Here is a 115,343-nt window from a genome sequence, read left to right as displayed (position 1 = left end):
CTCCGGAGACCTTCGTGTGCTCCCTCTCCGTAGCAGAACAAAAACAGCAAAATCCTTCTTCGATACGGTTGCTTCTGTAGTCGCAGGAACAATAGAATCACTTTCTGAAGATTACTCGGTCCAGTCCTACTTCGGTAAGCGATGGTTTACCAACTCGGTACGGAATCTTGATGCAGCCGGTCATGCAATCACGACAATCCCGCCGATACGGAAGGCACACATAACGGGGGCCGGGCCCAGCCTTGAAAAGGCTATTCCCCTGTTAAAGCAGCGAGGTCGCGATGATACATTAATCGCCACAGACACCTCGTTACCAGCGCTCCTTCAGGAGGATATCCATCCCGATCTTGTCATTTCCATCGATTGCCAGCACATCACCTATCACCATTTTCTTAAAGGCTTTCCAAGAGAAATTCCTCTTGTCCTTGATCTCGCCTCACCCATTTTTCTCTCAAGGCTTTCGGATCGCCCCTTCTTTTTTACAAGCGGTCATCCCTTTAGCCAGTATCTCAACGCCCATTGGCGTCGTTTCCCCGTTATCGATACATCGGGGGGAAATGTAAGCCATGCAGCAGTCTCTCTGGCAAACAGTCTCGGTGCCGAAGAGATTCATATCTACGGAGCCGATTTTTCCTACCCGGAGGGAAAAAGCTACGCCAGGGGCACCTACCTCTATCCCTTCTTCCACTCGCAATCGGAAAGGATCCTTCCTGCCGAACATCAATTTATCGAATTCATTTTTCGCAACGAAACGTTGACAAAAGAATATGTGGGTAAAAAAATCAGATATACCACCAGACCTATGGTGAGTTATCGTAACCGACTGGCCTTACTCTCCGGTAAAATAGGAAGTAAACTGATTCATCATGCAGGAGAGGGCCTGCCGATCGATATTCCATCGTCCGTCAGGCATCGCCGGGAAAACAACATCGTTGGAACCTTTTTTTCAGCAGGAAAAAGCAATGGTTCATGGAATGATTTTCTTCGTGAGTATCGTGCCCGTGTCGCGACCCTTCCGAAGGCCGATGTATCGTTTACCGCACATATGGCGCATCTTTCACTTACACAGAGGGAGCTGAGCTTCACTCTGTTCCCTGCATGTGCCGCTATTCGAAAAGAAGAACCACAAAGCAGAACAACCCTTCCCGGTGCAAAAATCCTCAACAAAGCAAAAGCATGGACACTCGAGGTTATAGACTCCTACCTTCCATAGGCAACGGAACCATATCCGACGAAGGAGGGGGCACGGTAGAGCGTATATGAATTAGAATAGGCAAGCCTCTCACCTTTCATCGCTCCGATCATACGAGCAAATCGAATCACGGCCGCAGCAGCACCTGAGGAGCAGGCAGAACGATCCTCTTCCCCCCGCCTAAGGACCTCTCGCTCTTCCATCCTGACCATTTTTTCTATCATTTCGGCATCATTGGCTTCTACCCACCGATAGGCCTCTTCTCCTGTTCCGGCAGGCATAAAATGATAGTCAGGGCCGTAATGTGTCAAATCGGTAGAGCCGATCATAACGGTTGCCCCTCCCTCAGCCATCGCAAGCCGAGCCGCACACTCCCCTAAAACGAGGGATTCATCACCAGACCCTACTCGCAACCAAATCAGCTTAGCCTTAGGAAAATGATACTTTATCAACGGTAAGTGAATCTCAACACTGTTATCGATGCTTGTATCCTCACGAACAGATACCTTTCCCGAAAGTTCCTCAAGCAGAAGATCACGAAAGCCGATATCTGCCGGGATAAGGCCGAGAGGTGTATCAAACGCATCTTCAAAGGCCATCAAGATCCCAGATCCAGCGAAAAGATGCCCGCCGACAACAATAACAGACTCGGCATCCTCATTCAATAAACGTATCCCTTTCCAGGCAAGGGCTCCGGAAAATGTCCACCCGGCATGAGGTATAATAGACGCAAAGACCTTATCAAGGTGTGACTCGGCATCAGTGGCTTCCCAATCCGTGATCTGCTTGATCACCTCACGTTCCAGATTAGGATACCATCCTGTCGGTAAGCCTCGTTTACGTACTTTTTTCCCCTTCATATGTACAATAATAAAAGAATAACTTACATTCGCAAAGGTTTTTGTTTATAATAAGGCCCATGAAAAAGAGCACGGCGCGTACAACAATCGGAATTGCTGTCTTTGTCCTCATCTTTCTTCTTGCATGGTTTGTGATCTCTCTGACACTGACCATCCATAAGAGCAAGAGTGGTTCCGCCCGGCATTTTGCAACCCTAAGCGGGAGAGCCTTCTCAATGCTTGCTACGGATACCATTTCAGGAAAGGAAATCTCCACCAATCTTCGTCCGCTTGCAGAGGGAAATAGATCCCTCCAGTTGCTCTATGTAACGAAGGACGATGGGGCCGTTGAGTATCTTTATGCCAGAACTGCTGCCTTTCTTTCAAGTATTCCGCACAGTTCAACGCTTAATCGCAGTGATATTTCTTTCAGACCCGGCACGTTTCCGTCCGTTACCTACCAGGAACGTTCGCCGATTCGGGAAGAGAAGCTTACCGCTACGGCTTATTATGCGCTCATTGATCCGAATCAGTTGTTTTTGATTTTCCGATCCCTCTTTATCGCCACTTTTGTCTTTGCCGTGTTATTGGTCATCCTCCTTGGAACCCAGAAATCATCGGAAGCGGTTGATGCGGTCGGGCGGGAAAATGGCTCGAAACCCCAGATACTACCGAAAAAAAGGCATACCGAAGAAACAGAAACAAAGGAAGCAGTGCCTGTGCCTGAAGCCAATGAAACGGGCGTATCTCTCTATTCCCCACGGAGCGGACTCTGCTGGGAGGATTTTCTAACCGACCGTTTAACAAATGAACTTAAACGTTCGGCAAGTTTCGAGCAAGAGTTGAGTCTGGCCATTGTTGATTGCGGTCCAGTGGAGACCGAAGCATATCGTCACCTCGCCGATGAATTTTCAAGGATCTTTCCGATGCGTGACATGACCTTTGAATTTGATGTTACAAGTTTCGCCCTTATCCTTCCAAATACCCCGTTGCTCGGGGCCATCGACCAATTGAAAGATTTTCTTGATAAGATAGAAAATGAAAAGGGAGTTTCTCTTTTTGCCGGTCTCAGTAGTCGTAGCGGACGGTTGATAGAAGGAGAATTGCTTATCAAAGAAGCGTCCATCGCCTTAAAGCGTGCCAAGAATGATATGGAAAGTAACATTATCGGTTTCCGTCCGGATCCTGGCAAGTTCAGAGAATACCTGGCCAAAAAAGGCGGTGTTCCGGCTGTTCTGAATCCCGGTGATTCTTAGGCCCACGCCGTAAGCTAACTAATCATCATAGGGTATTTCTATTTGCTGTTGATCTTCTGTAAGAAACGTTTCCGGGAAAACCGTCTTCGCCTCTTTTAGTAATGTACGCAAATCGCGCATTGTATAGCGCGGGCTGTAATGAATGAGTCCCATTCTTTTAATACCGCCTGCATCCTTGGCAATCGTCGCAGCCTGCTTTGCCGTAAGATGTTTTTTCTCAGCGGCGCTCTCCTCAAGGTCACTGAGAAACATCCCCTCACAGATAAGAAGGTCGGAATCGGAAACCTGAGAGGCGATCTCGGGGATGTACTTGGTATCCGTAACATAAGCAAACTTCCGGCCGGAACGCTTATCCCCCATTACCTGTTCAGGGAAAACGGAAGTGCCGTCGCTCGCCTGGACAACCTCACCCCGCTGCAAATGCGACCACAGAGGGCCCCTGGGGACCCCCAGCTCAGCCGCCCGCTCAGGATGGAAAATCCCCGGTCTGGTATCCTCTTCCAGGACATAACCGACACAGGGCTTGGAATGGAGAAGAGGAAATGCCCGAACCGCATACCCCTCCCCGCGGTATACTTCACAGGGAGCGTCAATCTCCTTTATGATGACTTCGTAATTAATATACATATCGAGAACGCTCCTCGCCGTTTCAACATACTCCCTAATTTTAGGCGGGCCGATGATGGTAAGAGGTTCTTCTCTATCGACTTGGCTCGAAAGCATCATGATTCCGGGTAATCCGGTCACATGATCGGCATGTGTATGACTTATGAAAATTGCCGAAATCTTCTTCCAACGGAGATTAAGTTTTCGTAAAGAGACCTGGGTACCTTCACCGCAGTCAAAAAGAAAAAGGTCGCCATCCCGCCTCAATAATGCTGAAGTGAGATGTCGACCGGGAAGCGGCATCATGCCTCCCGTTCCGAGTACAAAGCATTCAAGATTCATCGCTTATATTTCCTGCTCCTGGAATAGGTAATCAATTCATCAATCGTCATCTTCAGCATCTGCTTGTCTTCATCAAGACAGCGAAAGAAAAGCCTGCCACAATCGCTGGCATCCGAGAGGGCCCTATGCGCATCCTCCTGGGAAAGATTGAGAAACGTTATCAGGTTTCCTAGCGCATAACTGGGGAGCCCGGGATACACCCTTCGGGAGAGCGTTAGGGTATCGACGAAAAGGGTATCCCCCAAAGAGAGTCCAAGTCGATCAACAGATGATTCCAAAAAACCATAATCAAAGGGAAGATTATGAGCAACAGCAACCTTACCCTCAATGAATCTAAGAAAGGAAACAAGAGCTCCCTTTTCATCCGGGGCATCGAGAAGATCATCATCTGTGATACCGTGAACAGCCGTGGATGCAGGAGGTACAGGTATTCCTGGACGTACTAAAGAACTAAAGGTCTCTTTTGTTTTACCTTGCCGCCAAGAAACAGCACCTATTTCAAGAATTCGATCGCGAAACGAATCAAGGCCTGTTGTCTCAAAATCGAAGGAAACAAACTCAACATTCTGCGGAAGCAACTCCCCCAACCGCGGGGCCGCGAAATCAAAAAAAGATTGTTGTTGATCCATAAGCTATTGAGTGATCCCTGCATGATCTTTTACTACCTGGGGCTGCCGGGCCGTAAAATGGATTTCCCCTTTTCTGATACCGACTATCATATGGGTTCCGGAGACGCAACGGCCTTTCAGCATTTCCATAGAAAGCGGATCTTCAAGTTCCTTTTGCAAAACACGACGTAGCGGACGCGCACCATATTTGACATCATAGCCCTTATCGATGAAATAGTCTTTTGCACTCTGCTTTACCTCAAGAATGATATTCATTTCCAGCAGGCGAAGTGAGATTTCGGAAAGAAGAATATCGAGAATTCTTCGAATCTCCGGCCGCTTCAAGCTCGTGAAAACAACAATCTCGTCGACACGATTGATAAATTCGGGACGGAAACTACGCTGTAATTCATTCATAGCGGAGGCCTTGATTTCCGCATGACTCATGACACCCTCGGAGGCTTGAAATCCGAGAGCCCCACTTTTACTGATTTCACGGGCACCAGCATTACTGGTCATGATAAGCACGCTATTGCGAAAGCTGACCTTGTGCCCGAGATTATCATGAAGTTCGCCTTCCTCAAGTACCTGCAGCAAAAGATTAAATACATCCGGATGTGCTTTCTCAATCTCGTCGAGCAGGATGACACTGTAAGGGCGTCGGCGAATCTTCTCGGTAAGGACGCCTCCCTCTTCATAACCGACATAGCCGGGAGGTGCTCCGACGAGTCTGCTCACATTATGCTTTTCCATGTAATCGGACATATCCACCCGCACGAGGGCCTCTTCATCACCAAAGAGAAACTGTGCAAGAGTCTTAGCCAATAGGGTTTTTCCGACACCGGTTGGGCCGAGGAAGATAAAGGAACCGAGAGGGCGCTTCGGACTACTGAGGCCGGTCCTCGACCTGCGAATACTACTCGCGATAGCAAAGATGGCCTCATCCTGTCCGATAACGGTCTTGTGCAGTTCTTCCTCAATTTTCAGCAGCTTCTCCGATTCACTCTGTACTATCCGTGCAAGAGGGATACCGGTTATTCGTGAAACAATAGCCTGGATATCTTCAGGACCGACATTACTTCTTTCGCTGCGCATATTGCTTTTCCACTGACTCTGAAGTTCTTCAACCTTTCCTTTCAGACGGCGTACATCATCCCGGACCGCAGCAGCCTTTTCATAATCCTGGTTATTGACCAATGCAATCTTTTCTCCGGTGAGACGTTCAATGTCTTCCTCAAGCTGAATGAGTTCCTTCGGCCGCACCGTATTATGAATTCGCTTAAAAGATCCTGCCTCGTCAATAAGATCGATTGCCTTATCGGGAAGAAATCGGTCGCTGATATAGCGATGTGAGAGATGAGCAGCAGCTTCCAGGGCCTCGTCACTATACGAAACATTGTGATGTTCCTCATATCGTTCCCGAATTCCCTCCAAGATTCCAATTGTTTCTTCAACGGAAGGCTCTTCAACAAATATGGTCTGGAAACGACGCTCCAGGGCCGCATCCTTTTCAATATGCTTTCGATACTCGTTGAGGGTCGTTGCTCCAATGCACTGAAGTTCTCCGCGGCTAAGGGCAGGCTTCAACATGTTGGAAGCATCAATGGCACCTTCGGCACCACCGGCCCCGATGATCGTATGAAGCTCATCAATGAAAAGAATAACATTCCCTGCGCTCTGGATCTCCTTCATAACCCTCTTAAGTCGTTCCTCGAACTCACCGCGATACTTGGTGCCGGCGATAAGAGCAGCAAGATCAAGCGTTAACACCCTCTTTCCCGAAAGAACTTCGGGAGCGGAGCTGTCCTCAATCATTTGGGCAAGCCCTTCGACGATGGCGGTTTTTCCAACCCCGGGTTCACCGATAAGGACAGGATTATTCTTAGTACGGCGAGCAAGAATCTGAATGACACGCTGTATTTCAAAATCCCTACCGATCACGGGATCGAGTTTCCCATCATGAGCAAACTTCGTCATATCGCGGGAAAACTCATCCAATGTCGGTGTCGCTTTTTTCGATTGGGCCGATCCCCCCCGTTTTCTGAATCCCAAGTTCGGGGTTTCCGCCTGTTCGGAACCAGATGATCCGATAACGGTGTTGCCGGCAGGACGCTCTGTCCGCCCGCTTCCCCGCAGTTCGGCGATGGTTTGGCGAATTGCTTCCACACCGATATTCCGCTTTGCAAGAAAACGCTGGACGACACTTCCAGCCTCTTTAGATGCCGAAAGCAAAAGATGCTCGGTTCCGATATATTCATGTCCGAGAGCGCGGGCCTCCTCGGCCGAATCTTCAAGGAGCTTTTTCCCTCGATGACTGGGGGGTACATCTCCGAGAATAAAACCTGCATGTTTGCGGGGAATACTCTTCTCAAGCTCTATCTGAAGCTCTTCTGGATCGACTTTAATCACCTGCAAGGCACGATATCCCAGTCCTTCCCCGTCCTTCAACAGAGCCAGAATAATATGCTCAGGGAGCAGCTGGTCGGAATGAAATCGTTTTGCTTCTTCCTGAGCGTAGATAGTCAATATGCGCTGTGCTCTCTGGGTCAAGCCCTTAAACATCAAAACCTCCAATCAAGCGATCAATTCCTAGTCTACTCCGGATATAGTCGATCCGCTCGACTCCCGGATTACCGTTATTCCGGAAACGAACGGTTGCATCGCCCGCAAGCCAAAGCAACTCCACAAGCCTTTCCGGCGGAAGTTTGACAAGTCCGAAGGAGACGCCGAGCAATAGAGAAAGAACAAGGCGGTGTCCCTCAGCAGCGTCAATTCGCTCAGCCGAAGCGGCAATCCCGTAAGCACGGAATACGCGATCTTTGACCAGAGATAATCGCTCCTGGTCAATCATCCTCCGTGTTTTCTTCTCATAATGTACTAGCAATTCTAGCATATGTGCAAATTTATTTATACTCTCATCTTCACTCATTCCGAAAGAATATTCGGTACCTATTTCAAATAGTTCTTCTTCCTCTTCATTCTCTCCATTCGCGTTCCCACGAATCCAGTATCCTTCTTCCATTAAACTTCGAAAGATCGCTTCTCGGTTCCCGTTCCAGCCTAAAGCAGGCAGGAAGAGCCAGGCACTATGAAAGAGGGCGTTACCGCTTGCCGAAATATCGGAAAGAAGGTACCCCATGTCAAGAGCGAAAGCAAAATCGAGTTTCTTCTCGAGTATTTCCTCCCATTCAGACGCCAATACATAGCTTTGCTTCAGCTCCATACCGGGACACCGTCCCGAGATTGCAATGTGGTCACGATCCAACAGGAGACACCACCGCCATCCTCCGGCATCCATACAGAAGAGTCTCCGGTCTCCGGCCTGAGGATCACTCAGAAGTCCCGCATCCCGAAACATTTTCCTGCGCAAAGGCGGCATACCGTCTACTCCCTCAAAGGGGGGAAGATCCACGGCTGCAGCGAGAATGGAATCCGCCACCGTTTTTCGACCCTCTTCATCAAGGGCATCGGGAAAGGCATACGAAGAAAGGTTCCGCCGCAGCTCCGATGTCACCTGAAGAACAATATCGGAAGCCTCTCCGGTACCCCAGCGAGGGAAGGAAAAGTTTTGTCCGTCCATTACAATCCGTTCTCGATTCTCGATATCGCATCTCGAAGACGTGCCGCCCGTTCGTACTCTTCGCCTGCCACAGCCTCTTCAAGCTGAGACTGTAGCAGGGCCTTATCGATCAGACAGGCCTTAAAGGTTTTTAGGCGCTTTGGAATCTTCCCGCGATAAGCCGCCGGGGTCATCTCACGTTCCTGCATAGCCTGGATGAGGGAATGGAACTGAGAATAGCAGTCGGGACATCCGACTTTTCCATTTTCTTTGATCTCATCGGCGGTCGTGCCGCAGGACGGACAGCATTCGGGGAAATTCTCATGTCCCCCCTTATCCTCGGCAAAAAGCGTCCCCAATGCATCACCGAGGAGATTCCCCAAATCTAAAGCGGCATTATTGCCGTCGGTGGTGGCAACGATTCCACTTTTGCCTGCACAGGAGGCACAGAGATGGATCTCTTTCAGCTCCCCGTTGCTAATTTGCTGAACATGAATGATGGCCTCATTCTTTCCACACATATCACATTTCATAGTTTCTTATTGTACCTAATGCTTCCTGAAAATGTCGAGGGGCTTAAGCCTAGCTGCTTTTCGAGCAGGCAACCAGGAGCCAATTGTAGCAAAGGATAGGGCAAAAATAGCCGCATACAGGACCTCACCGATATGAATATCAATCGGAATAGTTTCCAAATAGTAATCAGGATTGAATAAAACTAACGAAGCCGCTTTCTCTCCATTCAATAGGGCAAGGGGATGAAGAAGCAGCTCACGAAAAAAACCCAACCCGGTTTCGATCCCCGAGATAATGGTATTTATATTAATGCTGATCAGAAGCCCTCCAGCAATACCGATGATCGTACCGACGATCCCGATACCCATGCCAAGTCCAAGGAACATCTGCTCAATCGAGCGAGAAGAGACCCCGGTACTCTTTAGCATTGCGATTTCCGGTTCATGTTCCATCATCATCATGACGACTGCCGCGGTAATACTTACCGATGCAACCATAACGATCAATATCATGATAAATACAAGTAAAGTCCTTGTCGTTTTGAAGCTTTCAAACATGGGACGCTGGAGTTCATACCAGCTGTACACCCTCCAATTTTCCGGCAGTTTTTGGGAAATACGTTGTTTTACATCCTGATACTCCCCGAAAGGGTCATGAATTTTTACCCCTATGGTAGAACTCCAGGAATCGGGAAAGAGGGAGAGGGCCCGTTTATACGGGATATAGATGGAAAGGGCATCCAATTCATAGTAGCCCGTGGAAAAAATCCCACGAACCACAAAATGACTCGGCTTCATAACGGTTTTCAACCCACCAATCTTGTAGGCGGTAAGAAGGGTAACCTCATCACCGACAACGACGTTCAGGGTCCTGGCGGCCTCCTTACTTATCAAGAGGTCGTTTTTGTCGTTAAGCCGATACGCTCCTTCGCTCCAGCTGAGAAATGATGCCGCCCGCCGATCCTTTTCAAGCCAGTCCGGGGGAAGTCCCCGTACAGATACGCCACTCCTGCCGTCGGGAGAATAGACAATGCCCACCCCTTCGACCATGGGAAGAGCAAGGAGGACGTCATCTACCCGAGAGATGTCCTCAGCGGCCTTTTCAAAGGAGGGCTCGCCATCCTGGAGACGCTTAACCTGGAGATGGAAACTTCCGATTTCGAGAAAACGTCGGGAAATTCCCTCTATCATTCCGGATGAGACCTGCTGGACCACAATGAGAGGAATAAGAGAGAAGGCAACGCCGATAATCGCCCCCACAACATGGCGACGTCTGTTTTTACTGCCATGAGGCCCATTCAATAACCGCCAGGCAACAAAAACGGTAGAAGGAAGGTTCAAGCCCGTCCCTCCTCTATGATTAAGGCGCTTCCGCCGAGGGCAAGCCTAACTTCTCCCATGGCCGCCAGTTCGGGATTATGGGTGACAAGCAAAAGTGTCGTACCCTGTTCCCGTACGATTCGAGCCAATAGTTCGGTTACAATGATAGAGTTTTTTTCGTCCAGATTACCGGTCGGCTCATCGGCGAGGATAAGCGAAGGATGATTAATCAGGGCCCGGGCGACCGCGACACGCTGCTGTTCCCCGCCTGAAAGCTGGCTTGGATAATGTTCACGTCTATTACCAAGACCGACAAGCTCTATCAGCTCTTCTGCCCATTTTCTCGCTTTCAGTCGTGGTGTACCCGACATATAGGCGGGAAGCATCACATTCTCGACGGCGGTAAACTCTTTCAGCAAATAATGAAATTGAAATACAAAACCAATAACTTGATTACGATAATTGGTCAGATCCTGCTCACTCATCTCGCTGATCCGCTCGCCTCCCACCTCGACACTCCCTTCGGAAGGCAGGTCCAAGCCGCCTATGATGTGTAAAAGGGTGCTCTTTCCACTTCCGCTCTCGCCTGTAAGGGTAACAAAACTTTTTTCTCCCAGATCGAAGGAAACATCCTGGAAAACAGTAAGTAGCTCTCTTCCGCTTTTATAGACCTTTTTCAGTCCGGTTACGTTCACCAATGCGTTCATCTTTGCTCTCCCCGCTTGTTATTCATAGCGCATAATCTCCGCAGGGTCAAAATCGGCAACCCGGCCGGAAGAGACCCAAGCCGAAAGGAGGCTTGCCGCAAGAGCAAAGAGAAAGACAATAAGGACCTCATGGTACATCACCCGACTCGGAACCTCCTGGAGATAAAAATAGGTAGAAGAAAACAATGAAAAGGTCTCCCCGCGAACCTGGAAAAACGGCATCAGGAGCCTCTCTGAGAAGACGATAACGGCGTTGACTATTTTTTCGGTGAGAGAAAAAATGCCATTGATATTTTCGGCAATAAGAAGGCCCAAAGCGGTCCCTATTCCTCCTCCGATGCTCCCTATAAACGCTCCGTCAAGGAGGAAAATCAACCGGATATCGCGGGGATGAGCCCCCACCGAACGAAGTAAACCGATCTCTTCTTTTTTCTCCCAGACGGTCCGCTCGAGAGAATGCTTCATATTTGCACCAACAACAATAAAAACGATTCCGATGACCAACATCATAGCCAATTTTTCCATTCGAAGGGCCCCGAAAAAAGAGCGGTTGTATTGCCGCCAGGAAACCACCTCCGTACCGGGAAAAAGTTTCCCCGTTTCATTCAGCTTCTCAATAAACTGTCTATCCCTCCAGCGGTTTTTGAGCTTAACCCCTATATTGATCTTCTCTTTTCCCGAAGCGATTGCAGAAATAGAATCATGTGCAACAAAGGCAAGGGCTGAATCATATTCATAATAACCACTGGAAAAAATAAGCGAAACGGTATACTCAACCTTAGTGGGTTCTAGCCCACGAAAGGAATCGCCTGCCATGGAAAGAAAAGAGACGCTATCTCCCGTGGTGATACCGAGATTTTGCGCAAGTACAGATCCTATCCATACACTATCCGGTTTGATAAGGTCCCGCTCGCCATCGCTTGCAAAGGCATCATCCAGATCCATTTGACGTGCCCATCCCGGATCGATTGCAGGGGTATCCGTTGGCAGTGCTCGGATATTACACCCCAACATGCCGGAAAAAGGCCCTTCGATCATCGTTTGGACATCAAGGAAAGGAACCGCAGCCTCGACCTCCGGCATACCGCGAAGAAGGGCGAGAAGATCCGTTTGATCCTCATCCTGCTGTTGATAGATCCTGATATGATACGAGCCGATTTCCAGTATATCTTCGATAAAACCGAGCTGGAACCCGTTCATAACGGCTAATACGGAGAGAAGCGTCATAACCCCGACTGCAAGCCCCAGAATCGAAAAGAAGGAGGGGCGGATTTTTCGCTCTTTTCTCCTGCTTCGAAGAAAGCGAAAAGCAACAAACAGTATCCACATCTTTCCTGGAAGTCGTTTCTTTTTATCGCGTGCCATACCCTTTCCTAACATAGTCCTGCAGTAGGGTTCGAAAATCCTCGGTATAACGATGCAGCTCGGAAAAATCGACATGTTCGGTAAAAAGCTCTTCATCGCCCCGAAATCGCGTAACCATAAAAGCCCCCCCCTCTTTTTTTATGATCTGAACCAATGAGCCGGAGCGAAGGGTTTCTACTGCAGCGAAAGTTCCCTCCGCAGCGAAATGGTAGCGGCTCTCTTCTCGTACCAGTGCCGAGCGAAGACGAATAGTTTCGTCGGAATGGGAGGGATAAAGATACTCGAAATGCTCATACCCGTCGATCCCCCTTCGTCTTATATCCCTTAGCCGTGATTGTTCATCGTAAAGACGAATTTCCTCGTTACCCTTTTTATCTATCAACCGTACTCGTTGCCATCCATCGCTTAATGCTTCCCGACGTTCCTCTCGAAGTATTCCCTTTGAATCCCAGCCCAAAGAACGCTCGAAAGAGGCCCCAGAGGGCACAAAAAAGGCAGTGGCATCTTTTCCCTGCTCCTCGTAACTGATTCCATCGGGAAGCAAAAGCAAATAATAACCCTTTCCATCGACGGCGCAAAGCGCCCCTTCCGGTCCGTAATAATAGTCACGACCATTCAGCTGGGACGGAAGGGGTACAGAATGGGGATCATCCACCTCATAACCGTAGCGGACCTCATTTCCCTTCCTCCATTCGTACAAGAGACCTTCGTCGCCTATTTCCGCCTTATACATAGTCTGGGCCCCTCTTTTTTCTTCGATCAGAAGCGTGTCATCGGAGAGATCGCTCTTACTGATCGTTCGCTCGGCGATCAGTAATTTCCCCTGATAAAGCCTTTCGATACTGCCTCCGTCATCTTCTTTTACCTCCAGCCAATACTCGCCTTCACCGGCCTGTCGAATAAGAGGAGAAAGAGGAATACCTACTGCATTACTGAGAAAACGGCCGCTCTTCACAAAAGAAGGGGGCCCAAAGGCGAAAACCCGAACCGAAGAAACTAATAATGCAAGAAGGAAAAGCCGACGATACACCACGATACCTTGGTCAACCGATCCCCAACAGGGAGTTGAGATAGCTCTCCGGATCAAAAAGAGCGAGGTCACCATAACCTTCTCCGGTACCGACAAAGGCAACGGGGATGGAAAGGGTACGCTGAATCGGAATAATGATTCCTCCCTTTGCCGCCGAATCGTATTTTGCCATGACAAGGGCGTCGACCCCAACGGCCTCATGAAAGAGTTCGGCCTGACGGAGGGCGTTCTGGCCGGTAGTGGTATCTATAACAAGCAGCTTACAGTAATTTTCCGTTCCGATCTTCGCACCGACGATTTTATGGATTTTCTGAAGCTCCCTGATAAGATTTGCCTTGTTGTGCATCCGTCCGGCGGTATCCGCTAAAACGAGTTCTTCGCCACGACTTACGGCACTCTCGAGGGCGTCATAGATTACGGCCCCCGGATCGGCCCCAGGTTGCTGATGAACGACCCGAACCCCCAGCCTTTCTCCATGGACAAGAAGCTGATCGATGGCTGCAGCTCGGAATGTATCCCCTGCCGCCAGTACACAGCTTTTGCCCTGAGCGTCATGAAAATAGCGGGCCATTTTGGCTATTGTCGTGGTTTTCCCGACGCCGTTGACACCAAGGACAAGTATCAAAGACCGTTGCTTATCCCGGAAATCAAACTTCGCAGCCTTGGTATAGGGTAAAAGCTGCCTCTTCAGATAGTCGAGAATTTCGGATTCGCTCATGCCGCGAGCCTCTTTTGAGTCACGGAGGGAATCGACAAGATCCATGGCCGTTCGGGCCCCTAAATCGCTTTCGATAAGCGTATCTTCCAGCTCATCATAAAAGGCCTCATCGAGGGTAGCTTTCCTCGACAAAAGTCCACGTATCTTCTTTCCAAGACTTATTCCAGCCAACTATTTCCTCCCAACGTTGTATACCGATTCATGCATTTCAATATAATCAGCCAAGCTAAAAATGGCATTTGTTCCGAGAATAACATTAAGGAAAAGACCTCCCATGTAAGCAGTGTACCATAATCCATTTTTATCAGCCAGGCGATCGATTTCGCTTTGATCGGCACTTCCGCTTTCCGCTGCCTGATTGGCAGCTATCCCGTAATCGCTTCCTATGCCGTAACTGATCATCGTGACGGGAATCGAAAGGAGAAAGAGGCCAAAGGCATTGTAGAAACGCCGCCGACTCGCATCTACAAGTAGCTGACGATCATAACCTGCAGGTTCCAGAGAAAAATGATAGGATCCTGCATTCTGTTCCACGGGAAACTGCACATCACGATACCCCTGTGCAACGATTCCGACAAGAAAGGGAGCCGTCGGACTCTGTGTGGCAAGGGGAGATATGCCGACATATTTTCCGTCGAGGTAGATGGACGCCCCTTCCGGTTCGGTACGTAATGTAAATAGATCGGACTGCTGTGGTTTGAGCTCAACAGAAATATGACGCCGCTGATTCGGGGCGAGAAAAACCGTTTGCTCCGTCGTCTCATATCCATATGCGGAAACAGTAAGCTTGTAGACTCCGGGAAGGAGATTTGAAGTGGCCGATGGAGAAAGTCGCTCGCCATCCAGGAAAAGATTCAACGGGGTATGTTTTCGCCCCCCTTCGCCATCTCCTTTCCCGGTGAGGTCCAATGCTGACCAGCTCCGTCCGACGAGAGAGGCTCTGATACGATCGGTCAGTATTTCGGCCACAGCCTCTACCGACGAGCCACCCGAGACAAGAGAATGATATACCTTCTCTTTCCCGAGAAACGGGGCCCAGAATTCCATGGAATATAGATATTTCTCACCAACGGCATTGACCTCCAAGACAAGAGCCGCATCGGCATCTTCATTATTGATCCAGGATGTCGAAATGCGTTGAAAAGGAAGCGTTTTAACAACGATGGGCTTTGCGAGGGGAATATCATAGGAGATACGGTTACCAAGGGCATCCTGTAATTTTTTCCGTTCATCAATACGCTTTTTTTCCAGCTTGCGCTCACCCTGAAGCTGATATTCGGCTATATCACGTTCCTGTTTCGCTATTTTTTCACGACGTGAACGTCTCTCTTGCTCAGAAAGAAAGGCCAAATAACGATCCCACTCATCAAATAAAAAATTATGCTGGCCAATGGCTTCGATCTCTCTCGTAACAGAATCGGTAAAGGCGGTTTGCAGGGCCTCGACCCGGTAATCGGTATTGGAAGAAGAAGGCGTAAGAAGAAGTAGCGTCCAATTCGACCGCGGATCGCTTAAAACCTCAGTCTCTTCATTCATACCAGCGGCGAAAAGCAAAGAGACGTCACCAGTCTTCACAAAGAGCAGAAAAAGGAGGAACGGCAAGAAACACAAACCGCGGGTAAACGGTCTCACGGGCTTTCCACCGACTCCAACGCCTTCTCAACGGCAGACACGATCCGCGCTTTGGAAAAGGGTTTTACAACAAAATCTTTCGCTCCGTATTGGATAGCGCGAAGAATTGTCTTTTCCTGCCCCAAAGCAGAACACATGACAACCATTGCCGAAGGGTCAAGCCGTCGAATACGACGGAGGGCTTCAATCCCATCCATAACCGGCATGGTGATATCCATAAGGACAAGAGACGGGTGCACCGTACGATATAACGTTATTGCCTCAACACCGTTGGCAGCCTCTCCCGCAATGGAAAAACCGGCTTCTTCGAGAATTTCTTTCAACGCACTTCTCATAAAGCTAAGATCATCTACCAGAAGAAGCCGACGTTCCATACTATCCTTCCGTCTGCATCCAGTTCAGAAAGGCAATGATAAAATCATCGATCTCACCATCCATCACGGCCTGAATATTACCAACCTCATGTTTCGTTCGATGATCTTTTACCATGGTGTAGGGTTGAAACACATAAGAACGTATCTGGTTTCCCCAAGAAATCTCTTTCTTTTCCTGAGCATGTTTTTCCTGTTCTTTCTCCTGCTCCCGCTTATAGTGTTCATACAATCTAGAACGTAGAATTTTCAGCGCCATGGCTTTGTTTTTATACTGGCTCCGTTCGTTCTGGCACTGTACCACGATACCGGTGGAGATGTGGGTAATACGGACAGCGGAATCGGTCTTGTTGACATGCTGCCCGCCAGCTCCCTGTGCCCTATAGGTATCGATACGCAGTTCTTCTGGTTTGATATCGACCTCGATATCATCGTCGATAACAGGGGAGATATATACCGACGCAAATGATGTATGACGGCGTCCACTAGAATCGAAGGGAGAAATACGTACCAACCGATGAACGCCGATTTCGCTTTTAAGATAGCCGAAAACAAAATCGCCATTAATCTGAAGGGTTACCGACTTCACCCCTCCCTCGGCCTCAAGTAGATCAAGAGTTTGAACGGAAAACTCTCGTCGTTCGGCCCAACGGGTATACATTCGCAACAACATAGCAGTCCAATCGCACGCTTCAGTTCCTCCCGCCCCTGAATGGATGGTAAGAAAAGCATTGCTGCCGTCGAATTCCCCTTGGAACATTTCCGTTAGATTCAAGCCACGATAGGTATCGCTTATTTCGTCCAACTGCCTTTTAATATCATGTTCCTGACTTTCATCCTGTTCTTCATCGGCAAGTTCGAAAAGTGTTTCAAGATCCTCAAATGAAGACAATAAATCTTTCCATGGATCAAGTCGCTTATGAAGCCGTTTCAGCTCGCCAAGCCGTTTCTCCGCCCGTTCTCGATCCTCCCAGAACTCCGGACTTCCACTTTCCGCCTCAAGCGCTTTTATTTCCCGAGTCAATTGCTCAGGGTCAAAGTCGCCTCCATGAGTCGTAGATTTCTTCTTTTAATTGTTCGATCGGTATTTCAAGTTCACTCAGCATCCTGATCTCCTCGCTCAATAATGTTTATATCACGGACGAACAACAATCCGCCGCCACCGCTTATTCTGAAGACCTGTCACCACCAATACGCCATCGATGGGATATTGGTAAAGACGAACATTATCATATGAATCGGTCAATCTGTCTATATCTCGTTTCAGACGAGCAAGATAACGCTCTTTTAACGTAACCGTCTCCCAAAGTCCTTCATGCCGCTTTTCAAAGCCATATTCACGTAAAAGCGATTCAATACCACGCTTCTTTTCGATTTCGGAAAGATCAAAGGTGACGGCGACAAACATAAATATAGTGTATTTCTATCCCTATTTTGTGTCAAACCCTTCCCCAACTTTGCCGATAGGTATGATATGAAACGGCTCTTTTTATTTACGTTACTGCTAACGGCAGTGCTTTATTCATGGGCAGAAGAGACGACGACGGTCTACGCACCTTTCGTGTCCAATCTCGAAGTAATGGCAGACACCAATCGAATCATTCTGACTTGGAAAGATGCCTCCGATCCAATTGCGTTTTATCGGATCTACCGAAGCATCACCCCCTTTGACAACGACAAAGAGACAGACGCGACACTTGTGGCTGAAGTCGCATCGAATATCGAACTATTCGGCTACTATCCTCAAGATACCGGGTCCTACTATTTTGCCGTCCTTGCCGTCGACGCCGATGGAAGGGAGTATAAGCTGTATATTCCTTATAGAAACATCACCAATGACGCCATCTCCATTGTTCAGGTTGCATCGCTGCAGGAAAGAGCCACGCATATAAGCGATATTAGTGCAAGGGTCGCAGGTGAAGTTGTCTACATTAGCTATAAAAGCTCTTTACCAGAACGAGCGGTGATGGTCTATCGAAGTTCAGATCCTATCGTCGATAAAAATGGTTTACGTTCTGCATCGCTTGTGACGTCGCTAAGCAGCTCACAAGGATCGATAACCGATTTTCCGCTTCCCGGCCTCGAATATTACTACGCAATCGTCGACAAGGAACTGGTGGAGTCTGATGAAGTTGAACTCGAACCTGGAGAAAACGCAACAACAGATGCTGCTTTGGTGGCCTTATCCGATACCACCCAACAGAATGAAGGCTTTCGAAATGTCAGGATACGCCCCCTTCCCTATCTGACGCTTCCAAAATCGGTAAAAACAGGCGAGAGTCTGGCGGATCCGGATAAGTATGCCCTACCCACATATACACCGCTTGCGAAAGATACGGAGACGGCGGTGCAGAATTTAATCAACGAGCTTGGTCCTGCTCCGAGTCAGAGCACCCCCCAGGCCCAGATGCTGGCAATAGACAAAAGTCCGGGAGATAATCCCGAAGGTGTCTTGCTTTCAAACATCATCAAAGGATCATTCGCCGATGCCGAGTGGGATGCAGCAGAAAAGGAGCTTGGAAATTTTCTTGCCGTCCACAGGAGTAAAACAGTAGAAGCAAGAGCACATTTTTACATGGGGCAGGTCTACTATTTTCAGGGACAATTCGGCAAGGCCCTGTATGAATTCCTTTTCTCCCGGGAGACATACAGACAGGAAAGCAATAACTGGATAGATGCCACCTTTTATGCCCTTACATAAACTATTGCATTAGTTCGTTTATTTTTTCTCTATTTTCATTGTGATGATGCCGCTCCAGCTTTCACCCGGTTCAAGGGAAAGCTTTTTCCTCACGACAAAAGCATTTGACTGATAAACGGCACGCTTACCACGCAAACCAGCTGCAATGGTGAAGATGGGAAAAGACCAAAGAGCCCACCGGGAATCGAGTACGATACTCACAATGGCATGATTGCGATTATCGTGGAGTGCTATCTCTTTTATTCCGCCCCGTTCGACGCCCTCTGTCAAAGCGCCATCCCCCGCATCTCCCTTGTCTCCGAGAAATAAATGAGCATCTTCCTGAGCATTTGCAAAAAGCGAGAGATTAATCTCCGGCGCAAAAAGAAAGGCCGCCGGCACTGATGAGCGATTTTCAATGGTGTATTCAACCTCAACACTGTTCTTTGAAAAATTATATCCCTTTTTCAAAAAAATCGGTATCGGAGCGCCATTCATGTGGAGGAATGTTCCACAGTGGAGATAGAGCCGTTTATGTTCTCTATCGAGTTCATCAAGATCATACCGTTGATTGATAAAATCAGCAGCCTCCCGAAACTGCATGGTCTTGAATTGGGAAAAGGTGACGTCGTCATATAAAACATGATCAAGGAAAGCCCGTCTCGGATAGCTATCTATACCGAGACGTGCATCGTTCTCATCGTGATAGCGTTCCCGGTGCCGGGCCATGGTATCCAGATAGTTCCAACCGCTGACAAGATAGTCCAATTCAAAAAGCATACCGCTCCGACGATGGATATAGGCATTAATATTCTGCCCCTGATAGATATATTCATCCGCCCCGTCGAAATCGATATCAACCGGATGTATGGCTGTTGTAAAAATCCCCCGTTCACGCGTGGTCTTTTCAGCCGTTATGAAACTCCGGTATGCGGCCTTCCTCAAATGGTTATCGTAAACACCATTGTAACGACCGTGCCAATAGGGGGCATTGCATTGTCCCCGCCAACTCTCTTCTCTCGCACTCTTTTTACGCGCACGATCCCTCTGCACCTGATTCACCAGCAAGTAGGTATACATCATCCGCGCATACAGCAAATTGCTTTCCGGGTAGCGGGTAAGGAATTGGCGAAAATAACCGCCGTTTACATAGATGGAACCGTTGTCCTTTTCGGTCCGACTCCTCACAAACTCAAGATCCATCTGCTGTTCGGGAGGAAGCGGCCACTGCATCATCTCTTCATAGGCGGTACACGGGAAATAAACCTTTTCAAGGCTATCAAGGCTTCTCACGAACTGCCCGGGAAGTACGGGTATAGCAACACCGCGATTCTCATCAATAAGTCGAAGAAAACGATCCATCCATCCGCCTGCCTCACAAACACCTTCCGTGCCCGGCACATATCCGAGCATATCGGCATCAATCATAATTGACGCCACGTCATGCTCTTCGGAGGACGCTATCTCAGTTATCTTGGCGTAAACATCTTCAGGGGGGGAAAAGGGAATCATACGATTCAATCGGGAGGTCAGAGGTAGAACCCTGACCGTCTTACCTTGATCCTCTGTAATGCAAGGATGGTAAATCTTCTCCCCTCGAAGCCCAGCACTCATAAAATGACGATCGTCAAGAAAGATGTATTCCATGCCCGAACTGCTGAAAACAGAAGCAAGGGAAGGCTCCCAGACCCGTTCAGGAATCCAACAGCCCCGGGGACGCTTTCCGAAACGTTTTCTGATGTAGGTGGTTAAAAGCTCTATCTGACCTACTCGGTCCTTTGTCGGAATAAGCGGGAAAATAGGCTCATAGTACCCTCCCCCGATGATTTCAAGTTGCTTCCTCTTCACCATCTCGCTGATGACCATCAGGATCTCGGGATGGGTCTCTTCAAACCAGTCAAACAGCTGCCCTGAAAAATGAAGACAGCTACGAATTTTAGGGAATTCATATAAAACGGTAAGAAAGGGTTTATAGGTTTTTTGATACACAGTTTCAAGCTGTTCGGGATCGGTTCCAACCGGTTTGCTCCCGAACACCCCAAAAATAAGCCTAAGCTTTTTCATCGACTCCCTTTATCAGAGAATCCACCCGCACAATGCATTTGGGAGGACAACCCTTTGCCGCTTCACTTCTATCTCCCATCTTGTCATAATCGATCGAAGAAAGAAAATCCTCGACCTTGAAGCCACCTTCGGGAGACTTTTTCTCACATATTTTACACCCAATACAGCCGACGCTACAATACTTTCTAACGGCAGCTCCCTTATCTTTCGAGTTACACGCCACGATGTAATCTGCCTCATAAGGTACGAACTGCATAACACCGGTAGGACAAACCTCTATGCAGTTCCCGCAGCTTATACAGGCATCTTTATCAACAACAACCCTTCCGCCGGAGTCATAGGATATGGCATCAACCGGACAAACCTTCATACAGCTTCCCAGTCCGAGACATCCGTATTTACATTCCTTGTCTCCCTGAAATAGGGCGTGCACGGCATTGCAATCCTTCAGCCCCCGATAGGCATAAAGATAGCTTGTAGTCTCCTTAGTGCCGCGACAATGGACCTGAGCAACCATCTTTCGGTCCGAAATTTCGACTTCCTGGCCCATGATTTCCGCAATTTTCGATGCAGCCTCTGCTCCTCCTGGTCCGCATAAGGTGAGAGGCGCCTCACCGGCTGCAATGGCCTCCGCGTATGCAGCACATCCGGCATACCCGCAGGAACCACAGTTTGCGCCAGGCAGAGCATCCTCAACCTGCTGTATTCGCTCATCTTTGCTGACGGAAAAGAATTTTGAGGCGACCACAAGCGCTGCTCCGAGAACGCCACCCAATATTCCTACCACCAAAAACGCATAAAGTATTTTAAGAAGTAACATATCGTTTTCCCGTTATCCTAGAAGATTGTTCAAAAGTGCCTTATCAAAAGCCATGAACGCAAGGGCCATCAATCCCCCGGTGATGAAAGCGATAGGCACCCCACGAAAGGGTTTCGGAATCCATTCATTGTCAAGCTTTTCCCTGATCGTAGACATCAAGACGATGGCAAGAAGGAATCCAAGACCGGCTGCGATTCCCGCGACAAAGCTCTCCAAAGCGTTATACTTATTCTGTACGGCAATAAGGGCGATACCCATGACCGCACAGTTTGTCGTAATGAGGGGAAGAAAAATCCCCAAAGCCTTGTAGAGCGGCGGAGAAATCTTCTGAATAACCATCTCGACAAATTGGACAAGTGAGGCAATGACCAGAATAAAGGTTATTGTCTGAAGAAACTCAATATTCAGCGGAATAAGAATCAGGTGGTAGATCGCCCATGTGGCAAAAGAGGCCAAAGCCATAACGAAGGTAACGGCAAACCCCATGCCAACTGCGGATTCAAGATTTTTTGAAACCCCGATAAAAGGGCAAAGACCGAGAAATTGGGTCAGAATAAAGTTGTTGATAAAGACAAAGGTAATAATAATGCCAAGATAACTCATATCAGCCCTTTCCTCCCTTCTCCTGAATGATTCCGACAAGGGCCTTTAGATACCCCATGACAAGAAGAGCACCAGCCGCCAGGACAAATACCCGTGCTGGAGAATCGACAATGCCGGGAATTCTCACGACACCATCGAAATCGCCGAAAGCAAAAAGGGTTATCGTACCGGATCCGAACACTTCACGAACCAGAGAAATAATCGTAAGAGCCAGCGTAAAACCGATCCCCATGCCAAGAGCATCGAGAATGGATGCTCCCACACCGTTTTTACTTGCAAAGGCCTCCGCCCGTCCGAGAATGATACAATTGACGACAATCAAAGGGACAAAAACCCCGAGGCTGTCGTAAAGGTCGGGAAGAAAGGCTTGCATAACCATCTGAACGACGGTTACGAAGCTAGCGATGATAACGATATAAGAAGGAATTCTCACCTTATTCGGAATAAAATCCTTCAACAAAGAGATAAAAATATTTGAACACAACAAAACAAAAATTACTCCGGCACCCATTCCCAAGGCGTTAACTACCCTGGAAGATACACCAAGAGTGGGGCAAAGTCCAAGAACAATCACAAAAATAGGATTTTCTCTGAACAGTCCCTTTGTGAACTCTTTCCACATGCTATTTCCCCTCCAAGGACACTACAAAGCGGGACCCTTCCTGAAGAGCCTTGCCTACCCCCATAAACGTAATGGAGGCTCCCGTTACACTGTCCGACTGCTCGGTCGTGAGCATGCTTTTCCTGACGGGAACAGGCTTATCGCCTCCCGTACCAACGTATTTTTCCATATAAGATGCCTTCTCAGCCTCTTTTCCTAGGCCGGGGGTCTCTTCGTTGTCCATCATTTTGGCAGCAAGGACCGTTCCCTTCAGGTCATATCCACCAAGGATCACGATCGTGCCACCGTAACCGTTGCCGAGAAGCCGGCAAACATAGCCGGCGATTTGATCATCATCGCCATATACAGGGTAATAGCGGTCGACCACAGAATCATTGTCTACAGCTACTGCTTCACCTGTTTTCCTTCCGCCCGAGACGGTTTCCAAGGCCGCTTTCAGCTTTTCCGCTTTGATCCTGGCGATCTGAGGTTCGGTGAGGGCATTTACAGCCCCAAGGACCAGCGCCGCAACGGCACAAATCAAGGCAAGTCTTCCACCGATTTTCACAATGGGGTTGTTCATGCTTCCTCCCTCGCGTTCGCCTGTTCCTTTAAACGATCGATAAAACTTTTCCGCTCAACACCGAAGCGATGCGGTTTGTTGTACCGGTTGATCATGGGAACAAAGATGTTCATCAAGATGATTGCCAGGGAAACCCCTTCCGGGAAAGAACCATAAAAACGTATCAAGAAGGTAAGAAACCCAATTCCCACCCCGTAGATGATCATACCTTTACCGGTAAGAGGGCTTGTCACCATATCCGTTGCCATATAAAGCGCACCAAGCATGATCCCTCCGGAGAAAAGATGAAAAAGGACATCTCCTGAAAAGGCGCCTGTTCCGTATCGGTTTCCTCCGAAAATCCAGACCAGCAAGGCAAAAGAACCGAGATAAGCAACGGGAATCTGCCAGGTGATGATCTTTTTGGCAAAGAGATAGAGGGCCCCAATGATCAGCAACAAGGCCGAAACCTCGCCGATACAGCCGCCGACATTCCCCGTAAAAAGATCCGCATAGATCTTTCCACTTGTACCGCCGCCAAAGAGCGGGGCGAAAAAATGCGACAAACCGCTGGTGCTCCCAACAAAGCCGTTGGAACTAAGGAATTCGGCAGGGCCGGTTGCTGGACCGGAATAGTCGAGCAAGCCGGTCTTCAACATTCCCAAAGGAGTCGCACTGCTCACCGCATCGACCACCGTCTTTGGAGTACTCCAGGATGTCATTTGCCCAGTCCAGCTAAAAAAGACAAAGACCCGTCCTGCCAGGGCAGGGTTCATCCAGTTGCCTCCCAAACCTCCGAAGGTCCACTTCACCACCGCAATGGCAAAAACGGAACCGAGAATCGGAACATAGAATGGAACGGCAGTAGGCATGTTGAAACCTATCAACAAGCCGGTCAGCACAGCACTCCCGTCAAAGAGAGTGAATCGTCCCAAAAACGCAGCAATGATTGCCTCGGTAACGACGGCCGCTGCAATGGAAACAAGCAAGACCGTCAGGGCCCTGGCGCCAAAGAGGTAGATACCCCAGGCAGCGGCAGGAAGGAGGGCCAATGTAACACTCCACATAATAGACGAAGTCGATTGTTTATTATGTATTTGCGGAGAACTCTCCACAAGACGCATTATTTTTTCAGCTTCTTTATTCTTTTCGCTCATAATATCCCTACCTGACCTTACGCACTTTTCTTTTTCCGGCCCATCTTCTTGCCGAGCCGCATTCCCTGTACCAGAGGAATTCTGGCAGGGCAGGAAAAGCCGCAGCAACCACACTCTTTACAATCCATCAAGCCGGATTCCATTGCCGAAGCATAGTCGCCGTGGTCGATCAACTTGAAGAGGGTTGTAGGATTAAGGCCCATCGGGCAAGCCGCTACACACCTACCGCAGGAAATACAAGAGGTCCGGGTAGAGGCATGAACCTCCCTTTGGGTCAGGGCAAGGATACCGGAGGTCCCCTTTATAACCGGCGTATCAAGATCGTAAATGGTAAACCCCATCATGGGACCGCCCATGACGATCTTTGCTGGCTCTTCCGTAAAGCCGCCGCACTCTTCGATAAGGGTCTTAATCGGCGTTCCGATACGAACCTTCAGATTTTGAGGATCGGCTATGGCGCCGCCGGTAACCGTCACCGCCCGCTCAATGAGGGGCTTGTTAAATACCACAGCCTCGAATACGGCATGGACGGTTCCGACATTAGCGACAATAGCGCCGATATCCAGGGGAAGCCCGCCGGAAGGGACCTCTCTGCCGGTTATAGCCTTCAGAAGTTGCTTCTCATCGCCCTGAGGATATTTGACCTTAAGGGGCACAACATCAAGCTTTACTTTAGCCTTCTGCGCGGCCGCTTTCATCGAAGCAATGGCATCAGGCTTATTAATCTCAATACCAATGGCCAACTTTTCGGCATTGGTAATACGACTGATAATCCTGATTCCCTCGATGATCTGATCCGCACGTTCGAGCATAAGTCGGTGATCAGCCGTAAGATAGGGTTCACACTCAACCCCGTTGACAACGAAATACTCGGCTTTTTTCCCTTTGGGAACGGAAAACTTGACATGAGAGGGAAAGGTCGCTCCGCCCAGTCCAACAATGCCGTTCTCAACAACCTTTGCCATCAATGCCTCGGCAGAAAGTTGGGTCCAGTCTCCGGCCCGTTCTTCTTTTCCGAGGCGATCGAATGCACCCGCAAGTTCGATCACAACCGCACTGCTTTTCATGCCGTTGGGAAGATAAATATCTCGTATTTCTTTTACCGTTCCCGGAACCGGAGAATGAACCGGGGCAGAGATAAAACCCGAAGCTTTTGCTATGAGCATCCCTTCCCGGACCTCGTCCCCTACAGAAACAATACACTCCGCCGGTTTTCCAAGATGCTGGGAAAGCGGAACCACAAACATTGAAGAAAGCACCGCATTCTTGATTGGTTTTCCCGATGCAAGAGCCTTCCCACCGGGAGGGTGGACCCCACCCTTTGGAAACGTAGATAATCCTTTCATGCTGCTTGTTCTTTACTCCTTACCGTTCGAGATCCCGGCTCCATCTTTACCGAAGAGAAAATGTTATGCATTTCCGAAAAGACCAGCGAAACAAGGACAACGGTCAACAGAAAAAGTAATTTTCCCCCACTTAGCTCCGTGCCGCCTCCGCTAGCCAAAGAGACATAATTCAGACGTACCGAATTTGTCTGGTTAAGAAAAAGGCCGATAATCCCGTTTTGTACCTGCTGCCCTATTATATCTTCATACCATTGCTCTGTAAACAGTTTCGCAGTTACCTGTTCACTATAGAGAACATCGTTTATATAGAAATAGTTTTCATATTCTAGTGCTTCATTGAGGGTGGGAACCCTATAATTCATACCAAAAAGATAGCCGTCGTGGAACGCATAGTGGGCAATATAATCCCCCCTATTAGGAAGAGAATCTCCCTTTTGACCTATAGCGGGAAATCCCGCGGCCGTCTCTACCCCCGAATGAGGTGCCGGAGCAGGCAAGGAAAGGGAGGCCGCAGAGCCGTCGTTAAACAGAGGCCATAAGAAAAGCAGGGAAGAACAGAACAAGACGAAACCGCACCGCGTATAGATGGAAGAAAAAAAATGGAGCATTCGTTTCTTGCCAGAGCCCGTAGTGCTTATGGCGACTGATACAAAAAGGGCATGCTGTCGGGAGGCGTACCGCACATAGTGCCAGAGAATGATGGCCCCAATCACGGCTGGTCCTGCCAAAAGGCAAGTGAAAAGGGGCCCCAGGCCCTTTAACTGCCCTTTCTGTGAGAACACAAAAAAGAAGATAAGCGAAAGAACAGAAAAAAGGAGATACCGAAACGCTCTCATCAAGAGGTCGTGTTCCAGATTTGAAGTATCCGCCCCTCTTCTAAACCGCTCATTCAAAAACAGGGGAATTCGGCTGACCAGCAAAGCCCAAAACGGTGAAAAGAGAAGTACTGCCGCGTAAGAACCAAAAGGTGTCCCAAAAGAAAAGACGGCAACCGGAAATGCCCCTAAAAAAAAGAAAAGACGGGATTTCGCATCCAGCCCCAAAGCAAAAAAAACGACAAGAAAAAGAAAGATAAGAGGAAGGAGGAGCAAAGGTCCGCTTCCCGTTCCTGCAACAACAAATTGTCCGGAATAACGGCTGTTCACCCCGGACAATCGCCGAAAGAGCGTGTTCGGATCATCTTTTGTGATGATATAGTAGACCTGAGCATCCCGTCCATCGATGCTTCCACTAAAAAGTGCCGGAATTTTTTTTAAAAAAGGATCATAAAGCGGATCAAGAGAATCGTAATGTTCCGCAATATTCTCCACAGGTACTTTAATCATTCCATGAAAAGAGAAAAGAGGAACCATTGCATTTCCCCGATGACTCACCCTTTCGTAGCCTGCCGATTTCGCGATCTTCAGAAAATCGGAACGCTGAAGGCTCGAATCCACGAGAACGGGAACGGCATCAGGCCATAACTGACGTTCGGGACCTGAACTAGTATGGTCCTGGCGAAAGGCCGAGAAAAGAGAAAGCACATATACTATCACACAACATATGAGAGCAAAAATTGCCCCGATTCTATTTTTTCGCACCATTCCCGCTGTATCCGTCCGCCTCAGTTTCCGGGTACAACAGCAATTTGTCAAGGTAGCACAAGGAAACTACTCCTCACGAAAGCCCCGGGTCTTTCCTAAAATGTCGGTGGTGGCTATCATGCTTTCATGGTTCAGTTTATCCGCCATCTTTTATGGCTACTCAGAGGCGTACAGGTATTTGCGTTGGTAGGACGCAGCGGAACGGGCAAAAGCTTCCGGGCAAAACTTGTGGCAGAAAAATACGGTATTGAATTAATCATCGACGATGGATTACTTATTCGCGATCAGAAGATTATTGCGGGCCGTTCCGCTAAGCGGGAAAAGCTCTTCCTTTCCGCCATTAAGACGGCACTGTTCGAAGACCCCTCCCATCTCAGAGAAGTCAGGGAGGCTATTGACAGAGAAAAATTCAGGAGGATTCTCCTGATCGGTACAAGCGAGCGAATGGTCAGGAAAATTGCGGGAAGGCTTGGACTACCTGCTCCCTCGAAAGTGTTAAGCATTGAGCAACTTGCAAGTAAAGAAGAGATCGAAACTGCTATTAAAAGCAGAACGGAAGGTAAGCATGTGATCCCCGTTCCTTCCATAGAAATCAGGCAAAATTACCCTCAATTCGTTTATGATTCGGTAAAGGTATTTTTCAAGAAAAAGCTGGGTCTTCTTCCCGGAGGACAACGGGCCTTTGAAAAGACCGTGGTGCAACCCGAGTTCTCAAGCAAACGGGGAAAAGTTGAAATTAGCGAGGTGGCCCTTACCCAGATGGTGCTGCACTGTGTCGATGAATGGGACGACGCAGTATCGGTACGGAAGGTAAGCGTCAAGCACGATGCAGGTGGATATCATCTTCATCTGAAGGTTCACCTCCCTATAGGAGTCAATCTTTCCGGTTCGCTTCACGATATGCAGGAGTATATTATTTCCAGTCTTCAGCGTTACGGGGGAGTCCTGATAACATCGGTCGATATCACCGTCGATGCGGTACAAAGTCACTAATTTTTTTGCTCATTACGGCCGATAGATAAATGAGGAGATATAATTTCTCCATTGGATAGAGACATAAGGAGCGGTTATCATGAAACGAAGATCAATCATCGTAGTTCTTCTTCTATGCACCACAGCCATGGTGTTTGGGCAAAGCATGCAGATGGCGGAAGGGAATCACTATAGAGTCTTCTCAGAAATGGGTAAAGAAGATGCACAGGCAAAAGCCGAATTTCTTGATGCATTTTTCGTGCTCTTCAACTCATACTTTCATTTTGATCCCGCGGAACTTCAGAACAAAATGAATGTCAGGCTCTTTTCCAGCAAGGCAAAGTTTGATGATTATCTTCGCTCGACGGTGTCACAGACAAGAGAGACCTTTGTCTTTCTTCAATATAAAAATTCAGCGAAAAGCGAGCTTGTCGGCTATGCCATGGATGATCCGGAATTGGAGCGGCGCTCCCTTATTCACCACGGTTTTGTTCAATATCTCCGCAGTTTTATTAGCGAGCCTCCCCTTTGGCTGCAGAAGGGGTTCGCCATCTATTTCGAAGAGAGCGGTTACAACACAGACCGGAAAACGGCAATCTATCGGGAAAATCTCGGATGGATTCCCTATCTGAGAACCCTACTTGCCGAGGAAACCAAAACAGAGGGAAGTTCGGGACTGCTGCCTCTCAATATGCTTCTTTATGTCGATGCCGAAACCGCAAATGCGAATATCGACCAGTTTTATGCCGAAAGCTGGGGACTTGTCTCGTTTCTGCTCAACAGCGAATACAAAAATTACAATAGGGCCCTGTGGGATGCAATTTCGAGTCTCTCCGCCGATGCGACAAAACGCGACAATGAGAATTCCACGGTACAGCGCGCCTTTTCATGGACGGACCGCAATCTTTTTGTTTCCGACTTTGCAAGTTATATCTCCTCGGTCAAAACCTTCCCTGATCTGATTGAATCGGGAATGCAGGCCTACGGGCTTGAACAATACGATGAGGCGGAAAAACTCTTCAGTTCGGCAATGGCCCTTCGTCCGGAGAATTACATTCCCTACTACTATCTGGGCCTCATCGGTTATGCAAGAGCAGACTATGCCTCGGCGGAATACTACTATCACTCTTCCATCCAGGCGGGCGGAAACGCTCCACTCACCTACTACGCTCTTGGTGTAAATGCTTATGCCGATAGTCGCAACAGCGACGCAGCCTTTTACCTGAGCCAGGTAAAGAGCCTGGATCCGGATGGTTTCGGCGTCAAAGCAGATGATCTGCTTACGAGAATCAACTCGGAAAGTGGAAATGCAACGAAAGAGACAGAAAGGTAACAGAAGCGAACAGTGTTAAACATCAAGCGCTACGTCGGTATTTTCAGCCGACTGGCGCTTTTTTCGTCTACGACTTCGCCGCATTTTATTCTCCTTATCTTTCGCTACAGGCTCGAGAGAGGAGGGCTTCGGCTTTCGTGTAATATTACGCGGGGTTCTGATACCGCATTGCCGAAAAAGCTTTATGACCGCCATCTCCACTTCATGGTTGGGAGGCGTTATCGGCTCAAGCAATTGCTTACAGGATTTAAAGGTATCCCGGAACAGATCGACACTATTGGTGCCCTCTAAGGAGAGTTCCAGAAAGGGGCTAAGCAACCTAACAAGCATTTGCCCCTTGCGATCCTCATTCTTTTCCCGAACAAGAAGATCCAACTCTTCCAAGGAAGCGAAGAAGGCTCCTCGAAGCTTCTTGTCCCCCGATTTGAGAAAGGAGTCGATACGCGGAAGCATATGGCGAAACAATCCTGTTTTCAAAAATTCATCAATAAGAAGAGCCGAACGGCCGGAGGAGAGGACCTTAAACACCTCTTCGGTCATGCGGGAGGATGGACAACGCTCAAGCTCGTCCACATGCCTGGCAATGGCCCTGCGAAGCTTCCATCCCATACGAAAGCCGCCACCGGTAGAATACTTCACAGCCCTGATCATACGGACAGGATCATCTTTAAAGGTCCTATCCAAGGGGAGCAAACTCTTCATCTTTCCGGCCCTGACATCTTTCACACCGTCGACAAAATCGATGATGTGCAGTTTCTGGGGGTCAAGATAGAGGGCGTTTACACTAAAATCCCTGCGTTTCACATCGTCTTCAAGGGTACCGAACACATTATTCGAGTTACCTTCCTCGTCGTCGGCCCGAAAGGTCGAGACCTCGATGATCTTACCGCTTCCATAGTGGACATGTACCAAGCGAAAACGTCTTCCGATGATCCTCGAATTACGAAAAAGCTTTCTGACCTGCTTCGGATATGCACTGGTTGCGATATCAAAATCTTTTGGACTTTTCCCCTGAAGCAGATCTCTCACTGCTCCGCCGACGATATAGGCCTCAAATCCGGCATCCTTAAGACGCCTTGTTATCGCAAAGGCATCACCATCGATTTGATCGGAAGAGATCGGGTGTTCTTGCTCGGTGTAAATTTTCGCTATCGGGACACTTTGCCCCTTCTCATCGGTAGCATATCGTTTCAGCAAAACATCTCTCGCTTGCAGTAAGAATCGGTTTTCGTTTACACTATGGTAAATTGTTCGACCATAAAAATCAAGTAAGGGAAAAAGGAGCCTCTTTCGTGATCATAGAGCCAAGAGTTTTAAAAGGTTTCAGGGATTTTCTTCCCGATCAGGCATCCAGACGGATTGCCATCATGCATACACTTGAACAGGTTTTTCACGGCTATGGATTTGTTCCAATCGATACCCCGGTTCTCGAATACCGGGAAGTACTATTGGGTAAGGGAGGAGGAGAGACCGACAAGCAGGTCTATGCCTTTACCGATCAGGGGGGAAGAGAGGTCGCCATGCGATTCGACCTTACCGTTCCCTTTGCCCGCTTCATGGCAAGCCATATTAATGAGCTGTCTCTCCCCTTTAAACGCTATCATATCGACAAGGTCTGGCGGGGCGAAAATACACAAAAAGGGCGATACCGGGAGTTCGTACAGTGCGATTTCGATATCGTCGGAATCGATGCGCTCTCGGCCGATCTCGAAATTCTATTGATGATGCACAGTGCCTTCACTGCCCTCGGCATCGACAATGTGAGCTTCAGGATCAATCATCGGGGGCTTTTCAACCGCTTCCTTGATGCTATTGAGGTTGCCTCCCACTCTGTGGAAATACTGCGCATTGTCGACAAGCTGGCAAAAATCGGCGAAAAAGAGGTGCACGAGCAGCTGGCCTCAGAAATCGGCTCCCAGACAGCAGCGAAGGTGCTCGACTATATTCAGGCAAAAGGAAGCTTCCTCGAGACCGTGGAGAAGCTTGAAGAGCTCGCCAGGGGCAGTTGCGAGGAGAGTAGTCGACTGAGGGAGATTTACCAGGCACTCGAAGAGGCCTCGGTTGCCGATTCCTTTATCCTCGATCCTTCGATAACCCGGGGGCTGGACTACTACACCGGGATCGTCTACGAAACCTTCCTCAACGACTTGCCTCAAATAGGGTCGGTCTGTTCAGGGGGTCGGTACAACAACCTCGCCTCTCTCTACACCAAGCAGCAGTTGCCGGGGGTAGGCTCCTCCATCGGATTAGATCGTCTCGTCGCCGCGCTGGAAGAGCTGGGCAAGGCAGGCGATGCCACCGGCGCTCCCGCCGTTGCCATATTTAATATCGATGAATCACTGTCTGGATACTATCACATTCTCGCAAGAAAAGTGCGAAAGGCAGGCCTCTCCTGTGAGGTCCAACTCCAGAGCCAAAAACTTGGGAAGCAGTTTGCCTGGGCCGAAAAGCGCGGTATCCGAATGGCCCTTATCTGTGGAGGAGACGAGAAGAACGCAGGAAAAGTCTCGGTCAAGAATCTCGCAACACGGGAGTCTCGTAACATGATTGACATAACAGAGGCCATAGATTGGTGCCGGATGGTCGCCACAAAGGAATGAACCATCCAGAGCTGCCTATCTATCAACAGCGGGCAAAGATCCTCGACGAACTCGAGAAGAACCAGGTTATCGTCGTGGAAAGCCCGACAGGGTCGGGTAAGACTACTCAGTTACCCATGATTCTTCACGAGGCAGGATACGGTACACGGGGAATAATTGGCGTAACCCAGCCACGAAGGATAGCGGCTGTTTCCGTCTCCGATTATATCGCTTCCCAGCTGGGAACAAAGGTCCCCGGCATCGTGGGATATAAGATGCGTTTTGAGGACCAGACCGTCTCCGAAACCGCCATCAAGATCATGACCGACGGGATTTTACTCCAGGAACTGAAGGCGGACCGTTACCTGAGTCGCTATTCGGTCATCATGGTAGATGAGGCCCATGAGCGCAGCCTCAATATCGACTTTATCTTAGGATTGCTTAAGGAGATCATTCAGGAGCGAAAAGACCTGAAGGTTATCATCTCCTCCGCCACCATCAACCCAAAAATCTTTTCGGACTATTTTGGCAAAGCACCGATTCTTCATATTGATGCAATTATCCATCCCGTTGAAATCCGTTATGCGCCACTCGAACACCCCAGCGATCCCGATCTCCTAACGGAAAAGATCGTGTCCATCGTCGGCGATACGGTGAAGCACAAAATGCCGGGTGACATTCTCATATTTCTTTCCGGCGAAAAGGCGATCAAGGATGCCATGACGGCCCTTTCAATCTCCTCTTTTGCAAAAAAGCTCTACATTCTGCCGCTGTACGGAAGGCTGACAAAAGAAGAACAGGAACAGGTTTTTGTTTCCACGCCGAAGGGTAAGTCAAAGGTGGTTATTTCCACCAACATCGCTGAAACAAGTGTCACCATCGACGGTATCACCACGGTCATCGATTCGGGGCTGGCAAAGCTTAACTACTACAATCCGCGCACCTTTACCAGCAGTCTCATTGAAGGGCCCATCTCTCAGGCAAGCTGTGATCAGAGAAAGGGGCGTGCCGGACGAACACGGCCGGGAGTTTGTTATCGTCTTTACGATAAACGGGATTATCAGCATCGCGATCCCTTCACCCTTGAAGAAATCTATCGAACCGATCTTTCTGAAGTAGTTTTGCGCATGGCAGAGCTCGACATTCAGGAGTTTGAAGCCTTTGATTTTGTCAGTCCTCCGGGACGCCCCGGCATCATCGGAGCAATCGAAACCCTCAAGCTGTTGGATGCGCTCACCGAAGAACGACAGCTCACGAGAACAGGGCTCATGATGGTCGATTTTCCTCTGGGCCCCAGACACTCCAAAATCCTGGTAGAGGCCATCTTCCGCTACCCCTCGGTGATGGAAGAGGTACTTATTGCCACCGCTTTTCTTTCAACACATGCCCCCTTCGTGCTTCCCCCGGGAGAGGAGATGGAGGCAAGGAGGGCCCATCATCAGCTTTCCGACCCTGCAGGGGATTTCATCTCCTACATTTCCATCTTCCGGCAGTTTGTCAAACTGAAAGGGAAAAAACGGCGGGAACACTTTTGCGATACCTACTATCTCGACTACAGAACCATGGGAGAGATCGTAAACATTAAGCAACAGCTCGAGGAGATTGTCTCCGGTTTTGGGGTTCCCATCTCCTCCGGCGGAGCGACCAGGGATATTCTCTGTTCGATTGCCGCCGGACTTGTGCAATTCGTCTGTGTGCGTACGGGAAGAGGTATCTATCGCAGCCTCACCGCCGATAGAATACAAATTCATCCGGGAAGCTGTATGTTTCGGGAATCTCCAGGGTTCATTGTGGCAGGGGAGATTGTTCGCACCAGCAGAATGTTCGCACGATCCGTCAGCCCACTCCACCGCTCCTGGCTTGAAGAGATATCCCCCTCACTGAATCAGCTGATAACGACAAAAGCAGGAAGGCCAGGTTCAAGAAAACAAGAGAAAGAGGAGAAGCAGAAAGCAAAGCGGGACACGAGCTGGACAATCAAGGTCGGAGAAAAAAACTTTACGATGGAGCCCTATAAGGGGAAAAAGAAGATCGCCGTACTTCCCTGGGAAGAACTATCCCCGCTGGTCCAATCGGGAGAATCGTTGCCACAGGTACAGGAAAACGCCAGGGCAAAGATTACCTGGTCCGGGTATGAAATCCATACGGGAGACAGAATCGCCAGCATTATCAAGATTGTTCCCTTTATCGATCCGCCGAAGGACCTTTCGTATCCTGCCCCCGGGGGGAAAAACTATAATGCCGCAGAGGAACTCGAAGCGCTGTGTGACCACCTCGATGCCTTACTGCGGACTGCAAAGACGAAAAAATCGTCAAAACGACTTGGCTTCGTTACCCTGGAAACCGATGGAGTTGGTGTCTACTGGTTCAAGGTGATTAAAAGCTTTCATACCGCGGTGGATGTCTCGCTATCAAGCCTTGAAGCCCTTGCCGACGAACTGAATGAATCGACAAAGCATACGTTGGTGGAAAAGGTAAACGACGCGTATCGTCGCTTAAACACTATTTTTGAATCATATTAAAACATACTAAGCGTTCAGACAGCCGCCTGATATCGCTTCCTCGACAATTTCTCGGGGAAGCGCCCTTGTAAAGGTATCGCCCGCCTTTCTTTGCAAAACGAAACGAACCTCGCCTCCCCGCTTCTTTTTATCGCTTCCGACTGCCTCAAGGATTGCGGAGGTGTCGGCCTCGGCATACCTTCTATAACCGAAACGATCAAGAAGTTCATCGATAAAGCGCCGATAGCCAGAATCGGTTTCTCCTAAAAGTTCACCGGCGTGGAGGGCCCGGGAAAGCCCCCATGCCACCGCCTCACCGTGACTCCACCCGCTAAACCCGGTGGCACTTTCCAGTGCATGGGCAAAGGTGTGCCCGAGATTAAGGTGAGCCCGTATTCCCCTTTCCAGGGGATCTTGCTCGATAACCGCCCCTTTCACTGTCAGACTTTCGGCAATAATCGAAGAAAAGGCATCGCGATTACCCGCCTTTATATCAGGAAGAAGCCTTTCGATCCTTTCAAGGGCACCATCGCCGGAAAGCATGGCATGTTTGACCACCTCGGCGACTCCTCCCATGATTTCCCGCTGAGGGAGCGAAGCCAGATATGTCGGCTCAATAATGATCAGCGAAGCAGGATAAAAGGTTCCTATGATGTTCTTGTAGCCACGATAGTCCACACCGCTCTTGCCTCCGAGAGTGGCATCGACCATCGCCAGAAGCGTACTGGGTAAAAGAACGACTCCGGCTCCCCGCATGTATACCGAAGCCGCAAAGGCGGTCATGTCGCACACAACACCGCCGCCGAGGGCAACAAAAAGGCTATCGCGTCCGGCCCCGACCTGAAGCGCAAAATCTACAATACGAAGGATCGTTTCCATCGTCTTGAAGGCTTCGCCCGCAGGTAAAACCAAACAGTAAGGCTCCCCGGCCGGAAAATAACGGGAGGTATTCTCGTCGGCAACCCAGATGATAAGGGAATGAGGATATTCGCGCCTGATAGTCTCTTCCGGCCGCTCCCCCTGTTCAAGGAAACGGACAGTACTCACCCGCTCTCCAAGTCGAAATTCTTGCTTCATAACGTATCGTCCATGTGAAGAAATCAGACGGTACCCAACGATTGAACAATCGACTTAATAAAGGGGTCTACAATAGAATAAAAGCGCTTGTTTCCCTGAATCTCGGAATCGACTATTCCCTTTTCTTTCAGAACGGCGAGGTGTTGTGAGACCACAGGCTGCGACTGGTTTAAACACTTCCAGAGCTCCATAACACACGCCTCTTCCTTCTCAATAAGACAAAGGATTTTGAGGCGAACAGGGTGTCCACATACCTTGAGCTTCTCAGCGTAGGTCTCAATAATAATATCTGCACAACAAGTTTGATCGTCCATACGAATACATAGGATACACGTGATAAGTACTTTTTTCAAGGCTATTGTCTTGAAAGAGCGTATCATTAACGCTATCATCGCCCCATGATGGGAAGAATCTACCTCGATTGGGCGGCAACAGCACCTTTAAGCGTTCGCGCCCGAGAGGCTTATGATAAAACTGCCGAACGTTTTCCCGGAAATCCTTCGGCGGTACACAAAGAGGGGAAAGAGGCATCGGCTCTTCTCGAAACGTGCAGGAAGCGTATTGCCCATATGCTGGGAACCGGGCCGGATCACATCATTTTCACCTCCGGAGGAACAGAGAGTAATGCTATTGTTCTCCACTCTTTTCTCAGGAGTAAGGGAGGCGGGAAGATTATCATCCCAGGCTTCGAACATCCTGCCATATGGGAGTATCGCCCGATTTTCAGCGAATTCGGTTTTTCCCTGGCAGAGCCTTCGATCCGGGAGGAGAGCCTTTTTTCCGTGGAGGAGTATGCCAGGCTTATCACCGGGAATACAAAGCTTGCCTGCTGTATGGCAGTCCACAACGAAACTGGAGAGATCTTTCCCATACAAAAGCTTGTTGAAGCGATACGAAGTAAAGAGGAAGGTCATCCCGTTCATATTCATACCGATGCGGTTCAGGCAGGCGGTAAACGAGAGATTAGTATTGCCGAAGATATCATCGCTTCGGGAATCGATTCCGCCAGCTTCAGCGGCCACAAAATAGGAGCCCCCAGGGGAATAGGAATCCTTTACCTCAAGAAACCTCTTACCCATCCTTTTCCAGGCGGGGGTCAGGAGATGGGGATGAGGCCGGGAACGGAAAACCTGCCGGCCATTGCGGCTTTGACCGAAAGCCTTACCATGACTGCGGAGGGACGGCTGCCGAGTAAAGAGGCACAAATGCTGTTGTTTGAAGGGCTTTCCTCGCTGAAAGGGCTAAGCGTTATTCCCCGTTCGCGAAAGGCAGCACCCCGGAATTTTGTAGGATCGACCATCAGCGCCACCGCATCACCCATTCCCTCCGAAACATTGGTACGCGTCATGAACGATAAGGGATATGCCATATCCGCGGGATCTGCCTGTTCAAATCGTGGTAGTCATGGCGGGAAAAAGATCAGACGTGCCCTTATGAGGGCCGGAGTCGGAGAAGCGGATGCCCTGGGGGCTTTTCGTATTTCCATAGGTGCCGATACCACATGTGCCCAGATAGAACAATTTCTACAAGCCCTTGATCAGACAATACAATTTCTCGGAAGGGCATTTTAAGGAAAGAAGATGAAAGAATCACTGTATCTTATACGTTTCGGGGAAATAGCCCTAAAGGGAGATAACCGAATCTTTTTCGAAAGGCTTTTACGAAAGAATATCAAAAAAAAGCTGCTGCCCTACCGATCAGAGCTGCGAATGCATAGTGGAAGGGTTTATCTTCGATGTCCGAAGGCTCCGGAAGAGGCGGTACGCTCCGTACTCTCAACCACCTTCGGCATAGTGGGATTCACCAAGGCCCTTCGCTGTGACAAGCGAGTAGAAGAGATCAGGGAGGCAGCATCGCTGATTGCCGATGAGATAGCGTCGGACGGAAAGCTGCAGAGCTTCAAGGTTTCCGCACGAAGGGCCGATAAGAGTTTTCCAATGACCTCGTACGAAATAGCCTGCGATATCGGTGCCCGTATCGCTGATGCCCATCAGGAGTTCCATGTCGACGTCAAAACCCCGGACTGGGTTTTGGGAGTGGAGATACGCGAAGCAGCATATATCTATGGTCGGATGGAAAAGGGGCCGGGAGGGCTTCCGGTCGGCTGTGCAGGCAAGGGGGTCGTTTTGCTGTCCGGAGGCATCGATTCTCCGGTCGCAGCTTTCCTCATGGCGAAACGCGGTTTGAAACTGGACGCCGTCTATTTTCATGCGTATCCCTATACATCGAATGAGGCCCTCGATAAGGTGAAGAAACTTGCAGAGATTTTGGCGCCCTACACCGGAGGCATACGGCTTCATGTCATTCCCTTTACCGAAGCACAAATCTTAATGAAGCAGCGGGGAAGAAGCGAAGAACTGACCCTTCATATGAGGGCTGCCATGGTGGAGATTGCCGATATGGTTGCCGCCAATACGGGGGCCAAGGCGCTGGTTACGGGCGAGGCCCTTAGCCAGGTAGCAAGCCAAACCATAGAAAGCATTACCCTTACCGGTTCCTTTGCCCAGCGCCCCATTTTTCGTCCGGTCATCGGTCTGGACAAGGAAGAGATCATCATGATTGCCAGGAGAATAGGTACCTTCGAAACCAGTATCCTTCCCTATGAAGACTGCTGTACCATTTTTAGCCCCAAACACCCTTTGGTACACCCCAATAAGGAACTCCTTACCACGGCATACCGGAGCCTGAGCCTCGACGAAGAGCTTAAAAGGTCATATGAGAACAGGGAGGTATACGCATTTCCTCCCCATTCGTTTCAGAAAGAAGACCAAGTGGCGGCCTCAACCCTTGGTTGAAGCCGGTTCTTTTTTACTATCCGCCTTTTCAACATGAGATTCGCTTGATTTCTGGGGTTTCGTTTTTTCGTCTCCATTAATAGGAGAAGAGGTGGAAGAAGCACCCGTTCGCTTATTATCGGTGACATAGAAACCGCTTCCCTTAAAAATAATACCGGTTCCTCCTCCGATAAGTCTCCTCACATGTCCCCCACATTTGGGGCACACTGAAATAGGATCATCAGACATTGCTTGAAAAAACTCAAAGGTGTGACCGCATTCGTCGCACTCGTAATCATAAGTAGGCATGTAGTTGCGCCTCCGCCGTCAATATAAATTTTTATGCTGTTACCGTTAATATACTCATTGCAGGGCAATTCGGGCAACATATTTCGCTCATCGAGTCTCACGGCTCGACAAAAGAATCTGTTCTAACTTCGACATTGTTTTTTCGAAGCGTCTCTTTAATCTCGCCGATGGTATAGCCCTGGATATGGACCATGGAAGCTATCAAGGCCGCATCTGCAGAGCCCTTGGAAAAGACATCCACAAGATCTTCAGGTTTGCCCGCACCCCCGGATGCAACCACGGGGATGGAGACGGCGTTGCTAATCATCGAGGTCAAATTCAACTCGTAGCCGTCTTTTGTTCCGTCGGCGTCGATGGAATTAAGCACGATCTCGCCCGCGCCAAGGGACTCTGCACGAAGAGCCCATTCAAGGGCGTCCAATTCCGTCTTCACCCTCCCCCCATGTATCACAACACGGTATCCGGACGGCATGGATGAATCAGAGAGGGCATCCATACCAAGAACTATACATTGACGTCCGAAACGTGAAGCCCCCTCTTCTATGATGGAAGGATTTTTCACCGCCTGACTGTTTACGCTGATCTTCTCAGCCCCGGCCAGGATCACATCCCACATATCGTCGACGGAAGAAATACCGCCTCCCACCGAAAACGGAATGAAAATTTCTTCAGCGACCTTGCGGACAACATCGATCATGATGGAACGCTTTTCATTTGAAGCAGTGATGTCGTAAAAGACGAGTTCGTCGGCCCCCTGACGGTAATACTCTCGGGCCATCTCCACTGGATCTCCGATATCGACATTACCTTTAAACTTCACGCCCTTTGTGGTTTTTCCATCTCTAACATCGAGACAGACAATGATTCGTCGCTTAAACATGCTCAGCGCCTCCCGGATTCCAAGAAAGAAAGTTTTTCAAAAGCCGCAAGCCAAAGGGGCCGGACTTTTCGGGATGAAACTGCATTGCCGCAATGTTATCCCGGGCAAAAGCAGCCGAAAAGGTTTCACCATAATCACACTCTGCGATGGTCAGAGATCGATCTACCTGCGGATAATAGGAGTGAACAAAATAGAATGACGTACCATCCGGAATTCCGGAGAAAAGAGGATGAATATCGCCGCAAAAGCGTACCGAGTTCCATCCCATGTGAGGAACCTTCAGGCCCTTGCGTTCAGGGAAAAGCAAGACCTTCCCCGGTATGATTCCCAGGCAATCGGTATCCCGCTCCTCGGAATGGTCAAGCACCAGCTGGCATCCGATACAAATTCCCAAAAGAGGACGACCGGAAGCGGCATAGCGTTGAAGCAATGTGTCCAGTGAACGTTCCCGCAATACATGCATAGCATGAAAGGCCTCACCAACGCCGGGGAAAATCAGCCTGTCACATCGATCAAGTTCCCTATGATCCGGTGAAACGATAAAATCGGCACCAAGAAATCGAAGGGCCGTACTGACACTTGCAAGATTGCCCGCATCGTAGTCGATAACTCCTACCTTCATTTCTTCTCCTTCATCCCAGTATATTCCTCATCTTTGCGATGACGGCAAAGTCATATTCCCGCAGGAAGACCGGGCCGATCACAATACCCGTTCCTTCCCGGCCGACGGCCCGAAGACGCAAAACGTCCTTTGCAAATCGCTGTCTGGAGGCCGTAGCTGCATCGTCTGTGTTCTTCTGCCGACTGGCGACAAATAAGGCCGTCTTCAACGAGGTTGCCACCTGCTTCGCACGTTCGGCATCGGAACAGGTAATATCTATACTCGTCTCAAAACCATTCATTTCATCCATGCTTTTGGGAACAAGCCGGACGCGAAGGTGATCGACGCCGGTAAGGTCCGCTTCATCAACGAAAGAAGCGGGCTCTTCCAGAAAGAAGGCGATCTCTCCAGGGATCAATGCTCCCGCAAAAAAACCGTCTTCACCGGAGGCTGTTCTTTTCAGCCAGGAATGATCGCCCTGTGAGACCAGCACAACCCCGCTCCACGGCATGGCCATTTGAAGTCCCGGTTCACTGTTTACCTCGCGAATCGTCTTGCGTAAGGCAAAACGGGGGAAATTGCCGGCAAGAGCAAGACGCAAGCCCCTCGAATCAAGGGCGACAGACATACGCTCGGTCCGGTTTAAAAGCATAGCGGCGTGCTTCTCTTCCATTCCTGCTCCCAGGAGAAGATCCATGAGCCATCGGTACGTCGGTTCCCACGCCGAAGGTTCCCGCACCACAAGGGTAAGGTCCCCCTTCCCTGTCAAAACTTCTACCCCTGTTTCATATATTTTAGGGGTTCCGGCACACCCGATGAGAAAAGCAGAGAGGAGAAGCAAAAAAAGAAAAAAGGGGCGGCGAAAGATTCGCCGTCCCCTCCTATCAGTCGCTTCCGATGGCATCATCAGGGGACTTAAACCTTTACCAGATCGATCCAGCAATGTTCCTCTCCGCATTCGCGCTCCTCGGAGCCGGCCTCTTTTCTAAAGTCGACAGACTCGGCAAGGGTTTCTTCAAGGATATGATCGGTAAACAGGTCGACGGCTTCCCGAAGGGCCGGCGTACCGTCGATGAAAAGCCTTATTCGATCGGTAACCTCAAGACCTCGATCCTTACGCATATTCTGGACACTTCGAACCACATCACGAACCGTTCCCTCTTGCTTCAGCTCCTCGGTAACCTCGGAATCGAGCCCCACGGTCAGGCTTCCATCGTTCAGAACCTTCAGATGCTCCTTTTCAAAACGCTGCACGATGATTCCTTCCTCAGTCAGCTCAAGGGAACCTCCCTCATAGTCGAGGGAAAGGGTCGCCCCTTCGAGGAGGGACTGAACCTCGCGCATGGTCAAAGATTCGATCTTTCCTGCCACAGCCTTCATGTACTTCCCAAGCTTGCTTCCCAGCACCTTGTAGTTCGGCTTTGCCTGATAGACGACAAGATCCTCTTCGTTCTCTTTGAGCAGGACCTCTTTGACGTTCAACTCTTCCCGGATGATATCCTCCATCTCCCGAAGGATCTTCTTTTCCTGAAAATCCCTGGTAACCAGATAGAGGGCCTTGAGGGGCTGACGTGTCTTGAGACTGTGCATGCTCCGGAGGGCCCGGCCCATGGAGACAGCTTTTCTGGTGATCTCCATTTTTTTCTCAAGCTCCAGATCACGGACCGATTCATCGGCAACGGGATAGTCGCAGAGATGCACGGACTCTGCTGTTTCCTTACATTTCAGATTCTGGTAAATCGCTTCGGTCATAAAGGGAATGATCGGAGCAGCGACACGGACAACCTTCATAAGGACCGCATAGAGGGTCTCATATGCCTGGAGCTTATCGCTATCGTTCTCACTCTTCCAAAATCTCCTTCTACTCCTTCTGATGTACCAGTTGTTCAGGGAATCGACGAAACGAACAATCGGTTCAATCGCCTTCTGAAGATCATAGGCATCAAGCTGTGCGGTAACGTCGGAAACAAGATGCTCGGCCTCGGAGAGGATCCATCGATCCAGGGGATTATCGGGAGCATCCTTCAGCCCTTTCGGTTCAAAGGAATCAATATTTGCATAGGTAACAAAAAAGCTATAGGCATTCCAGAACGGAATGATGAAGGTCTTCAGAACCTCTTTGACGCCATCGTCCGAATAGCGAAGATCCTCGGCTTTCACTACCGCGGAGTTCATAAGGAACATACGAAGGGCATCGGCCCCGAACTTATCGATAACCTCCACGGGATCGGAGTAGTTCCTCTCCGATTTACTCATCTTCTTTCCGTCTTCGGCAAGGACAAGGCCGTTGGTAACCACATTCATAAAGGCGGGAGAATCAAAGAGTGCAGCGGCGAGGATTGTAAGGGTATAGAACCATCCGCGGGTCTGATCGAGACCTTCACAGATAAAATCGGCAGGAAAGTTCTTTTCAAACCACTCTTTATTCTCAAAGGGATAGTGGATCTGGGCATAGGGCATCGATCCCGACTCGAACCAACAGTCAAGCACATCGGGAATTCGCCGCATGGTCCCCTTTCCGTCGGGGCTTGGCCAAGTAAATTCATCAACAAAGTGTTTATGGAGGTCATCGACCTTTTTACCGCACTTTTTCTCAAGCTCTTCTCTGCTGGAGATCACCTCAATGTAATCAGAACCGTCGCATTTCCAGATGGGAATAGGATTTCCCCAATAGCGGTTTCTGCTGATGGCCCAGTCACGCGCTCCTTCAAGCCATTTTCCAAAGCGGCCGTTCTTTAAGTGCGCAGGGATCCAGTTGACCTTGCTGTTGGCTGCAAGCATCTTCTCTTTGATCTTTCCGATATCGACAAACCAACAGCTTACTGCACGGTAGATAAGGGGCTTTTTGGTCCGATAACAGAAGGGATACTGGTGTTTGTAGTTTTCACGCCGAATAAGCTTGCCCTCATCTTTCAGGCGCTTAATGATCGGTTTATCGGCATCCTTCACGAAAATTCCCTTGTAGTCGGGAACCTCGTCGGTAAAGCGGCATTCCGCATCAATAGGGCAGACAACCGGGACACCCGTCCCTTTCATGGCCTCATAATCTTCCTCACCAAAGCCGGGAGCCGTATGTACGATACCCGTTCCATCTTCGGTGGTTACATAGTCTGCAGTAAAGGCCCTGAATGCATTCTGCTCCCGCAAAGAGGCGAAATAGGGAAACAGAGGTTCATATTCGACTCCGGCATAAGCCGTACCCTTTTTTTCTTCCACAATCTCATATTCAGACGGATCTTTGTAATACGCGGAAAGGCGTTCCTTTGCCATGATGTAATACTCGTCGCCGTCTTTCACCTTGACATAATCGATGTCGGGACCGAAGGCAAGGCCGAGGTTACTGGGCAGGGTCCAAGGCGTGGTGGTCCATGCCAGAATATAGGTCGAGTCGGTTCCCCGTACCTTGAAGCGGATGGTGACCGCAGGATCAACAACCTCCTGGTAGCCACCGAGATTCACCTCAAAGTTTGAAAGAGGGGTGGAAAGTGCGGGGCTGTAGGGAAGAATATTGTGCCCCTCGTAGAGGTACCCCTTCTTCCAAAGTTGGCTTAAGACCCACCAGATCGATTCCATATAATCGGGATCCATGGTTTTGTAATCGTGGTCAAAATCGACCCACCGTCCCATTCTCGTCACAATCTGACGCCATTCGGAGGTATATCTCAACACAATGGAACGGCAGGATTCATTGAATTTTGCCACCCCAAAGGCTTCAATCTCACTTTTGCCTGAAATTCCAAGCTCTTTTTCCATCTCGTACTCGACGGGAAGACCATGGCAGTCCCAACCGAAACGCCGGAGAACCTTTTTCCCCTTCATAGTCTGATAACGGGGAATAATATCCTTTATGGTCCCTGGTACGAAGTGGCCGAAATGAGGAAGTCCGGTAGCAAAGGGAGGACCATCATAAAAGACAAACTCATCCTTACCCTCACGCTGATCAATGGATTTTTGGAAAATATCGTTATTCTCCCAAAACTTAAGGATATCTTCTTCCATCTTGGGAAAATTCACTTTTGGGTCGACCGGGTTGAACAAAGTTTCCTCCTCGCGGATTCAAAACAAGAGTATAGAAAACACGGAAAGTATTCTAGGGAAAAGGGAACAGTGATGTCAAGAGCGGTCGGCTTCCCTTTCTTCATGAAGCCGCCTCAGGTAGAGGCCCTTCTCTAACTGGGAACGCCATGGAGGCAGACCGTTCTGATTGCGGAACTCTTTGCCGTCGACAATTCTCCTTGCCTTCACGTTATCTTTCCACTCAATGGAAAAAAGATCAATGAGCTCCTGCTTCAAATTGACATCGTAGATGGGGCAAGTAACCTCTACCCGACGATCAATATTGCGGGGAAGCCAATCGGCGGAAGAGATCCACACTTTGACCTTCTCATCGGGACCGAAGATGAAAAAACGGGCATGCTCGAGATAAGAATCCACGATACTGATCACCTCAATATTCTCGCTCATTTTTTTCCGACCGGGTATAAGGCTAAGCATCCCCCGAACAATTAATTGGATCGAGACACCCTTCTCACTTGCCCGGTAGAGGCTCTGAATCAGGTCCCTATCCGCCAGATTATTGAGCTTCAGGCGAATGAGTCCCTGCTTTCCCTTCTTGACCCGTCCTATTTGTTCCTCGATGAGAGCGGCAAATGCCTGACGGCTCTGAAAGGGGCTTACGATAAGGTGGTTAAAACGGCTAACTCGATAGTTCCGCTCAAAAAAACCAAAAAGTTGATCGACCTCACTGCAAATCTCAGGATGAGAGGTAAGAAGATAGGTATCGGTATAGAGCCTGGCGGTATCCTCGTTGAGGTTTCCGGTACCGATGGCACAAATATGTTCCTCGCTTCCCTTGTGTCCCTTCCTGGTAATAATGCAAAGTTTCGAATGGACCTTCAGGCCGGGAACCCCAAAAAGTACCTTTACGCCCTCGGATTTCAGCTTATTGGCCCACCGTATATTCGCCTTTTCATCGAAGCGGGCCTGCAATTCAAGAAGAACGACTACTTCCTTCCTGTTCTTCTTAGCATTGATGAGAGCATTAATGACCGAAGAGTAACGAGCCAGCCTGTAAAGAGTGACCCTGATACTGGTGACCTTTGGGTCGAGGGAGGCCTCACGAAGGAGGTCGATGATGGTCTCAAAACCAAGATAGGGAAAATGAAGAAGGAGCTCCTTCTTCCTGACCACCTCGATGATTCCAGATGTGCGACGAAGCTCACGGTGAATGATACCGGTAGGGACATGACACTGTTCGTCCGGAAGGATATTCGGAAAGTCCATATAATCTTTTGAATTGTGATACCGCCTTCCCGGCAGGATGGTATCAAGAGCGTTGAGTTTCAGTTTCCGTTCGATAAACCGTACCATCTCCGCCGGCATGGCCGTATCATAGGTAAGCCGTACGGGATTTGCGTTTTTACGCTGCTCAAGACTCTTATGGATTTTATTGAGGTAGCTCACCTCAAAATCATCATCGATATCCAGTTCGGCATCACGGGTGATCTTTATATCGTAGGCTTGGAAGGTATCGAAGTTAAGAGAATGGAAGATATAGTCAAGCCCGGATCTAACAATATCCTCCAAGAGAATGACATACTGCTTCTCCCCCTCCTTGGGGAGAAGCAAAAAGCGGGGACAACTTTTTGACGGAATCTCGATGATGCTGTAGTTTTCCCGGGAAGAACCCTGTTTACTTAGCTTAACCAGCAGATAAAGATCGGTATCGCTTAGTTCCGGAAAACGGTAACGGCTATTGACCATGACCGGAAAAATCTGAGGCCGAACCTCTCGTATAAAATACTCCTTCACGATGGCTTTATGGTCCTCACGTACAAGGTCCGTTTCTCTTAAAAAAAAGATATTCGCCTCTTCCATTTTCTTGCGAAGCTCATCGAAAATAAAATCAAATTTGGCATGCTGCCGGATAACGATATCCTGGATCTGGTCGAGAATCATTTTGGGATCGTCACCGATCGATTCAATGCTCTTTTTTCCCAGCTTCGCAAGCCGTTTCAGGGTCGCGACCCGCACCCGAAAGAATTCATCGAGATTATTAGAGTAGATTCCAAGAAATTTGAGACGCAGGGCAAGGGGAACGGACGGGTCCTGAGCTTCTTCCAAGACCCGATCATTAAACGAGAGCCAACTTATCTCTTTATTGAGAAACTCAACATTCATGGTACCGCTCCTTATCGTTACCAAGCCACATCAAGTAGAAAGTGTATCGCCAAAGCAGGTACCCAGCGCGCGTGCCTTCCTCAAAAGAGGAAGATCACCGGGAACAAGTTTTAACTTCCCCGCTACTTCGGAAAGAGGGATACCTTCTACGTGCTGATCATGGAGGGCAACCATCACACCGAACTCCCCACGTGAGGCAAAATCGGCGGCCTGAGCTCCGAAACGGGTTGCAAGAATACGATCGGCCGCGGTAGGAGAGCCTCCCCGTTGGATATAACCGAGGATGGTCTCTCTCGTCGGCATGCCGGTCTCTTCCTGAATCATTTTTGCGATGTAGTTCGCGGCACTTTTTTTCTTTTTCTTCTTTTTAGGAAAATCTATTCCCTCTGCGACAACAACGATCGAATAGGGTTTTCCCTGACGATTACGCTCGGTTAGATAGTCGCTCACAACCGATTCATCGTAGGGAATCTCCGGAATAAGAATAAGATCCCCTCCCCCGGCAATCCCTGAATAAAGGGCGAGCCAGCCCGCATGGTGTCCCATTACCTCGATCACCATGATCCGCTTGTGGCTGTTTGCGGTGGTATGGATCCGATCAAGGGCTTCGGTCGCAACCATCATGGCGGAATCAAAGCCGAAGGAGAGTTCGGTTCCCCACACATCGTTGTCAATTGTTTTTGGAATGCCAATGATATTCAAACCATAGTCGGAAAGCTTCGACGCCGTTTTCATGGTCCCGTTGCCGCCGATACAGACCAAACAATCAAGCCCGAGCTTTTTGTAATTGTCGAAAATAATATCGGGTTTACTTCGAATATATTCGCCGTAGGATTGGTCCTTGAAGGGTTTTTCCCTGCTTGTACCAAGGATGGTCCCACCGAGGGTCAGAATACCTGAAAGGTCCAGCTCACTTAAATTTCTATATTCAAGCTCAATCATGCCGAGGAAACCGGACGAGATACCATACACATCCATGCCGTAGGTAAGCACCGCAGCCTTTCCCACTCCGCGAATGGCCGCATTCAGACCGGGGCAATCGCCACCAGCCGTAAGGATTCCAATCTTCATTCCTCACCTCTCGTTCCCATAGTGTATCCGATCCGGCGCTGCCTCTCAACGGGAGCCATTCCCAACTAACGGATTTCTAACAGTATCGCTTGTCTCAAGTATCTTGAAAAAAAAGGTAAACTTCCACCTCACACTACCGATATCTAATATGAAGGACAAGGATGTCCGCTTCACCATTTCAAGGAGGATTGCATGATTATCAATCACAACATGAGCGCCATCTTCGCTCAGCGCCAGAACAAGTTCAACAACTTCAATGTCGACAAGAACATGGAAAAGCTCTCTTCTGGACTTCGTATAAACCGTGCCGGCGACGATGCATCAGGACTTGCCGTAAGCGAGAAAATGCGTAGCCAGATCAGGGGCCTGGTCCAGGCGGAACGAAATGCCCAGAACGGTATCTCTTTTATACAGAGTACAGAAGGGTATTTGCAGGAAACTCAGGATATTCTTCAAAGGATGAGAGAATTGGCTGTCCAGAGTTCCAACGGTGTATACACCGATGAAGACCGCATGCAGATTCAGGTCGAAATCAGCCAGCTGGTCGACGAAGTCAACAGAATCGCAAGTCATGCACAGTTCAATGGCATGAACATGCTTACCGGCCGTTTTGCGCGGGAAACCGGAGAGAATTCGGTAACCGCAAGCATGTGGCTCCACATCGGTGCCAACATGGATCAGCGGGAACGCATTTTCATCGGCACCATGACCGCCCAGGGACTCGGGATTCAGGGACTCGGAGCCATGGCTCACGCCGCTACCTTCATCTCCATGTCGACCCCCGACAGCGCCAACATTTCGATCTCCGTAATTGATTCGGCCCTTCGGAAGGTCAACAAGCAGCGTGCGGACCTCGGAGCCTATCAGAACCGTCTTGAGCATGCTACCAGGGGTCTGGCTGTAGGTTCTGAAAACCTGCAGGCGGCTGAAAGCAGAATCAGAGACACCGATATGGCAGATGAGATGGTTAGATACACAAAGAACCAGATTCTCGTCCAGTCTTCAACTGCCATGCTTGCCCAGGCAAACACGAAAACCCAGTCGGTTCTCCAGCTGCTCCAGTAACACAAAGTGGAACACGAATCGAAGGACCGGCATTCCTGCCGGTCCTTTTTTTCGCTTGACACAAAACAAGGCTGGCTGATAAGAAAATAAAGATGATTCGGAAAAACTTTGCTTTACCCAAGAATATACGCTTATTCGGTGAGATCTTTTTTCAACGGGGTCGTGAATGCTATCTTGTCGGCGGTGCTGTACGCAATATGGTTGCCGGCTGGAAACCAAGTGATTGGGATTTCGCCACCGATGCCCCCCCCGCCGAGGTAATTTCGATGTTTCGCCGTGTCATTCCCACCGGAATAAAACATGGGACGGTAACGGTTCTTTTCAAGCAGGAAAAATACGAGGTAACCACCTTCAGAATCGATGCGGATTACAGCGACGGCAGGCGTCCTGATGCGGTGACCTATACCGGCGATATTTATGAAGATTTATCCCGACGGGATTTTACCATCAATGCGATGGCCATCAACCTGAATACCGGAAAACTTATCGATCCCCATGACGGCCGAGCCGATATCAAGCGTAAGCTGATACGGGCCATAGGAGATCCCCAAATTCGTTTTGCCGAAGACGGTCTGCGTCTCTTACGGGCCTGTCGATTTACCGCCCAACTTGGTTTTCGACTTGAGGAGCAGACAGAAAAAGCGCTCAGCTCCTGCCGCTTCCAGCTTTCCAACGTTTCTTTGGAACGGATACGCGACGAGATCGTCAAAATGCTCGATGCCGAAAAACCTTCCATAGGTTTCCTGGTAATGGAAAAGAGCGGTATCTTGTCCGATATTCTACCGGAACTCTCACGCTGCCGCGGAATCACCCAAAAAGGATTTCACAGCTTCGATGTTCTCGATCATAGTCTCTACGCCTGTGACGGTGCGCCGGCCGATAGACTTCTCATTCGTCTTGCGGCACTGTTCCACGATACTGGCAAGGCCGTCACGCTATCGACCGATGAAGATGGCTTTCCCACCTTCCATCGTCATGAGATCGAATCGGAAAAGATTGCACGAGAAATCATGCAGCGGCTTCGTTTTTCCAACGCCCAAACCGATACGGTGTGTCACCTCGTAAAACATCACATGTTCTACTACACCGACGATTGGAGCGATGCCGCAGTACGCCGTTTCATCTCCCGGGTCGGAAGGGAGCATATCAACGATCTTTTTGCGTTGCGGCTGGCCGATCAGTACGGCATGACGGCAAGAACAATGGAAGCAACCAATCTTACGTCCTTCGCTAAACGGATTCAAGCGGTTCTGGACAAGGATACGGCACTTACGCTCCGAGACCTTGCTGTCAATGGAAAAGATTTGATGAAAGAGGGAATTCCTGCGGGCCCACTGCTGGGAACCATTTTGGATCAGCTTCTGGAAGCCGTTCTCGATGACCCTGAGATGAATAAAAAAGAGAGGCTCCTCGCCATAGCAAAGAGCCTCCATCAACAAATTGATTAAAGGAACGATCCGACAGACGTCCTAATCTTCTTCGCCGGTTAGCTTGCGATATGCCAAGCCGGCGGCATGTTGCTCTGCCTCTTTCTTGTTTTTTCCCTTTCCCGGACCGTAGACCTTTCCGTCGATCTTTACTTCGATCCAGAAGGTTCTATCATGATCCGGTCCCGTCTTTTTCACCAGTGAGTAACGAGGATAACTTTTAAACTGCTTTTGCACATATTCCTGCAGAAGCGTCTTGTAGTCCTTTTTGTGCCGATTCTCAAGAACCTTATTGATTTCAGGAATCAGGTATTTCAAAACAAAAGAACGTGCGGCCTTGAAACCGGAATCGAGATAAAAAGAACCGATAATAGCTTCCATACAATCGGCGAGAATCGCTTTTTTGTTACGACCTCCCGAATATTCTTCCCCTTTACCAATCAGAATATAATTATCAACCTTAATCTTACGGGCGATTTCGGCAAGGCTGTCTTCACTTACAACAAAAGACTTTACCCGTGCAAGATCGCCTTCAGCCTTATCGGGAAGAAGTGCAAAAAGATATTCACTGACTACCAGCCCTAAAACACTGTCGCCAAGGAATTCGAGTTTTTCGTTGTTGTCGATATTACTCCCCTGTTCGTTTGCAAAAGAACGATGGGAAAAAGCAAGGTTCAGGAATTCGAGCTTCCTGAACCTGATACCAACATGTTTTTCAAATAGCTGCAACTCCCTCTTACGCTCCGCACTGATCGGAGGCGCATCGAGCGGCTGCATCTTCGGAAGAAGACTCACGGCCGTTTACTTCGACTGGCTTCGCAGGAACTCCACTGCATCGCCGACAGTTTCGAACTCATTTGCCTTCTCATCGGGAATAGTAATTTTCATCTCTTCCTCTATGGCATAAACCAACTCATAGGTATCAAGGCTGTCGGCACCAAGATCCTGTCGAAAAGAAGCCTCCATGGTAACCTTTTCGGGCTCCACTTCAAGCTTTTCGGAAATAAGCTTTTTTACTTTCTCAAACAATTCGTCCATATGCTTCTCCTTACTTACGCCATATCCTGCAGTTCAAGAACTTGCTTACCCCGATAATGTCCGCACTTGGGACAAACGTGGTGGGGAAGTACCATATTCCCGCAGGTTGTGCACTCAATAAGCCCCGGGGCCTTCAGCTTCATGTTAGCCGATCGCCGGGATCTGGATCGAGCTTTGGAAGTCTTATATTTGGGTACTGCCATTATATCCTCTCCTTCCGGTAAGAATTATCGTGTTACAACAGTCAAAAGAGCCTACCGCATATACGCCCCCCATGTCAACTACTCCGCAAATCACCGCTGATGACGCTCCTTTAGGGCCTTTACGACCAAAGGAGGAACCATCGATGAAACATCACCGCCGAAATCGGCAATCTCCTTGATAGCGGAAGATCTCAAGACAAAGTATTTCGGGTCGGTGGGCATAAACATGATCTCAAGATCCGGAGCAAGCCCCTTATTGGTCATGGCCAGTTCAAATTCATAACCGAAATCGGCGAGGGCTCTTACGCCTCTGAGCATGACCTTCACATCGTGTTCGGCCGCAAATTCAACAACGAGCCGATCCCAGAGGACCGCCTCGACGTTGCCATAGGGAGCCAGGAGCTCCTTCATCATCACAAAACGCTCCTGTTCACTGAAAAAACAGCTTTTTCCTCTATTCACCGCTATAACAACATAGACCTTTTCAAAAATTGCTGCTGCTCTGGTGATGAGGTTTAAATGCCCGTTTGTAGGGGGATCGAAGGTCCCCGGAAACATTGCTTTCAACATGATAGCAAAGTCTATGATATCAGCCAGCGCCCGTCAATAAGATAGCGAAAAAGGGTTTTGACAAACAGGGCCCAGCTCGGTACACTTGTGGTAATGATGAAAATGATTATACGTATGAAAAGGCCTTTTCATACATTGTGGCTGTTGGTCACACTGATGCTGGTGCTATTGATAGTCGCTTCCTGTGCGGGTAACAAAGCAGTAACCGAGGTGCAGGAACCTCCCAAGGTTCCGGTCGTTCAGGAACAGCCTCCTGTACAGGAGCCGCCAAAGCCCCAAACACCGGCAAATGGCCAAGCAGAATCGGAATTTGTTCTCTCAGAGACGGCCTACAAGGAAACAAAACGAGATTTATCCGATCTTGTTCAGGAATTGAATAAAATTATTGCAGCGAAGGACTATGAAAGGTGGCTGACGTATCTGACGAAGGAATATAGAGACTATTACAGTGATCCCACCGTTCTACGTGCACAATCAGAAGCTCCCCTTCTCAAGAAATATAATGTTGTTTTACGTTCTTTAAAGGACTATTTTCATTATGTAGTCGTAGGGAGCAGGCAGAATGTACGACTTGACGAGATAAAGGCGCTGGATGAAAACCGCGTACGGGCTTATATGTACGTAGACAACACGCCGGTAATCATTTATGAACTGCAAAAGGTCGACAACCAATGGAAGATCGGCATCATCGAATAAACCACGGAAAAACGGAGTATGGTATGAAGAAGAGTATGGCATTTTGGGGCTTAATCGTTTCGGCAATGGTTCTGTTTGCCCCGATAAGCCTCTTTTCCCAGGAACAGGACAAGAGTAAAGATGCGGCTGGGGAGGAGAAAGAGAAAACGGTCGAGGATATCTTTCTGCAGAGTGTCGAACTGAAAATCATCGGCGAGCTTGCTTTCAGTTCCGACCGGGATATGAAAGTTGAGGCCTTGGATAGTCTCGAAGAGATGATCAATGACGGAAGGGTTCAAGAGGGAGACGAAGAGGTCCACTATATCCTTGATGCCCTTTCTCTCGAAGGCACAGGGGCTCAGTACCGGGAAAACGGCCGTATGATCAACAATTTCCCGGAGATCCGACGCCGTGCCTGCGAGCTGTTGGGGAAAATGGGCGGTATAAAATCAAAGGATTCTTTGATCAACATACTTCTCAATGATGAAGAGCCAATGGTTAAGGCGGAGGCTGCCTATGCTCTCGGTTCAATCGGTTATAACGAGAACAATCAGGTAACCGAAGCCCTTGCATTCTCCATTTTGAATGATGATATCATGACCCCGGATAATAACTTTGCTTTTGCTTCGCTACTTGCGTTTGAAAAGCTTCTGGACAGCAATGATACTTTAAACGACGCCTCTGTCTATCGAGCCCTGGTCCGTATCTCTTCAGGGAATTACATCAGACCAGTCAAACAAAAGGCACAGGAAGTCATTAAAAAGCTTCAGCAATTATAACCATCTACTCCTTTCTTTTACGATACATAAAAAAACTCCGCCAAATATCTGCGGAGTTTTTTTTATGATCGATCCAATGTTACGTCACATCCTCGAGCAGCTCACGAAGCCATATTTCCTCGGCCTCCATCATCAACTCCATTTTTCTGACAAGAAACTTCTTATAATGGAGCGAATCAGATCCCGAACTCTTCGCAGAACCACCACGGAGCAAAGAAAGACGCTTTATCGTTTTTTTATGCAAGTTACGAATGGCGGAGGCAAGCTCATCCCGTTTCATTCGTTCGGCAAAAAAGAGGCTGAGAGAAAACTCATCTTTGATGGAGGTCTGTATCTTTTTATCTTCACCGAAAAGCCAGCGATTAAAAAGAGCCTTCCCTTTTTCGGTTATCGAATAGACACGTTTGTCGACCGCTTTCTTACCCTGAACAACTTGTACCGTCACAAGGTTATCACCAGTCAAACGGCGGAGCGTGGGATAAAGCTGTCCGTAAGAAATGGGCCAAAGATCTCCCATTGTTTCTTCAAAACGATGCTTGATCTCATAACCATAACAGGGCTCTTCATCAAGAAAACCCAAAATCGCGTACTTCAATGACATATAGCAACCGGCATCCTACCTGCGAACCGCCTTACCCAGCTCCTTTCGCCATTCGGCGATCCCATTTTGCTCTTCCACCGCAATTTTTTTCCGAATAGAAAATCGCTTACCACCAGAACCATTATGATATCGTATTATACCAAAGGTTCCCTGACCGAGATAGCAAATTTTCTCGTTAGGGCCCAACTCCTCTTCTTCTCCCAACTTCTTGAGAATGCAATCAAAGTGTATGGGCTCCCGCTTTTCGCCATACTCTATGGCGGTGTATACATACTTTATCGGCTTACCGCAAACCGAGCATACCAGGTCGAGCTTCGGCCGCTGCGGTTTACGACTCCGATTTCCCCGTCTGCCGCGCCTTCTTTTGCCTGTACTCTTATTCTGGCGTTTCTGTTGTTCTTCCAAGGCTATTCTCCGTTTAAATGAAGCAATTCTTTCGTAATGACAAGTGCAAGAGACTCGATGGCACCATTGATATACCGCTGATCATTGATCTTCCGTTTCAGCTCTTCGATCTTACGCGGATCAATTTTTCTCTGTTTACGGCTCATACCATCCCCGTTTCACTAAAAACATCCGTCAGGTGTGTTATTATTCCTGAAGCATCAAGAAATAAAAAATCGAAAGAAATCCGGTCTTTATCAAAGCTTGCATGTTTGGCAAGATATCCCCTCGAAGCTGCAATAATCCGTGCTTGTTTTTTCGCATTAAGCGCATACTCCAGATTTTCCATACCATATGCCTTCCAGCTTTTCACCTCAACGAAATGGATACGATCATCCTTTCCGGCTATAATATCGACCTCTCCACCACCGAAACGATAGTTTCTCGCAAGAATCTCATACCCATTATCCAGAAGAAAATGCACCGCATGCTCCTCCCCCTTCCTGCCCAGGGCGACACGATTCACGAAGCGTTCTCAAGCTCACGGGGATGCACGGCGCGGGCAATAAAAGCATCGGGAGTTACTAGGAGATCGACCTCACGCTGTCTTCCAGAAACAAGCCTCTCGCCATCGCTGTTAACCAAAACACGCACCACAGGGCGCAAAGGAACATCCCTGTGATTTCGTATGACCTTACCGACGCTCCCGTCCTGCAGAATAACCACACTTCCGGGGGGATAGACTCCCATACTCTTGATGAAGACCTTCAGAATATCTGAATCATACCTTCGCCCATTATCATTTAAGACCTGGCGGACCGCTTTATAGCCTATCATCGACCCTCGATATGGACGATCGCGAATCATTGCCTCATAAGCATCTGCAACAGAGATAATTCTGGATGCTACAGGGATTTCTTTTCCGGTTAAGCCCTTTGGATACCCCTTACCGTCCCAGCGCTCATGATGAAGAAGGACAATTCTTCCCACTTCTTCGGAAAGTCCAAGCTCTTTTGTAATGATTCTGTAGGAGTGAATAGGATGGGCCATAACCGCTTTCATCTCATCTTCTGTCAAACGCTCTTTCTTTTCGACAATGGCACGAGGTATTCTTGTCATGCCAATATCGTGAAGAAAAGCTGCCAAAGCAAGATTCATCAAGCGGTGCCCAGGAAGATTAATGCGTTGTCCTATGGCCATGGAAAGAATCATACAATTGATGGCTCCACCGGCATAACGGCTTTCGGTTTTACTCTGGCGAAAGGTCAATCCCATGGCATCGTCAACGGAGTCGCGGAGGGCGGGATAATAACTAGCCATCAATTCATCGACTGCTCCCGCATCAAGGCCGCTTCCCTGTTCGGCATCAACATAGAACTGATCTGCAATGGTCAAGGCATCGGAATAGAGTTGGAGTAGCTTTTTCCCGATATTACCGTCGATCGAAGATATCTGCTGCTGAAAATCCTGCTCAATGATGGGAGAACCGTCGCTGGTGACAACCTCGACCTCCCAACGTTTTAATCGTTCAATATCTTTTTCGCGGATTACCACCCCTTCAGGGACCAGGAGACTCTCTTCATCAATATAAACGGGGGCAGAAAACTGCATACCGTCCTGAAGCTCACTGACTTTATATTTTTTCATGCGCCTTCCCGTAATTTCCAAACAAAACTGTAGATTTCCGCAACAACTTCATAGAGGTCTTCCGGAATGACCGCTTCAAGATCAAAGAGATAAAGCCGCTGTACAAGTTCCTCGTCACCCATTACAGGCACACCATGTTTTTTGGCAAGGGCAAGAAGCCGCTTTGCCGCTTCACCACTTCCCTTGGCGGTAATCCGCGGTGCAGAATATGTGTCTCTATCATATGCAAGAGCTATGGCTTTTTCAAGCATCCTTTTCTTCACACCAAAGCATCAAAACCTCCCGGCCCCTTTTCATCAGGGAAATCACAACCGTCGAACCCTTCCATACTTTTAATATCGTCAAAACGAATCCCAAGGTTATCCAATTTTTTCTGAAAATCTGCAAGCAGACGATGATCCAATCGATTCAAACGATCCTCCGGCAAAAAAGCCGAAAGTCTCAAGCTACCGTCGGCAGGCTCCACAATAAAGAAAAACCGTTCTGCCTCACAAAGACGAAGGTCGAGAACAGCACGGCTAAAATTCACTGCAGGAGGCATGCCCTTAAAACGAATTCGTAAAACACCTGAAAGATTATCTTTCCCCTCACGGAGTTCGGGAAGGGGAAAAAGCATCCAATGATCTTCCCCACGTCCTTTTAGCTGGTTAAAGAGGGTAAGGAGAGAACCCTCCTTACAGGAATCAGTGATCACCTCTTTCAAAAGCTCCGGAGAGAAAGCCCTCTCGCGACGCCGACGGTGTTGCCTTCGTTTCTCTTGTCCCCCATCGCCACCGAAATCGAACAGAGGCAGAAGCGTATGATAGGCATTTCCTGCCCCGGGATCAATGTCCTTTCCAAGTAACAACGAGATGAGTCGGGTACCAAAACGATCGCTTTGGAAGCGGCGAAGCAGGCTCACAACCTCATCCACCAACGCCCCTCGAAGCGGAAGAGCCGCGGCCGTGAGGATTCGCACCACGTCCATCGAAAGCTTACTGCCCGCAGCATTGCTAAACATATCAGTCACACTACCGGAGCGGGTAAGGGCATTAAGTTTCAATCGTACCTGACCATTGGAAACATGCAGAGAAGCCCCATATCGCCGTCCCTTTTCAAGGATTACATCAGAAGAGACTTGCAACCGTTTTCCTTCCAAAAGAATGGTCCACTTACCCTTCCCATCTGTATCAAGAACCTCAAAGGAGACAAAAAGACCGGACCGCACCATCGGGTACAATCCGGCTTGTGTTAATACAGACTGAGGGATAACAAGTGAGGACATGAGCCAGGCTTATCTGGCAGCCTCGCTTGCCTTTTGTCCCTTCTTTTTGATCAGCTCGCGTACCTTTGAAGCCTTTCCCACACGATCCCGTATATAGTAAAGCTTTGCACGGCGAACCCGCCCATGGCGTACCAACTCAATCTTTTCGATCTTCGGGCTATGAAGAGGAAATACCCTTTCCACTCCCACTCCGTACGACATCTTGCGCACGGTAACGGTTTTTCTGACACCGCCGTTGTTCATAGCGATCACCAAGCCTTCATAGACCTGAATCCGCTCGGTCTGTCCCTCAACAATCTTGTAGTGGACCTTCACCGTATCACCGATGCGGAAATTCTCGCGTCCTTCGGTAAGCTGCTCTGCTTCGATCGTTTTTATCACATCCATTGCCGTCCCCTTTCGTATTTCCTTTTCAATACGTATTCGTTCTGTCCTCGTCCCCACTGCGTTTCAGCAGTTCGGGTCTATTTGCCGCCGTCTTTTCGATACGTCGCTGGTGACGCCATCGAGCAATCTCGGCATGGTGGCCGGATAGCAGTATATCCGGAACCGCAAGACCGCGGAATACCTGCGGTCGCGTATAATGCGGATATTCCAGCAAATCATCGGTAAAACTCTCTTCCTCGAGTGATTCGCCGCTGATAACCCCGTCGACAAGCCGATAGATCGCATCGATCATAACCAAACTTGCAACTTCACCGGAAGAAATCACATAATCTCCGATAGAGAGCTCGTCATCGACATAGAGATCGATTATCCGCTGATCGATCCCCTCGTATCTTCCGCAGATAAAAACAAGCTCTCCCTCTCTGGAGAGTTCACAAGCCTTTTCCTGCGTAAAGGGCCTTCCCGAAGGCGTCGGAAACACGACCCGCTTGTCCGCCGCATCCACCGAATCCAGAGCACCGGCAAGAGGTTCGGCCTTTAGGACCATTCCAGCCCCGCCGCCGTAGGGTGCATCATCACAGGTTCTGTGACGATCAAAGGCAAAATCTCTCACATCAACCAGACGAAGATCAATCAAACCTCGCTCAACAGCCTTTGCCATGATCGACGAAGAGAAAAACCCTTCAATAATCTCGGGAAAAAGCGTCAGAACGGTAAATTTCATTCCAACAATCCCGGTTCCAGAAGCTCCACAGCCCGGGAAACAAGATCCACGGAACCGACAAAGTGCTTCTGAAAGGGAACAATCCGTTTTCCCGCATCTGTCTTGACCTCCAAAAGGTCAGAAACACCGTTCTCAACGATCGAAACAATCGTTCCCACCTCCGATCCTCGGCACACCACCGTACAGCCTATAAGATCGGAATAGTAATATTCGTCTTCCCGCAGGGCCGCTCCAAGCTCTTTTGACACGATCATATCGGCACCGGCCCAGAGCTTTCCCTCTTCGGGAGAATCGATTCCCCGAAGCTTCATCAACAGATCACCGCCGGCGACCCGAACAGATTCAACGACAAAAGAGCGCACACCACGCTCACGTTTCAATACCACTTCCTTAAGAGCAAGAAAGTGGCCGGTCTCTCCGGAAAGACTTCGTACCTTCAATAAGCCGCGGACCCCATGTGAGGTCCGCACCTTACCAATAACAACCGTATCCATCAATCGAGGATCTCGAGCACAACCCTTTTACCGGTTTTGGTAGCCGATGCACTAAGTATCGTTCGTACCGCCTTAGCAATCCGGCCGTGTTTTCCAATCACCTTTCCGATATCATCCTGAGAAACCCGTAGTTCGAGAATAGTGGATTTCTCACCCTCAATCAAATTCACTTCCACCCCGTCGGGATCGTCAACAAGGGACTTTGCAATATACTCAACAAGATCTTTTTCCACGTTTCTAACTCCCAGGGCGACGGCGCCGTTTAACGTTCGATACGGATTTCCCGGCTGTTGAGCAGCTTTCTGACCGTATCGGTCGGCTGCGCGCCTTTGGAAATCCATCCCTTGATCTTTTCCTCATCGAGTCGAAGCTGACGGTCAGCATTCTCGATGGGATGATAGAGACCAACCTCATCCAGAGTCCGGCCGTCTCGGGGAGCCCTGGAATCCATAACGACAATTCGATAGTAGGGCCGTTTCTTGGTCCCGAACCGCTTCAGTCTTATTTTAACACTCAACTAGAACCTCCTAACGCGTTCTTGAAAATTATACACCAAGATTTTGCATCAACTTAGCTTGGTATTTTTTATTCTTCGAAACCTTTTTCATCATAAGTCGCATTTTTTCGAAACGCTTGATCAGACGGTTTACCTCGGCGACAGAGGAACCGCTTCCTTTTGCTATCCGCTTCCTGCGGGAAGGACCGATAATACGGTGATTGCGACGCTCTACAATGGTCATGGAGAGAATAATCGCCTCTTCCTTTTTCATCTCCTTTTCGTCGATGTCGTCCTCACTGATGGCCCCCTTGGCACCCGGGATCATCTCGAGAAGCGACTGAACACTTCCCATCTTTCGCATCCGTGCAAAGGATTCAAGATAGTCCTCCAAGGTAAAGGTAGCAGAAATCATTTTCTCCTGCAGGGCCGCAGCCTCTTCAAGATCGATGGTTTCCTGAGCCTTTTCCACCAGGCTGACGACATCTCCCATGCCAAGGATACGGGAAGCGATCCGCTCGGGATAAAAGGGATCAAGATCCTCGGGTTTCTCTCCCACACCGACATACTTGATCGGCTTACCGGTGACGCTTTTAAGGGAAAGGGCGGCGCCCCCGCGAGTATCGGAATCAAACTTGGTCAGCACAACACCGCTGATACCGACCTGTTCGTCAAACGACTTTGCTATGGTAACCGCTTCCTGTCCGGTCATTGAATCGGCAACGAAAAGTTGTTCCTGAGGATCAACGACCTTCTTGATATCGACGATCTGCTTCATCATCTCTTCATCCAGATGAAGACGCCCCGACGTATCTACGATCATAGTGTTGAAACTTGACTTGATCGCATATTTTTTGGCTTCGCCGACAAGCTTTACCGGATCTTTCTCTCCCTCAAGGGAAAAGACCTCAAGCTCGACCTGCTTACCAAGGACCTTGAGCTGGTCAACAGCGGCAGGACGAACCAAGTCGGCGGCAACCAGCAGAACCCTTCGTCCCTCTTTTTTAAGGCGAAGCCCCAGCTTTGCAGAAGTGGTCGTTTTTCCGGAACCTTGAAGTCCCATCATCAAAATGGAAGAGAGGGTATCCGGCCCTTTAAGCTCAAGATCCTGTCGCTCGTCGCCGAGCAGTTGCACGATCTTGTCGTTTACAATCTTCACAAACTGCTGGCCGGGGTTTACCGCTTTGAGAACGGCCTCACCTTTAGCATCTTCGATGGTTCGATTCACAAATCGTCGAACAACCCGAAGGTTTACATCAGCCTCGAGCAATGCAACCTTAATCTCTTCGACGGCATCCTGAATATTTTTCTCAGAAATAGTTGCCTTACCCGAGAGTTGCCTAAAAATATCTGAAAACTTATCGGAAATTCTTTCTAACATACCAATCCCATCGTCCGCAGTTCTAGTTTTTATACCGCATTTTGCAAAGCCGTGTCAACGCCTAACGTAGTTCTAAAAAGTGACGGCGCAGGTAGCGTTCCCGTTTTACGGCATCATTCCAGTAGCGACTCCAAGGATAAGCTTCCCTGATTTTTCGATAGTACTCCACCGCCTGTTCGGGGTTTTGCGGACGCAGTGTCTCCTCATAAAGACGGCCGATACGATAGTAGAATTCATCCCGCTGAGCGGACGGAACAGAAGGTACAAACCAAAGCAAAAAGTCGAGCACCTCCTTTGCCCCACCCCGTTCAACCTGGCTATCAAGGAGCTCGAGAAGTGAAGAGGCCGGAAGCACCGAAACAGCGTCGGATTCGGGCTTCTCAAGTATGGCGAATCGGGAAAGTCCGAGAGGCGGATCGTTTTCCTCTTTTTCGGCATCAAGGAGCTCGAAAAGGTGGGAAAGGGCCTCTGTTTGCCGCCCCTCCCGGTAGGCCGTGGTCAACTCGTCTATACTGAAAGAAGGAACAAGTGTCCCATCCTGTTCCCCCCCCCCCTCGGAGCTATTTCCTACAGATGCCGGGTGTCCCTGCCCCTGGAAAGCGGTATCCTCTTTGGGGCCGGTAACTGTCACGAGATAGCGTTTGGATAGGCTTTTCCCCGTTGTTGCCTCCTGTTTTTGGAAGCTGAGGAGCATATCCCCCTCGGCTACGGTAAGGAAAAGAAAGCGGCTGTTGTTTTCGCCAAAGCTGCGTTCCATAAATTCCACGGGACTTTCGCCCGAGGCTCCGACAGGCGACTGGGATTTTGCTCCCAGATAGATCCACCCCCTTCCATCGAGGATAATTGTCACATTTTCGCCTACCGCCGCAGTCAGCTCTGAGGCGATGGGATTCTCCTGCGAATCCAGGTTTGCTGAAGGAGGAGTAACGATGGAAGAAACGGAAGAAGAGGATGCCGGAACAGCAGACGGCGCTTTCACCGCTGCAGAGCCTTCCGCGGCAGCGGCCCCGGATTCGCTGCTCGGTTCAGAATCAGCGTCCACGGCAGCCGTTGGTTTGGGAATCGCCGAGGGGCGGGGAACTGTCCCAATTTCGGACTCGCTTAGGTTCGGGGTACTGATCTTTGGCTCGCTGACCTCCGGCACAAAAGGAGGAACAGGCTCATCGATATCCTCCAATTGGGAAAAATCATATTCGGAAGAAGCCGGAAGCATGGAAACCGAAATACATTGGGGAAGGCGTGGAGCAGGAAGTTCGGGAAGGGGTAAATCGACCGAATATGGCTCATTTCCCCAGCCCGCCGGCCTGAGCAGATCGGAAATCAAGATGGGCGCCGGCTCCGTTATAGAAGCTTTCATCGGAGCAGTATCCCCCGCCTGTCCCCCTGTGTCGATCCTCAGATCGACAGACTGTTGAGGAGCGGGGCCGGAGGCACACGAGGCAAGGGCCAACAAGAATGCAAGGCCCAGCCCGAGGGATCGTCCGATCACGGCAATGTCCCCAGAAATTGCTCTACGGCCTCATCGCTTTTCTCCTGCAGGGATTCCTGTTCCACCTGACCAGGAGCAACCCAAAAGGGCTTGATTCGCTCATCATCCCAGGTTCCGGAGGATTGGTGGTAAGGAATCAACTCGACCGTATCGGGACTTTTCCAGCTTTGGGGCAGGAGCATGGATTCGGGAGCAATCTGCGCTTTCTCCCCTGTCACAGATTGTGGTCGGGGAGAAGTTATCCTGCTTCTCTGCGGAGCATGGGCAGAAAATGCCAAGGCAACGACAATGGTCACCAAAAGAGCGAGAACGGCAACCGAGAGGGTCACCGTAAGATAAATACGAAAGGCCCTACTCTGTAGGAACTCCATCCGGCTCATCGGCTTCCTCTTCAACCACATTTCCATCGTCGGCCAGTCTGACGGCGATGATCTTCGAAACACCGGACTCCTCCATGGTTACACCGAGAAGGGTTTTCGCACCGGCGACCGTCTTCTTGTTATGAGTAATAACGATAAACTGGCTCTTGTTACCGAATTCCATCAACACATTGACAAAACGACCGACGTTCGATTCGTCAAGGGCAGCATCGATCTCATCAAGAATACAAAATGGAGAAGGCTTCACCATATAGGTGGCGAACAGCAGTCCGACGGCTGTCAGGCTCCGCTCTCCACCGGAAAGCAGGGAGATATTCTCAAGTTTCTTTCCCGGAGGCTGGGCGTATATCTCAATACCGCTGGTGAGGACCTCATTGGGTTCTGTAAGCTGAAGCTCTCCCCTTCCTCCTCCGAAAAGACGGCGAAACATCGAATGAAAATTTTTCTTTATCTTTTCGTAGGTGTCGAGGAAAAGTTCGGTAGACTCGACCCTGATTTGTTTGGTAATGCGGGTAAGATCCTCTCTGGCCTTGTAGAGATCATCAAGTTGACCATTAAGAAAGTCGTAACGCTCTTTGACCTCGGAAAACTCCTCGGGAGCCATCAAATTCACCTGGCCCAGGGCTTTGAGCTCCTCTTTGGCCTTGGAAAGGTTATCCCGCAGGTCCTTTGCATCCTCGCGTATTTCGAACATACGAGAGTCGTACTCGTTTAAATCCCTTGAATGACGATCACGAAAATTGTCGTAGATATTACGGACCTCGGCGTTGAGGCCGGCAAGATTCACCTGGAGTTGTTCGACCTGACTTTGGATCTTTCCAAGTTGGTCCATCTGCTGTTTGAGGTTGTCTTCTTTTTTCAGCAGTTCTTTATTGCGGTCGTTGATCCCTGCCTCAAGGCTCGTCAGTTCCTTTTTCAGCGCAACTTCCTGACGGTCGAGCTCCATCCGCTCCTCGTCAAGGGCCTTAATCTTGGCATGGTTTTCCTCAATGCTAAGCTTACAGCGCTGTGCCTCCGCCTCTGCAGCGGCAAGCTGCTTTTCCAGATCGGTCAACTCCCGCTTCAGGGTCGCAAGGCTCTCCTTCATCGCCCCTTTCTGGGTGTCCAGTTGGGCACGGTTGATACGCAGATCTTCCAAGGTACGTCGATATTCCTCTATCTTCGAAGAAAGATTCTTGTTTTCCTCGCGAAGAGCGGCGATCTCTTCCCTCCGGCGGGTCATTTCCGCTCCGGCATCCTCGATATTACGGTCGATCTCACGTTTTATGGTGATAATTCCCTCGGGTGCAAGAAATTCATCGATAAAGGAAGGAACGGCGCTGCGATAACGGGTAAAAAGCTCAGAAAGCTTCTTTGTCGCCAATCCGGTAGCCTCAAAAGCATCCCGCACCAGTGAAAGAGTCTTCTGTTTTTCACTCTCGTCGAGCTTAATGGCGTCCTCGACCAACGACTGCTTTCCCTTCAATTGAATCGAGAGAGACTCAATGGTATTGAGAATCTCTTCTTCCATGTCCGCCCGCTCCTGGCGGGAATAACCGGTCTCCTTCAGTTTGCTGTCGAGTTGCGTTACGATATCGTCGGTAATTTCCCTGAGTTTGACCTGCAAATCCTCACGCTGTTTTTCAAGAGAAAGGACCGTTTTTTCATTCTGGGCGATTCGCTTCTCATTTTCACCGATCCTACCGTTGGCAGATTCGATATTCCGGGTAAAGGAGGCTATGTGTTCCTCGATCTCACCGATACGCTTATCGAAATCAGCCAGGGAGGCCTCCCTGGCGCTAATACCCTCTCCGGTACTTGCAATCTTTTCCCGGATGGAAGATTGGCGTTCCACGGCAGTCTTAGCCTGCTGTTCGAGCTCGGACGAGCGCTCGGTCAATATCTGCCTGCGACTCTCTCTATTGCTCTTCTCAATATCAATACCGTAAAGCTTTTTCTGGGCCTCTATAAGACTCGACTCCATGCTATTGACCTGGTCAAGATTTTCTTCGAGCAGATTATTGATGGTATCGATGGCGGATCGCAATTCATCCCGCTTTTGGCTCTTTTCCTTTAACTTTTCCTCTTTTTGATGCTGATCGTCGAGGATTCCCTTTAATTTTAACAGCTGAATATCAAGTTCAAGGCCGAAAATACGTTCTTTCAAATCACGATAGGAAAAAGTCTTTTCCGACTGCACCTTGAGGGTGTCGTAGGAGCGCTTAACCTCCCGAAGGATGCCCTCCACCTGACGCATATTCTCTTCGGTCCGCTGAAGCTTTCGTTCGGCCTCCGCGCCCTTGAGCTTATATTTGGTGATGCCTGCGGCTTCTTCAAAGATATAGCGACGCTCTTCGGGCTTGTTGGAAAGGATCTGATCGATCTTTCCCTGCTCCATGATGGAATACGATGATTTTCCTATCCCGGTATCGAAGAAAAGCTCACGAACCTCACGAAGCTTTACCGGAGCAGAATTAATAAAGTATTCCGATTCGCCGGAACGATGAAGGCGACGTTTCACCTCGATTTCGGGTATCTCTATGGGAAGGACACCATCATCATTGCTTAACGTGAGGGTCACCTCAGCAACATTAAGCGCCTTTCGATTTTCCGTCCCGTTGAAGATGACATCTTCCATTTTTTCGGCTCGCAGGGTCTTGGTCGACTGTTCTCCGAGAACCCATTTGATAGAATCCACGACGTTGCTCTTACCGCAACCGTTTGGCCCGAGCAAGGCACTGATACCGTCACGAAATTCGATAACGCTCCTATCGGCAAAGGATTTAAAGCCGAATATTTGAATGCTTTTTAAAAACACCGATGCTCCCGTATACTAAAAGCTTACCTGTTTCTTTTGATACTATACCACGTATACAAATAGACTCCAACTATCGTAGTATACCCGGTATGACAACAATTGAATACTGCGGTATCGACGAAGCAGGCAGGGGCCCTCTTGCGGGCCCGGTAACCGCTGCAGCTGTTATTCTACCTGCAGCTTTTCCTATCGAGCTACTCGACGATTCGAAGAAACTCTCACCAGCCAAACGAAACATCGCCCTGAAGGAGATTCTTTCCTCCTGCAGCTACGGTGTCGGTTGGGTGTGGCCTGAAGAGATCGACAGGATCAACATCCACAACGCCTCTCTCCTTGCCATGAAACGTGCTTTCGAAGCCATAGATCAGAAGACCCGCAAACTCGTAAAAATCGTTCAGGTCGATGGGAAATTTTCTCCGAAACTCGACCACCCGCGAATAGAAGCCATCATCAGGGGCGACCAGACCCACCCCCACATACAAGCGGCCTCAATCCTCGCTAAGGAAACACGAGACCGCTGGATGATTCGCTACAGCTGGATCGAACCGGCATGGCACTTTGAACAGCACAAAGGCTATCCAACAAAACTGCACAGAGAACTCTGCCGCCGCTACGGCCTGAGTGAGATCCATCGCAAAAGCTTCAGGATTTTTTCTTCATGAAATCGATTGCCTTGTTGAGTTCTCTGGTAAAATCCTCCAGCTCATCGTCGAAGACAATTACCGACTGACGTTCGTACCCACCAATATCGCCATGCTTTTTGCTTTCCACGATATTGAGAAACAGATCACCCTTTCTATTCTCTTTTACATTGAAAAAGTAGGTGCGCTTTTCCGTACTGAACCTGCTTGAAAAAACTTCCCCTCGTAATCCCATAACTCATTCCTTCTCTATATCTGACATGGTTTTCTGGTTCGCCGATACTACCGCATCAAAAAAAACCTTTCAAGGCACATTACCCCACAATTGTCTAAAAGGGGGGCCTTGACTTTTTTCCGGTTTTCACGTAAAAACATTGCCACAGAGGAATGTAATACATTCCAATATGCGTCCGTCGTATAATGGCTATTACCTCAGCCTTCCAAGCTGAAGATGTCGGTTCGATTCCGATCGGACGCTCTTTTTAAGTCCTTGCAGTGCAAGGACTTTTTTATGTCTTGTAATTTTAGCTAATCTTAGGGGTGGAAATTGTACAAAAGTAGGTTACGAAGTCTCTAAAGCCTGAGTTTCACTCATCTTTTCTTTTTGTGCAGGAATGATATCGTAAAATTGCTTCACCCGTATGTCATCCTTTATCAAAATTGCTTTACCCTTTTTGACAAGAACGAAGGTCATTATCACATCTCGTCCATCTTTAGAAATAACGACATCAACATAACTTGCACCGCCACGATGATCGATATTTTTCACCTTCCACGTTTTAATGTCCCCGGCAATAGCGGACAAGGCGGCTTTTCGTTCTTGATTCAGGGGAGCAGAATGAAGAAGAATTTTCTCGAGCCGATCAAAATCATGAGATTGCACAGCAGCAAAAAAATCGCCGACCGCCGCTTCCAATGCCTCATTACTCGGTCCCGAACACGAAAAGGATACGAGCGAAAAGAGAAAGATAAAAAAAAGAAGTTTTCTTTTGTGCACTATTGCCTTAACGTACGACAAATCGTTTTAGGGAGAGAGGATGGATCCCCCCTCCCCTGTTTGATGTCTACTGATATTTGATGATGGTCCCGGTCACATGCGCCTCGGCAGGTGCATAAATGCCGAAAGTTATCGCATTCAAAAGAATATCGACGACCGAAGCCTGATATTCAACGGTTACGTTAACTGCCGCATCACCGGAAAACTTTGAAACTTCTCTCTGAATTGCATCGTAAATAACAGTGTCCATGTTATCGGCTGACACGTTTGCAAGGTTGCTTCCCCCTGAATTTCCCAGGAACTCATGGACCGTTATTTTCAGATCAAGCTCTCCCACTGTCTGGTAAGACTGCCGCTCTATATCCATCTGCAAACCGGACAATTTGAAGGTGGTACAGGATGCAACTAACGTTACAAGCATGGCAGCACATACCAAATACAATAATTTCTTCATACTCTCTCCTTTCGAGTCAACTTAGTACAAGTATTGTCCTCATTTTGCGTTTTAGCAAGAGATCGAGGCCCATCAGGTAGGATTTCCTCCACGAAGGAATTTTCGACAGTTGCACTATTGACTTAGAGTAAACTACAGCTGCTACGTTTTATTCAGGGGATAGAAAACCCAGATATATCAGTGGATACGTTTTCAAAACAGGAGTAAATGAAGAATGGAAAAACCAAAGGTCTATTTTACGGATTTTCGCACTATAGCGTTCGGAGACGGACTTCCCACCAAGCTGAAAAAGTTACTAAAACGAGCCGGTATCGGGAAAATCGATATGGATGGCAAGTTTGCAGCCATCAAGATGCATTTCGGTGAACTGGGAAATATCAGCTACCTTCGCCCTAATTATGCTAAAGCCGTGGTCGACGTCGTGAAGGAGCTTGGCGGTAAGCCTTTTTTGACAGACTGCAACACTATGTACCCCGGCAGTCGAAAAAATGCGATAGAGCATTTGGAATGTGCATGGGAGAACGGATTTACCCCTCTGACCGTGGGCTGTCCTGTCCTGATAGGAGACGGGTTAAAAGGGACCGACGATATCGCAGTGCCCGTGTCAGGAGGGGAATATGTAAAAGAAGCCCGAATCGGACGAACCATTATGGACGCCGATGTGTTTATCAGTCTGACCCATTTCAAGGGGCATGAGATGACGGGCTTCGGCGGTACCATTAAAAACATCGGCATGGGCTGCGGCTCCCGTGCAGGAAAAACCGATCAGCACAGCAGTGGTAAGCCACACATCGACCAGGCTCTTTGCCGTGGCTGTCGAAGATGCGAACGGGAGTGCGCCAACAACGGTCTGGAGTTTGATGCGACCGCAAAAAAGATGCATGTTAATCAGGAACATTGTGTTGGCTGCGGACGCTGTCTGGGTGCATGCAATTTTGATGCCATTACTTTCAGTGGCGACAACGCTGTTGAACTCTTGAACCGCCGCATGGCCGAATATACCAAGGCAGTGCTTGATGGTCGGCCTAACTTTCACATTTCTTTGGTAGTGGATGTCTCGCCCAACTGTGATTGTCACGGAGAAAATGATGCACCCATTCTCCCTAATTTAGGCATGTTTGCATCCTTTGATCCCCTGGCTCTGGACCAGGCTTGTGCAGATGCCTGTCTGAAGGCTGCACCGCTTCCTGGTAGTCAACTATCTGAGAACATGGCAAAACCGGGCTTCATTGATCAACATGATCATTTCATCAACTCCACTCCCGAATCCGAATGGCATACCTGCTTAGCGCATGCAGAGAAAATCGGCATAGGCACCCGGGATTATGAGCTTGTTATAATGAAATGAGCAATGCCGTCGACAGCATCAAAGCAGACCGTTCGGGATTCGATTTTTGCCATCATGATATGTAAAAAAGTCCCCGGCGGGAACCGGGGCACAGCCGAAAAAAAAGATTTGGTTCAACGAACCGTTTAGGAAGTGTACCATTATATATTTAAATATACAATGGTACTTTATACATTCCACCTCTTTTTAAGGAAAATTTTACCATTTTTCGAGAAATTATATCATTGTTTTCATCCGCGCATATACGTCACTGATATTTCCCTCAAAGGGACCGGGATGCTCCATCTTAATAGAGCAGAGCGCAGCGGCATACCGCAGAGCCTCGGCTGGGTGTGCATCTTCCACACGTCTTGCAAGATAAGCGGCAAAAGTGGTGTCTCCCCGCCCTGTACGGCCGGATAAATTTGAGGGAGTAAATGGAGCCGTATAGATCTTACCATCAACGAACAAAAGGGCCTCACTGTTATGCGTGATGAGGACCTCTTTCGCCCCTTTTCTATTCAACAATATAGCAGCCTTCTCTCGGTCCTTCTCTCCTGTGAGAATTTCCGCCTCGGCAGCATCCGTTTTCAAAAATTTAATAAAAGGAAGCAATGTATCAGCATTTTCCCAGGGTTTAAATAAGAGCCTTTCTCCTTCATTGCAGCGGATAAAACCCTGAACATCCACGGCAAGATCACCCTTTTGAGCCAAGTGGGGGATAAAAGCTTCCGGAATCTCTCCTCTTACCAATCCTGCCAAGTGAAAAATCCGGCTTTCGACAAGCGGAAAGGAAGCAATAGAAAACGACGATGCCTGAGCGGCCAAAAGAATCTCACGTCGCTCACGATCAGCCGAATCATAATGCAACGCCATACAGGTTGTTTGAGGCGAATCCTGCCTTGTAACCGCTATTCCACTTTGTCTCATCTCATCAAGCAATACATCATCTTGTTCTGCAGCCTTTGTAATAACATGAACATGCTTTCCCGATCGTGATACGGCGGCAGAAGAGAAATAGACCGCCCCACCCAGACTTTCGGAGCGAACTCCCACATCAAATACAGTGTCTTTGCAGACATGACCGATCATTGTTATATCGTATAGCATTTTTTTGTCCTTGGAGCACGCAACCGGAGATGCCTTATGTACATCCCGGTTGCGAAGCGAAAAGAATTATTGCAAGGTAAGCCAGAAATTCCGCATATCATCAAGGATCATGTAGTTATAGTTAAGATCCAAGGGCCATAGGTTCAGGGAATTCAGGGGAGGTGTGTCGATAGGAGCAACGTCCGTACGTGAAGGCCAGGAACCTCTGACATGAAAGGGTTTAAATCCCTCACCCGTTCCATCGGCCTCACCGCCAATCCAACGAAGTAGAAGTTTTGCAGCATTCACATGTTCCGATTGATCGGTAATATAGAGATATGCAGGATCAAGCACGCCCAAACGAGGTAACAAATCATTGGCAACATTAATCAGCAGATCATCACCTGCTTTACGCATCTTGCTGGAGGTTGCAATCCCGAAAGGAGGATCACTTTGTCCAGGAGCCCCGACAGCCTCAGTAATATCGGTATCTGACGTCATGATAATCAAATCATTATTGATAAGACGTTTTAAAAATTCATAACCGGCATTTTCCGTTCCGTTTAAAACCAGCTTTTCACCAAACTCTTTTTCATAAGCAGAAGCCATATCATCACTATTCTTTACAAAGGCAATAAACAGTCCCATGATTTCGGAATTTTCTATTGGACTCCTCAGAATAATCTTACCGTTGTATTCAGGGCGTGTCAGATCCCACCAATTATCAATGGGGCAAGAATCGTACACTTCTGAATTGTAGAAAATTTGCTTCATCTCAAAGTAAGGAACATAGGCGCCTTTTTGGTACTCGGGAAGAGCACTCTTCATCATATTCTGGGGAATGTATTCTTTCAAAAGCCCCATTTTAACAAACTCATTGTAAACAGCCCCATCGGTGTCCTTTATAAAAAGCACGTCTGCAGTATGGATACCGGCGTTGTATTCTCTTTGGAACTTTTCTAAAATTTCGGAATTTCTCATATCGTAGACAACGACTTCAACCCCCGGATATTGCGCTTCAAAGCTCTCTTTAACGTCGTTAAGTCTGCTGGACATAGAATAAATCGTAACGGTTTTCTCTTCTTTGGCTTTTTCGTAAAGTTCTTCCACACTTAGGTTGTCATTAAATCCTGAAGTTTCCTCCCAACTTTTCCCATCCGAAATGGAGGCTGTCCCCTTCTCGCTCTTACTATTCGAGCAGGAAGAAAATGCAAACACCAAAAGAAGGATAACTGCCAGAATACCTAATCGTTTTACATGCTTCATCGATCTTCTCCTTTACAAAAAATTAATCGGACCCGTGTATGTATTTGGTTCCGATAGATTCCATCATTGAGCACGCATAATCAAAGTGCCGTTTTCAGTTTCATATAAATTCATTCGCTCCTGCTTCATGTAGACCCAGACCGTATCGCCGACATCAAAGCGTTGAGGTCCAACCTCTTTCACCATGAGAAGAGTATTTACTAATTCAAGCTCCAGCAGTGTTTCCGATCCGGCAGGGAGAATAGAAGAAATGCAACATGGGATATATCCGTCTTGCTCACTTTTTTCGATAAGGATGTCTTCGGGACGAATAGCAACGGTTACCTCAAGCCCGGAAAATGATTCGGAAACGATGTGTACGGAGTCGTTGCCTCTTTCATTGATATTCTTACATGTAAGAGATCCGAAACTGCATTGAACAGTTAATTGATTATCTGTTATATCCGCGAGGGTACCCGAAAGGAAATTAATCTTCGGATTACCAATAAACTCTGCAACCCGCAATGTAGCAGGGTTGTTGTAAATTTCGCTTGGTGTATTGCATTGTGTAAGCACCCCTTCAAAATAGACGGCAATTTTGGAAGAAAGGGTAAGCGCTTCGACCTGGTCGTGGGTTACGTAGATGATTGTGGTCTTCAACTCTTTGTGCAGGCGCTTTAATTCGGCACGCATATCTATACGGAGTTTTGCATCTAAATTGGAAAGCGGTTCATCTAAAAGAAGAATTTTAGGTTGGGAAACAATGGCTCGTGCTATGGCAACCCGCTGTTGTTGCCCACCTGATAATTCCGAAGGATAGCGATCGGCGTACTGCCCGATTTGCATCCTCTCCAATGCGGACATTACGCTCCTCTTAATCTCGTTTTTGGGAACTTTTTTTACGGTCAGACCAAAGGCAACATTTTCAAAAACGGTCATATGGGGCCAAAGAGCATAGCTTTGAAAAACAAGGTTGAGATCCCGTTTGGCGGGCGGCTCAAACCTACCACTTTTCGGGTCGGCCACAACCCTGCCATCGATAGACACCGTGCCACTTTGAGGATTCTCCAAGCCGGAAATAACACGCAACGTGGTGGTCTTTCCACATCCCGACGGACCAAGAAGGGTCATGAAATCCCCCTCCTCTACTACAAGGTCAACATCCTTCAGGATAAGTGCTTTATCATAGTATTTATTTACCTTATTCAGTTCTATACGGCTCATATCAACCTCCTATTCCTTGGGAAATGTCCGCTTTACTGACTTTTCTGGCAATGAAATTAACAGCGATAATGATAAAAATAATTAATGTTGTAATTGCATCGGAAAACTGCTCAAAACCCGACTCCGTATACGAATAGGTTAAGGTCGTCAGGGTGGCGGTTTCGGGCGTGACTAACAGCATAATTAATGCCAACTCTTTCATTCCGCTAATAAAGATCAATAAAAAGGCACTAAAAATTCCTCCTTTGGCGAGAGGGAGGATCAGCCTTGAAAAAATTTTCCTCCATGGTGTTCCCTCTATCTTTGCGGCCTCTTCAAGTTCACTATTAATTTGCATCATGCTACTGGTTCCCGATCGAACGGCAAAGGGCAGATATTTCACAATGCTGATCAGAACGAGCAACGAAAAGGTGCCGTACAGAACAGGCAGGAAGAGCTGCTGTTTGGAAAACATTGAAAGATAGATGGTACTCAACGCAATAGAAGGAATCAGCATAGGGGTAAAAGAAATTTGCTCGATAAACCGACCGCTGATTTTCTTGCGTCCTCTTGAGATGATGTATCCCAAAAGAAGACCGACAACAGTTGCGATTAAAGACGTTATAATAACAAGCTTCATCGTATTGACAAGAGCAAGCCAGATTCTCGGATTATGAAAAATACCTGCTTCTCCATCGGCTATAGCGGGATTACTCTCACCAATCCAGAAATGGAAAGTCAAATTACTCGGGCTGTAGACCCCTTTCTTCAACATGAGGCTTTGAAGGACCAAAACGACCAGCGGCATAATGACGCCCAAAACGACAAAGAGGAAAACCGCGATGGTAACCAGGGGTTTAAATTTCTTGAGCCTAATAAAATTTTTACGTGTACTCTTTCCGCCAATTGTCGTAAAGCTCTTTCGTTTTCCAATGGCCTTCTGGTTGAGATAAACCGTAAAACTGGCAACGAGAATCAATATAATCGACAAAGTAAACGCCTGAGTGGTCATACGGTTACGGATATTGGCATAGATCATGGTCGACAAGGTGTAATAGTTCACCTTTAGCCCCAAAAACGCCGGTGCACCGAAAGAGCCTATTGCCTTTGAGAAGGTCAAAATAAACGAGGACAGGATGGCCGGCATGACCAAAGGAAAGGTAATCTTCCGTAAAATGGTACTTCGTTTTGCTCCTGTTATCTCCGCCATCTCTTCAAGATCCCCTCCGATGGAGGACAGCGCCGCGGAAATGAGTAGGAAAGAAAACACAAAATAATGCAAGGACAACGTAATGACGATTGGAAAAAAGCCATATGATATCCAGTTGGGTGGCGCTATCTTGAAGATAGACTGAAACATACCAGGATATCCGCCGATCCTATCGTTTTTAAAGATAATCTGCCAAGACAGAGCCTTACACCACGAGGGAACCATATACGCAACAACAAGAATAAATGAAAAAAAGTTCTTCAAAGGTAGATCTGTACGGGTAACCAGCCACGCCAGGATTCCACCGATGAGGATACCGAATATAGAAACATTCAGGGAGATGAGCAAAGAATTAACCAGGGGTTTATAAAACATTGCCTTACTTATGGTACTGGCAAAAGTCTGTATCCAATAGCGTAAGGTAAAGGAGCCTTCGGAGAGACCGGTTTTCATTGCATCACGGAATTGTAGTTGAAACGTATTACTAAGAATTTCCCACAACGGAATGACTACCAAATATAATAGGACAATAATAGATACGATGGTAATCAGATTCGGGGGATTCCGCAGGTAATTAAATAATCTGGTTTTATTATAATGCATTTTTTTACTAAATTTCCCCATCGCTGAAATTTCAGAAGGAACCATTACATACCCCCCTTTTTCGGTATGATGTTTTTATTGACGTTGATTGATCTCATCGATGATCGATGGAATGCTCATGAGATCCTGGATGATATAATCAGGTCGGCTATCTTCGGAGAGTGTACCGTCACTGAGTTTTGTAAAATCGGACTGAATTTGAATCGATCCGAACAGACCTGCATTTTTTGCTCCAAGTACATCTCGAGTTATTGTATCGCCCACAAAGAGTGTCTTTTTCGCATCGGCACCCATCTGATTCAGAATATCCCTGAACAAGAATCCATGTGGCTTACGAATACCATAGGCGCAGGAAAGTGCGATCTTGTCAAAAAAAGAACGGATTCCGTATCGGTCCAGTGATTTATACACCTGAGTGAAGCTGCCAGTATTACTGATAATACCCATCTTGATATCTCGAGAATGTAATTTCTCAAGCATCACTGCGGTATTTTTCCGGCAACAGCGGTTGATTACTTCTGTTTCCCAGAAATAGGCAAGTTCTTCACAATGATCAAAAATAACATTATCTGGAATCGCAAGTCCTTTCAGAATCCAATCCCTCCATACCATGGCTGGATGAACCTCGATACAGGTTCTTTCCCTAAAACAACGATATTCGCTATATCGCTCAAGGAGTATCTTATAGAAAGCATCGCCTCCTTCCGTCGTAATCGACGAAAAAGGAACCTTTAAAATGTTTTCAAAACGTTTTTCAATCATCGATCCTACAGTAGAGGAATACGAAATCTCTTCCAGTGTTCCCCCCATATCAAAGAGTACGGTATCTATTTGCATGCAGGTTCCTTTATGATTAAAGCGTCATAACGAATAGCTTTCAAAGCGGCAATAAGTTCGGCATTACAGGAGATACGTTCAGGCAGGAACACCCCGCCGCTTGCCAGATCGCCGGGCCTGTGAAAATCAGAACCGGACAAGATAAGCGTACGGTTTTCCGCAGCCGCCTGTGCGGCAAGATTATTTCTTGAATCATGTCGAGGATTTCCGTTATAGATTTCCAAGCCATGGACGATCACAGGATCTACCAACCGACAGCCATCGCGAAAAGGATGAGCCTGATACACCAGAACATCTGTCCTACTCTTAATTGATTCCATGAATATGCTGATTGATGAACGATGAAGATCTTCCCACCCCTTCAAGAAGTCGCTATCTATTCCATAGACAAGGTAATCGTTATCGTTTTCGGTAAAGCGCAGCTCCATTCCCCATAAAACATCCATGTCCAATGTCCGGGCCACTTTGACAGCTTCCCGATAGCCTGTAAGATAGCAATCGATCTTGGCCTCCCAAGGCATCTCTCCAAGAGAAGAGAAATAATCGTCATGAAAATGGTCGGTAAAAATAATGCCCTGGTAGCCGGCACGCTTGTACATTCGAAGAGCATCGGCAGCTCTTACTCGGCCACAACTGCTTACTTCGGTCGTATGAGCATGAGTTTCATATGCATACGATCTTTTCATGTATCTAAACTCCTTCATACTTAAACGTTTAAGTATTAAACAAAAAATTTATATTCGACAGGTCGATGTCCTGATCCTCAGTTCAGGCTGCAAGACAATCTTGCGATCTTCTGTTACAGGATCGTCCTGCAACTTTTTATGTAACAGCTCAAGGGCCATCTCTCCTGTTTTGAACTTTGGTTGCCAGATGGTAGAAAGTCCTATCATCGGGAGAGATGCAAATGAAATATCATCATAACCCATCACGGAAACAGCCTCGGGAACCCGTAGCCCCGCCTCGGAGAGAGCCTCCATAGCCCCTATCGCCATCAAATCGTTCAAGGCAAAAACAGCCGTAGGAAGTGTCCTCCCCGCAATGATATGGCGTATGGCCGAAACACCACACTGACGACCTTTTAAACCTTCATTGTTAAAAACGACAAGAGGCTTCAACCCTTTTTTTTCCATTGCCTCCCTATATCCATCGACTCGATCGTGTCGTGTTTTCGTATCAAGATCATCACAGATCATGATAATATCCTTATGTCCAAGCCCCGTTAGATAATCAATGGCGAGCATGGCGCCGTGATAATTATCGATACCGATGGAATTCTTCATTGCATCGTTGACCTTTCCACCGAAATAGATGATCGGTATCTGTCCCCGAACAACCTGTACAATATGAGAGATATCATTGCTAACAGGACTGACAAGGAGCCCGGCCACCCGGTTCTCCATCATCGTCATGATATATTTCTTTTCGCTTTCTATGCTCCGCTTGGTGTCGCCAAGCAAAAGTGTATATCCGTACTTCATGGCCGTTTCATTTATCCCCTTATAGATACGAGGATAGATGGGCGTGGAAATATCGGGAATTAATACACCAATGGTCTTATTCCCCTTTGTTACCAAATTGCGGGCAATCATATTCGGGGTATAACCCAATTCACGACTTATCCGGATAATTCGTAACCGTGTTGTTTCGCCAATATCCGGTTGTCCATTCAAGGCCTTGGACACGGCAGCAGTCGAGACCCCCGCCTCTCTCGCAATATCTTTGATGGTCACTCGCATGACAATCCCTCAACTCAAACGTTTAAGTAATTATAGCATGCATATGTACAGCGGTCAATTTTTTTCGCTTGACTATTTTTCCTGGCTCTCACGAGAAAATCCCATATGCTTCATTCGTTCATATACCATTTCCTCAGTCCCCGAGAATGGGCCAGGGGCTTCCATTTTCATGGAACAGAGGGCGGCGGCATAAGCCGTTGCCCAAGAGGGATCGGAATCAAGTCGAACAGCCATGTAGGCGGCAAAGGTGGTATCACCCCGGCCAGTCCTGCCGGACAGGTTTGCAGCAGTATAGGGAGCATAGAAAAATTCGCCGTTTACCAAAACGAGAACTCCGTCATGATGGGTAATGACGATCTCTTTTGCCCCCATATCCGCAAGAATCCGTGCGGCATCTTTTCTATCAGAGGTTCCGGTTAGGATTTCAGCCTCCATTGCATCCGCCTTAAAATAGCTGATATGGGGCATGAGCTGATGGGCGTTTTCCCAGTTCTTGAAAAAAAGCGCTCCTTTCTCGTTGCATCGAAGAAGGCCCTGGGCATCGACACCGACACTCCCTTTCTTTGCAAGATGAGGAATAATGGCATCAGGTATCTCGTCCTTAAATAAACCTGCCAAATGGAAGATGAGGCTTCCTGCTTCCGGGAGTTCTTCGAGAGAAAAAGAAGAGGCTTTACTTAAAAGCCGAACCTTTCGCCTTTCGCGATCATCGGAAAGATATATATTTTCTATACTGGTTGTATCGGGCGAAGCTAACCAGCTAACCTTCACGCCCTCCGCTTCCATACCGCATAGCGCCGCTTTATCTTTTTCCGAACATTTTGTAATAACATGTATCCGTTTTCCCGAACGAGTAGCGGCGATTGAGGAATAGATGACAGGTCCTCCGATAAATCTTTGCTCCTCTTCAGGGTAAATCATGACATCTTTTGAGATATGCCCGATCATTGTTATATCGTATGTCATATTTTTTTCTCCATGATGGCTTTTAAGATCTTTCCAACTCCATCTTCGGTATTGGAAGGAGCAACTATATCGGCAGCATCTTTTAATTCCTGACGAGCATTGCCCATGGCAACCCCCAGTCCCGCATTGCGTATCATCTCCATGTCATTCAAGCCGTCGCCAAAACAGGCAATCCGTTTTATATTGATCCCGAGGTAGTCGGCCAAATGCAATAACGAACTTCCTTTGCTCACAGCACTTGGAAGAATTTCAAGGAAATTTAATTCAGATTGCACAAGTCGGGCAGAGGTAGCAGCATCATCCGAGAAAAGGTCCCGAAATTTCTTAAACAAACTATTATCACCGATCATCAGAATTTTTGTTATCTCCCTTTCTTTTAGCACGTCCACACTGTCGATCAAGGCACAAGTAATTCTATCACCCTCTTCGTATCGGCGTACATTATCGGACCTCTTCAGGGTATAAGCCTCTCCATTCGAATAAAAAACATAATCAAAAGGGAATTGTGGTAAAAGATCTATGGCCCTATCGACATCACACGTGGTAAGAAAGGAATCATAGATCGCCGTTTTGGTATCGGGGTGATAAATTCTTGCCCCGTTATATAAAATAATCGGGATATGCATCTCCAATTCTTCGTAATAGGGAATCGCCGATTTCTCGATTCTTCCCGTTGCAAAAGAGAGCATTCCTCCGCAGCGGCAAAACTCTTTTATCATCTTTTTATTAAATGAAGAAATCTTTTTCTCAGCATCTACCAATGTCCCGTCGATGTCACATATTGCAAGTGTGTACTCAAGCATCCGCTTCCCCATCGTTATTTTTCAGCAAACGTATACCATCGATATTCACGGCTATGCCGACGATATCCTCTACTTGATATATTTTCTTTTCAAGTGGACAATATGATTCAACTTTGATGATCCTATTTTTAATTTCTATTTCGTATTCGACAAAATTACCGAAGAAAACCGTTTTTCGTACTACTCCTGTAAACTGCCCATCTTCTTTTTCTAATACCCTAATAAATTCGGGCCGAATTACGGCAGTGGCCTCTCCTTTGAAAAAGGAAAAATGCTTTCCCGGCGAGGGTACGGTAATTCTGGCACCAAGAATAACCGACTCAATACCGTCGTCACTTTTTTCCTTTATTTCGCAGGGAAGAAAATTGGACTTTCCTATAAACTCTGCAACAAAAAGGCTCGCCGGTTCATTATACAAATCCAACGGGGTTCCTACCTGAACGATCCTCCCGGCATTCATGAGTACCACTTTATCCGATATAGCCATAGCCTCGGATTGATCGTGAGTGACATACAGGCTGGTTATACCCAACCGCTTTTGAAGAGCACGAAGCTCATCACGCATATATTCCCTAAGTTTTGCATCAAGGTTTGAAAGAGGTTCATCAAACAGCAAGACCTTGGGCTCAATGACGACAGCCCTTGCTAATGCGACGCGCTGCTGTTGTCCCCCGGAGATTTGCGAAGGAAGCCTGTTTTCCATACCTTTGATTTGCATAAGCTCGATTATCTGATTCGTCCGCTGTTTTATCTCAGCCTCGGGAAGTTTTTTTAGCTTCAAACCATAACGTATATTGTTATATACGGTCATATGAGGAAAAAGTGCATAGCTCTGAAACATCATAGCCATATCACGCTTATTCGGAGGTACGGATTCTATCATTTCATCTCCGAGAAAAAGCTTGCCGGAGGTCACACTCTCGAATCCTGCAACCATTCTCAACGTTGTAGTTTTTCCACAACCGGAAGGTCCTAAAAGGGTAACAAGCTCACCTGATTCGATCGAAAGATTAACATTATCAACGGCAATAACCTCTCCTGATCCCCCTATTTGACGAAACTTTTTTGTCACATCTACCAGACGAAGGCTACTGCTTTTTGCCTTAATTGCATCCTCAATTCGGTTTCTCATCTTTTTATTTCCTTACCATAGCGTTTTTTTCGGGATCCATCTTGTTTACAAGAAAACTAAGAACATAAATTGCACATACTATTACGATGATCATTATCACAATATACGCTGCGGCATCACTATACTGGCTCACCTCAAAAAGTGAAAAAATCCTGGTCGTGACAACATTCCAACGCGCCGAAACGAGAAAAATAATGGCACTCACCGCCGTCATGGCTCTGACAAACGAATATACCAGCCCGGAAAAAAAGGCTCCCCGAATCAACGGAAGGGTTATATGGAAAAAGGTATAGAAACTACCTGCACCCATGTTTATAGAGGCCTCTTCAATTGAAGGATCAATCTGCATAAGAGCGGAACTTGCTCCCTCAATTCCTACCGGAAGATTTCTGAAAACAAATACACAGATAAGAATCACCGCCGTCCCCGTCAGCAAAAAAGGACGATCGTTGAACGCAAGAATATAGCTGATACCGACAACGGTCCCGGGAAGGGCAAAGGTGAGCAACGAAGCAAGACTCATATAGCGCTTACCAAAGAAACTTTTTCTGACCGTTAAGAAAGCAATTGCCATCCCTGTCAGACCGGTAATAGGTGTCGCAATAATTGCCAGAGTAACCGCATTCCTCAGTGGTTTGAAGCCTATGGAAAAGACATACCGAAAATGATCAAGGGTAAAGGAATAATTTACGCCCCAAACTTTTACAAAGGCTCCGACAATGACCGTTCCATAGAAAAGTACAATGACGGCGCAAAAAAGTAAGCAAACCGCAAAAAGCGGTATGACAATGTGCCTCTGATTCAACTTGGTTCTATTCTGAGAGGGCTTACCGGTTACAGTGACAAACCCCTTTCCGCTTATCCAGTATCGCTGGAGGAGAAAGGCCATCAAACTGGGAATCAACAACATGATAGAGAGAATTGCACCTGTTCTTAGATCATACATGCCGGTAATTACGCGATACGCTTCAACGCCCAATGTAGGAAATCCCCCACCGATAACGGCCGGGTTACTAAAATCCTGTAAGGATTGTATGAATACCAAAAGAAATGCACTAAAGATACCCGGAAGAGATAAAGGAAACGTCACGGTCCAGAAAATTTTCCACCGTGAAGCCCCAAGGTTAAGTGCAGCATCTTCCACCGAAGAGTCTATAGCTTGCAAAATACCAGAAAGCGTCAGATAGGCAACAGGAAAAAAAGAAATTGTTTGGACCAAAATCAAACTATGCATGCCATATACATTAAAATCCGTGAGCCCCAGCAGTCCGTTTGTAATCAATCCTTTCCTGCCAAAAAGGAAAATAATAGAAAGAGAGAGTACAAACGGCGGCGATACAATTGGCAACGTCGCCATTGTTTTCATGAAGCCCTTCATGGGGAGTTCGGTTCGGGTAATGGCAAAAGCAAAGATATATCCGATAATCGTCGCTATACATGCCGAGATGAGCCCGAGTTTAATGCTGTTGCTAAAGATGATTCTATACGAACCATTTTTTACCACGGCCCAGATGGTTTGAAGAGAAAGCTCGCCGCCATCCGCAGTGATACTATATTTTATCAGCATTAATAATGGATAAAAAACAAAAACGGTTAAAAGTAACAACAAAAGAAGAATGAAAATAATCAAAATGGGCTCTTTTATTATCATTTTCATCTTCCACATAAGATCGTTGGTGCCGTTTCTCATAATACTTCCTTCAAGATACCGGAAGCCGGAAAAGGCTTCCGGATAGGTTCATCTATTTAAGATTATTTGCGTTGGAAACGACATCGCTGAATTTCTCAATGAGTCGTTTACGATTCTCTCCAGCCCAAATAAAATCGTATTCTATTATCGGAAGCTTATCGATGCTGATGGCACCGGAGGGAACCTGCGCATGCATATTAACCGGCAGACGAAAAGAGCTGTTTTGCGAATAGATATCCTGAGCTCGTTCGCTTAAAACCCAGTCAATGAATTTTTTTGCATTCTCGTGTTCCTCTTTTGGCCCATTCTTTATAATTGCAATGGCACCAATCTCATAACCAGTACCGTCCTTCGGAAAGACAGTCTCCACAGGATATCCTTGAACGGCCGGCTTTAAACAATCATGAGAAAAGGCCAGACCGATGGAGGCCTCCCCCAACCCAACATTCTTAGGGGGTGCGGAACCTGATTTTGTATACTGCCGAATATTCTTGTCCAGTTCCTTCATATAGGCCATGGCCTCTTCCTCTCCAAGCATCTGCACCATTGTGGCCAGAATGGTATATGCCGTACCTGAAGATCCGGGATGAGCCATTGAAATCTGATCCTTGTATTGCGGATCCAGAAGATCGTTCCAGGATGTAGGATAGGAAAGTGAATGGTCCGCAAACCACTCCTTGTTGACGGCAAAGGCCAAAGCCCCAACATAGACAGGAGACCAATAGCCATCAGGATCCTGATAACTGGCAGGAATATTGATCAGCTCCGATGACTTATAGGGCTCAAGAAGGTCATTGGCAGCAGCAGCAATAAAGGTATCGCAATTACCGCCATACCAAATGCTTGCCTGCGGATTGTTCTTTTCAACCTGAACCTTTGATAATACTTCCCCAGCCGACAAGCGTACAAAATCGACGGTAATCCCGGTGTCTTCCTTGAAGGCCTCAAGGTATGAAGGAATTTCCGTTTCTGGAAGAGCACAATACATAGTAAGGTGTGTCGACTCAGCTTTTCCTTCTCCGTCACTTTTTTCTGCGGAACGTCCACCACAACTCAGTAAAAGAGCTGTCCCTAAAATCGTCGCAGTCAAAAAAAGCATCACTCGTTTTTTCATGTTTTCCCTCCTAAAACACACGTTTGTTCATATAACGCACACGTGTGTGTTATATGGTAGCTTCGTTTCTTGCATTTGTAAAGAAAAATGTTAAAGCCCAAATGGTAAAGTCAAAAGGGACACATTTTTGAGGAATGTGTCCCATGAGCAAGCCTTTCGTATGCGGTTAGAAATTGTTCTTCAGATTGAAAATATCATCTTCAACACTACTGTTTGGAACTATGCCCAAAGCCTCTACCTTTTTAAGATAATACTGTCTGATCTCGGACCAACGATAGTAAGGCCCCTGGGAAGGGGATATCTCTTCAGAAAATCGGCTTTCTCTTTCGTTAAGAAGAACTTTTATAAGAGCTTCTTTACCGGGTGACCTATAGACAACTAATTGCAAATTTCCGCCCATCGGTCCATAATAGGCGGTGTTCCAGTTTTTTACCGCTTCTTCAACGGAATCATAAGCCTTACCGGCATTCTCAATATCAAGAAATCCGACGAGAGGGACCAGAGTTTCTGCATGAGCAAAACTACATACTGCAAGATACGGAGAACTTCCATCCAAAGATTCGTCAATAGCATTAATCATGTGCTTAGCCAGTGGGGCCATAATATTAAGTGAGATATTTTCTGAAGCTGGATCTCCACTGCCATATGTATAAAACGACTTCGCATTTTGTATTGTTTCAAACATCTGAAGCTCGTCATCCTGAAAATATTTTTTCAGATTAATATCTGCAAATCCGTCTTCACGTAGTGCAGGAAGAATGATGTAGAGTTCATACAATGCCGAGCTTGCCGTAGCAGTGCTGTCAATTATGACCTTTCCCTTCTCATCATAGAATTCCATCTCACCTCTGTCCAATTTTCGTAGAAAACGCGTTCCAAAAAATTGAGAACAGACCCTTTCAGCCATCAGCCGTACAGCATCACAATTTTGATATTTTTTTATCGTTTCATGCCAGAGGCCATTGTCAAAATAATCGCTATACTTCTTTGCCAAATCCATGGGACGCAGATAGGGATCTTTTTTCTTTTCATAGAAAGTTTTATCTATTTCTCCATGATAACCTGAAGCCACAAGCCCCGCCAAGAAGCTGTCCCTCGACTCTTGCGTTCTCTCTTTGTAGGTAGCATCGGCGAAAAGAGGGCTTCCAGTACAGAAGAGATCGCTGAAATTTTCTCCAGCCCTTTTTCCGATGCCGAAAAGTTCATCTTTCCCGAGGTTTGTCAAAAGACCGTATTTACCAATTTCGTAATCTGCGATCTGCTTTATTTCCCCATAGAGCATGGTCCCGGCTTCTGTTAATTGCCCGTCTTTTCGAGCAGCATCCAATAATTCAAGCCATGCCTTGTCATATTTGAAACCTGATAAATTTCTAGATCCGTGTCGATGCAGTACATACAAAAACGAGGCCTCATAACCAGCAGGAGCTTCTGTGTAGACAAGATTAGTAGGTACCGGGTACGGACTTTTTGAGCCAAGGAACAATGATCCAGATACTTCCGACTTACCGCTCTCGGCATGGTTTCCCGTGGTGTTACAAGCCGAAGTACACAACAAAAAAACCGATGCAAGAACGCCCCATAAGAACCTTTTTTTCATGGGTATATCTCCTTAGAAATTGAAAAGAGTTCTATGCAATGGGTACCCACAAAACAGATGCGACAAAGAATAAAACTTATTCTTTGTACACATTAATAATCACATCAACAAAACAGCTGTTGTTTTTACACAATCAAACAGTATAACCAGAGGCCACTCCTCCATAGCACAAAGCACACGTGTGAGTAGATGTGCTTTATGCTATTCCCGAATTCTTCTCTTGTAAAGGAATTTTTTTCTTATGTTTTAGGTCGTTTCGCGAGGAATTAAACGGGGCTGAAAAACAAACCGTTTTACCGTATTATCACCGGCGAGTTGCTTAATCAGGATTTCACAGGTCTTTATCGATATGTCTTCCAGGGGTTGTGCAACCGACGAGAGATGCGGTTCAAAAAAGGTACACAATTCAATATTATCATAGCCCATAAGGGCAATATCCTTAGGAACAGAAACACCATGTTTGACTAATTCTTTCATGATCTCAAGAGCGATAAGATCGGTATGGGCAAAGATGGCATCGTATTTTGAAACCTGCAGGATTTCCCGTTCCACATCCTCCGGGCAGAAATCAAAGGAGGATCCCCCCTTTAAGATCATCGTCTCATCAACGGCTATTCCAGCCTCTTCCAAGGCCTGCCGATAGCCATCTGTTCGTAATGCAAACTCCAAACGTTGATCGGGTCGGGTGACACAGAGAATCCTCCGGTATCCGCAATCGATCAAATGTTTAGTCGCCAAATACCCCCCCTTTCGATGGTCACAATAGACAGCATTAACCTTACCAAATTCGTCAGGAGGGATCTGGTGGGAAAAAACAAACGGGATCTCAGCATCCCGTAAAAAATCAACGGTTTCTTTTTCGATTGAAGAAGTAAGAAGTATAAGGCCATCAACCTTTCGCCTGTTGACAATTTTTTGAATATTATCTTTTCCCGAATAGTCATTGTGGGGAAAGGTCGTGATCGTATCCAAATCCTCTTCTTCCAGCTGATGTCTAATATGCCGAAGAAAATTATTTGTAAATAGATGAGGTTGATTATCATCATTTGCCTCATTGAGAATAATTCCTATCGTCTCCGTCTTGCTGGTATGCAAACTCCGCGCATTAGCATTAAATTCAAAGCCGAGATCTTGGGCTATACGTTTTATTTCCGCCCTCATAGCGTCGGAAACTCCCGGCTTATCATTTAAACATCTCGAAACGGTTGAATGCGTGACACCGGCAATCTTGGCAATATCCTTTATTGTAACGGCCATAGATATTCCTTAATCGAAAAAGGCGTTAGATATGCTGCACAATATAATAAGAATAAAGAAATGAAACTTGCCATGCAAGAGGTAGGGCCCCATGTCAACAACATGGGGCCCTAAGACACAATAACTGTGTGTTTAACATTCAGCTTTTAGAAAAAGCGTGTTTTCCTGCCAATAAGAGGCACCGGAAAAAGAAATCGAAGAGAGATCGGCTTTTTTGGGGTCAAAAGAGATCGCGATTTCCACGCCGGAAAGATCAACATCACATATGAGAGTTTCGACATACGTAATGACACCATATCCTGCAATTCCTATATTCCACGTCTGACCTTTTCGCTCTATGGAAATTTTTCTCCCCTTCAAGATAAGATTATCAAGCTGAAAATTTCTGTATTCTTTGGAAATTGGATTAAATCGGAACCCTTCTTTCGTCGGATGTATGCCGACAACAAAGCGAATAATAAAATCGGTATATAGTGCACCCCACCCCTGAAAAGGTAATCCGGCCCCCTCCCCTGTGGCCGAATCGTAGTATTCATAGCAGTTTTCATTTGCACTTGTGGAATGGAGGAATCGATCGAGTACCTTCCCTGCTTCATCCGGTTCACTTTCACAGATTCCATACAACACGGACCAGGTTATTTGCGGCCAGTTCGCTCCCCGCCAAAAATCGTAAGAACTATAACTTTCTTCACTCTGGCTTACCGACGGCACGGGAGCGGTCGTTAGAAACTCCTTTTCCGAACATAGATAGCGATCGATGAGAGCCGAACGTTGCGCCGCCGATGGAATATCAGTCATCAAAGGGAGAAGCCCGGCCGCAGTCTTGACCGGAATTCTGTGATCCGTTGCCGCTTCCAAATCGTAATAAAAGTGATCTTCCTGGTTGTACATCAGCTCATTCATGCTGCGTTTTGTCATTGCCTGATGCTCCCGGATTCCCTGCGGTTCAGGCTTACCAAGAACAGAAGCAATCTGGAGAATGGTCTCGCGCAAGATGTAGATATAAACGTTAAAATCAACCCCCTCAATAAAGGGGTCAAGGACCCTATTCCGGGCCGCAGCATCGAAACGGGGACTATTATCCCAACCCGTTTCCCAGATATTTACATAAGAGGAAAGCCCCCTTTTCCCCAAATCTCGGTAAAGGCTCAACCACCTTTCATACTCGACCAGGGAATCATAGAAAAAATGGAGATAGGCCTTGTTGCCGAATTTTGTAAAAACCTCCTTCAAGGTGATGCCGATTACAGGAGGTTGCGTTGTCCCCGAGGTGAGAGAATCACCATCCATCCATTCCCGACCATTTACCGGATACATAAAAAGTTCGTAGGGAATCATTCCGTTTCGCCATTGGTGAGCAACAAAATTTTTCATCTCACTTTCAGAAGGGTCGGGATCGTTAAACCAAAGCCAGGCAATCGCTTGAAAGGCAGAATCCCAAAAAAATTGATTATAGTAGTGAAATTTATTTACCGAAGTGAACGGGTATGTAAAACGCTTTTCCGGAAAGTGGATTCTACCGGATTTTAGAATATACCAACTTGTGTAATAAATTTTTTCAAGATTTTTTTCCGAACACCGAAAATTTGGAATTTTCTTGATATATTCTTCCCATTCATTATTGAGTAAAGTAGTTACCTCTTCGATCGGTTTTGGGCTATCAGAGTCAGCAACTTCATTTGTTGATAAAACGGAAAAATTGATATCGATACTTGCCTTTTTCCCGTCGGCAAAGTCCGGAATCCATGCTCCGGCATATCCCATATTTCTGCTGCAAAGAGATGATGCTTCATCATAGCCTCCCCGTTGAGGCCTCTCGACCCAATAGGTATACCGCTTTTTAAGGTTGTGACTGGAAAAATACTGTTCCCTTTTTATCTCCTCGGCATTGATCTTATGCAAAGCAAGCCCTTTTAGTGTTTTGGAAAATCGAAGTACAAAGCTTGTCTCTTTCCATATACCATGGAGCTCTTGGGTACTTTTTATATAAGCGTTCACCTTTTTTTCATCTTCCCAATGATAGGGAACACCTTGCGGTGAAAAAAGTAACGCTCCCGAAAAATCCACAGAGAAATCCCTTATTCCCGCATCCGGATCTCTTGAAAATTCAACGTGAAGAAAGACCTGATTTCCTAATACGGAAAAGCGTTGGTCCATAATGAGTCCAAGCGAAGAAGTGAAGGTTTTGCATATCTCTATTGGAGTCGATATTGCTTCCTTGAGAGTAAACTCGACCTTAGTGCCATCGGAAGTAAAAACTGCTATTTCAAGCAATGGCTGAAACTGTATGATCGATGCAATAAATCCCTGGTGAATGCCGGGACAGTGACAACCTTCCTTATCCTTTACTGTAACAAGGTTGCCAAATAACGCTTTCATTTCGGGAAGGGATGCGAAAAAAGATTCTCTATTGGTTAAAGATTTCATAGTTGTTCACCTTTAGCTGTATCAAATCACCTTCGTTATATTCTTCTCCTGTCTCCAGAAGAATAGACATCTCATTACCGATATCAACTCGGTATCGATATAAGTTACCAAGATAGTATCGCTGAATTATTCGTCCGCGAATTCCACCAAAGCCTTCGTCCTTTGAATGAGAGAAGGATTCTGGCCTTGTAAAAAGAATTCCCTTACCAGCCTTACAGTTTTTCGGCTGAAGTGTTATTACCAAGTTGCCAGGAAGCTTAAAGTCTGATCCATGCAATTCGCCCTCAAGAAAATTGGCTTTTCCGATAAAGTCCGCTACAAAGAGGTCACTTGGCCGCTGATAAATTTCTTCCGGCGGACCGACCTGTAAAACTTCACCCTTATTCATCACGGCGATTCTATCGGAGATCTCGAGGGCCTCCTCCTGATCATGAGTCACGTATACTGCCGTGATCTCGAGAGAACGTTGTATATTTCTGATTTGCTGTCGTAATGATATACGTAATTTTGCGTCGAGGTTGGATAAAGGCTCGTCCAAAAGAAGGATATCGGGATCGATTACCAAGGCACGAGCGATTGCCACACGCTGCTGTTGCCCCCCACTCAACTCTTCGGGAAACTTTTTCTCTATTCCGCTAAGCTCAACCATATCGAGGGCCCATGAGATCTTTTCTTTTATATATGAAGCATCCTTTTTTCTGAGTTCCAATCCATAAGCTATATTTCGATAAACACTCTTATTCGGCCATAGAGCATAGTTTTGAAAGACAAAACCGATATTCTTATCCCACGGCGGAATATTTGTCGTATTTTCCTCGTTAAAAAAGATATCGCCCTTTGTCGTTTTCTCAAAACCGGCGATGCTACGTAAAAGAGTAGTCTTTCCGCACCCCGAAGGCCCCAACAGAGTGAAAAACTCTTTTTCATGGATCTCCAGTGAAACATTACGAAGTGCCTGAATAGCACCGAAATTTTTCTGGACCTCGTTTATTGATACCGAGGTAGTTTTCCGATTTGTATCAGATACTTTCAATGCGGACCTCCTTAGGTTTTCGAGCTTTGATGGTTACAATATAGAGGGGCACATAGAGCATCACCATCAGCAGCACAGTCATGGCCGATGCAATCCCAAAGTCGGCCCCGGCGTCGATGGTATTCTCAAAAATTACGGCAGTCATGGGCTTCCACGGAGGACGATAGAGAATGATAGAAGCACTTATTTCCGTCATTATCTGAAGAAACGAAAGCGTTGCCCCGCTGATAACACCACCGATAATCAGCGGAAAGGTAATCTGCCAAAAACTCCTCATAGGCTTTGCGCCAAGACTTTCCGCAGCCTCTCCCAAGGCCGAGTGGACCTGATATAAAGCAGATTCTGCACTCTTTACCGAATACGGCAACTTTCTGATAAAATAGGCAAGAACCAAAATCAACCATGTCCCTGTTAAGACAATAGGAGGCTGGTTGAATAAAAGGATAAACCCGATACCAAGTACAGTTCCTGGAATCAGATAAGGAACCATTACAAGTTGATTAAGAAGATTTGTAACAACGGGGTAACGCTTTTTGACCACGACAAAGGCAATACCGATCCCGAAGACAAAATCCAAGAGGGTTGCCGTACCTCCTGTGAATAAGGTCACGCCGACAGAACTGAGGTTGCTTCTGAATAATCTCGTAAAATTATCCAGAGTAAAGGTGGAAGTCAGAATCCCGACCTTCCACTTAAAAAAAGCAGAAATCGCCACGGTAATGTGAGGAAGAAACGCAAAAGCAAGGACAACAGCCGTCAAAGAATAAATCAGCCGTTTTTTTCCCTTTCCCGCCTGTCGTGCTGAAGGCTGATGCGATTTAACAGATGCATAAGAGCGTCGGGCAAGGTAAATCCGCTGTGCCATGAGAATCAACGAGGAGAAAAAAATCATAAGCATGCTTCCCGTACTGGCAATTGAAAGATTTCCGCCGACCTCATTCATATATTCCTTATAGATCATGACGGGAAGCACATTTAAATTCAGCGAAATAACATATGGGGTACCAAAATCGGTAAACGCAGTCATCATTGCAAGATAGAGCCCGTTTAGGATTCCGGGCATGGCCATCGGCAGTTCGATTCGAAAAAACGTTTTTTTTCGATCCCCCCCTAAACTCATCGAACACTCTCGTAAAGAGTGGTCCAAAGAAATAAAAGCATCATAGGTTAGTAAAAATATAATGGGAAAAACCAACCAGCTTATGACCCAGACGACCCCGTGCAAACCGACAATGGTCCAATTGAGGTGAAAAAGCCGGGTAATCACTCCGGAACTGCCCAACAACATTCGCCATGCATATGCACCAAGGAAAGGAGGAGAAACGGAGGCCATCGTAATAATCGTCAAGACGGAACTCGTGCCCGGAACCTTATATCTGGCATAAAGGTATGCAAGTCCGACACCAAAAAATGAAGCAATAAGTGTGGAGAATATCATTACCAGGAAACTATTCTTTACCGCACTTAGATATTTTGAATTTCGGAAAAAGGTCACATAATTGGACAGAGTATAATGGGTTTTCTTATCAGCAAAAAGAAGAAAGGCCCCAGGATGGTATTGCAGGCGTACCATGTTTTCGGCGTTTTTCTGCAGTGTCAACGGTTGATGATCACTTCCGTCATCAAATAATCCGGTAAAAATTTTTTGTGATATCCAGAGTGTATCCGGTCCGGTTGATAGAGAGGCGGCACCCTCCTGGAGGGACGTATTGTCCGCTATATTTCCATTTACCGCTTTTATTTCAAGCATACCAGGCCCCATGCTTGTAATGATATAAAGCGGAGTATGTCCCTGGTTTACACGATAACGGCCGTCGGAAACCTGAGACAAAGAAAATCCTTTCACCGTCTCATCTTCCAACAGAAGCTCGCCGTCGGTCGAAGTACTGATGGTAAATTCTCCGCCGTTTCTTTGAAAGGAGGATTTACAGATCCATACCTGTGAGAAAAGCACAAGGGAAATGAGCAAAACAAGAGCGATTGCAGTAAAAATTTTCCAGGGGTCCCTAAAGAAGATCAAAATACGGCTCAAGATGTACTCCTTTTTTTAGGAAAAAAAGCACCCTGATGTATCAAGGTGCTTTATAAGAAAAATCACTGCGCCAATTTTTCAAACTTCGCATTAACAACCTGTCGGGGCTCATTTGCAGGAAAAAGATTGAGCTGACCCAATGCGGGAAGAATGGAAGGGGGATCTACATCGATTCGTGCGGAACGGCGAGAAATCTGCTCCACTGCTATCTTATGTGCATCCGCCGAACAAATAAAATCAAGAACAACTTTGCCAATTTCAGGGCTCGGGGAATTCGCAACCAATGCAACGGCATCCATCTGAACCGTAACAGCATCCTTCGCATAGATCATTTTAACCGGCAGGCCTTCCTGCTCCCATTTTGCCCCCAAATCCTCGTTGATAAAACCGACCGCAACTTCACCGTCTTTGACGGCCTTGAACATAGCATCGGAACCGGGAGTGACGACACAGTTATCAAGTAGTTTCCCAACGAAATCCCAGCCATAGGCATTGACAAGTCCAGATACAATGGTATAACCGGTGCCAGATTTATTCGGATCGGCAAGGGCAATCTTTCCATCCTTCCACGCCGCATCGGCTAACTGCTTAACGGTAGAGGGATAGACATCTGCCGCCACTAAATCCGTATTGACAAGGATCGGCTGGCAAAGAACGGAAAAGGGATGCCATTTATGAGCAGGATCGCTTTTCATCATAGAGGCATCTTCGGGAGATTCATAAGAAGCAAATAGATGCGAGTAGGACTCAAAAGAAATCGTATCGCCACCCCACATGACATCGGCGGTCGGATTATCTTTTTCGGCCTCAAGCCTCGACAGCAGTTCTCCGGTTCCTGCGCTTACAATTTGGATCTTGATATCAGGATACTTCGCATGAAACGCATCTAAGATGGGATCGGTGATCTCGGCTCCATGGGGCGTATACAAGGTGACAACCCCACTTAAGCCTGAAGCAGCTTCCGGTGAGGAACCTTCCGTTTGGCCACCGGCATAGAGCAATCCCCCAGCTGCCAATAGCACAATAAGGAACATCAATGGTTTTCTCATAAGGTCTCCTTTTGGATATATCCATATATTTTTTGGGTATCACCATTCTAAAATAGCTTTATGACACTGTCAATAAGAAAGTCGAAGCAGAACTGGGGTAAAGGGTGTAAATAAGGTCTATCATTCACCTCAAAACACGTTATTTTCTATAAAGTACCTTTTTCATACCCAAAATACAAAAAAGGATTGACATTTATTTTATGATTGGTGAATATATGGATATATCCATTTTTTGGTAGGTATGATGCAAGTATATAAATATGAGCAAATTATAGAAAAAATCCAAAACGAGATAACATCGAATAATTGGAAACCTGGATCACAAATTCCTTCGGAAAGAGATTTAGTAGTCTACTTTGATGTAAGCCGGATAACGATAAAGAAAGCACTGCAGGAATTGGTGTCCCGCGGAGTATTGGTACGCTACCCGCAGCGTCGCGGTACCTTCGTACACGCGGCAAAGGAAGAGGCCGAAGAAAGGCCATCACCTGCAAAACTCATCGGCGTTGCCATCGATGATGTCTCCGATCGCTTCGGTTCCACTCTTTTACGCGGTATTGAAGACTTCTTATGGAATCAGAGAATTCATACAGTCATATGCAATGGTGATCGGGATTTCAAAAAAGTCGAGGATTACTTTCAATCACTCTTGCAGAACAACATCGACGGTGTCATTCTTTCTCCTGTCATAACCGAGGAATCCTACCAGGATCATAACCGGAACATCATCAAGTTGCTCCAAGAAAAGAATGTTCCTTTTGTTCTCGTTGATCGAAATGTTGCAGGCATCGATGCCAATTATGTCTCTTCCAATCACCGTGAAAGTACATATAATTTGACAAAGGCGCTTATTGCCCGGGGGCATAGGAAAAATATCCTATTAAAAGGCCTGCCCTGCTCAAGTATGGAAGAACGGGAGGCAGGATATCTCGATGCAATGCATGAGGCAGGAATCTCCGTTCCCGAGAAGTGGATAATCCAACTAAATGACAACAGACTCTTTACATCCATAGATGTGCAAGAGATTGAGAAACTAAAATTGGCATTAAGGCGAATAGGTACGTTACATTCAATCGTGGTCCTAAACAACCGATTACTCAAAGGATTTATCACTGCAATGAATTTACTCTCTGAAGAGTGGTACAACGACATCGTCATTGCACTCCATGATCAGTTGGTAGTCGATCTTCCCTGCAAGGAAAGGGTGTACCAAATCATCCAGCCCGACTACGAGGTAGGAAAAGAGGCGGCAAGGCTTCTTACGCAAACAATAGAAGAAAAACTCCAGCAAACACGACAGATCGTTCTCCAATCAAAAATAGTGTTAGGCCAAGAATGATTCCCTCTCCCGTTCGCCACTGTGTGCAAGATCGCCATTAATTAAAACACAAAAATATCTAATATATTCAATATCACGCAAACAAAATAGTACCAATAGTTTTTCCTGGTACTGTACTGGTACTTTTCTATAGCCTAAGTTTTTTTTATCCGTGATAGGCTACACAATGAATTCCCTCGGAAAGTGAATATCTTCATAATTGTCATATGCACGGGCATGTAACAAAGGAGCACAATTTTCACAATGATTTTTGACTACTTCCACAATCCCGTAGTCATTTCTGATTGGGCAGGAAAGATAGTCTATGCCAATCATGCTTTCCTTACCTTGTGGGGATATTCCAGAATCGGACAAGTCATCGGAATAAGTGTCCTGAGCCTTTGGAAAGATAAGTCGAACGCACAGCAAGCCTATGACATGGTGAAACAACAGGGGACATGGCAAGGACTTCTGGGAGCCTTTACCAACGCCGATAAGGAGCTTGCAATTGATGCAACGCTTTCCCTCTTTTACAGAAAAGGACACAAAAAGGGTTATTTCCTCTCCTCGTTTCAAGATATTACCGAAATGATTAACCTGCGAAGCCGTAACATTTTTCTCTCCAGTCATTCCTTTGATTGGTTTTTCGAATGCGACACAAAGGGATACTTTCGCTATGTTTCGCAATCTGCAATAACCTTCACAGGTTATCACCCTGGAACCCTCATCGGTAAGCATCTTGTTTCCATTATCCACCAACAAAGTCGGAAAGAGATCTCAATACTTATCCAAAAGCTAAAAGAACAACAATCCTCCGGACATGAGGAGATTGAGGTAGTTATAGAGACACAGCAAATTCCCCAACGGGAAACACTGATACGTTTTGCTGCTCAAATCGACATAATGGGAGTGTATAAAGGAATTAGAGGCATATGCAAAGATGTTAGTGTATACAGAAAATTTGAGCATGATCTCAAAGAAAAGGAGCAGAAAATAGACGAACTTAATACCGCATTGCAGGTTGTACTCGAAAAACAACAGGAATTCATCCACAAAAAGCAGCTTGATTTATCAACTGCACTTTACAGCAATCTTACTCCGAACAGGGAGATAAAAAGTGAATCACCCGATTCTACCTGGGGAGGTAAAGATGCTATAGCAGAAACACAAACGGCAAGTCCCCTTGCTTTGCTGAAACAATTCACCCACAGGGAAATCCAGATCATCGATTTCATCCTAAAGGGAAAAACATCAAAAGAAATTGCTTCGACCTTGAGCCTTACTCTCCGCACCGTTCAATTCCACAGGGAGCAGATAAGGGAAAAGTTGGGCATCAAAAATCGAAAAGAAAACCTGCGAGAACGGCTTCTTGAGCTTTTCTATCAGGACTAACACGAAATCTGTCAATAAACTGGCATTATACTGGCATTATTTTCCATTGTCCGAAGGGCCTCATACCATCTACCATCATCACCGTTATATACGAATACAAAAAGGAGTTCTCGTATGGTACAGAATGATTGTTCTCTCTTCCTTCTGTCATCAACAATCGGATTTTTTGCTTTTGTAAAGCGATAAAGATGTCACTGAAGTTGCTATTTTCCGATGCAAACAGGCTTCTCTGCCTGCTGGTCTTTTTCCAGGCCGGTTTCATCCTCATACTTTCTCTTATCCTTCGATCACGAAATCGTACCATAGAAAAAGCGGAAGCGGCAGTTCTCAATATCAAGCAAAACATCGACAAACATATCTACGCCAACCTGCAAGTCATGTTCAGTCTGCTCTCCATAGAGCAAAACAATACCGACAATGAAGAATTAAGGGCCGCATTAACCGCAACGGAATTGCGTTTGTATTCCATTACAGCGGTATCATCATGCTCGAAATTCTCTCATTCGCACATATCGGTTAAACTCCCTCTACTTTTTGAAAAAATCGCTATGCAGCACAAGTATCAATTTCTCGCTTCTGCTCGTCGTATGTCTATTCAGGTCGAGAGTAAAATCCCTGAAATTGCACTCAGTCAAGCGTTACCGCTTGCCCTTTTTTTCACGGAAATACTTAGTAAAACAGTGAAGTTCCTATTGTCGAGACGAAAAACGAGCGTCATGCTCTCCATCGAAATCCGGAGACAATGCGAGAGAGCCGACGTATCAATTTCAAGCCTCTTCGAATCGGCATATGAAACCATAGATTACCAAGATGATGCGGGATTGAAGGATATCCTCGTTCGGGAGCTGAACGGAATTCTCACTTTTTCAGAAAACACCTTTTCAAACATTTCCTTGTCCTTCCCCTTACGGGAAAAAGAAAATGTCGACATTCAATTTGAAAAAAGAATACGACATTTTGAAAATACGATAAGAACAGCATATCCTCCCCACTTTCACGAACTACCGACGGAACTCTGGTTTAATCCGAGGAAATGAGGATACAATGAGCCATGCAGACTACTCACGACATCTTGTTTGGATCGGCTCGAAACATGAGTGCAATTGAAGCGGAAACTATCGATTTGGTGGTTACCTCCCCTCCCTACCCGATGATTAGTATGTGGGACCTTCTTTTTGCTCTTCAAAACCCCGACATCAAGGTCGCTCTCGAAAACGGAAATGGGTACAAGGCCTTCGAAGCAATGCATTCCATTCTTGACGAGGTCTGGCGTGAGTGCTCAAGAGTGCTCATCCCGGGAGGTTTTCTTTGCATCAACATAGGAGATGCCACAAGAAAAATAGGTGCTCATTTTCGCCTCTTCACCAATCATGCCCGTATCATTTCAAGCTGTGAGGCTTTGGGCTTTCACTCCCTCCCGCCACTCCTGTGGAGGAAACAAACCAATAGCCCAACCAAGTTCATGGGTTCGGGTATGCTTCCGGCCGGAGCATATGTCACCCTTGAGCATGAGTATATTCTTGTATTTCGGAAAGGAGGGAATCGTCGTTTTTCCGAAGATGGACGCATGATCAGAAAAAGAAGCGCCCTTTTCTGGGAAGAACGAAATAGTTGGTTTTCCGATCTATGGGATTTTAAAGGAATACGGCAGCCACTGTCCCAGAAGGGATGCCGATCAAGAAGTGCTGCCTTTCCATTCGAGCTGGCCTTTCGCCTCATTAATATGTACTCAATCCAAAACGATACGGTGTTGGACCCGTTTCTCGGAACAGGTACCGTTACGGCTGCGGCCATTGCCTCGGCACGGAATTCCGTGGGTATCGAAATAGATACAGGGTTATGCGGACTTATCAAAGGAACCATCACGGCCGCGACCGAAGCCGGGAATAAGCGCCAATCAAAACGACTGTCGGACCATCTCCACTTTGCCGAAGGTAAGGAACTTAAGCATTGCAACAGCTTCTATAGCTTTCCGGTGGTAACCGCCCAGGAAACGGCCTTACGCCTGCCGCGAAGCGTAACGACCGAACAAACACCTCCTTCATCGCCTTCCCGACTCCGATATTGCAGCGATCACGATTTTTACGAAGCTTCAGGGCTATAAGCGCATCGTCAGAGGCGATCAAAATCCTCATCTTCAAAGGACACATCAGAACGAGGTGCATCAAGAGCAAGATGTCTGTCCTCCAGACGAAAACGCTGAATCAGCGACTGCAGCTGATCGGCCTGACCCGCAAGTTCTTCGCTGGCCGAGGCACTTTCTTCGGCACTTGCTGTATTGCTCTGGGTTACCTGATCGATTTGATCCAACCCCTCGGTAATCTGATCAATACCCTGAGCTTGCTCTCTGCTGGCAACCGATATCTCTTCGAGAAAATGCGCAACCTTTTCAACACCGTTAACAATATCTTTCAACTTACCTGCGGTACTTTCCACGTATTTATTTCCAAGTTCGATATTGCCTATGGATTCCTCAACCATCATGGTTGTTTCCTGAACAGCTCCGCCACTCTTGACCGCGAGATTTCGTACCTCTTCGGCAACAACGGCAAAGCCCTTTCCATACTTTCCTGCCCGGGCCGCTTCTACATTGGCGTTTAAAGCCAGTAAATTGATCTGGAACGCAATATCGTCGATCACCTTTACAACTTTCTTTATCTGATCACTCGATTTATTAATAGCCGCCATCGCATCCTGAAGCGATGTCATCTCGCGATTGCCATCCCCCGCAGTGGTTACGGCCGACTTTGCGATACCGTTGGCCTCCATTGCATTCTCCGCATTTTGCTTTGCCTGTGCATTAATCTCATTAATTGAAGAGGTTATCTCTTCCAGGCTGGAGGCCTGTTCCGTAGCTCCCTGGCTTAATTCCTGAGAGGCCTGACTTACCTGATCGGCCCCCGAAGCGACCTGTTCCACCGCCCCTTTTACATTGGAAAGAATATCGGTCAGTGAGCGTTTCATAATAGTAAGAGATTCGCCCAAACCGTCTTTTTCCGATGTTTTTGAAAACTGAACGGTCAAATCGCCTTCTGCAATACGTTCTATCACCCGTCCCTTTTCCTGTAATGCCACAAGCATTGAACGAAGCGCGTCCGCTAAGATACCGATTTCGTCCTTCTGATTGATATCAAGTTGTACCTCAAGATTACCCAAAGCAATCTCTTCGGCAAAGGCAACCCCCTGTTTCAGACCATTGACAATCGATCGTGTCAACAAAACGGCAATAATCAGGGCAAGGATAAGGGCTACAGCCACACCAATCAGAATAAGAGACATGGAGGCAAGCAAACTATCTGCGGTAGTATTTGCAATATCCTGGGTCGCTCCAACCCCGGCAGATGCAGTCGCTTTTGCAGCCTCAAGGACTTTGTTGCCGGCTTCCGTACTGTCATTACGGATTTTTTCTACTTCTAAAAATCCATTGTAAGCCGCACGAACGGCCTCCTGATAGCTCTTGGCGGACTTTTCAATCTCTCCCAGAAAATTAATATCCGAACTTCGTTTGGTTTCTGCCCTAATACTTTGAACAAGCGTTGCTGTTTGATCCAAGGCATCCACGGCTTCTTTCATGTATGAATAGTCTTTTGTCGCCTGAGCCTTAAAATTGAGAACGCGAGCAGAGTTGACCATGTCAATCACCGCATTCATAGTCCTGCTTTTCCAGGCTCTGAGAAGCAAGGCAGACTCTCCGACATCCGAAGCGGCAAACTCCTCCCCCTGGATGCTTGCCTGGCCGCTGAGGTACTCCTCTGCCTGATCAAGCAACTTTGCCGCAGCGGCATCCATCTGCATCCTTGCGGCCTCTATGGCATCAACTGAATTCTTTAGAAGAGCAATTTGTCGTCCGTATTCATCCACATTTTGGCTGGCAATTTCGGCCTCAGTCTTAAGGGATGAGAGATAGGAATACTGCTCGGACAATGCCAGTGCGTCATCCAGGGCCCCAACCACTACACTGTGATTGTTCATCCCCTCTTTGTAGAGATCGGGATCAAAGCTAAGCGAATACTCGGAGAAGTAGCGCATGGTTCTTAATGATTCCCGCTCAAGTTCATTTGCAACTCGCACTTCGGGAATATATGCATCCTTGAGCCTTTCCGACAGAACAGTGATCCTTGACATATTGACGATTGAAAGACCTCCGACAATAGCCACAAGAAGTATGATAAAACCAAACCCTAAGGTCATCTTTACTCCGAGTTTGAGATTTTTTATCATTCCAGAGCCTCCCCGTGCATGCTGCACATAGCCTTTTCTTACTATTCTTTTGATATATTTGCGAAACGCAAGGGAATTGGAAATTTTTCATGAAAGAAGATCGAAAATCAACGAAGACTATGGAGCAAGGAAAAGTAAGAGTGCCAAGACAAAAAATAGGAGAGCAAGGCCCAATTTGCCCCAAAATAGATTTCTGTTGAACCATCTGACTATAAGCTGATGAGAGACACCCGCAACGACAAGCAATAGCAAAAGGACGAGAGGCACGATAAATGCGGCATTGTAAAGCAACAAGAGGAGCAAAGCTGCTTTGTTTTTGCTCTGGACCATGAAAGCGATGGTCGGAAAATAAACCTGGCCGGTACAAGCCAATTCCAAAAGTGAGACGATCATACCAGTAACGACGAGAGGGAGAACAATATGAAGAAGCAAAGAAAAACAGGCAGGCGTCGAGGATGGTTCCTTTCCGTCATACTTTCGAACGTGAGCATGGATCAGAAGCTTGATCGGACGCGGTAGCTGCAATATCATCCGCGACCGAGTTCCCCGCCGAACCATCACAGCATCGAGGCAAGAAAGAAAAGCGAGAAGAAAGGCAAGGATGGAAAAACCATACCGAAAAGCTTCCCGTAGGATAACCAGGCCTTCGGCCGTGCGGAAAAGGGTAAAAAGGCCACCGCCGATAGCGAGGTACGAGAGGAAAATCCCCGTGATAAAACTTCCTCCCGAAAGCAGGAGCTTGCGGCGCCCTCCACCTCTCGATGCAATCCATGACAAAAAGAAAAGCATAGTTGTAAATGCACAGGGGTTCACACCATCGACAAGACCGGCGAAAAAAACCGGAAGCCAGGTAAACTGCTGGCCGTACGATTCGCGATGAATGCGAAATTTTCCTTGTCGTTTCAGATAGTCTCCGTGCTTTGCAAAGAAACTCAATTCGCGAAGCAGTCCGGACTCCACAGCATTATTGCCTTGATACGCATTATTTCCAATAATCAAAACAGGAAAAATGTCGAAATGCTGCCCCATTTGGGTTAAACGTTCCTTACAATGGATAAAACCTTCTTCAGAAAGAATATCATAGTATTCGGCTCTGACATCGACCCCGGTTTCTGCTTCGATCCGAGGCAGAAGCCTCTGACGAAAGGTATCGCAATGGGAGCACCCAATCTCTCCGTAGTATTCAATATCGGCGGCGGTTAAAGAAAAAAGAGGCATTGAAAAGGCGCTATAAAACATAAGCACCGCAACAAACCAGAATTTCACAAAAAGCCTCCCTTTTACCTGTAACCGCTGCGACATGCTCCTGGTTTTATGTATATACAAGAAACAAAGTTTTTTTTAAAGGAGAAGCAGATGAATTGTCGTTTTTTCCTCTTCCCGATGGCTGTGCTGCTGATGCTCCTAACGATTTTACCTCTATCGGCCCAATCGCTTTATGTTGATTTCAAATCAAAGACAGAGGATGCCAGTCACTACGGTGCATGGAGCAGCTCTTCGGGGAGGCTCGTCCAGAATGATGTACAGCAGCCCCTTGCCAAGATCAATTTCAGAATTCCCCAAAGCGGGGAGATGGTCTACTCCTTTGATGTGCATTATGAGGGAGGTGCTATAGAAGATCGAAAGGGAGGCTTTGGAATACAGGTTTTTGTTGATAGAGCCCACCCCGGAAAATCCTGGGGCGACGGTCGCTCCTACCTCCTCTGGCTTAATTACGACGAACATGCGACCTATGGAGGAAAAGGCTTTCGCGCCCAAGTCTACAAGAGTATAAACCATCACACCATGACCCTCATGAAAGGCTATGATATTCCCCTGGATAGTGCCATGCTGACGGAAGAACATCTCGATCGGGTGGTCCCCGTCAGATTAACCGTCAACGGTGATACCGGAGAGGTAAAGGTATGGAACCCTCTGCAAAGCGGGACATACTATCGCTTCTTCCTCGATAAGGCACCTGGCAAAGGAGCCTATATTGCTCTCAGGACGAACAGTATGGCAGTGAGCTTTGACAACCTTTCCGTACATGCGGTGCGATAGCTACAGATAACCATTCACCTATGTTTCTTTCCACACTCTCTACGTGAATAGCTATCAGCAGGGCGGGAGACAAGAATGTCGGCCGCCCACTTTAGCTTAACAAAGAGCATTTTGTCCCCACCGGCATCGGGATGCTCCCTTTTACTCAATCGTCTAAAAGCCTCCTTTATGCATGTGGGCGCCGGTAGAGGGACCGGCAGGGAAAGCTTCTTGGAAGGAGGAAGCTCGAGAACGAACAAGGCAAGAAAGAGCTCGGCTTCTTCAGCCGAGAAGTTGCGGTACCTTTGCACAAGTAAATTCAAATGCTCTTCGAAGCGGTCCATCCATTGGAGTCTGGAAAGGCCGATAAGATGACGTGCGGCTTTCTTTGTTTTTGGAACAAGCTCTTCAGCCCAAATAGGGGTTTCGTCGCTTCCTGCAAGGTACTGCTCCAGGTATGCAAGGGAAAGAAATGAGTGAAAAAGCGGCTGCGGCAGGGATTGCAAGCAATGGATAATCCAGCGTCGTTTTTCCTCACGTTTTCGTTCCAAAGTCGAAAGATAGTCCTGTTTCAACGCCAGATAAAGGGGAAAAAAGGGATCGACGGGAAGATGCTGAGCCCGAAGAAAGAGCCGCAGCCGATCGGGAGAAACCCGGGCGTGGAGAAGCACGGAATAGCCTCGCCGCGAAAGTCTGACCTGTTTCAGTCTGGCGGATATTCGATAGTGGGCCAGAAGATCACGATATCCGGGAAGCCTCTGCATCCCAGCGGGTTGGTGGGCAAGCAGCCCTGCGATGGTGTAGCTATGCTGTCGACGTCGGGAAGCTCCACTCATGATACCGCAGTATAGCACATGAGACAAAAGGGGCCATTCATTGACAATAGCAATCTCCCATGCTACTGTTCTTCGATACGTTTACACCAATAGAAGATCGGAAAGGTAATGCGATGCCAAGCAAATCGAAGGATCATAAGGATCATATCGACAAACCCAATGTCGTAGAAAAAAAACGAGACCAGCACCCTATGCTTTGGGCTTTCAGTGTTTTCATCCTGGTGCTCATTGTTGTTACGTTTGTCGGGGCCCCGGCAATATCCCATTTCGGAAGTCAGAGGGGAAGTATCGTTTTCGGAAGCTGGAACGGAGAACCGATTGAATATCGTCCGGATAACTATCTTTCACGCCAGAGAGATATGGTTGCCAAACGTTATCAGGCAATGTTTCAGCAATCCCAGGGACAGGACAATATAGATTGGCAGCTATTCCAGGTTTGGAATGGGGCTTTCGAGTTAACGGTCATACATTCGGCCATCATGGAAGAAGCAAAAAAGAGTGGTTTACAGGTAAGCGACGAGCGCGTAGACAGAGCCCTGACCTACTATGAAGGCTACTGGGAAAACGGAAAATTCAGTCCGGAGGCGTACAGGAATACCCCGAGCAGCGAGAAATTTTCCGTCAGAAACTATTACCATGAAAGTCTCATTCACCAGCAATGGGTGGGTGATGTCTTCAGCACCCGCTCAAGCAGTGCAGAAAAAGCGTTTCTGCTCTCCCTTGCATCTCCCGAACGCAACTTTCGGTTTGTCAACTGGGATTTAAACAGCTACCCGGCGGAAAAGGTCGCCGAATACGGGAGAGAAAAGGGAGACCTTTTTGCTGAGGGAAGCTTCAGCAGGATCAGTCTCAAAGATGATAAAAAATCGGCAGAAGCCGTTTTAAAGCAGCTTCGAGAGGAAACCTCGACCTTCGAAGAACTGGCCACTGCTCATTCAACCGATATCTATGCCGACAAAGGCGGAGAGATGGGCTATGTGATGCGTTATGCGCTCCAGTCGGATATTAGTAATGATAAGGATCTTGATGAAGTGTTTTCCCTTGCTCCAGGGACGGTAAGCGGGCTGGTGGAAACCCCCTACGGCTGGGCCATATACAGAAGCAACGGTCCCATCCGCGACGCGGACTTCACTAATGACGAGACCATCGATAAAGTTAGAAGCTACATGCTGGTAAATGATCGGGGAATCGTCGAGGACTATTTTCTCGATTTGGGAAAAACGTTTGGAGAAAGTGCCGAAAAGAGTTCGTTTTCCGAAACGAGTGATTCGATGGGCCTTACCGAACATCTTACCGATTATTTCCCCATTAACTTCGGCTCCGTCGGTTTTCTGAAGGTAATCAGGACCATAGATAATTCCAATTACCTGCAGAGCATCGGTAACAATGACCGTATTCTGAAATTGCTTTTTTCCCTTGAACCGGAAGGTGTAAGTGAACCGCAGGTTGTCGGCAACAACGTTATTGTCTTTCAGATGATAGACGAGCGTGATGCTCCGCAGACCGTAAAGGATACCATCGATCAACGTTACCGATCCGTCATTACCAATATGACCGATGATCAGGTCAGAAGACTTTTTCTGGGCTCCAAGAAGCTGGAAAACAATTTCATGGAGGTCTTCAGCACCCGTATTCTCAATCGTGGCTGAGACCTCTTCGTCAAAAGGCCCTCTCCTGCAAGCCGCAGGCGGAGGGCTTTCCTGTTTTTATGCGAACAGGAATCTCTATCATTACAAAGAACCAGTCGAGAAAGCGCGTCAGAGAGCCGATGCCGCACCTATTTCCCCTCAGACACTTTATATTCTTCCTTCTCCTCTACTTTGGTACGGTGTTGACAAATTGCTTGAAAGGATCGATGCATCATCTCTGATCCTTGCCGTCGAAATCGATGAAGAGCTCTACAACCTCGCAGAGAATAGAAGGCCTTCCTCCCTTTGCAAGAACGAACGGCTTATATTTCTCAAAGAAGATCAAGCCCTTGGAATCCCCCCGCCGATCTCGCTAAGCACCATTCGAAGGGTGCGCTTGGTCACGTTGAACGGGGGCTACGCCCTTGCTCCTGCATCATACCGCCGGCTGGTCGCTCATTATGAACGATATATACGCCTCCAATGGCAAAACAGGATGACTCTCGTATGGTTTGGGCCGCTTTGGTTGAAAAATTTCTTTTATAATTGCGCGGCGATTGCAAACCAGGCAACGATACCGCTTCGACAGAGCGAGCTCCCGATTTTGATTGCGGGAGCAGGTCCCTCACTTGATGAGGCCATCCCCCTCATAGAGCGTTATCGCAAGCAATTCCTCTTGCTTGCGGTTGACACGGCTCTATCGCCACTGAAGGCGCACGGCTTAGATCCCGATCTTATCGTCTGCCAGGACGGCCAGTATTATACCATGGGTGATTTTATCACTTCGAAGGGGTTTTCCACCCCGCTGCTTTTCGATCTCACAGCCTTCAGAGGGGTCCCACGACATCAACAGGCCCCACTCTTACCCTTTCTATCGTCCTTTGATTCTTCGCAGCTTATAGCCCGCTTCTCGCACGCCGTACCGGAGATACCGCTTCTGCCCCCGGTCGGCTCGGTCGGGGTGACGGCTCTGCTATTGGCCCAAAAGATGAAACCGCCTGCACTGCTGCTTGCAGGCCTCGATTTCTCATACCGGCTGGGCAAAAGCCATTGTCGGGGTACCCCTTTCCATCACCGGGAACTTCAAAACCGAAAGAGGCTAAGCCCGGAGGGAGATTTCTCAGCCATACTGCAACGCCATCCCTTTTGCCTCGACGAGGAGCAGGTTCCCCCGGTAATAAGCGACCTCGTTCTCTCAGGCTATGAAGAAAATTTTACCGAACGACTTTCCGCCCTAAAGTCAGCAATGCCTATCTGTATCTTTCCGGGAAGCCTGCCAACACGCAAACTGAGAGGTAAAACGGGAAAAAGGTACGACCATGATCCCGCTCGTTTTCTTTCTGAGCTGGAAAAGAGGCACGGCTCTTCAGCCCCCCTCTTCGCCCGGGGAAACGGCGACGACCGAAATACAGGAAGAGATGTGCAGGGCTTTCTTCTCTCCGAGCAGCGTTTACTGAAGCAATTTGTTCAGGAAGACAGGCGCTTATGGAAGGAGCTTGACTATCTTTATCGCTTCTTTCCCGACTTTCATCGTATCGATCCAGAACAGCCGGACGATGGCTTCCACCGTCGAGCCATCGCCTCGGCTCAGAGATTTATCCGTATTATCGAACAGGCCCTTAGCGTTCTTCGCTCTTGAGAACCGAAAGAAAGGCGCTCTGGGGAACCTCGACACTTCCGACCATCTTCATTCGCTTCTTTCCCTCTTTCTGCTTCTCCAATAGCTTGCGCTTTCTGCTGATATCACCGCCGTAACACTTTGCCGTAACATCTTTTCGTAAGGCACTGATGGTCTCCCGCGCGATAATGGTGCTGCCGACGGAACCCTGAATCGGAATCTTGAATTGCTGCCTGGGGATCTCTTCCCGCAGCTTTTTGCAGATAATCCTTGCACGATAAGCGGCATTTTCGCGAAACACAAGCTGACTGAGGGCATCGACAATCTCACCGTTGACAAGGATATCGAGCCTGACAAGATCGGTTACCTTGAGATCGGAAAGTTCATAATCAAAGGAAGCGTAGCCGCGGCTTACCGATTTAAGCCTGTCGTAAAACTCATACAAAACCTCGGCAAGAGGCATCTCGTAAACCATCTCTACCCGTTTTTCATCGAGGTAGGTCATCGACTGCTGCACACCCCGCTTTTCAAGACACAGATTCATGATGGGCCCAAGGTAGTCGGAGGGGGTAATGATGGTTGCATGGATATAAGGCTCTTCGATTGTCTCGATCTTTACCTGATCGGGAAAGGAAAGCGGATTATCAAGGGAAAAGCGCTCTCCGCTTTTCATGGTAACGCGATAACGAACAGAGGGGCTGGTAAATACAACGGAGAGTCCGAACTCCCTTTCCAGTCGCTCCTGAATCACTTCCAGATGCAAAAGACCGAGGAAACCGCACCGAAATCCAAACCCGAGGGCCGCCGAAGAGTCCTTTTCATAGACAAGGGAGGCATCATTGAGTTTCAGTTTATCCAGCGCGCTAAGAAGCAGTTCATAGTCATCGCTGTCGATGGGATAGATGGAAGAAAAAACGACCGGCTTAACCTCTTTAAATCCATGGCGGGCCACACTACAGGGACGCTCGGGATGCGTTACGGTATCTCCGACAGTTATATCGCTGATGGTCTTAATTCCGGCGATCATATAGCCCACTTCACCGGCTCTAAGCGATTCGGTAGGGAGCAAATCACCTCGGAACATTCCCACCTCTTCTATACCGTAGACCGCCCCATTGTTCATCAGCTTGATCTCATCACCACGTTTCATGATACCGTCGTAGAGCCGCAGATGAACGACGACACCACGATAAGGGTCGTAGTGACTATCGAAAATCAGGGCCTTCAAGGGCTCGTCTTCCGACCCGTCGGGAGGAGGAATCAGCTCAACCAGCCGTTCCAGAAGCTCATCAACCCCTTCGCCGGTCTTAGCAGAAACAAGAACGGCGGTGTCGGGGTCAAGGCCGAGGTCATGATCAATCTGATGCTTAACCATCTCGATATTCGCACTGGGAAGGTCAATTTTATTGACCACAGGAATGATTTCGAGGTCGAGTTCCACGGCCATATACATATTTGCAAAGGTTTGAGCCTCAACCCCCTGACTCGCATCAATCAGCAGGAGAGCCCCTTCACAGGCACTGATGGCCCTCGAAACCTCGTAGGAAAAATCGACATGCCCCGGCGTGTCGACAAGGTTTAGCTCGTAAATCTGGCCGTCCATGCCCTGATAGGGAATGGTAATAGCCTGACTTTTGATGGTTATTCCCCGTTCCCTTTCGATATCCATGCTGTCGAGGAACTGGTCCTTGAATTTTCTGCTGTCGATCACCTTCGCCTTTTGGATAAAACGGTCGGCGAGGGTAGATTTTCCATGATCAATGTGCGCAATAATACAAAAATTGCGCATTCGTTCGCGAGATATTGCCATTGGGGTGTACTATATCTGAAGAAACATCTTTCTTCAAGCTACACGTTTTTCTATTCTCGATCGATGAGCAGGCGAACCCTTTTCAATAATTCAACAGGCTCAAAGGGCTTCCGCAAGAAGACTTCGCGACTTATATCGATCTTACGCTCCCAGATGGTACGCTCGGGGTATCCACTCATAAAAAGGACCTTCAAGCCTCCGTCGGTCTGCCGCATACGCGCAGCAAGCTCACCGCCGTTTAGATGGGGCATGATAAGGTCCGTTATCAATAGATCCAAAGCGGCATCATGCCGTTCCTGAATAAGAAGGGCCTCTCCCCCGTTGCGTGCGGTAAGAACATGATAACCGGCCTTGGCAAGAATTCGTTCCACCAATTCCAACACACCTTCTTCATCCTCAACTACAAGGATCGTTTCGTTCCCACCGACACTTGCCGTTTCTTCAGAAGAAGAAACACTCTCTTCAACAGCCTTGCCCGATATGGGGAGATATACATGGAAACTTGTTCCCCGATCACTTGATGTTTCCACTACAATATTTCCGTTAGACTGTCTTACAATACCGTACACGGTCGAAAGACCAAGACCGGTTCCCTTCTCGTCAGGCTTCGTGGTATAGAAGGGCTCAAAAATCATTTCAAGATCCTGATCATTAATACCGGTACCGGTATCGGAAACAGATAGAACGACATAGTCGCCCGGTACAACCGTCCCCATGGCTGAAGGAAAGGCTCTCTCCACTTCGTGATTTTTGGTAGTGATAAAGACTTTACCACCGCCTGGCATAGCGTCCCGAGCATTAACCACGAGATTCATAAGAACTTGCTCAATTTGGCCAGGATCTACATACACGTCCGACCGTTCGGCAGACGGAAGGAGCGTCATGGTGATATCCTCACTCACAAGTCGCTGCAACATCTTTTCCATCTCACGAACCAGTCTGTTCAGATCGATCTGTTTCGGTTTCAGAACCTGCCGTCGGCTGAAGGCAAGAAGCTGTCTGGTAAGGGCCGTTGCCTTTTTAGCAGCCTTCTGAATGCCGTCTATATCGGAAGCAACATCCTCACCGGAGTTAAGCTTCTCTTCCAGCATTGTCGTATAGCCCATGATGACCGTAAGGATGTTGTTGAAATCATGGGCAACCCCACCGGCAAGCCGACCGATTGCCTCCATTTTCTGGGCCTGGCGAAGTTGATCTTCCAATTCCCGTAACCTGGTAGTATCAAAGACAAAACCATTAATCTCGGTCAGGTTCCCGGAATTATCGAAACGAGGGACGATATTTGCCCGAACCATCAAACTTTTCCCATTGTTTTTACGCATGGAAAATTCCGCCAGCCCAAGCTTACGTTTACTATCTATCCCATTCCAAAAACGTTTTTTCTCGTCTTCATCGATAAAAAGATCGTTAATACCGACAAGCGCAGCCTCTTCATCGGAATGAAAGCCGTATAGTTCCAGATAAGCATTGTTGCAATCGATTAGACGCCCGTCCGCATCACAGATAAAATCCGCCGAGAGATCGTCCTGAAAAAAGCGTCGATAGCGCTCCTCACTCTCATGGAGCCGTCGTTCAAGAACGGCGCGATGAAGTGCCATTTCAATGGTAGTTCGCAGTTCCCTCGCTTCAAAGGGCTTAATAATATAGCCGAAAGGAGCCGATATCTTGGCACGTTCAATGGTCCTCTCGTCGGCATAGGCGGTGAGTAAGATAACAGGTACATGATAGGATTCTCGAATGATTGAAGCGGCCTCCAGCCCATCCATGCTCCCCTGCAGGCTGATATCCATCAAAATCAGATCGGGGATCTGCTGTTTGACTGCAGCGACAACCTCTTCCCCGCTGGCAAAGAGTCCGGGCACATCATAACCGTAATTCTCAAGATGGCGTTTAATATCCAGAGCAACAATACCTTCATCTTCCACAACAAAAATGGATGCCATCCGAACTATCCCCGTTTTTATACTTCGCTTTCCGCAGATTGTCCCGTATCCTCATCAAGAAGGATAAGGGCTTTAAGAACGCTCTTTTCAGAACGTTTCCGCGTCCCTAATATTACTCTTAATAGATCGTCTACGACTTTTCCATAACCAAGCTTGGCAAAATGATTTTTTATCACATACGCCTCATGTTCTATCTGTTCATATGCTTGTTCTCGTAGTAAACGACGACAATGCTCGGCAAAATCAGACATATTGATGGGCGTATCGGGAAATGTGGAGCCTTCGTCGTGGCCAATACGATGTTCCGCTCCGGTAGAGATTCTGACAGGCAGCTTCACCACAACCTCCGTGCCCTTTCCCGTATCACTTGTAAGCTCGATAGAACCTCCGACCTGATCGACGAATTGCTTTACGATTGTAAGACCGAGGCCTGTTCCGCCGAAGGTTCTTGTCGCCGAACCGTCTACCTGGGTAAAGGCCCGAAAGATGTGGTCCTGTTGATCTTTGGCAATTCCCACCCCTGTATCCACCACCTTAAGCAAAAGAGAACCGCCTGCCTGATCAATTTTTTCTCCGGCGGAAATTGTCACCGAAACCTCCCCCCGAGAGGTAAACTTCAAGGCATTTGAAACCAAATTCAATATGATCTGATAATATTTCTCCTCATCACACCAGAGAAGTTTCGGAACCCCCGGCGCGACGGTGATGGAAAAATCAACATCGCTTTGGGCAATTTGATAGGCAAACCGTTCCCGTATCTTCTTCACCATTGAAGAAACATTAAGATTCGACATGACAAGTTTAAATCGGTCCGATTCTATCTTTGCATAATCGAGAACCGAACTGACCATATCCAACAGGCCTTTTCCCGACTCAATCAAAAGATCAAGATACTCCCCTACCTCGGACGAATCGCTTCGTTCCTTGGCAAGCGTAGCCATACCCAGTATTGAATTAATCGGAGTACGAAACTCATGGCTCATATTCGCAAGAAACTCGTTTCTCGCCCGCAGCCCCTCTTCCGCTTCCCGCTTGGCGCGCTTCAACTCCGTCTCGGCATGATGTTTGTAAAGGGCCATCTCGATAACCGAATGGATTTCGCGTTCCTGAAATGGCTTCAAGATATATCCGTAAGGTTGGGTCGCCTTGGCTCGCTCAAGGGTTTTATCATCTGAATAGGCAGTGATGTAGATAATGGGAACATCACGTTTGCTTCGAATGTATGTAGAGGCCTCGATACCGTCCATATCGCCCTTTAGATGAATATCCATAAGCACAATATCAGGATGCAACAGATCATCCTGCTGAACAGCATCTTTTCCGGTAAGGACACGCCCGACCACATGGTAGCCCAATCCCCGCAGCCGACGTTCCATATCCATGGCTACTATGCTTTCATCTTCTACAACAAGGATGGAGGGAGCTTTCTGTTCTGTTTCATGCATACTTTTATCTTCGATGCTTCACACTCCATTCAACGGCCCGCTGCATAAGCTCCGTCGAGTTTTTCAGATCGAGCTTTGTTTTCAGATGAGACTTATAGGTTTCGATCGTCTTGATGCTGAGACAAAGGGACTCTGCAATGAGCCGGGTATCATAGCCTTGTCCGATAAGCTGAAACACTTCAAACTCTCTATCGCTTAAACGGGCCATCGGATCTATCGTATCCTGCTTACCGGCAGTGGTAAGGCGGGTCAGTAGCCTTTCATTCATCTTGGCACTAAGGAAAAAACCTCCCGACAAAACCTGTCGAATCGCTATCATCACGCTGTCGGTGGCCTCACTTTTCATGATATAGCCCTTGGCACCGGCACGTAAAGCTCGTTCCGCATAGACATTTTCATCATGAAGGCTTACAGCCAGCATCAGCAGTTCGGGATAGAGGCGAGACAAATCCTTGATCATTTCAAGCCCGTCCCCGTTCTTCAACGAAAGGTCCACCAACACAAGGTCAGGCTTGGTCGCGGAAATAATCGTCAAAGCAGCCGAGGGATCTTCTGCCTGTCCTACCACTTCGAGATCGGCTTCCTGATTGATGAGCAGAACAAAGCCCTGCCTGACAATGGGATGATCATCGACAACCACGATACGTTTTTTCATGTCCCGCCTACTGAACCGATTTTTGGAACTCGGCAGGTAATACTGCTTCCCTTTTCGGGTTCACCGTAAATACTCAGCCTACCAGCTATCATACTGGAACGAAACTCCATGATTTTCAAGCCGATTCCTCCTTGCCTGCCGAGGACGGCGCCATTTCCGTTATCTTTTACCTCAAGGATAATTTCCGAATCATCATCGTGAAGCATAATCTCAATGAAGTCTGCGTTGGCATGCCGAATGGCATTGGTAACCGCCTCCTGAGCAATATGATAGAGTTGACCGGCAAGGGCCGAATCGGCGATTTCTTCCTTGAGTGCGGTTTTACAATCGATAGGGATGCCGTAAAGCTCCTCACAATAGCTTGCAAGCTCCTGGAGGGCTACGGAAAGCCCCTGCGTCTGCAGAGTAACGGTAAGCAGATTCTTTGCAAGGTTTCTCGTCTGCATGATGGTGTCATTTACCAGAGCCGCAATAGAGGCGGCATTCTCCGCCTCATTCGGAAGCGACTGGCGGAGACGGTTTTCAAGGGCCTTAATCTGCAGACTTATACCGGTCAGTTTCTGACCAAGGCTGTCGTGAAGGTCCTGACCGATCCGTTTCCGCTCTTTTTCGCTGATTTCCAGGATCTCTCTTTCCAAATGCTTACGGGTGGTTATGTCGCGAGCAATGATGGAAGCACCACTTATCCGGTTCTGATGGTTACGAATGGGAGAAACCTTGACAGAAACATTAATAATGGTACCATTCTTTTTCTGCCGTATCGTCTCGTAATGGTCGACTTCACTGCCGTTCCAAATGGAATCAAGAATCTCCGGCATCTCATTCGGGTAAAAGGGCGGAGTGAGGATGGAAATATTCATTCCTCTCACAGCTTCCGCTTTATAGCCGAAAATCGTCTCGGCTCCACTATTCCAGCTGATGATGGATCCATCCAGACTAGTCCCGATAACAGCATCACTGATACTCTTGAGGGTCACGGAAAGGATCTCTTCGTTCTCACGTATCCTTCGTTCCATCTTTGAGCGATAAAGGGCCATCTCAATCATAGAATGGAGATCGTTTCGGTGGCTGCTTTTGGTGATATAGCCGTATGGCTCGGTTTTTTTCGCCCTGCCGAGGGTTTGTTCGTCGGAAAAAGTTGAAAGGTAGATATACGGGATTTGATAATCGCGGCGAATCACTTTGGCCGTCTCGATGCCGTCAAGCTCACCTTCCAGACGAATATCCAGCAGAATAAGATCCGGTTCGACACTCTTCAACATCTGAAGGGCTTTTTCTCCCGATGCCACAGGCTGACAGACATCGTATCCAAGCCCTCGTAACGTTCTGCTTATATCTATCGCAACAACTTGCTCATCCTCGACGACAAGGATAAGCGGTTTTCTTTCCGAATCTTTCATGTTCTGCAACGAAGTATCTGCTATCCTCTCTGGCCCTTCTCAAGAACTCTACCGGCTATCCGATCGAGAGAAAGGACTTCGTCAACTCCTCCACGTTTAATCGCCTCGTTCGGCATTCCAAATACGACACAACTTTTCTCATCCTGCGCAATGGTAAAAGAGCCGGACTCATGCATCTCAGCCATCCCACGGGCCCCATCATCGCCCATCCCTGTCATAATGACACCTATGGCGTTTTTGCCTGCATAGCGTGCTGCAGAGCGAAACAGGACATCCACAGAGGGTCTATGTCTACTCACGAGTGGACCTTCCCGAACCTCTACATAATAGCGTGCCCCACTCCGTTTGAGAAGCATATGACGATTACCTGGGGCAATCAGCACATGTCCACGAAGTACGGAATCATTATTTGCCGCTTCTTTCACCGTAACACGTGCAAGTCCGTCCAGTCTTTTTGCAAAAGCAGCGGTAAAATGCTCGGGCATGTGTTGAACAATCGCAATACCGGGGGCGTCTACAGGAAGCTGCTCGATAAACTCCCGAAGGGCTTCGGTACCTCCTGTCGATGCGCCGATCACAACGACCTTATCCGTGGTATCAATTGTCAAAGGTGCGGTGCCCTTCGAAAGCACCGCATCTGCTGTCAGTTTTGGTTGTACCGTTCTCTGCGTAATGAGTACCGGCTTCTTTTCCACCTTGGTATACGCAGCGGCTTTTACTGCGTCACAGATCGTTACCTTCGATTCTTCAAGAAACTGTTTTGTTCCCATCTTCGGTTTTTGAATGATTTCAACCGCACCGTACTCAAGCGCATGGATCGCATTCTGGCTACCGTCTTCGGTCTTACTGGAACAGATTACCACAGGGACGGGATGAGCGTTCATCAGCCGGCGGAGAAATGTCAGACCATCCATACGCGGCATCTCGATATCAAGGACAATAACATCAGGAATGAAGCTCTCAAGCTTCTTCGCGGCAATAAGAGGATCGGCCGCTGTTGCGGCAACCTCCAACATAGGATCCGATGAGATGATATCTTTCATAGTCTGACGAACGACCGCCGAATCGTCAACAATCATGACTGTGAGTTTCTTTTCTTCCACTGCTCCTCCTAAATACGACGATATATGGTAGCCGCAACAGATGCAAAGGGAACATCCATCCCCGTTAAGGTTTCGGAATGACCAAGAAATAAGAACCCATTGGGCTTCATCGAACGTGCTATCTTTTCCAGCAAAAATTTCTGTCGATCACGATCGAAATAGATCATAACATTCCTGCAAAACACGACATCAAACATATCCCTGAAGGGTAAAACGGGATCCATAAGATTCAGGCGAAGAAACGAGACCAAAGCCCGCAATTCCGGTTTTACCCGAACTAAATTCTGTGCAGGGTCCTTACTCCTCGTAAAGTATTTCCGGACGAACTCTTTCGGTATCGGATCCAACCGATCTTTAAGATATATTCCGGAACGCGCCTTCGTAAGGACCTCTCCCGAGATATCTGTAGCGTAAATACGAAAATCAAAGCCGGGGTGCTGCTCCCGGAATTTCGAACCTTCAAGGGCAAGGGTGTAAGGTTCTTCCCCAGTGGAACATGCAGCCGACCATAACATTATCGGTTTGCCGTTCTGCTTCATGTGCAAATGAGGAAAAACCTTCTCCCGCAAATAATCAAAGTGGGCCGGCTCACGAAAAAAATCGGTCTTGTTGGTCGTAACCACGTCAATCATGGCGGGGATCTCAAGTTCTTGTCCATCTTTGCTAAAAAGGTATTCAACATATTCGGAAAAATTATTGAGTCCAAGATGTTTTAATCGCTTTTGCAGGCGACTTTCCAGCATCACCTTTTTAGCAGGAGGCATTCTGATACCAAGGTTCGTTTCGATGTAGGAACTTAAACGCTTAAACTCTTCATCGCGCAAATCGCGCTTTTTGAAGGTTTTGCTATAATCCATAGAGGTTCATCCGGCAACGGCAGCAGAAATCTTTGCAAGCTGCAGAATGTCAAGAATGAGAGCCACCCTTCCATCACCGAGAATAGTTGCTCCGGAAACCCCTTCCACGCGTTGATAGAGCGGACCCAGGCTCTTTATCACCGTCTGATGGTCCCCGATGACTTCATCAACGACAATACCGAATCTGGTAAAATCGAGCTCGGTCACAACAACCTGCCGAAGAGGGGTATCATCACTAGGAAGATCGAAAAGATCATCCAAGCGAACATAGGGGAGCAGTTTTTCACGGAATTCAAGAAGCCGCCGCCTACCGCGTTCCTCTGCTGCGTTTTCATCCAGCTCAACACACGCCTCAACCACAGAAAGGGGTACAACAAAAAACTCTTCACCCACCCGGACAAGCAATCCATCTACAATGGCGAGGGTAAGCGGCAACGAAATAGTAATTCGGGTGCCTTTTCCCGCTTCACTCCAAATCAAGACGGAGCCCCGCAGGGCCTCAATTTGCTGTTTAACAACATCCATCCCCACCCCGCGTCCGGAAACGGCGGTGATCTTCTTTGCAGTGGAAAATCCGGGAAGGAATATCGTCTGGAAAATATCCTCGTCACTCAGCTTTCCGTCGGGTGAAAGGAGCCCGCGTTCGACGCCCTTCGCCAATATTGCAGCACGATCAAGCCCTCCACCGTCGTCTTCGATGGAAATCTGGACCGTGGCTCCCACATGCCGGGCCGAAAGGAGAACCTTTCCAACCTCAGGCTTACCGCAGGAAGAACGGACCTCAGGCATTTCGATACCGTGATCAATACAGTTACGGATCAGATGGACAAGGGGATCACCCAGCTGTTCGATAACCGTCTTATCGAGCTCGGTTTCGGCCCCCTCTGCCTGTAATTCAACCTTTTTCCCCAATTCCAGGGAAAGATCTCTGACCAAACGACGAAATTTGCTGAAGGTGGTACCGATAGGAACCATTCTGAGGCTCATGGTATTATCCCGAAGCTCTTCAACCAACCGCTCAAGTTGCTCGGAGACAAGGCGCAGATGGCCGGATGCGTCATTCTCCTGAGCAGCCAGTTGGCTGATTCTGGCCTGAACGGTA

General features: G+C 47.7%; 107 protein-coding genes and 1 tRNA gene (2 of these 108 cut by a window edge). 23 read left to right on the top strand and 85 right to left on the bottom strand.

Annotation, left to right across the window (positions count from 1 at the left end; genetic code table 11):
• A protein-coding gene (locus tag F459_RS0111275) for a motility associated factor glycosyltransferase family protein (RefSeq protein WP_020612826.1) crosses the window boundary here: on the top strand, window positions 1–1,213 show its 3' portion. Its footprint begins 461 nt before the window's first position; the window shows 1,213 of its 1,674 coding nt (coding positions 462–1,674); its start codon lies off the left edge, out of view; the stop codon is at window positions 1,211–1,213.
• On the opposite strand, the gene amrB is transcribed toward F459_RS0111275, so the two are convergent.
• A complete protein-coding gene (amrB, locus tag F459_RS0111270; RefSeq protein WP_026294995.1) occupies window positions 1,201–2,052 on the bottom strand; it encodes an AmmeMemoRadiSam system protein B in 852 nt (283 codons plus the stop codon). The genes F459_RS0111275 and amrB overlap by 13 nt on opposite strands.
• 59 nt (window positions 2,053–2,111) lie before the next feature.
• Here amrB and F459_RS0111265 point away from each other — a divergent pair, with 59 nt between their 5' ends.
• The gene (locus tag F459_RS0111265; RefSeq protein WP_020612824.1) at window positions 2,112–3,287 is read left to right on the top strand and encodes a GGDEF domain-containing protein; all 1,176 of its coding nucleotides are present in this window, start codon (window positions 2,112–2,114) and stop codon (window positions 3,285–3,287) included.
• Between the two features lie 18 nt (window positions 3,288–3,305).
• Here the strand turns inward: F459_RS0111265 and F459_RS0111260 are convergent, their stop codons facing one another.
• The 14 genes from F459_RS0111260 to F459_RS0111195 all read right to left on the bottom strand — a co-directional run bounded on the left by F459_RS0111260 (window position 3,306) and on the right by F459_RS0111195 (window position 17,465).
• Complete coding sequence (locus tag F459_RS0111260) at window positions 3,306–4,235, bottom strand: ribonuclease Z (protein ID WP_020612823.1); 930 nt, start codon at window positions 4,233–4,235, stop codon at window positions 3,306–3,308.
• Window positions 4,232–4,864 (bottom strand): 3'-5' exonuclease, encoded by a 633-nt coding sequence (locus tag F459_RS0111255; protein WP_020612822.1) that lies wholly within the window; start codon window positions 4,862–4,864, stop codon window positions 4,232–4,234. Before F459_RS0111255 ends, F459_RS0111260 begins: the two co-directional genes overlap by 4 nt.
• Window positions 4,865–4,867: 3 nt before the next feature.
• Window positions 4,868–7,405 (bottom strand): ATP-dependent Clp protease ATP-binding subunit, encoded by a 2,538-nt coding sequence (locus tag F459_RS0111250; protein ID WP_020612821.1) that lies wholly within the window; start codon window positions 7,403–7,405, stop codon window positions 4,868–4,870.
• Window positions 7,398–8,423, bottom strand: a complete 1,026-nt coding sequence (locus tag F459_RS0111245; protein WP_020612820.1) for a hypothetical protein — start codon at window positions 8,421–8,423, stop codon at window positions 7,398–7,400. Before F459_RS0111245 ends, F459_RS0111250 begins: the two co-directional genes overlap by 8 nt.
• Window positions 8,423–8,935, bottom strand: coding sequence for a UvrB/UvrC motif-containing protein (locus tag F459_RS0111240; RefSeq protein ID WP_020612819.1), 513 nt, complete (start codon window positions 8,933–8,935; stop codon window positions 8,423–8,425). The genes F459_RS0111245 and F459_RS0111240 overlap by 1 nt, the downstream gene beginning before the upstream one ends.
• A gap of 15 nt (window positions 8,936–8,950) precedes the next feature.
• Window positions 8,951–10,255 (bottom strand): ABC transporter permease, encoded by a 1,305-nt coding sequence (locus F459_RS0111235; RefSeq protein WP_020612818.1) that lies wholly within the window; start codon window positions 10,253–10,255, stop codon window positions 8,951–8,953.
• Entirely contained in the window at window positions 10,252–10,941 is a 690-nt protein-coding gene (locus F459_RS0111230) for an ABC transporter ATP-binding protein (RefSeq protein ID WP_020612817.1), read from the bottom strand. The genes F459_RS0111235 and F459_RS0111230 overlap by 4 nt, the downstream gene beginning before the upstream one ends.
• A gap of 18 nt (window positions 10,942–10,959) precedes the next feature.
• Window positions 10,960–12,306, bottom strand: coding sequence for an ABC transporter permease (locus F459_RS0111225; RefSeq protein ID WP_020612816.1), 1,347 nt, complete (start codon window positions 12,304–12,306; stop codon window positions 10,960–10,962).
• The gene (locus F459_RS0111220; protein ID WP_245540156.1) at window positions 12,293–13,411 is read right to left on the bottom strand and encodes a hypothetical protein; all 1,119 of its coding nucleotides are present in this window, start codon (window positions 13,409–13,411) and stop codon (window positions 12,293–12,295) included. Before F459_RS0111220 ends, F459_RS0111225 begins: the two co-directional genes overlap by 14 nt.
• Window positions 13,350–14,225 carry a signal recognition particle-docking protein FtsY gene (gene ftsY / locus F459_RS0111215; protein WP_020612814.1) on the bottom strand — a complete coding sequence of 292 codons (876 nt, stop codon included), beginning with the start codon at window positions 14,223–14,225 and terminating at the stop codon, window positions 13,350–13,352. The genes F459_RS0111220 and ftsY overlap by 62 nt, the downstream gene beginning before the upstream one ends.
• Window positions 14,226–15,629 carry a PEGA domain-containing protein gene (locus tag F459_RS0111210; protein ID WP_245540155.1) on the bottom strand — a complete coding sequence of 468 codons (1,404 nt, stop codon included), beginning with the start codon at window positions 15,627–15,629 and terminating at the stop codon, window positions 14,226–14,228.
• Between the two features lie 53 nt (window positions 15,630–15,682).
• Window positions 15,683–16,060 (bottom strand): response regulator, encoded by a 378-nt coding sequence (locus F459_RS0111205; RefSeq protein ID WP_020612812.1) that lies wholly within the window; start codon window positions 16,058–16,060, stop codon window positions 15,683–15,685.
• A gap of 1 nt (window position 16,061) precedes the next feature.
• A protein-coding gene (prfB, locus tag F459_RS22225; RefSeq protein ID WP_154651671.1) for a peptide chain release factor 2 occupies window positions 16,062–17,163 on the bottom strand; the annotation gives its coding sequence in 2 pieces (ribosomal slippage) (window positions 16,062–17,093 and window positions 17,095–17,163; 1,101 coding nt in all).
• 29 nt (window positions 17,164–17,192) lie between these two features.
• Window positions 17,193–17,465 carry a CRISPR-associated protein Cas2 gene (locus F459_RS0111195; RefSeq protein ID WP_020612810.1) on the bottom strand — a complete coding sequence of 91 codons (273 nt, stop codon included), beginning with the start codon at window positions 17,463–17,465 and terminating at the stop codon, window positions 17,193–17,195.
• A 105-nt stretch (window positions 17,466–17,570) separates the two neighbouring features.
• Between F459_RS0111195 and F459_RS0111190 the strand changes: the two genes are divergently transcribed.
• Window positions 17,571–18,758 (top strand): tetratricopeptide repeat protein, encoded by a 1,188-nt coding sequence (locus F459_RS0111190; protein ID WP_245540154.1) that lies wholly within the window; start codon window positions 17,571–17,573, stop codon window positions 18,756–18,758.
• A gap of 18 nt (window positions 18,759–18,776) precedes the next feature.
• On the opposite strand, the gene F459_RS0111185 is transcribed toward F459_RS0111190, so the two are convergent.
• From F459_RS0111185 to F459_RS0111150, 8 genes are read right to left on the bottom strand one after another with little or no spacing between them, the layout of a single operon-like run.
• Window positions 18,777–20,801 (bottom strand): alpha-amylase/4-alpha-glucanotransferase domain-containing protein, encoded by a 2,025-nt coding sequence (locus F459_RS0111185; RefSeq protein ID WP_020612808.1) that lies wholly within the window; start codon window positions 20,799–20,801, stop codon window positions 18,777–18,779.
• A complete protein-coding gene (locus F459_RS0111180; protein WP_020612807.1) occupies window positions 20,788–21,621 on the bottom strand; it encodes an RnfABCDGE type electron transport complex subunit B in 834 nt (277 codons plus the stop codon). Before F459_RS0111180 ends, F459_RS0111185 begins: the two co-directional genes overlap by 14 nt.
• A 12-nt stretch (window positions 21,622–21,633) precedes the next feature.
• Window positions 21,634–22,224 carry an electron transport complex subunit RsxA gene (gene rsxA / locus F459_RS0111175; protein WP_020612806.1) on the bottom strand — a complete coding sequence of 197 codons (591 nt, stop codon included), beginning with the start codon at window positions 22,222–22,224 and terminating at the stop codon, window positions 21,634–21,636.
• A gap of 1 nt (window position 22,225) precedes the next feature.
• Window positions 22,226–22,846, bottom strand: a complete 621-nt coding sequence (gene rsxE, locus F459_RS0111170) for an electron transport complex subunit RsxE (protein ID WP_020612805.1) — start codon at window positions 22,844–22,846, stop codon at window positions 22,226–22,228.
• A 1-nt stretch (window position 22,847) separates the two neighbouring features.
• Window positions 22,848–23,408 (bottom strand): FMN-binding protein, encoded by a 561-nt coding sequence (locus F459_RS0111165; protein ID WP_020612804.1) that lies wholly within the window; start codon window positions 23,406–23,408, stop codon window positions 22,848–22,850.
• Complete coding sequence (locus F459_RS0111160) at window positions 23,405–24,544, bottom strand: RnfABCDGE type electron transport complex subunit D (RefSeq protein ID WP_026294993.1); 1,140 nt, start codon at window positions 24,542–24,544, stop codon at window positions 23,405–23,407. Before F459_RS0111160 ends, F459_RS0111165 begins: the two co-directional genes overlap by 4 nt.
• Window positions 24,545–24,561: 17 nt before the next feature.
• On the bottom strand, window positions 24,562–25,890 hold the full coding sequence (gene rsxC, locus F459_RS0111155; RefSeq protein ID WP_020612802.1) for an electron transport complex subunit RsxC: 1,329 nt from the start codon (window positions 25,888–25,890) through the stop codon (window positions 24,562–24,564).
• Complete coding sequence (locus F459_RS0111150) at window positions 25,887–27,425, bottom strand: hypothetical protein (RefSeq protein WP_245540153.1); 1,539 nt, start codon at window positions 27,423–27,425, stop codon at window positions 25,887–25,889. Before F459_RS0111150 ends, rsxC begins: the two co-directional genes overlap by 4 nt.
• A gap of 174 nt (window positions 27,426–27,599) precedes the next feature.
• On the opposite strand from F459_RS0111150, the gene F459_RS0111145 reads away from it, so the two are divergent.
• Window positions 27,600–28,466 carry an ATP-binding cassette domain-containing protein gene (locus tag F459_RS0111145; protein WP_020612800.1) on the top strand — a complete coding sequence of 289 codons (867 nt, stop codon included), beginning with the start codon at window positions 27,600–27,602 and terminating at the stop codon, window positions 28,464–28,466.
• Window positions 28,467–28,545: 79 nt separating this feature from the next.
• Window positions 28,546–29,778 carry a DUF1570 domain-containing protein gene (locus tag F459_RS0111140; RefSeq protein WP_020612799.1) on the top strand — a complete coding sequence of 411 codons (1,233 nt, stop codon included), beginning with the start codon at window positions 28,546–28,548 and terminating at the stop codon, window positions 29,776–29,778.
• A gap of 15 nt (window positions 29,779–29,793) precedes the next feature.
• Here the strand turns inward: F459_RS0111140 and pcnB are convergent, their stop codons facing one another.
• Complete coding sequence (pcnB, locus tag F459_RS0111135; protein WP_020612798.1) at window positions 29,794–30,975, bottom strand: polynucleotide adenylyltransferase PcnB; 1,182 nt, start codon at window positions 30,973–30,975, stop codon at window positions 29,794–29,796.
• A gap of 95 nt (window positions 30,976–31,070) precedes the next feature.
• Here pcnB and hisS point away from each other — a divergent pair, with 95 nt between their 5' ends.
• The gene (gene hisS / locus F459_RS0111130) at window positions 31,071–32,378 is read left to right on the top strand and encodes a histidine--tRNA ligase (RefSeq protein WP_020612797.1); all 1,308 of its coding nucleotides are present in this window, start codon (window positions 31,071–31,073) and stop codon (window positions 32,376–32,378) included.
• On the top strand, window positions 32,375–34,879 hold the full coding sequence (locus F459_RS0111125; RefSeq protein ID WP_020612796.1) for a helicase-related protein: 2,505 nt from the start codon (window positions 32,375–32,377) through the stop codon (window positions 34,877–34,879). The genes hisS and F459_RS0111125 overlap by 4 nt, the downstream gene beginning before the upstream one ends.
• 6 nt (window positions 34,880–34,885) lie before the next feature.
• On the opposite strand, the gene F459_RS22220 is transcribed toward F459_RS0111125, so the two are convergent.
• Entirely contained in the window at window positions 34,886–35,935 is a 1,050-nt protein-coding gene (locus F459_RS22220; RefSeq protein ID WP_020612795.1) for a 3-dehydroquinate synthase, read from the bottom strand.
• A 23-nt stretch (window positions 35,936–35,958) separates the two neighbouring features.
• Window positions 35,959–36,249 carry an ArsR/SmtB family transcription factor gene (locus F459_RS22215; protein WP_033301609.1) on the bottom strand — a complete coding sequence of 97 codons (291 nt, stop codon included), beginning with the start codon at window positions 36,247–36,249 and terminating at the stop codon, window positions 35,959–35,961.
• 84 nt (window positions 36,250–36,333) lie between these two features.
• Between F459_RS22215 and F459_RS0111110 the strand changes: the two genes are divergently transcribed.
• Together F459_RS0111110 and thiI are read left to right on the top strand one after the other, a co-directional pair.
• On the top strand, window positions 36,334–37,506 hold the full coding sequence (locus tag F459_RS0111110; RefSeq protein WP_020612793.1) for a cysteine desulfurase family protein: 1,173 nt from the start codon (window positions 36,334–36,336) through the stop codon (window positions 37,504–37,506).
• A 9-nt stretch (window positions 37,507–37,515) separates the two neighbouring features.
• Window positions 37,516–38,730 (top strand): tRNA uracil 4-sulfurtransferase ThiI, encoded by a 1,215-nt coding sequence (thiI, locus tag F459_RS0111105; RefSeq protein ID WP_020612792.1) that lies wholly within the window; start codon window positions 37,516–37,518, stop codon window positions 38,728–38,730.
• Here thiI and F459_RS0111100 read toward each other — a convergent pair.
• The 7 genes from F459_RS0111100 to F459_RS0111070 form a co-directional block, all read right to left on the bottom strand.
• Complete coding sequence (locus tag F459_RS0111100) at window positions 38,716–39,018, bottom strand: FmdB family zinc ribbon protein (RefSeq protein WP_020612791.1); 303 nt, start codon at window positions 39,016–39,018, stop codon at window positions 38,716–38,718. The genes thiI and F459_RS0111100 overlap by 15 nt on opposite strands.
• 97 nt (window positions 39,019–39,115) lie before the next feature.
• Window positions 39,116–39,898, bottom strand: coding sequence for an imidazole glycerol phosphate synthase subunit HisF (gene hisF / locus F459_RS0111095; protein ID WP_020612790.1), 783 nt, complete (start codon window positions 39,896–39,898; stop codon window positions 39,116–39,118).
• On the bottom strand, window positions 39,891–40,520 hold the full coding sequence (hisH, locus tag F459_RS0111090; RefSeq protein ID WP_020612789.1) for an imidazole glycerol phosphate synthase subunit HisH: 630 nt from the start codon (window positions 40,518–40,520) through the stop codon (window positions 39,891–39,893). The genes hisF and hisH overlap by 8 nt, the downstream gene beginning before the upstream one ends.
• Window positions 40,521–40,530: 10 nt before the next feature.
• Window positions 40,531–41,457 (bottom strand): hypothetical protein, encoded by a 927-nt coding sequence (locus F459_RS0111085; RefSeq protein WP_033301607.1) that lies wholly within the window; start codon window positions 41,455–41,457, stop codon window positions 40,531–40,533.
• Entirely contained in the window at window positions 41,415–44,537 is a 3,123-nt protein-coding gene (gene ileS / locus F459_RS0111080) for an isoleucine--tRNA ligase (protein WP_020612787.1), read from the bottom strand. Before ileS ends, F459_RS0111085 begins: the two co-directional genes overlap by 43 nt.
• A 75-nt stretch (window positions 44,538–44,612) precedes the next feature.
• Entirely contained in the window at window positions 44,613–46,679 is a 2,067-nt protein-coding gene (ppk1, locus tag F459_RS0111075; protein ID WP_020612786.1) for a polyphosphate kinase 1, read from the bottom strand.
• 30 nt (window positions 46,680–46,709) lie between these two features.
• Window positions 46,710–47,750 (bottom strand): ATP-dependent 6-phosphofructokinase, encoded by a 1,041-nt coding sequence (locus tag F459_RS0111070; protein ID WP_020612785.1) that lies wholly within the window; start codon window positions 47,748–47,750, stop codon window positions 46,710–46,712.
• Window positions 47,751–47,942: 192 nt separating this feature from the next.
• Between F459_RS0111070 and F459_RS0111065 the strand changes: the two genes are divergently transcribed.
• Window positions 47,943–48,815: a flagellin N-terminal helical domain-containing protein gene (locus tag F459_RS0111065; RefSeq protein WP_020612784.1), complete on the top strand. Its 873-nt coding sequence runs from the start codon at window positions 47,943–47,945 to the stop codon at window positions 48,813–48,815.
• Window positions 48,816–48,907: 92 nt separating this feature from the next.
• Window positions 48,908–50,263, top strand: coding sequence for a CCA tRNA nucleotidyltransferase (locus F459_RS0111060; protein ID WP_020612783.1), 1,356 nt, complete (start codon window positions 48,908–48,910; stop codon window positions 50,261–50,263).
• A 21-nt stretch (window positions 50,264–50,284) separates the two neighbouring features.
• Here F459_RS0111060 and rnc read toward each other — a convergent pair whose 3' ends face one another.
• The 4 genes from rnc to coaD all read right to left on the bottom strand — a co-directional run bounded on the left by rnc (window position 50,285) and on the right by coaD (window position 52,053).
• Entirely contained in the window at window positions 50,285–51,019 is a 735-nt protein-coding gene (gene rnc, locus F459_RS0111055) for a ribonuclease III (RefSeq protein ID WP_033301605.1), read from the bottom strand.
• A gap of 24 nt (window positions 51,020–51,043) precedes the next feature.
• Window positions 51,044–51,280, bottom strand: a complete 237-nt coding sequence (gene acpP / locus F459_RS0111050) for an acyl carrier protein (RefSeq protein WP_013254478.1) — start codon at window positions 51,278–51,280, stop codon at window positions 51,044–51,046.
• A 14-nt stretch (window positions 51,281–51,294) separates the two neighbouring features.
• Window positions 51,295–51,483: a 50S ribosomal protein L32 gene (gene rpmF, locus F459_RS0111045; protein WP_013254477.1), complete on the bottom strand. Its 189-nt coding sequence runs from the start codon at window positions 51,481–51,483 to the stop codon at window positions 51,295–51,297.
• Window positions 51,484–51,573: 90 nt separating this feature from the next.
• Complete coding sequence (coaD, locus tag F459_RS0111040) at window positions 51,574–52,053, bottom strand: pantetheine-phosphate adenylyltransferase (protein ID WP_020612781.1); 480 nt, start codon at window positions 52,051–52,053, stop codon at window positions 51,574–51,576.
• 93 nt (window positions 52,054–52,146) lie between these two features.
• Between coaD and F459_RS0111035 the strand changes: the two genes are divergently transcribed.
• The gene (locus F459_RS0111035; RefSeq protein WP_245540152.1) at window positions 52,147–52,749 is read left to right on the top strand and encodes a hypothetical protein; all 603 of its coding nucleotides are present in this window, start codon (window positions 52,147–52,149) and stop codon (window positions 52,747–52,749) included.
• 23 nt (window positions 52,750–52,772) lie between these two features.
• Window positions 52,773–53,507 (top strand): HEAT repeat domain-containing protein, encoded by a 735-nt coding sequence (locus F459_RS0111030; protein WP_020612779.1) that lies wholly within the window; start codon window positions 52,773–52,775, stop codon window positions 53,505–53,507.
• 79 nt (window positions 53,508–53,586) lie between these two features.
• On the opposite strand, the gene F459_RS0111025 is transcribed toward F459_RS0111030, so the two are convergent.
• The 16 genes from F459_RS0111025 to F459_RS0110950 all read right to left on the bottom strand — a co-directional run bounded on the left by F459_RS0111025 (window position 53,587) and on the right by F459_RS0110950 (window position 65,551).
• Window positions 53,587–54,108: a PadR family transcriptional regulator gene (locus F459_RS0111025; RefSeq protein WP_020612778.1), complete on the bottom strand. Its 522-nt coding sequence runs from the start codon at window positions 54,106–54,108 to the stop codon at window positions 53,587–53,589.
• 15 nt (window positions 54,109–54,123) lie between these two features.
• Window positions 54,124–54,513, bottom strand: a complete 390-nt coding sequence (locus tag F459_RS0111020; RefSeq protein ID WP_020612777.1) for a hypothetical protein — start codon at window positions 54,511–54,513, stop codon at window positions 54,124–54,126.
• A 2-nt stretch (window positions 54,514–54,515) separates the two neighbouring features.
• Window positions 54,516–54,659: a hypothetical protein gene (locus tag F459_RS24135; RefSeq protein ID WP_013254471.1), complete on the bottom strand. Its 144-nt coding sequence runs from the start codon at window positions 54,657–54,659 to the stop codon at window positions 54,516–54,518.
• Complete coding sequence (locus tag F459_RS0111010; protein WP_020612776.1) at window positions 54,656–55,018, bottom strand: YraN family protein; 363 nt, start codon at window positions 55,016–55,018, stop codon at window positions 54,656–54,658. The genes F459_RS24135 and F459_RS0111010 overlap by 4 nt, the downstream gene beginning before the upstream one ends.
• A complete protein-coding gene (locus tag F459_RS0111005) occupies window positions 55,015–56,139 on the bottom strand; it encodes an HD-GYP domain-containing protein (RefSeq protein ID WP_020612775.1) in 1,125 nt (374 codons plus the stop codon). Before F459_RS0111005 ends, F459_RS0111010 begins: the two co-directional genes overlap by 4 nt.
• Window positions 56,136–56,402 (bottom strand): EscU/YscU/HrcU family type III secretion system export apparatus switch protein, encoded by a 267-nt coding sequence (locus F459_RS0111000; protein WP_020612774.1) that lies wholly within the window; start codon window positions 56,400–56,402, stop codon window positions 56,136–56,138. The genes F459_RS0111005 and F459_RS0111000 overlap by 4 nt, the downstream gene beginning before the upstream one ends.
• Complete coding sequence (locus F459_RS0110995; RefSeq protein ID WP_020612773.1) at window positions 56,399–57,349, bottom strand: hypothetical protein; 951 nt, start codon at window positions 57,347–57,349, stop codon at window positions 56,399–56,401. Before F459_RS0110995 ends, F459_RS0111000 begins: the two co-directional genes overlap by 4 nt.
• 63 nt (window positions 57,350–57,412) lie before the next feature.
• Window positions 57,413–57,790 (bottom strand): 50S ribosomal protein L19, encoded by a 378-nt coding sequence (rplS, locus tag F459_RS0110990; RefSeq protein WP_013254466.1) that lies wholly within the window; start codon window positions 57,788–57,790, stop codon window positions 57,413–57,415.
• Window positions 57,791–57,815: 25 nt separating this feature from the next.
• Window positions 57,816–58,514 carry a tRNA (guanosine(37)-N1)-methyltransferase TrmD gene (trmD, locus tag F459_RS0110985; RefSeq protein ID WP_020612772.1) on the bottom strand — a complete coding sequence of 233 codons (699 nt, stop codon included), beginning with the start codon at window positions 58,512–58,514 and terminating at the stop codon, window positions 57,816–57,818.
• Window positions 58,511–59,008, bottom strand: coding sequence for a ribosome maturation factor RimM (gene rimM, locus F459_RS0110980; protein WP_020612771.1), 498 nt, complete (start codon window positions 59,006–59,008; stop codon window positions 58,511–58,513). The genes trmD and rimM overlap by 4 nt, the downstream gene beginning before the upstream one ends.
• Window positions 59,008–59,241, bottom strand: coding sequence for a KH domain-containing protein (locus F459_RS0110975; protein ID WP_013254463.1), 234 nt, complete (start codon window positions 59,239–59,241; stop codon window positions 59,008–59,010). Before F459_RS0110975 ends, rimM begins: the two co-directional genes overlap by 1 nt.
• Window positions 59,242–59,270: 29 nt before the next feature.
• Entirely contained in the window at window positions 59,271–59,525 is a 255-nt protein-coding gene (gene rpsP / locus F459_RS0110970; RefSeq protein WP_013254462.1) for a 30S ribosomal protein S16, read from the bottom strand.
• A 28-nt stretch (window positions 59,526–59,553) separates the two neighbouring features.
• Window positions 59,554–60,885: a signal recognition particle protein gene (gene ffh, locus F459_RS0110965; protein WP_020612770.1), complete on the bottom strand. Its 1,332-nt coding sequence runs from the start codon at window positions 60,883–60,885 to the stop codon at window positions 59,554–59,556.
• Between the two features lie 61 nt (window positions 60,886–60,946).
• Complete coding sequence (locus tag F459_RS0110960; RefSeq protein WP_020612769.1) at window positions 60,947–62,374, bottom strand: tetratricopeptide repeat protein; 1,428 nt, start codon at window positions 62,372–62,374, stop codon at window positions 60,947–60,949.
• Window positions 62,371–62,754, bottom strand: a complete 384-nt coding sequence (locus F459_RS0110955) for a hypothetical protein (protein WP_033301576.1) — start codon at window positions 62,752–62,754, stop codon at window positions 62,371–62,373. Before F459_RS0110955 ends, F459_RS0110960 begins: the two co-directional genes overlap by 4 nt.
• The gene (locus F459_RS0110950; RefSeq protein WP_020612767.1) at window positions 62,726–65,551 is read right to left on the bottom strand and encodes a chromosome segregation SMC family protein; all 2,826 of its coding nucleotides are present in this window, start codon (window positions 65,549–65,551) and stop codon (window positions 62,726–62,728) included. The genes F459_RS0110955 and F459_RS0110950 overlap by 29 nt, the downstream gene beginning before the upstream one ends.
• 89 nt (window positions 65,552–65,640) lie before the next feature.
• Here F459_RS0110950 and F459_RS0110945 point away from each other — a divergent pair, with 89 nt between their 5' ends.
• Window positions 65,641–66,213 (top strand): ribonuclease HII, encoded by a 573-nt coding sequence (locus tag F459_RS0110945; protein ID WP_020612766.1) that lies wholly within the window; start codon window positions 65,641–65,643, stop codon window positions 66,211–66,213.
• Here the strand turns inward: F459_RS0110945 and F459_RS0110940 are convergent.
• Complete coding sequence (locus F459_RS0110940) at window positions 66,194–66,427, bottom strand: DUF3276 family protein (protein WP_020612765.1); 234 nt, start codon at window positions 66,425–66,427, stop codon at window positions 66,194–66,196. The two genes, F459_RS0110945 and F459_RS0110940, sit on opposite strands and share 20 nt — an antisense overlap.
• 171 nt (window positions 66,428–66,598) lie before the next feature.
• Between F459_RS0110940 and F459_RS0110935 the strand changes: the two genes are divergently transcribed.
• Window positions 66,599–66,670: transfer RNA gene (locus tag F459_RS0110935), tRNA-Gly, on the top strand.
• An 84-nt stretch (window positions 66,671–66,754) separates the two neighbouring features.
• On the opposite strand, the gene F459_RS0110930 is transcribed toward F459_RS0110935, so the two are convergent.
• Both F459_RS0110930 and F459_RS0110925 read right to left on the bottom strand, forming a co-directional pair.
• Entirely contained in the window at window positions 66,755–67,108 is a 354-nt protein-coding gene (locus tag F459_RS0110930) for a hypothetical protein (RefSeq protein ID WP_154651669.1), read from the bottom strand.
• A gap of 148 nt (window positions 67,109–67,256) precedes the next feature.
• Window positions 67,257–67,643 carry a Bor/Iss family lipoprotein gene (locus tag F459_RS0110925; RefSeq protein WP_020612763.1) on the bottom strand — a complete coding sequence of 129 codons (387 nt, stop codon included), beginning with the start codon at window positions 67,641–67,643 and terminating at the stop codon, window positions 67,257–67,259.
• A gap of 214 nt (window positions 67,644–67,857) precedes the next feature.
• On the opposite strand from F459_RS0110925, the gene F459_RS0110920 reads away from it, so the two are divergent.
• Entirely contained in the window at window positions 67,858–68,991 is a 1,134-nt protein-coding gene (locus F459_RS0110920) for a DUF362 domain-containing protein (protein ID WP_020612762.1), read from the top strand.
• A gap of 216 nt (window positions 68,992–69,207) precedes the next feature.
• On the opposite strand, the gene F459_RS0110910 is transcribed toward F459_RS0110920, so the two are convergent.
• The 18 genes from F459_RS0110910 to F459_RS0110825 form a co-directional block, all read right to left on the bottom strand.
• Window positions 69,208–70,062: a PfkB family carbohydrate kinase gene (locus F459_RS0110910; RefSeq protein ID WP_245540151.1), complete on the bottom strand. Its 855-nt coding sequence runs from the start codon at window positions 70,060–70,062 to the stop codon at window positions 69,208–69,210.
• A gap of 84 nt (window positions 70,063–70,146) precedes the next feature.
• On the bottom strand, window positions 70,147–71,325 hold the full coding sequence (locus F459_RS0110905) for an ABC transporter substrate-binding protein (RefSeq protein ID WP_020612759.1): 1,179 nt from the start codon (window positions 71,323–71,325) through the stop codon (window positions 70,147–70,149).
• A gap of 63 nt (window positions 71,326–71,388) precedes the next feature.
• Window positions 71,389–72,528 (bottom strand): ABC transporter ATP-binding protein, encoded by a 1,140-nt coding sequence (locus tag F459_RS0110900; protein ID WP_020612758.1) that lies wholly within the window; start codon window positions 72,526–72,528, stop codon window positions 71,389–71,391.
• Between the two features lies 1 nt (window position 72,529).
• Window positions 72,530–74,170, bottom strand: coding sequence for an ABC transporter permease (locus F459_RS0110895; protein WP_245540150.1), 1,641 nt, complete (start codon window positions 74,168–74,170; stop codon window positions 72,530–72,532).
• 225 nt (window positions 74,171–74,395) lie between these two features.
• Window positions 74,396–75,157 (bottom strand): HAD family hydrolase, encoded by a 762-nt coding sequence (locus F459_RS0110890; protein ID WP_020612756.1) that lies wholly within the window; start codon window positions 75,155–75,157, stop codon window positions 74,396–74,398.
• On the bottom strand, window positions 75,148–75,843 hold the full coding sequence (locus tag F459_RS0110885) for a PHP domain-containing protein (protein ID WP_020612755.1): 696 nt from the start codon (window positions 75,841–75,843) through the stop codon (window positions 75,148–75,150). The genes F459_RS0110890 and F459_RS0110885 overlap by 10 nt, the downstream gene beginning before the upstream one ends.
• Window positions 75,844–75,891: 48 nt before the next feature.
• Complete coding sequence (locus F459_RS0110880) at window positions 75,892–76,896, bottom strand: LacI family DNA-binding transcriptional regulator (RefSeq protein ID WP_020612754.1); 1,005 nt, start codon at window positions 76,894–76,896, stop codon at window positions 75,892–75,894.
• Between the two features lie 72 nt (window positions 76,897–76,968).
• Window positions 76,969–77,862, bottom strand: a complete 894-nt coding sequence (locus tag F459_RS0110875; protein ID WP_020612753.1) for a PfkB family carbohydrate kinase — start codon at window positions 77,860–77,862, stop codon at window positions 76,969–76,971.
• Window positions 77,859–78,665 (bottom strand): Cof-type HAD-IIB family hydrolase, encoded by an 807-nt coding sequence (locus tag F459_RS0110870; RefSeq protein WP_020612752.1) that lies wholly within the window; start codon window positions 78,663–78,665, stop codon window positions 77,859–77,861. The genes F459_RS0110875 and F459_RS0110870 overlap by 4 nt, the downstream gene beginning before the upstream one ends.
• Window positions 78,658–79,797 (bottom strand): ABC transporter ATP-binding protein, encoded by a 1,140-nt coding sequence (locus F459_RS0110865; RefSeq protein WP_020612751.1) that lies wholly within the window; start codon window positions 79,795–79,797, stop codon window positions 78,658–78,660. The genes F459_RS0110870 and F459_RS0110865 overlap by 8 nt, the downstream gene beginning before the upstream one ends.
• 4 nt (window positions 79,798–79,801) lie before the next feature.
• Window positions 79,802–81,487, bottom strand: coding sequence for an ABC transporter permease (locus F459_RS0110860; protein ID WP_020612750.1), 1,686 nt, complete (start codon window positions 81,485–81,487; stop codon window positions 79,802–79,804).
• Between the two features lie 52 nt (window positions 81,488–81,539).
• A complete protein-coding gene (locus tag F459_RS0110855) occupies window positions 81,540–82,601 on the bottom strand; it encodes an ABC transporter substrate-binding protein (RefSeq protein ID WP_020612749.1) in 1,062 nt (353 codons plus the stop codon).
• A 166-nt stretch (window positions 82,602–82,767) separates the two neighbouring features.
• Entirely contained in the window at window positions 82,768–84,198 is a 1,431-nt protein-coding gene (locus F459_RS0110850; RefSeq protein WP_020612748.1) for a histidine-type phosphatase, read from the bottom strand.
• Window positions 84,199–84,444: 246 nt separating this feature from the next.
• The gene (locus tag F459_RS0110845) at window positions 84,445–85,455 is read right to left on the bottom strand and encodes a LacI family DNA-binding transcriptional regulator (RefSeq protein ID WP_020612747.1); all 1,011 of its coding nucleotides are present in this window, start codon (window positions 85,453–85,455) and stop codon (window positions 84,445–84,447) included.
• Between the two features lie 132 nt (window positions 85,456–85,587).
• On the bottom strand, window positions 85,588–87,882 hold the full coding sequence (locus F459_RS0110840; protein ID WP_020612746.1) for an amylo-alpha-1,6-glucosidase: 2,295 nt from the start codon (window positions 87,880–87,882) through the stop codon (window positions 85,588–85,590).
• On the bottom strand, window positions 87,863–88,915 hold the full coding sequence (locus tag F459_RS0110835) for an ABC transporter ATP-binding protein (RefSeq protein ID WP_020612745.1): 1,053 nt from the start codon (window positions 88,913–88,915) through the stop codon (window positions 87,863–87,865). Before F459_RS0110835 ends, F459_RS0110840 begins: the two co-directional genes overlap by 20 nt.
• Window positions 88,902–90,947, bottom strand: a complete 2,046-nt coding sequence (locus tag F459_RS0110830; RefSeq protein ID WP_020612744.1) for an ABC transporter permease — start codon at window positions 90,945–90,947, stop codon at window positions 88,902–88,904. The genes F459_RS0110835 and F459_RS0110830 overlap by 14 nt, the downstream gene beginning before the upstream one ends.
• 62 nt (window positions 90,948–91,009) lie before the next feature.
• On the bottom strand, window positions 91,010–91,996 hold the full coding sequence (locus F459_RS0110825; RefSeq protein ID WP_020612743.1) for an ABC transporter substrate-binding protein: 987 nt from the start codon (window positions 91,994–91,996) through the stop codon (window positions 91,010–91,012).
• A 241-nt stretch (window positions 91,997–92,237) separates the two neighbouring features.
• On the opposite strand from F459_RS0110825, the gene F459_RS0110820 reads away from it, so the two are divergent.
• The 4 genes from F459_RS0110820 (at window position 92,238) to F459_RS0110805 (ending at window position 96,810) form a co-directional block, all read left to right on the top strand.
• Entirely contained in the window at window positions 92,238–93,335 is a 1,098-nt protein-coding gene (locus F459_RS0110820) for a GntR family transcriptional regulator (protein WP_020612742.1), read from the top strand.
• Window positions 93,336–93,569: 234 nt separating this feature from the next.
• Complete coding sequence (locus F459_RS0110815; RefSeq protein ID WP_322786011.1) at window positions 93,570–94,706, top strand: PAS domain-containing protein; 1,137 nt, start codon at window positions 93,570–93,572, stop codon at window positions 94,704–94,706.
• Between the two features lie 188 nt (window positions 94,707–94,894).
• A complete protein-coding gene (locus F459_RS0110810; protein ID WP_051086169.1) occupies window positions 94,895–95,743 on the top strand; it encodes a sensor histidine kinase family protein in 849 nt (282 codons plus the stop codon).
• Window positions 95,744–95,799: 56 nt separating this feature from the next.
• Complete coding sequence (locus tag F459_RS0110805; protein ID WP_245540149.1) at window positions 95,800–96,810, top strand: DNA-methyltransferase; 1,011 nt, start codon at window positions 95,800–95,802, stop codon at window positions 96,808–96,810.
• 8 nt (window positions 96,811–96,818) lie between these two features.
• Here the strand turns inward: F459_RS0110805 and F459_RS0110800 are convergent, their stop codons facing one another.
• Together F459_RS0110800 and F459_RS0110795 are read right to left on the bottom strand one after the other, a co-directional pair.
• Complete coding sequence (locus F459_RS0110800) at window positions 96,819–98,927, bottom strand: methyl-accepting chemotaxis protein (protein ID WP_020612738.1); 2,109 nt, start codon at window positions 98,925–98,927, stop codon at window positions 96,819–96,821.
• A 117-nt stretch (window positions 98,928–99,044) separates the two neighbouring features.
• Window positions 99,045–100,193, bottom strand: a complete 1,149-nt coding sequence (locus F459_RS0110795) for a cytochrome c biogenesis CcdA family protein (RefSeq protein ID WP_033301596.1) — start codon at window positions 100,191–100,193, stop codon at window positions 99,045–99,047.
• Between the two features lie 90 nt (window positions 100,194–100,283).
• Between F459_RS0110795 and F459_RS0110790 the strand changes: the two genes are divergently transcribed.
• Window positions 100,284–100,967: a hypothetical protein gene (locus F459_RS0110790; RefSeq protein WP_020612736.1), complete on the top strand. Its 684-nt coding sequence runs from the start codon at window positions 100,284–100,286 to the stop codon at window positions 100,965–100,967.
• 14 nt (window positions 100,968–100,981) lie between these two features.
• Here F459_RS0110790 and F459_RS0110785 read toward each other — a convergent pair whose 3' ends face one another.
• Window positions 100,982–101,782, bottom strand: coding sequence for a hypothetical protein (locus F459_RS0110785; RefSeq protein WP_033301572.1), 801 nt, complete (start codon window positions 101,780–101,782; stop codon window positions 100,982–100,984).
• A gap of 113 nt (window positions 101,783–101,895) precedes the next feature.
• Between F459_RS0110785 and F459_RS0110780 the strand changes: the two genes are divergently transcribed.
• Both F459_RS0110780 and F459_RS0110775 read left to right on the top strand, forming a co-directional pair.
• Complete coding sequence (locus tag F459_RS0110780; protein ID WP_020612734.1) at window positions 101,896–103,431, top strand: peptidylprolyl isomerase; 1,536 nt, start codon at window positions 101,896–101,898, stop codon at window positions 103,429–103,431.
• On the top strand, window positions 103,424–105,049 hold the full coding sequence (locus F459_RS0110775) for a motility associated factor glycosyltransferase family protein (protein ID WP_020612733.1): 1,626 nt from the start codon (window positions 103,424–103,426) through the stop codon (window positions 105,047–105,049). Before F459_RS0110780 ends, F459_RS0110775 begins: the two co-directional genes overlap by 8 nt.
• Here F459_RS0110775 and lepA read toward each other — a convergent pair.
• The 8 genes in view from lepA to F459_RS0110735 are tightly spaced (at most 50 nt apart) and all read right to left on the bottom strand, a layout consistent with a single transcriptional unit that may run on beyond the window.
• Complete coding sequence (gene lepA / locus F459_RS0110770) at window positions 105,030–106,838, bottom strand: translation elongation factor 4 (RefSeq protein ID WP_020612732.1); 1,809 nt, start codon at window positions 106,836–106,838, stop codon at window positions 105,030–105,032. The genes F459_RS0110775 and lepA overlap by 20 nt on opposite strands.
• A gap of 50 nt (window positions 106,839–106,888) precedes the next feature.
• A complete protein-coding gene (locus tag F459_RS0110765) occupies window positions 106,889–108,781 on the bottom strand; it encodes a hybrid sensor histidine kinase/response regulator (protein ID WP_020612731.1) in 1,893 nt (630 codons plus the stop codon).
• Window positions 108,782–108,798: 17 nt separating this feature from the next.
• Window positions 108,799–110,226 (bottom strand): ATP-binding response regulator, encoded by a 1,428-nt coding sequence (locus F459_RS0110760; RefSeq protein WP_020612730.1) that lies wholly within the window; start codon window positions 110,224–110,226, stop codon window positions 108,799–108,801.
• Between the two features lie 4 nt (window positions 110,227–110,230).
• Window positions 110,231–110,881 (bottom strand): response regulator, encoded by a 651-nt coding sequence (locus F459_RS0110755; RefSeq protein WP_020612729.1) that lies wholly within the window; start codon window positions 110,879–110,881, stop codon window positions 110,231–110,233.
• Window positions 110,878–112,281, bottom strand: a complete 1,404-nt coding sequence (locus F459_RS0110750) for a PAS domain S-box protein (protein WP_020612728.1) — start codon at window positions 112,279–112,281, stop codon at window positions 110,878–110,880. Before F459_RS0110750 ends, F459_RS0110755 begins: the two co-directional genes overlap by 4 nt.
• A gap of 20 nt (window positions 112,282–112,301) precedes the next feature.
• Window positions 112,302–113,384, bottom strand: coding sequence for a protein-glutamate methylesterase/protein-glutamine glutaminase (locus F459_RS0110745; RefSeq protein WP_020612727.1), 1,083 nt, complete (start codon window positions 113,382–113,384; stop codon window positions 112,302–112,304).
• An 8-nt stretch (window positions 113,385–113,392) separates the two neighbouring features.
• The gene (locus tag F459_RS0110740; protein ID WP_020612726.1) at window positions 113,393–114,241 is read right to left on the bottom strand and encodes a CheR family methyltransferase; all 849 of its coding nucleotides are present in this window, start codon (window positions 114,239–114,241) and stop codon (window positions 113,393–113,395) included.
• Window positions 114,242–114,247: 6 nt separating this feature from the next.
• Window positions 114,248–115,343: the 3' portion of a chemotaxis protein CheA gene (locus F459_RS0110735; protein ID WP_020612725.1), read on the bottom strand. Its footprint extends 1,031 nt past the window's final position; 1,096 of the gene's 2,127 nt are visible here — the last part of the coding sequence; its start codon lies off the right edge, out of view; it ends in the stop codon at window positions 114,248–114,250.

The sequence above is a fragment of the Sediminispirochaeta bajacaliforniensis DSM 16054 genome, assembly GCF_000378205.1.
Classification (GTDB): domain Bacteria; phylum Spirochaetota; class Spirochaetia; order DSM-16054; family Sediminispirochaetaceae; genus Sediminispirochaeta; species Sediminispirochaeta bajacaliforniensis.
The sequence above is the reverse complement of the archived record's forward strand: the minus strand, read 5'-3'. Positions and strand labels throughout refer to the sequence as shown.

Excerpts from the sequence above, each read along its gene's own strand:
- F459_RS0110825 (WP_020612743.1), bottom strand. The coding sequence starts at position 91,996 with ATGAGAAAACCATTGATGTTCCTTATTGTGCTATTGGCAGCTGGGGGA.
- F459_RS0110740 (WP_020612726.1), bottom strand. The coding sequence starts at position 114,241 with ATGGATTATAGCAAAACCTTCAAAAAGCGCGATTTGCGCGATGAAGAG.
- F459_RS0110845 (WP_020612747.1), bottom strand. The coding sequence starts at position 85,455 with ATGGCCGTTACAATAAAGGATATTGCCAAGATTGCCGGTGTCACGCAT.
- F459_RS0110900 (WP_020612758.1), bottom strand. The coding sequence starts at position 72,528 with ATGAGCCGTATAGAACTGAATAAGGTAAATAAATACTATGATAAAGCA.
- F459_RS0111140 (WP_020612799.1), top strand. The coding sequence starts at position 28,546 with ATGAAACGAAGATCAATCATCGTAGTTCTTCTTCTATGCACCACAGCC.
- ffh (WP_020612770.1), bottom strand. The coding sequence starts at position 60,885 with ATGTTAGAAAGAATTTCCGATAAGTTTTCAGATATTTTTAGGCAACTC.
- F459_RS0110925 (WP_020612763.1), bottom strand. The coding sequence starts at position 67,643 with ATGAAGAAATTATTGTATTTGGTATGTGCTGCCATGCTTGTAACGTTA.
- F459_RS0110890 (WP_020612756.1), bottom strand. The coding sequence starts at position 75,157 with ATGCAAATAGATACCGTACTCTTTGATATGGGGGGAACACTGGAAGAG.
- F459_RS0111250 (WP_020612821.1), bottom strand. The coding sequence starts at position 7,405 with ATGTTTAAGGGCTTGACCCAGAGAGCACAGCGCATATTGACTATCTAC.
- F459_RS0110785 (WP_033301572.1), bottom strand. The coding sequence starts at position 101,782 with ATGAGTGGAGCTTCCCGACGTCGACAGCATAGCTACACCATCGCAGGG.
- F459_RS0111205 (WP_020612812.1), bottom strand. The coding sequence starts at position 16,060 with ATGGAACGTCGGCTTCTTCTGGTAGATGATCTTAGCTTTATGAGAAGT.
- F459_RS0111185 (WP_020612808.1), bottom strand. The coding sequence starts at position 20,801 with ATGAAAAAGCTTAGGCTTATTTTTGGGGTGTTCGGGAGCAAACCGGTT.
- ppk1 (WP_020612786.1), bottom strand. The coding sequence starts at position 46,679 with ATGAATGTTGAGTTTCTCAATAAAGAGATAAGTTGGCTCTCGTTTAAT.
- rsxA (WP_020612806.1), bottom strand. The coding sequence starts at position 22,224 with ATGAGTTATCTTGGCATTATTATTACCTTTGTCTTTATCAACAACTTT.
- F459_RS0110790 (WP_020612736.1), top strand. The coding sequence starts at position 100,284 with ATGAATTGTCGTTTTTTCCTCTTCCCGATGGCTGTGCTGCTGATGCTC.
- F459_RS0111060 (WP_020612783.1), top strand. The coding sequence starts at position 48,908 with ATGATTCGGAAAAACTTTGCTTTACCCAAGAATATACGCTTATTCGGT.
- F459_RS0110955 (WP_033301576.1), bottom strand. The coding sequence starts at position 62,754 with ATGAGCCGGATGGAGTTCCTACAGAGTAGGGCCTTTCGTATTTATCTT.
- F459_RS0110860 (WP_020612750.1), bottom strand. The coding sequence starts at position 81,487 with ATGAGAAACGGCACCAACGATCTTATGTGGAAGATGAAAATGATAATA.
- F459_RS0111005 (WP_020612775.1), bottom strand. The coding sequence starts at position 56,139 with ATGAAAAAATATAAAGTCAGTGAGCTTCAGGACGGTATGCAGTTTTCT.
- F459_RS0110995 (WP_020612773.1), bottom strand. The coding sequence starts at position 57,349 with ATGGTGCGGTCCGGTCTTTTTGTCTCCTTTGAGGTTCTTGATACAGAT.
- F459_RS0110870 (WP_020612752.1), bottom strand. The coding sequence starts at position 78,665 with ATGCTTGAGTACACACTTGCAATATGTGACATCGACGGGACATTGGTA.
- F459_RS22215 (WP_033301609.1), bottom strand. The coding sequence starts at position 36,249 with ATGGACGATCAAACTTGTTGTGCAGATATTATTATTGAGACCTACGCT.
- F459_RS0111035 (WP_245540152.1), top strand. The coding sequence starts at position 52,147 with ATGATGAAAATGATTATACGTATGAAAAGGCCTTTTCATACATTGTGG.
- F459_RS0111125 (WP_020612796.1), top strand. The coding sequence starts at position 32,375 with ATGAACCATCCAGAGCTGCCTATCTATCAACAGCGGGCAAAGATCCTC.
- F459_RS0111245 (WP_020612820.1), bottom strand. The coding sequence starts at position 8,423 with ATGGACGGACAAAACTTTTCCTTCCCTCGCTGGGGTACCGGAGAGGCT.
- F459_RS0111220 (WP_245540156.1), bottom strand. The coding sequence starts at position 13,411 with ATGGTGACCTCGCTCTTTTTGATCCGGAGAGCTATCTCAACTCCCTGT.
- F459_RS0110760 (WP_020612730.1), bottom strand. The coding sequence starts at position 110,226 with ATGCATGAAACAGAACAGAAAGCTCCCTCCATCCTTGTTGTAGAAGAT.
- rimM (WP_020612771.1), bottom strand. The coding sequence starts at position 59,008 with ATGGATACGGTTGTTATTGGTAAGGTGCGGACCTCACATGGGGTCCGC.
- F459_RS0111255 (WP_020612822.1), bottom strand. The coding sequence starts at position 4,864 with ATGGATCAACAACAATCTTTTTTTGATTTCGCGGCCCCGCGGTTGGGG.
- F459_RS0110765 (WP_020612731.1), bottom strand. The coding sequence starts at position 108,781 with ATGGCATCCATTTTTGTTGTGGAAGATGAAGGTATTGTTGCTCTGGAT.
- F459_RS0110850 (WP_020612748.1), bottom strand. The coding sequence starts at position 84,198 with ATGAAAAAAAGGTTCTTATGGGGCGTTCTTGCATCGGTTTTTTTGTTG.
- hisF (WP_020612790.1), bottom strand. The coding sequence starts at position 39,898 with ATGTTTAAGCGACGAATCATTGTCTGTCTCGATGTTAGAGATGGAAAA.
- F459_RS0110780 (WP_020612734.1), top strand. The coding sequence starts at position 101,896 with ATGCCAAGCAAATCGAAGGATCATAAGGATCATATCGACAAACCCAAT.
- F459_RS0110920 (WP_020612762.1), top strand. The coding sequence starts at position 67,858 with ATGGAAAAACCAAAGGTCTATTTTACGGATTTTCGCACTATAGCGTTC.
- F459_RS0110880 (WP_020612754.1), bottom strand. The coding sequence starts at position 76,896 with ATGCGAGTGACCATCAAAGATATTGCGAGAGAGGCGGGGGTCTCGACT.
- F459_RS0111100 (WP_020612791.1), bottom strand. The coding sequence starts at position 39,018 with ATGCCTACTTATGATTACGAGTGCGACGAATGCGGTCACACCTTTGAG.
- F459_RS0111070 (WP_020612785.1), bottom strand. The coding sequence starts at position 47,750 with ATGAAGATTGGAATCCTTACGGCTGGTGGCGATTGCCCCGGTCTGAAT.
- F459_RS0111225 (WP_020612816.1), bottom strand. The coding sequence starts at position 12,306 with ATGGCACGCGATAAAAAGAAACGACTTCCAGGAAAGATGTGGATACTG.
- F459_RS0110945 (WP_020612766.1), top strand. The coding sequence starts at position 65,641 with ATGACAACAATTGAATACTGCGGTATCGACGAAGCAGGCAGGGGCCCT.
- F459_RS0110810 (WP_051086169.1), top strand. The coding sequence starts at position 94,895 with ATGTCACTGAAGTTGCTATTTTCCGATGCAAACAGGCTTCTCTGCCTG.
- acpP (WP_013254478.1), bottom strand. The coding sequence starts at position 51,280 with ATGGACGAATTGTTTGAGAAAGTAAAAAAGCTTATTTCCGAAAAGCTT.
- rpmF (WP_013254477.1), bottom strand. The coding sequence starts at position 51,483 with ATGGCAGTACCCAAATATAAGACTTCCAAAGCTCGATCCAGATCCCGG.
- thiI (WP_020612792.1), top strand. The coding sequence starts at position 37,516 with ATGAAAGAATCACTGTATCTTATACGTTTCGGGGAAATAGCCCTAAAG.
- F459_RS0111145 (WP_020612800.1), top strand. The coding sequence starts at position 27,600 with ATGGTTCAGTTTATCCGCCATCTTTTATGGCTACTCAGAGGCGTACAG.
- F459_RS0111180 (WP_020612807.1), bottom strand. The coding sequence starts at position 21,621 with ATGTTACTTCTTAAAATACTTTATGCGTTTTTGGTGGTAGGAATATTG.
- F459_RS0110820 (WP_020612742.1), top strand. The coding sequence starts at position 92,238 with ATGATGCAAGTATATAAATATGAGCAAATTATAGAAAAAATCCAAAAC.
- F459_RS0110855 (WP_020612749.1), bottom strand. The coding sequence starts at position 82,601 with ATGAAAAAACGAGTGATGCTTTTTTTGACTGCGACGATTTTAGGGACA.
- amrB (WP_026294995.1), bottom strand. The coding sequence starts at position 2,052 with ATGAAGGGGAAAAAAGTACGTAAACGAGGCTTACCGACAGGATGGTAT.
- F459_RS0110840 (WP_020612746.1), bottom strand. The coding sequence starts at position 87,882 with ATGAAATCTTTAACCAATAGAGAATCTTTTTTCGCATCCCTTCCCGAA.
- hisH (WP_020612789.1), bottom strand. The coding sequence starts at position 40,520 with ATGAAGGTAGGAGTTATCGACTACGATGCGGGCAATCTTGCAAGTGTC.
- F459_RS22220 (WP_020612795.1), bottom strand. The coding sequence starts at position 35,935 with ATGAAGCAAGAATTTCGACTTGGAGAGCGGGTGAGTACTGTCCGTTTC.
- F459_RS0111260 (WP_020612823.1), bottom strand. The coding sequence starts at position 4,235 with ATGAATCTTGAATGCTTTGTACTCGGAACGGGAGGCATGATGCCGCTT.
- F459_RS0111160 (WP_026294993.1), bottom strand. The coding sequence starts at position 24,544 with ATGAGCGAAAAGAATAAAGAAGCTGAAAAAATAATGCGTCTTGTGGAG.
- F459_RS0111110 (WP_020612793.1), top strand. The coding sequence starts at position 36,334 with ATGATGGGAAGAATCTACCTCGATTGGGCGGCAACAGCACCTTTAAGC.
- rplS (WP_013254466.1), bottom strand. The coding sequence starts at position 57,790 with ATGGATGTGATAAAAACGATCGAAGCAGAGCAGCTTACCGAAGGACGC.
- F459_RS0110805 (WP_245540149.1), top strand. The coding sequence starts at position 95,800 with ATGAGTGCAATTGAAGCGGAAACTATCGATTTGGTGGTTACCTCCCCT.
- F459_RS0111195 (WP_020612810.1), bottom strand. The coding sequence starts at position 17,465 with ATGTTTGTCGCCGTCACCTTTGATCTTTCCGAAATCGAAAAGAAGCGT.
- F459_RS0111230 (WP_020612817.1), bottom strand. The coding sequence starts at position 10,941 with ATGAACGCATTGGTGAACGTAACCGGACTGAAAAAGGTCTATAAAAGC.
- F459_RS0110755 (WP_020612729.1), bottom strand. The coding sequence starts at position 110,881 with ATGAAAAAACGTATCGTGGTTGTCGATGATCATCCCATTGTCAGGCAG.
- F459_RS0111240 (WP_020612819.1), bottom strand. The coding sequence starts at position 8,935 with ATGAAATGTGATATGTGTGGAAAGAATGAGGCCATCATTCATGTTCAG.
- F459_RS0111065 (WP_020612784.1), top strand. The coding sequence starts at position 47,943 with ATGATTATCAATCACAACATGAGCGCCATCTTCGCTCAGCGCCAGAAC.
- F459_RS0111025 (WP_020612778.1), bottom strand. The coding sequence starts at position 54,108 with ATGTCATTGAAGTACGCGATTTTGGGTTTTCTTGATGAAGAGCCCTGT.
- lepA (WP_020612732.1), bottom strand. The coding sequence starts at position 106,838 with ATGGCAATATCTCGCGAACGAATGCGCAATTTTTGTATTATTGCGCAC.
- rsxC (WP_020612802.1), bottom strand. The coding sequence starts at position 25,890 with ATGAAAGGATTATCTACGTTTCCAAAGGGTGGGGTCCACCCTCCCGGT.
- F459_RS0111030 (WP_020612779.1), top strand. The coding sequence starts at position 52,773 with ATGAAGAAGAGTATGGCATTTTGGGGCTTAATCGTTTCGGCAATGGTT.
- F459_RS0110750 (WP_020612728.1), bottom strand. The coding sequence starts at position 112,281 with ATGAAAGATTCGGAAAGAAAACCGCTTATCCTTGTCGTCGAGGATGAG.
- F459_RS0110910 (WP_245540151.1), bottom strand. The coding sequence starts at position 70,062 with ATGATCGGTCATGTCTGCAAAGACACTGTATTTGATGTGGGAGTTCGC.
- F459_RS0110875 (WP_020612753.1), bottom strand. The coding sequence starts at position 77,862 with ATGACATACGATATAACAATGATCGGGCATATCTCAAAAGATGTCATG.
- rsxE (WP_020612805.1), bottom strand. The coding sequence starts at position 22,846 with ATGTGGAAAGAGTTCACAAAGGGACTGTTCAGAGAAAATCCTATTTTT.
- trmD (WP_020612772.1), bottom strand. The coding sequence starts at position 58,514 with ATGAAATTTACCGTTCTGACGCTTTTTCCCGAGATTATTGAAGGGTTT.
- F459_RS0111085 (WP_033301607.1), bottom strand. The coding sequence starts at position 41,457 with ATGCGGAGAGGAACATTGCTGGATCGATCTGGTAAAGGTTTAAGTCCC.
- F459_RS0111265 (WP_020612824.1), top strand. The coding sequence starts at position 2,112 with ATGAAAAAGAGCACGGCGCGTACAACAATCGGAATTGCTGTCTTTGTC.
- F459_RS0110865 (WP_020612751.1), bottom strand. The coding sequence starts at position 79,797 with ATGAGAAACCGAATTGAGGATGCAATTAAGGCAAAAAGCAGTAGCCTT.
- F459_RS0110800 (WP_020612738.1), bottom strand. The coding sequence starts at position 98,927 with ATGATAAAAAATCTCAAACTCGGAGTAAAGATGACCTTAGGGTTTGGT.
- F459_RS0110940 (WP_020612765.1), bottom strand. The coding sequence starts at position 66,427 with ATGGGATTACGAGGGGAAGTTTTTTCAAGCAGGTTCAGTACGGAAAAG.
- rnc (WP_033301605.1), bottom strand. The coding sequence starts at position 51,019 with ATGCAGCCGCTCGATGCGCCTCCGATCAGTGCGGAGCGTAAGAGGGAG.
- coaD (WP_020612781.1), bottom strand. The coding sequence starts at position 52,053 with ATGTTGAAAGCAATGTTTCCGGGGACCTTCGATCCCCCTACAAACGGG.
- F459_RS0111165 (WP_020612804.1), bottom strand. The coding sequence starts at position 23,408 with ATGAACAACCCCATTGTGAAAATCGGTGGAAGACTTGCCTTGATTTGT.
- F459_RS0110895 (WP_245540150.1), bottom strand. The coding sequence starts at position 74,170 with ATGAAAACCGGTCTCTCCGAAGGCTCCTTTACCTTACGCTATTGGATA.
- F459_RS0110905 (WP_020612759.1), bottom strand. The coding sequence starts at position 71,325 with ATGAAGCATGTAAAACGATTAGGTATTCTGGCAGTTATCCTTCTTTTG.
- F459_RS24135 (WP_013254471.1), bottom strand. The coding sequence starts at position 54,659 with ATGAGCCGTAAACAGAGAAAAATTGATCCGCGTAAGATCGAAGAGCTG.
- F459_RS0110885 (WP_020612755.1), bottom strand. The coding sequence starts at position 75,843 with ATGAAAAGATCGTATGCATATGAAACTCATGCTCATACGACCGAAGTA.